Origin of the sequence: Chitinimonas koreensis (genome assembly GCF_014353015.1) — a bacterium.
GTDB lineage: Bacteria > Pseudomonadota > Gammaproteobacteria > Burkholderiales > Chitinimonadaceae > Chitinimonas > Chitinimonas koreensis.
Map to the genome: position 1 here is coordinate 4,055,721 of NZ_CP060704.1, position 111,336 is coordinate 4,167,056.

Annotated in this window: 106 protein-coding genes, 2 tRNA genes and 5 pseudogenes (2 of these 113 running past the window's edge); 48 read left to right on the forward strand and 65 right to left on the reverse strand. The window is 68.1% G+C overall.

Annotated features, from left to right (window positions below; genetic code table 11):
• Nucleotides 1-283 carry the 3' portion of a cupin domain-containing protein gene (locus H9L41_RS17000; RefSeq protein ID WP_084299810.1) on the forward strand. It extends 155 nt beyond the left edge of the window, so 283 of the gene's 438 nt are visible here — the last part of the coding sequence; the start codon falls outside the window, past its left edge; it ends in the stop codon at nt 281-283.
• A gap of 316 nt (nt 284-599) precedes the next feature.
• On the opposite strand, the gene H9L41_RS17005 is transcribed toward H9L41_RS17000, so the two are convergent.
• Nucleotides 600-2,828 carry a PhoX family protein gene (locus H9L41_RS17005; protein WP_028444797.1) on the reverse strand — a complete coding sequence of 743 codons (2,229 nt, stop codon included), beginning with the start codon at nt 2,826-2,828 and terminating at the stop codon, nt 600-602.
• A 196-nt stretch (nt 2,829-3,024) separates the two neighbouring features.
• Between H9L41_RS17005 and H9L41_RS17010 the strand changes: the two genes are divergently transcribed.
• From H9L41_RS17010 to H9L41_RS17025, 4 genes are all read left to right on the forward strand, one after another.
• Entirely contained in the window at nt 3,025-3,387 is a 363-nt protein-coding gene (locus H9L41_RS17010) for an FKBP-type peptidyl-prolyl cis-trans isomerase (protein ID WP_051318699.1), read from the forward strand.
• A 143-nt stretch (nt 3,388-3,530) separates the two neighbouring features.
• Entirely contained in the window at nt 3,531-4,304 is a 774-nt protein-coding gene (locus H9L41_RS17015; protein ID WP_028444799.1) for a DUF2189 domain-containing protein, read from the forward strand.
• 219 nt (nt 4,305-4,523) lie between these two features.
• Nucleotides 4,524-5,468, forward strand: a complete 945-nt coding sequence (locus H9L41_RS17020) for an NAD(P)-dependent oxidoreductase (protein WP_028444800.1) — start codon at nt 4,524-4,526, stop codon at nt 5,466-5,468.
• Nucleotides 5,469-5,482: 14 nt separating this feature from the next.
• Nucleotides 5,483-6,067: a GNAT family N-acetyltransferase gene (locus tag H9L41_RS17025; RefSeq protein ID WP_051318700.1), complete on the forward strand. Its 585-nt coding sequence runs from the start codon at nt 5,483-5,485 to the stop codon at nt 6,065-6,067.
• A 93-nt stretch (nt 6,068-6,160) separates the two neighbouring features.
• Here the strand turns inward: H9L41_RS17025 and H9L41_RS17030 are convergent, their stop codons facing one another.
• Nucleotides 6,161-6,793 (reverse strand): TetR family transcriptional regulator, encoded by a 633-nt coding sequence (locus H9L41_RS17030; RefSeq protein ID WP_028444801.1) that lies wholly within the window; start codon nt 6,791-6,793, stop codon nt 6,161-6,163.
• A 387-nt stretch (nt 6,794-7,180) separates the two neighbouring features.
• On the opposite strand from H9L41_RS17030, the gene H9L41_RS17035 reads away from it, so the two are divergent.
• The 3 genes from H9L41_RS17035 to H9L41_RS17045 all read left to right on the forward strand — a co-directional run bounded on the left by H9L41_RS17035 (nt 7,181) and on the right by H9L41_RS17045 (nt 13,130).
• Nucleotides 7,181-8,413, forward strand: coding sequence for an efflux RND transporter periplasmic adaptor subunit (locus H9L41_RS17035; protein ID WP_211236800.1), 1,233 nt, complete (start codon nt 7,181-7,183; stop codon nt 8,411-8,413).
• Between the two features lie 141 nt (nt 8,414-8,554).
• Complete coding sequence (locus H9L41_RS17040) at nt 8,555-11,728, forward strand: efflux RND transporter permease subunit (protein WP_028444803.1); 3,174 nt, start codon at nt 8,555-8,557, stop codon at nt 11,726-11,728.
• Nucleotides 11,718-13,130, forward strand: a complete 1,413-nt coding sequence (locus H9L41_RS17045; protein WP_034605920.1) for an efflux transporter outer membrane subunit — start codon at nt 11,718-11,720, stop codon at nt 13,128-13,130. Before H9L41_RS17040 ends, H9L41_RS17045 begins: the two co-directional genes overlap by 11 nt.
• A gap of 276 nt (nt 13,131-13,406) precedes the next feature.
• Here H9L41_RS17045 and H9L41_RS17050 read toward each other — a convergent pair whose 3' ends face one another.
• Nucleotides 13,407-13,835 carry a hypothetical protein gene (locus H9L41_RS17050; RefSeq protein WP_157461850.1) on the reverse strand — a complete coding sequence of 143 codons (429 nt, stop codon included), beginning with the start codon at nt 13,833-13,835 and terminating at the stop codon, nt 13,407-13,409.
• Nucleotides 13,836-14,248: 413 nt separating this feature from the next.
• Nucleotides 14,249-14,497: pseudogene (locus H9L41_RS17055) on the reverse strand (integrase core domain-containing protein); the annotation flags it as partial.
• Between the two features lie 57 nt (nt 14,498-14,554).
• Here H9L41_RS17055 and H9L41_RS17060 point away from each other — a divergent pair.
• Nucleotides 14,555-14,836 (forward strand): DUF1153 domain-containing protein, encoded by a 282-nt coding sequence (locus H9L41_RS17060; RefSeq protein ID WP_308417295.1) that lies wholly within the window; start codon nt 14,555-14,557, stop codon nt 14,834-14,836.
• Here H9L41_RS17060 and H9L41_RS17065 read toward each other — a convergent pair.
• The 5 genes from H9L41_RS17065 to pmbA all read right to left on the reverse strand — a co-directional run bounded on the left by H9L41_RS17065 (nt 14,814) and on the right by pmbA (nt 25,661).
• Nucleotides 14,814-15,374 (reverse strand): imm11 family protein, encoded by a 561-nt coding sequence (locus tag H9L41_RS17065; RefSeq protein ID WP_157461852.1) that lies wholly within the window; start codon nt 15,372-15,374, stop codon nt 14,814-14,816. The two genes, H9L41_RS17060 and H9L41_RS17065, sit on opposite strands and share 23 nt — an antisense overlap.
• Nucleotides 15,371-17,377: an RHS repeat-associated core domain-containing protein gene (locus tag H9L41_RS17070; RefSeq protein WP_187523502.1), complete on the reverse strand. Its 2,007-nt coding sequence runs from the start codon at nt 17,375-17,377 to the stop codon at nt 15,371-15,373. The genes H9L41_RS17065 and H9L41_RS17070 overlap by 4 nt, the downstream gene beginning before the upstream one ends.
• Nucleotides 17,377-22,977 carry an FG-GAP-like repeat-containing protein gene (locus H9L41_RS17075; protein ID WP_187523503.1) on the reverse strand — a complete coding sequence of 1,867 codons (5,601 nt, stop codon included), beginning with the start codon at nt 22,975-22,977 and terminating at the stop codon, nt 17,377-17,379. Before H9L41_RS17075 ends, H9L41_RS17070 begins: the two co-directional genes overlap by 1 nt.
• 490 nt (nt 22,978-23,467) lie before the next feature.
• The gene (locus H9L41_RS17080) at nt 23,468-24,196 is read right to left on the reverse strand and encodes a DNA-3-methyladenine glycosylase family protein (RefSeq protein ID WP_245589172.1); all 729 of its coding nucleotides are present in this window, start codon (nt 24,194-24,196) and stop codon (nt 23,468-23,470) included.
• A 115-nt stretch (nt 24,197-24,311) separates the two neighbouring features.
• Entirely contained in the window at nt 24,312-25,661 is a 1,350-nt protein-coding gene (gene pmbA / locus H9L41_RS17085; protein ID WP_028445180.1) for a metalloprotease PmbA, read from the reverse strand.
• A gap of 176 nt (nt 25,662-25,837) precedes the next feature.
• On the opposite strand from pmbA, the gene yjgA reads away from it, so the two are divergent.
• The 7 genes from yjgA (at nt 25,838) to H9L41_RS17120 (ending at nt 33,319) form a co-directional block, all read left to right on the forward strand.
• Complete coding sequence (gene yjgA / locus H9L41_RS17090; protein WP_084299926.1) at nt 25,838-26,458, forward strand: ribosome biogenesis factor YjgA; 621 nt, start codon at nt 25,838-25,840, stop codon at nt 26,456-26,458.
• Nucleotides 26,455-27,027, forward strand: a complete 573-nt coding sequence (gene mog, locus H9L41_RS17095; RefSeq protein WP_028445182.1) for a molybdopterin adenylyltransferase — start codon at nt 26,455-26,457, stop codon at nt 27,025-27,027. Before yjgA ends, mog begins: the two co-directional genes overlap by 4 nt.
• 60 nt (nt 27,028-27,087) lie before the next feature.
• Complete coding sequence (locus H9L41_RS17100; RefSeq protein WP_157461885.1) at nt 27,088-27,522, forward strand: hypothetical protein; 435 nt, start codon at nt 27,088-27,090, stop codon at nt 27,520-27,522.
• A 370-nt stretch (nt 27,523-27,892) separates the two neighbouring features.
• Nucleotides 27,893-31,231, forward strand: coding sequence for a S41 family peptidase (locus H9L41_RS17105; RefSeq protein WP_028445184.1), 3,339 nt, complete (start codon nt 27,893-27,895; stop codon nt 31,229-31,231).
• A complete protein-coding gene (locus H9L41_RS17110) occupies nt 31,228-32,007 on the forward strand; it encodes an SDR family NAD(P)-dependent oxidoreductase (RefSeq protein WP_051318793.1) in 780 nt (259 codons plus the stop codon). Before H9L41_RS17105 ends, H9L41_RS17110 begins: the two co-directional genes overlap by 4 nt.
• A gap of 35 nt (nt 32,008-32,042) precedes the next feature.
• Nucleotides 32,043-32,621, forward strand: coding sequence for a DNA-3-methyladenine glycosylase I (locus tag H9L41_RS17115; RefSeq protein WP_028445186.1), 579 nt, complete (start codon nt 32,043-32,045; stop codon nt 32,619-32,621).
• Entirely contained in the window at nt 32,618-33,319 is a 702-nt protein-coding gene (locus tag H9L41_RS17120) for an alpha/beta hydrolase (protein ID WP_034606325.1), read from the forward strand. The genes H9L41_RS17115 and H9L41_RS17120 overlap by 4 nt, the downstream gene beginning before the upstream one ends.
• Nucleotides 33,320-33,547: 228 nt before the next feature.
• Here H9L41_RS17120 and cysC read toward each other — a convergent pair whose 3' ends face one another.
• Complete coding sequence (gene cysC, locus H9L41_RS17125; protein WP_051318794.1) at nt 33,548-34,168, reverse strand: adenylyl-sulfate kinase; 621 nt, start codon at nt 34,166-34,168, stop codon at nt 33,548-33,550.
• Nucleotides 34,169-34,238: 70 nt separating this feature from the next.
• Here cysC and H9L41_RS17130 point away from each other — a divergent pair, with 70 nt between their 5' ends.
• Both H9L41_RS17130 and H9L41_RS17135 read left to right on the forward strand, forming a co-directional pair.
• Nucleotides 34,239-35,030, forward strand: a complete 792-nt coding sequence (locus H9L41_RS17130) for an aspartyl/asparaginyl beta-hydroxylase domain-containing protein (RefSeq protein WP_028445189.1) — start codon at nt 34,239-34,241, stop codon at nt 35,028-35,030.
• Nucleotides 35,018-36,022, forward strand: coding sequence for a hypothetical protein (locus tag H9L41_RS17135; protein WP_211236826.1), 1,005 nt, complete (start codon nt 35,018-35,020; stop codon nt 36,020-36,022). Before H9L41_RS17130 ends, H9L41_RS17135 begins: the two co-directional genes overlap by 13 nt.
• 216 nt (nt 36,023-36,238) lie before the next feature.
• Here the strand turns inward: H9L41_RS17135 and H9L41_RS17140 are convergent, their stop codons facing one another.
• The 14 genes from H9L41_RS17140 to rpoE form a co-directional block, all read right to left on the reverse strand.
• On the reverse strand, nt 36,239-37,957 hold the full coding sequence (locus H9L41_RS17140) for a cyclic-di-GMP receptor FimW-related protein (protein WP_028445191.1): 1,719 nt from the start codon (nt 37,955-37,957) through the stop codon (nt 36,239-36,241).
• Entirely contained in the window at nt 37,951-38,319 is a 369-nt protein-coding gene (locus H9L41_RS17145) for a SpoIIAA family protein (protein ID WP_028445192.1), read from the reverse strand. The genes H9L41_RS17140 and H9L41_RS17145 overlap by 7 nt, the downstream gene beginning before the upstream one ends.
• An 89-nt stretch (nt 38,320-38,408) precedes the next feature.
• The gene (acpS, locus tag H9L41_RS17150) at nt 38,409-38,789 is read right to left on the reverse strand and encodes a holo-ACP synthase (RefSeq protein WP_028445193.1); all 381 of its coding nucleotides are present in this window, start codon (nt 38,787-38,789) and stop codon (nt 38,409-38,411) included.
• On the reverse strand, nt 38,786-39,520 hold the full coding sequence (recO, locus tag H9L41_RS17155; RefSeq protein ID WP_028445194.1) for a DNA repair protein RecO: 735 nt from the start codon (nt 39,518-39,520) through the stop codon (nt 38,786-38,788). Before recO ends, acpS begins: the two co-directional genes overlap by 4 nt.
• A 52-nt stretch (nt 39,521-39,572) precedes the next feature.
• Nucleotides 39,573-40,484 carry a GTPase Era gene (gene era / locus H9L41_RS17160; RefSeq protein WP_034606327.1) on the reverse strand — a complete coding sequence of 304 codons (912 nt, stop codon included), beginning with the start codon at nt 40,482-40,484 and terminating at the stop codon, nt 39,573-39,575.
• Nucleotides 40,485-40,487: 3 nt separating this feature from the next.
• Nucleotides 40,488-41,180 carry a ribonuclease III gene (gene rnc, locus H9L41_RS17165; RefSeq protein ID WP_028445196.1) on the reverse strand — a complete coding sequence of 231 codons (693 nt, stop codon included), beginning with the start codon at nt 41,178-41,180 and terminating at the stop codon, nt 40,488-40,490.
• 12 nt (nt 41,181-41,192) lie between these two features.
• A complete protein-coding gene (locus tag H9L41_RS17170; RefSeq protein WP_028445197.1) occupies nt 41,193-41,558 on the reverse strand; it encodes a DUF4845 domain-containing protein in 366 nt (121 codons plus the stop codon).
• Between the two features lie 87 nt (nt 41,559-41,645).
• The gene (lepB, locus tag H9L41_RS17175; protein WP_028445198.1) at nt 41,646-42,617 is read right to left on the reverse strand and encodes a signal peptidase I; all 972 of its coding nucleotides are present in this window, start codon (nt 42,615-42,617) and stop codon (nt 41,646-41,648) included.
• A gap of 129 nt (nt 42,618-42,746) precedes the next feature.
• A complete protein-coding gene (lepA, locus tag H9L41_RS17180; protein ID WP_028445199.1) occupies nt 42,747-44,540 on the reverse strand; it encodes a translation elongation factor 4 in 1,794 nt (597 codons plus the stop codon).
• Nucleotides 44,541-44,619: 79 nt separating this feature from the next.
• A complete protein-coding gene (locus H9L41_RS17185) occupies nt 44,620-44,883 on the reverse strand; it encodes a glutaredoxin family protein (RefSeq protein WP_028445200.1) in 264 nt (87 codons plus the stop codon).
• Nucleotides 44,876-46,366: a DegQ family serine endoprotease gene (locus tag H9L41_RS17190; RefSeq protein WP_051318795.1), complete on the reverse strand. Its 1,491-nt coding sequence runs from the start codon at nt 46,364-46,366 to the stop codon at nt 44,876-44,878. Before H9L41_RS17190 ends, H9L41_RS17185 begins: the two co-directional genes overlap by 8 nt.
• 240 nt (nt 46,367-46,606) lie before the next feature.
• Nucleotides 46,607-47,593 carry a MucB/RseB C-terminal domain-containing protein gene (locus H9L41_RS17195; protein WP_051318796.1) on the reverse strand — a complete coding sequence of 329 codons (987 nt, stop codon included), beginning with the start codon at nt 47,591-47,593 and terminating at the stop codon, nt 46,607-46,609.
• Nucleotides 47,594-47,625: 32 nt separating this feature from the next.
• Nucleotides 47,626-48,126: a sigma-E factor negative regulatory protein gene (locus tag H9L41_RS17200; protein ID WP_187523504.1), complete on the reverse strand. Its 501-nt coding sequence runs from the start codon at nt 48,124-48,126 to the stop codon at nt 47,626-47,628.
• Nucleotides 48,127-48,179: 53 nt separating this feature from the next.
• Nucleotides 48,180-48,785: an RNA polymerase sigma factor RpoE gene (rpoE, locus tag H9L41_RS17205; RefSeq protein ID WP_028445201.1), complete on the reverse strand. Its 606-nt coding sequence runs from the start codon at nt 48,783-48,785 to the stop codon at nt 48,180-48,182.
• 317 nt (nt 48,786-49,102) lie between these two features.
• On the opposite strand from rpoE, the gene nadB reads away from it, so the two are divergent.
• Nucleotides 49,103-50,686 carry an L-aspartate oxidase gene (gene nadB, locus H9L41_RS17210; RefSeq protein WP_028445202.1) on the forward strand — a complete coding sequence of 528 codons (1,584 nt, stop codon included), beginning with the start codon at nt 49,103-49,105 and terminating at the stop codon, nt 50,684-50,686.
• A 116-nt stretch (nt 50,687-50,802) separates the two neighbouring features.
• On the opposite strand, the gene H9L41_RS17215 is transcribed toward nadB, so the two are convergent.
• The 3 genes from H9L41_RS17215 to H9L41_RS17225 form a co-directional block, all read right to left on the reverse strand.
• Nucleotides 50,803-51,291 (reverse strand): protein YgfX, encoded by a 489-nt coding sequence (locus tag H9L41_RS17215; protein WP_028445203.1) that lies wholly within the window; start codon nt 51,289-51,291, stop codon nt 50,803-50,805.
• 57 nt (nt 51,292-51,348) lie between these two features.
• Nucleotides 51,349-52,035: an SIMPL domain-containing protein gene (locus tag H9L41_RS17220; protein WP_028445204.1), complete on the reverse strand. Its 687-nt coding sequence runs from the start codon at nt 52,033-52,035 to the stop codon at nt 51,349-51,351.
• Nucleotides 52,036-52,108: 73 nt separating this feature from the next.
• Nucleotides 52,109-52,471, reverse strand: coding sequence for a hypothetical protein (locus tag H9L41_RS17225; protein WP_028445205.1), 363 nt, complete (start codon nt 52,469-52,471; stop codon nt 52,109-52,111).
• A gap of 175 nt (nt 52,472-52,646) precedes the next feature.
• Between H9L41_RS17225 and H9L41_RS17230 the strand changes: the two genes are divergently transcribed.
• Entirely contained in the window at nt 52,647-52,940 is a 294-nt protein-coding gene (locus H9L41_RS17230; protein WP_028445206.1) for a hypothetical protein, read from the forward strand.
• 58 nt (nt 52,941-52,998) lie between these two features.
• Here the strand turns inward: H9L41_RS17230 and H9L41_RS17235 are convergent, their stop codons facing one another.
• Nucleotides 52,999-53,406 (reverse strand): hypothetical protein, encoded by a 408-nt coding sequence (locus tag H9L41_RS17235; protein WP_187523505.1) that lies wholly within the window; start codon nt 53,404-53,406, stop codon nt 52,999-53,001.
• Nucleotides 53,391-55,973, reverse strand: coding sequence for a ribonuclease R (rnr, locus tag H9L41_RS17240; protein WP_187523506.1), 2,583 nt, complete (start codon nt 55,971-55,973; stop codon nt 53,391-53,393). Before rnr ends, H9L41_RS17235 begins: the two co-directional genes overlap by 16 nt.
• A 75-nt stretch (nt 55,974-56,048) precedes the next feature.
• Between rnr and H9L41_RS17245 the strand changes: the two genes are divergently transcribed.
• Together H9L41_RS17245 and H9L41_RS17250 are read left to right on the forward strand one after the other, a co-directional pair.
• Nucleotides 56,049-56,135: transfer RNA gene (locus tag H9L41_RS17245), tRNA-Leu, on the forward strand.
• A gap of 216 nt (nt 56,136-56,351) precedes the next feature.
• A tRNA-Leu gene (locus H9L41_RS17250) sits at nt 56,352-56,438 on the forward strand.
• A 138-nt stretch (nt 56,439-56,576) separates the two neighbouring features.
• Here H9L41_RS17250 and H9L41_RS17255 read toward each other — a convergent pair.
• From H9L41_RS17255 to ndk, 18 genes and pseudogenes are all read right to left on the reverse strand, one after another.
• Nucleotides 56,577-57,335, reverse strand: coding sequence for a pyridoxine 5'-phosphate synthase (locus H9L41_RS17255; RefSeq protein WP_028445207.1), 759 nt, complete (start codon nt 57,333-57,335; stop codon nt 56,577-56,579).
• Nucleotides 57,336-57,385: 50 nt separating this feature from the next.
• Nucleotides 57,386-58,681 (reverse strand): adenylosuccinate synthase, encoded by a 1,296-nt coding sequence (locus H9L41_RS17260; protein WP_028445208.1) that lies wholly within the window; start codon nt 58,679-58,681, stop codon nt 57,386-57,388.
• Nucleotides 58,682-58,787: 106 nt separating this feature from the next.
• Nucleotides 58,788-59,939, reverse strand: a complete 1,152-nt coding sequence (locus H9L41_RS17265; RefSeq protein WP_028445209.1) for an ATP phosphoribosyltransferase regulatory subunit — start codon at nt 59,937-59,939, stop codon at nt 58,788-58,790.
• 12 nt (nt 59,940-59,951) lie between these two features.
• Nucleotides 59,952-60,140 carry a DUF2065 domain-containing protein gene (locus H9L41_RS17270; RefSeq protein WP_308417299.1) on the reverse strand — a complete coding sequence of 63 codons (189 nt, stop codon included), beginning with the start codon at nt 60,138-60,140 and terminating at the stop codon, nt 59,952-59,954.
• On the reverse strand, nt 60,137-61,006 hold the full coding sequence (gene hflC, locus H9L41_RS17275; protein WP_028445211.1) for a protease modulator HflC: 870 nt from the start codon (nt 61,004-61,006) through the stop codon (nt 60,137-60,139). The genes H9L41_RS17270 and hflC overlap by 4 nt, the downstream gene beginning before the upstream one ends.
• Before the next feature lies 1 nt (nt 61,007).
• Nucleotides 61,008-62,192, reverse strand: coding sequence for an FtsH protease activity modulator HflK (hflK, locus tag H9L41_RS17280; protein WP_028445212.1), 1,185 nt, complete (start codon nt 62,190-62,192; stop codon nt 61,008-61,010).
• A gap of 1 nt (nt 62,193) precedes the next feature.
• Nucleotides 62,194-63,357, reverse strand: a complete 1,164-nt coding sequence (hflX, locus tag H9L41_RS17285; protein ID WP_028445213.1) for a GTPase HflX — start codon at nt 63,355-63,357, stop codon at nt 62,194-62,196.
• A 122-nt stretch (nt 63,358-63,479) separates the two neighbouring features.
• Nucleotides 63,480-63,733: pseudogene (gene hfq, locus H9L41_RS17290) on the reverse strand (RNA chaperone Hfq).
• Nucleotides 63,734-63,855: 122 nt separating this feature from the next.
• Complete coding sequence (gene der / locus H9L41_RS17295) at nt 63,856-65,265, reverse strand: ribosome biogenesis GTPase Der (protein WP_028445215.1); 1,410 nt, start codon at nt 65,263-65,265, stop codon at nt 63,856-63,858.
• Nucleotides 65,266-65,267: 2 nt separating this feature from the next.
• Entirely contained in the window at nt 65,268-66,392 is a 1,125-nt protein-coding gene (gene bamB, locus H9L41_RS17300; RefSeq protein WP_028445216.1) for an outer membrane protein assembly factor BamB, read from the reverse strand.
• A 20-nt stretch (nt 66,393-66,412) separates the two neighbouring features.
• Nucleotides 66,413-67,045, reverse strand: a complete 633-nt coding sequence (locus H9L41_RS17305) for a YfgM family protein (protein ID WP_028445217.1) — start codon at nt 67,043-67,045, stop codon at nt 66,413-66,415.
• A 15-nt stretch (nt 67,046-67,060) separates the two neighbouring features.
• Nucleotides 67,061-67,309 (reverse strand): hypothetical protein, encoded by a 249-nt coding sequence (locus tag H9L41_RS17310; RefSeq protein ID WP_028445218.1) that lies wholly within the window; start codon nt 67,307-67,309, stop codon nt 67,061-67,063.
• A 22-nt stretch (nt 67,310-67,331) separates the two neighbouring features.
• Complete coding sequence (gene hisS, locus H9L41_RS17315; RefSeq protein ID WP_028445219.1) at nt 67,332-68,588, reverse strand: histidine--tRNA ligase; 1,257 nt, start codon at nt 68,586-68,588, stop codon at nt 67,332-67,334.
• Nucleotides 68,589-68,599: 11 nt separating this feature from the next.
• Nucleotides 68,600-69,877, reverse strand: coding sequence for a flavodoxin-dependent (E)-4-hydroxy-3-methylbut-2-enyl-diphosphate synthase (gene ispG / locus H9L41_RS17320; protein ID WP_034606332.1), 1,278 nt, complete (start codon nt 69,875-69,877; stop codon nt 68,600-68,602).
• Between the two features lie 2 nt (nt 69,878-69,879).
• Entirely contained in the window at nt 69,880-70,827 is a 948-nt protein-coding gene (locus H9L41_RS17325; protein ID WP_051318798.1) for a RodZ domain-containing protein, read from the reverse strand.
• Between the two features lie 55 nt (nt 70,828-70,882).
• Nucleotides 70,883-71,638 (reverse strand): type IV pilus biogenesis/stability protein PilW, encoded by a 756-nt coding sequence (gene pilW / locus H9L41_RS17330; protein ID WP_028445222.1) that lies wholly within the window; start codon nt 71,636-71,638, stop codon nt 70,883-70,885.
• 2 nt (nt 71,639-71,640) lie between these two features.
• Complete coding sequence (rlmN, locus tag H9L41_RS17335; protein WP_028445223.1) at nt 71,641-72,753, reverse strand: dual-specificity RNA methyltransferase RlmN; 1,113 nt, start codon at nt 72,751-72,753, stop codon at nt 71,641-71,643.
• Nucleotides 72,754-72,766: 13 nt separating this feature from the next.
• Nucleotides 72,767-73,192 carry a nucleoside-diphosphate kinase gene (ndk, locus tag H9L41_RS17340; RefSeq protein ID WP_028445224.1) on the reverse strand — a complete coding sequence of 142 codons (426 nt, stop codon included), beginning with the start codon at nt 73,190-73,192 and terminating at the stop codon, nt 72,767-72,769.
• 190 nt (nt 73,193-73,382) lie between these two features.
• On the opposite strand from ndk, the gene H9L41_RS17345 reads away from it, so the two are divergent.
• Nucleotides 73,383-74,345, forward strand: a complete 963-nt coding sequence (locus H9L41_RS17345) for an SPOR domain-containing protein (RefSeq protein WP_028445225.1) — start codon at nt 73,383-73,385, stop codon at nt 74,343-74,345.
• A gap of 16 nt (nt 74,346-74,361) precedes the next feature.
• Here the strand turns inward: H9L41_RS17345 and tilS (H9L41_RS17350) are convergent, their stop codons facing one another.
• From tilS (H9L41_RS17350) to fliW, 4 genes are all read right to left on the reverse strand, one after another.
• A complete protein-coding gene (gene tilS / locus H9L41_RS17350; protein WP_265583824.1) occupies nt 74,362-74,769 on the reverse strand; it encodes a tRNA lysidine(34) synthetase TilS in 408 nt (135 codons plus the stop codon).
• Complete coding sequence (tilS, locus tag H9L41_RS17355) at nt 74,679-75,725, reverse strand: tRNA lysidine(34) synthetase TilS (protein WP_187523508.1); 1,047 nt, start codon at nt 75,723-75,725, stop codon at nt 74,679-74,681. The genes tilS (H9L41_RS17350) and tilS (H9L41_RS17355) overlap by 91 nt, the downstream gene beginning before the upstream one ends.
• Nucleotides 75,694-76,662, reverse strand: coding sequence for an acetyl-CoA carboxylase carboxyltransferase subunit alpha (locus H9L41_RS17360; protein WP_028445226.1), 969 nt, complete (start codon nt 76,660-76,662; stop codon nt 75,694-75,696). The genes tilS (H9L41_RS17355) and H9L41_RS17360 overlap by 32 nt, the downstream gene beginning before the upstream one ends.
• 214 nt (nt 76,663-76,876) lie before the next feature.
• Nucleotides 76,877-77,287: a flagellar assembly protein FliW gene (gene fliW / locus H9L41_RS17365; protein WP_051318800.1), complete on the reverse strand. Its 411-nt coding sequence runs from the start codon at nt 77,285-77,287 to the stop codon at nt 76,877-76,879.
• Nucleotides 77,288-77,476: 189 nt separating this feature from the next.
• Between fliW and flgM the strand changes: the two genes are divergently transcribed.
• The 3 genes from flgM to sugE all read left to right on the forward strand — a co-directional run bounded on the left by flgM (nt 77,477) and on the right by sugE (nt 78,782).
• Entirely contained in the window at nt 77,477-77,785 is a 309-nt protein-coding gene (gene flgM, locus H9L41_RS17370; RefSeq protein ID WP_028445227.1) for a flagellar biosynthesis anti-sigma factor FlgM, read from the forward strand.
• Between the two features lie 100 nt (nt 77,786-77,885).
• Nucleotides 77,886-78,368, forward strand: a complete 483-nt coding sequence (locus H9L41_RS17375; RefSeq protein ID WP_028445228.1) for a flagella synthesis protein FlgN — start codon at nt 77,886-77,888, stop codon at nt 78,366-78,368.
• Nucleotides 78,369-78,458: 90 nt separating this feature from the next.
• Nucleotides 78,459-78,782: a quaternary ammonium compound efflux SMR transporter SugE gene (sugE, locus tag H9L41_RS17380; protein ID WP_028445229.1), complete on the forward strand. Its 324-nt coding sequence runs from the start codon at nt 78,459-78,461 to the stop codon at nt 78,780-78,782.
• Nucleotides 78,783-78,857: 75 nt separating this feature from the next.
• Here sugE and motD read toward each other — a convergent pair whose 3' ends face one another.
• The 5 genes and pseudogenes from motD to H9L41_RS17405 all read right to left on the reverse strand — a co-directional run bounded on the left by motD (nt 78,858) and on the right by H9L41_RS17405 (nt 82,663).
• Nucleotides 78,858-79,646: a flagellar motor protein MotD gene (gene motD, locus H9L41_RS17385; RefSeq protein WP_028445230.1), complete on the reverse strand. Its 789-nt coding sequence runs from the start codon at nt 79,644-79,646 to the stop codon at nt 78,858-78,860.
• A 69-nt stretch (nt 79,647-79,715) separates the two neighbouring features.
• On the reverse strand, nt 79,716-80,672 hold the full coding sequence (locus tag H9L41_RS17390) for a S49 family peptidase (protein ID WP_028445231.1): 957 nt from the start codon (nt 80,670-80,672) through the stop codon (nt 79,716-79,718).
• 37 nt (nt 80,673-80,709) lie between these two features.
• Nucleotides 80,710-81,072: a Rieske (2Fe-2S) protein gene (locus H9L41_RS17395; protein ID WP_028445232.1), complete on the reverse strand. Its 363-nt coding sequence runs from the start codon at nt 81,070-81,072 to the stop codon at nt 80,710-80,712.
• Complete coding sequence (locus tag H9L41_RS17400; protein WP_028445233.1) at nt 81,065-81,721, reverse strand: HAD-IA family hydrolase; 657 nt, start codon at nt 81,719-81,721, stop codon at nt 81,065-81,067. The genes H9L41_RS17395 and H9L41_RS17400 overlap by 8 nt, the downstream gene beginning before the upstream one ends.
• Nucleotides 81,714-82,663, reverse strand: a pseudogene (locus H9L41_RS17405) (RluA family pseudouridine synthase). The gene H9L41_RS17400 and the pseudogene H9L41_RS17405 overlap by 8 nt, the downstream one beginning before the upstream one ends.
• Nucleotides 82,664-83,238: 575 nt before the next feature.
• On the opposite strand from H9L41_RS17405, the gene H9L41_RS17410 reads away from it, so the two are divergent.
• Complete coding sequence (locus H9L41_RS17410) at nt 83,239-86,442, forward strand: Rne/Rng family ribonuclease (RefSeq protein WP_028445234.1); 3,204 nt, start codon at nt 83,239-83,241, stop codon at nt 86,440-86,442.
• 222 nt (nt 86,443-86,664) lie between these two features.
• On the opposite strand, the gene H9L41_RS17415 is transcribed toward H9L41_RS17410, so the two are convergent.
• Together H9L41_RS17415 and H9L41_RS17420 are read right to left on the reverse strand one after the other, a co-directional pair.
• Complete coding sequence (locus H9L41_RS17415; protein WP_051318801.1) at nt 86,665-87,177, reverse strand: C40 family peptidase; 513 nt, start codon at nt 87,175-87,177, stop codon at nt 86,665-86,667.
• Nucleotides 87,174-87,941, reverse strand: a complete 768-nt coding sequence (locus H9L41_RS17420; protein WP_051318802.1) for an alpha/beta hydrolase — start codon at nt 87,939-87,941, stop codon at nt 87,174-87,176. The genes H9L41_RS17415 and H9L41_RS17420 overlap by 4 nt, the downstream gene beginning before the upstream one ends.
• A gap of 181 nt (nt 87,942-88,122) precedes the next feature.
• Between H9L41_RS17420 and H9L41_RS17425 the strand changes: the two genes are divergently transcribed.
• The 5 genes from H9L41_RS17425 to H9L41_RS17445 all read left to right on the forward strand — a co-directional run bounded on the left by H9L41_RS17425 (nt 88,123) and on the right by H9L41_RS17445 (nt 91,834).
• Nucleotides 88,123-88,749 carry a TetR/AcrR family transcriptional regulator gene (locus tag H9L41_RS17425; RefSeq protein WP_028445236.1) on the forward strand — a complete coding sequence of 209 codons (627 nt, stop codon included), beginning with the start codon at nt 88,123-88,125 and terminating at the stop codon, nt 88,747-88,749.
• Nucleotides 88,750-88,816: 67 nt separating this feature from the next.
• The gene (locus tag H9L41_RS17430) at nt 88,817-89,875 is read left to right on the forward strand and encodes an HlyD family secretion protein (protein WP_034606339.1); all 1,059 of its coding nucleotides are present in this window, start codon (nt 88,817-88,819) and stop codon (nt 89,873-89,875) included.
• Between the two features lie 287 nt (nt 89,876-90,162).
• Nucleotides 90,163-90,930 carry a metallophosphoesterase family protein gene (locus H9L41_RS17435; RefSeq protein ID WP_028445238.1) on the forward strand — a complete coding sequence of 256 codons (768 nt, stop codon included), beginning with the start codon at nt 90,163-90,165 and terminating at the stop codon, nt 90,928-90,930.
• Nucleotides 90,927-91,190, forward strand: coding sequence for a DUF2164 domain-containing protein (locus H9L41_RS17440; RefSeq protein WP_034606342.1), 264 nt, complete (start codon nt 90,927-90,929; stop codon nt 91,188-91,190). Before H9L41_RS17435 ends, H9L41_RS17440 begins: the two co-directional genes overlap by 4 nt.
• An 11-nt stretch (nt 91,191-91,201) precedes the next feature.
• Nucleotides 91,202-91,834, forward strand: coding sequence for a LysE family translocator (locus H9L41_RS17445; RefSeq protein WP_028445240.1), 633 nt, complete (start codon nt 91,202-91,204; stop codon nt 91,832-91,834).
• A gap of 74 nt (nt 91,835-91,908) precedes the next feature.
• On the opposite strand, the gene H9L41_RS25080 is transcribed toward H9L41_RS17445, so the two are convergent.
• A complete protein-coding gene (locus H9L41_RS25080) occupies nt 91,909-92,040 on the reverse strand; it encodes a hypothetical protein (RefSeq protein ID WP_265583825.1) in 132 nt (43 codons plus the stop codon).
• Between H9L41_RS25080 and H9L41_RS26280 the strand changes: the two are divergent.
• The 4 genes and pseudogenes from H9L41_RS26280 to H9L41_RS17465 all read left to right on the forward strand — a co-directional run.
• Nucleotides 92,006-92,293, forward strand: a pseudogene (locus H9L41_RS26280) (MFS transporter); the annotation flags it as partial. The gene H9L41_RS25080 and the pseudogene H9L41_RS26280 sit on opposite strands and share 35 nt — an antisense overlap.
• Before the next feature lie 88 nt (nt 92,294-92,381).
• A complete protein-coding gene (locus H9L41_RS17455) occupies nt 92,382-93,446 on the forward strand; it encodes an MFS transporter (protein WP_187523509.1) in 1,065 nt (354 codons plus the stop codon).
• A gap of 290 nt (nt 93,447-93,736) precedes the next feature.
• Nucleotides 93,737-94,723 (forward strand): L-threonylcarbamoyladenylate synthase, encoded by a 987-nt coding sequence (locus H9L41_RS17460; protein WP_028445241.1) that lies wholly within the window; start codon nt 93,737-93,739, stop codon nt 94,721-94,723.
• A 51-nt stretch (nt 94,724-94,774) separates the two neighbouring features.
• On the forward strand, nt 94,775-95,104 hold the full coding sequence (locus tag H9L41_RS17465) for a DHCW motif cupin fold protein (RefSeq protein WP_028445242.1): 330 nt from the start codon (nt 94,775-94,777) through the stop codon (nt 95,102-95,104).
• Nucleotides 95,105-95,283: 179 nt separating this feature from the next.
• On the opposite strand, the gene H9L41_RS17470 is transcribed toward H9L41_RS17465, so the two are convergent.
• Nucleotides 95,284-95,625, reverse strand: coding sequence for an ElaB/YgaM/YqjD family protein (locus tag H9L41_RS17470; RefSeq protein ID WP_028445243.1), 342 nt, complete (start codon nt 95,623-95,625; stop codon nt 95,284-95,286).
• Between the two features lie 244 nt (nt 95,626-95,869).
• On the opposite strand from H9L41_RS17470, the gene H9L41_RS17475 reads away from it, so the two are divergent.
• The 7 genes and pseudogenes from H9L41_RS17475 (at nt 95,870) to H9L41_RS17500 (ending at nt 100,750) form a co-directional block, all read left to right on the forward strand.
• Nucleotides 95,870-97,243 (forward strand): CHASE3 domain-containing protein, encoded by a 1,374-nt coding sequence (locus H9L41_RS17475; protein WP_028445244.1) that lies wholly within the window; start codon nt 95,870-95,872, stop codon nt 97,241-97,243.
• A gap of 121 nt (nt 97,244-97,364) precedes the next feature.
• Entirely contained in the window at nt 97,365-97,826 is a 462-nt protein-coding gene (locus H9L41_RS17480) for a hypothetical protein (RefSeq protein WP_028445245.1), read from the forward strand.
• Nucleotides 97,823-98,203: a hypothetical protein gene (locus H9L41_RS17485; RefSeq protein WP_028445246.1), complete on the forward strand. Its 381-nt coding sequence runs from the start codon at nt 97,823-97,825 to the stop codon at nt 98,201-98,203. Before H9L41_RS17480 ends, H9L41_RS17485 begins: the two co-directional genes overlap by 4 nt.
• A gap of 413 nt (nt 98,204-98,616) precedes the next feature.
• Nucleotides 98,617-99,254 (forward strand): annotated as a pseudogene (locus H9L41_RS25090) (sigma 54-interacting transcriptional regulator); the annotation flags it as partial.
• A gap of 60 nt (nt 99,255-99,314) precedes the next feature.
• A complete protein-coding gene (locus tag H9L41_RS25095; protein WP_265584064.1) occupies nt 99,315-99,551 on the forward strand; it encodes a helix-turn-helix domain-containing protein in 237 nt (78 codons plus the stop codon).
• Nucleotides 99,552-99,599: 48 nt separating this feature from the next.
• Nucleotides 99,600-100,232, forward strand: coding sequence for a response regulator (locus H9L41_RS17495; protein WP_028445247.1), 633 nt, complete (start codon nt 99,600-99,602; stop codon nt 100,230-100,232).
• 83 nt (nt 100,233-100,315) lie between these two features.
• Entirely contained in the window at nt 100,316-100,750 is a 435-nt protein-coding gene (locus H9L41_RS17500; RefSeq protein ID WP_028445248.1) for a response regulator, read from the forward strand.
• Between the two features lie 305 nt (nt 100,751-101,055).
• On the opposite strand, the gene H9L41_RS17505 is transcribed toward H9L41_RS17500, so the two are convergent.
• From H9L41_RS17505 to H9L41_RS17515, 3 genes are all read right to left on the reverse strand, one after another.
• The gene (locus H9L41_RS17505) at nt 101,056-101,355 is read right to left on the reverse strand and encodes a hypothetical protein (protein WP_028445249.1); all 300 of its coding nucleotides are present in this window, start codon (nt 101,353-101,355) and stop codon (nt 101,056-101,058) included.
• 131 nt (nt 101,356-101,486) lie between these two features.
• A complete protein-coding gene (galE, locus tag H9L41_RS17510) occupies nt 101,487-102,533 on the reverse strand; it encodes a UDP-glucose 4-epimerase GalE (RefSeq protein WP_051318806.1) in 1,047 nt (348 codons plus the stop codon).
• A gap of 85 nt (nt 102,534-102,618) precedes the next feature.
• A complete protein-coding gene (locus tag H9L41_RS17515) occupies nt 102,619-102,891 on the reverse strand; it encodes a hypothetical protein (RefSeq protein ID WP_034606347.1) in 273 nt (90 codons plus the stop codon).
• 329 nt (nt 102,892-103,220) lie between these two features.
• Between H9L41_RS17515 and H9L41_RS17520 the strand changes: the two genes are divergently transcribed.
• From H9L41_RS17520 to H9L41_RS17530, 3 genes are all read left to right on the forward strand, one after another.
• Complete coding sequence (locus H9L41_RS17520; protein ID WP_028445250.1) at nt 103,221-103,538, forward strand: BON domain-containing protein; 318 nt, start codon at nt 103,221-103,223, stop codon at nt 103,536-103,538.
• Nucleotides 103,539-103,723: 185 nt separating this feature from the next.
• Nucleotides 103,724-104,320 (forward strand): TetR/AcrR family transcriptional regulator, encoded by a 597-nt coding sequence (locus H9L41_RS17525; RefSeq protein ID WP_034606375.1) that lies wholly within the window; start codon nt 103,724-103,726, stop codon nt 104,318-104,320.
• 340 nt (nt 104,321-104,660) lie between these two features.
• Complete coding sequence (locus H9L41_RS17530; protein ID WP_308419527.1) at nt 104,661-105,713, forward strand: alkene reductase; 1,053 nt, start codon at nt 104,661-104,663, stop codon at nt 105,711-105,713.
• A gap of 363 nt (nt 105,714-106,076) precedes the next feature.
• On the opposite strand, the gene tdh is transcribed toward H9L41_RS17530, so the two are convergent.
• Both tdh and H9L41_RS17540 read right to left on the reverse strand, forming a co-directional pair.
• Nucleotides 106,077-107,108, reverse strand: coding sequence for an L-threonine 3-dehydrogenase (gene tdh / locus H9L41_RS17535; RefSeq protein WP_028445252.1), 1,032 nt, complete (start codon nt 107,106-107,108; stop codon nt 106,077-106,079).
• A gap of 232 nt (nt 107,109-107,340) precedes the next feature.
• On the reverse strand, nt 107,341-108,537 hold the full coding sequence (locus tag H9L41_RS17540; protein ID WP_028445253.1) for a glycine C-acetyltransferase: 1,197 nt from the start codon (nt 108,535-108,537) through the stop codon (nt 107,341-107,343).
• 524 nt (nt 108,538-109,061) lie between these two features.
• Between H9L41_RS17540 and H9L41_RS17545 the strand changes: the two genes are divergently transcribed.
• Complete coding sequence (locus H9L41_RS17545) at nt 109,062-110,942, forward strand: MFS transporter (protein WP_028445254.1); 1,881 nt, start codon at nt 109,062-109,064, stop codon at nt 110,940-110,942.
• A 392-nt stretch (nt 110,943-111,334) separates the two neighbouring features.
• On the forward strand, nt 111,335-111,336 hold a 2-nt sliver of the coding sequence (locus tag H9L41_RS17550) for a DegV family protein (RefSeq protein ID WP_028445255.1). Its footprint extends 946 nt past the window's final position; only 2 of the gene's 948 nt are visible here; its start codon straddles the right edge of the window (only 2 of its three bases are visible, at nt 111,335-111,336); its stop codon lies beyond the right edge, outside the window.

Consider the following 111,336-nt stretch of genomic DNA (forward strand, 5'->3'; position numbering starts at 1 on the left):
GGCCGAGATCACCGGCATGATCATCGAGATCGCGCCGGGCGCCGAAACGGGCTGGCACCTGCACCCGGTGCCTTCGTTCGGCATGGTGCTCGAGGGCGAGCTGGAGGTGCGGCTGAAGAACGGCGCGACCAACCGGCTCAAGGCCGGCGACACGCTGGCGGAAGTGGTCGATACGCTGCACAACGGCCGCAACGTCGGTGCCGGGACGGTCAAGCTGGCGATCTTCTATGCCGGCGCGGTCGGCGGGGCGCTGACGGTCAGGGAGCCGGTGGCGGCGCCGTAAGGCGTTTACGGCAAAGGGCCGGCTCACGCCGGCCTTTTACATAGGACCACATTCGATCGATTCCAGGCGCGCCGCCCTTCCCTTCTCCCGTACACGGAGAAGGTGGTCCAAGGACCAGATGAGGACTGTTCTTCGTAGAACCAGCCCTCACCCTACGCCGGGCGCCCCCAACCCCTCTCCCGCGCGCGGGAGAGGGGCTTAATTGCCCGCATTGGCATCAGCTAGCGACGTCGTTCACATAAGAAAAGGCCAGCTCACGCTGGCCTTTCTTTACCGCCGTATCGCATGCCGGCCGCAAAGGGCCGGCACATCACCATCAAATGCCAATGGTGCCGCCGTCGGTGCGGGTAATCACCACCGTGGCCGAACGCGGCCGCGCGGTGCCGCCCTGCGGCCAGTGGCTCTCGTACTTGCTCGGGTCGCCCAGGTCGGCCGCCTTGGTGTTCTCACCGGGGTGCTGGATATTGACGAACAGGGTCTTGAAGTCCGGCGTCTGGGCGATGCCGGTGATCTCGCAGCCCTTGGGGCCGACCAGGAAGCGGCGCAGCGAGTCGGCGCTCGGGTTCTTGCCCTTGCGCGTGGTCACTTCCAGCGTGTTGGCGCCGATCTTGTTCATCACGTTGGCGCTGCCGCCGTCGCCGACCTGGCCCGGCAGGGCGGCCAGCATCATGCAGTTGGTCACGTCGGTGTAGGCGCCGTCGTCGGTCTGGATCCACAACAGGCCGTTCTGGCCGAACCAGATGCCGTCCGGGCTCGACATGTCGTTCTCGGCCGTCAGCGACGACAGGTTGACCGCCGCATCGGCGTCGGACTGGGCGGCGAACAGGTAGATGTCCCACTTGAAGGTCAGCGACGCCGGATCGGCACCGTCTTCGGCGGTGCGGATGATGTGGCCGTTGACGTTGCCGGTCTGGGTGGCGGCGCCCTTCACGTCCTCGTAGGCGCGCGGGTTGGCGGCGTCGGGCAGCAGCTTGCTGCCGCTGGCGCCGGCCACCACGCGGTTGGAGTTGTTGGTCAGCGTGAAGTAGACCTCGCCGTTCTTCGGGTTGACCGAGCACCATTCCGGCCGGTCCATCTTGGTCGCGCCGGCGGCGTCGGCGGCCAGGCGGGTGTTGACGCAGATGTCGGCCAGGCTGGCGAAGGTGTAGCCTGCGTAGCCCGCGATGGCGGCGTTGGCCATGGTCAGCGGGATCCACTGGCCGCTGCCGTCGGCGCCGAACTTGGCGACGTAGAGCGTGCCCTCGTCCAGGTACTTGTCGCCGGCGGCCATGCCCTTGTCGGCGTCGGCCGCATCCCACACGGCCTTGGAGACGTACTTGTAGATGTACTCGTTGCGCGAGTCGTCGCCCATGTAGAACACCACCGGCTTGCCGGCCACCGGCTTGGCGTAGACCGCGCACTCGTGGGCGAAGCGGCCCAGGTGGGTGCGCTTCTTGGCGCCGGCGCCTGCGTTGTAGGGGTCGATCTCGACCACGTAGCCGAAGGTATTGGCTTCGTTGCGGAAGTCGTCGGTGCCTTCGGGGCTGGTGCCGAGCTTGGCGATGTTCCAGCGCGTGTAGGCGTCGGTGTTGCCGGCGGTGTGCCAGCCGTTGCCCTTGGCGCCTTCGGCGATGCCGTAGCGCTTGAGCGCGGCGACTTCGTTGGCGCTGCGCACGGCATCGTCGCCGGTGGCGCGGGCGAAGTAGAAGGCCCAGTTTTCCTCGCAGGTGAGGAAGGTGCCCCACGGCGTGTCGCCGGTGGCGCAGTTGTTCAGCGTGCCGCGGGCGAAGTCGCCGCCGGTCGCATAGGCGGTCTTGACATGGGCCGAGCCCTTGACCGGGCCGGACAGCGCGAGCGGCGTCTGGGCGGTGTAGCGGCGGTTGTAGTTGGAGCTACGGTTGAGCGCGAACTTGCCGTCGGTCTTGCGGATCTCGATCACCGAGACGCCGTGGGCGGCGATTTCCTTGTCGACTTCAGCCTGCGGCCGCAGGCCGGCCACCGTGGTCGGGCCGTTGGCATGCAGGAAGACGGCCGTAATGTTCTCGTGGTTCATCGCCAGGAGGCCGCGGTCGGTGCTGGCCGCGTCGCGGGCGGTGCCGGCGGCGTTGAGGCCGAACCAGTTCATGCCGTCGTGGTGGTCGCCGGCGCGGAAGTCGAAGCCGACGTCGGTGCCGTCGTTCTTGTAGGCGGCGGTGGCGTTGTTGATCGGGTCGCCGGCGGCGTAGATCACCTGGTAGCTGTAGCCGTCCGGCAGCGTCAGCGCATCGTTGACGTTCTTGGCCACGGCGTTGAAGTTGAACTTGGGCGCGGGGACCGGCGTGGGGGTCGGGGTGGGGGTCGGCGTCGGAGTGGGCGTCGAATCGCCGTCGCTGCCGCAGGCGGCGAGGCCGGCGGCGCCGAAGCTGCCGAGCAGCAGGGCGGACGCGCCGCCCATGCCGCCGCGCAGGATGCCGCGGCGGCTCAGCCGCGCGTTCAGCACGCTGTCGAAGCTCGGGTTGCCGCTGTCGTTGGTGCCGATCTCTTCCAGCTCGATCGGCTGCTCGCCGTGACGGTCGTGTGCGCTCATCTTTATCACCTTGGTTCGGGAAGTGGGGTACGGATGCAAGGTGGGCGAGCATAGACAGCGCGTGTTACGTCCCGCTGACGGCTCCATGACAAAGTGCTTAAGCCGCGGCGAATCTGGCTTCGCCCGCCATGCGGGAGGCGTGGCGGATGTCCCACCGAGTGCGCCGAGGATTTTTCATCGCGGCGGGCCGCGGCGTATGATCGCGCCGTTCAAACGCAAGGAAATCCACGTGACCGATACCCTCATCATCGAAGAACTCAGCGTCGGCGAAGGCGCCGAAGCTCAGGCCGGCCAGGAAGCGACCGTGCACTACACCGGCTGGCTCACCGACGGCCGCAAGTTCGATTCGAGCAAGGACCGCGGCATCCCGTTCAGCTTCCCGCTCGGCGCCGGCCACGTGATCAAGGGCTGGGACCAGGGCGTGCAGGGCATGAAGGTCGGCGGCGTGCGCAAGCTGACCATCCCGCCGCAGATGGGCTACGGCGCCCGCGGCGCCGGCGGCGTGATCCCGCCCAACGCCGTGCTGGTGTTCGAAGTCGAACTGCTCGGCCTCGAGTAAAGCCAGACCGATGGCGGCCCTCCCGGGGCCGCCATTTTTCCATCCGCATCCCGAACCGCTGTCCCGAACCGCGCAACAGAACACTGCAACCCGGCACGACCTCCCTGTCCGACCCGCCCACATAAAAAATCGAGGAGACTCAGATGGCGGAAACACTCGACGAAGCGATCCCGGCCGCGCTCAACCCGCGCGTGCGCGACCTGCCCTGGCACACCCCCTTCATCTGGCTACGCCGCGCGCTCGGCGACGTGCGCGCCACGCCGACCGGCCTGATCTTCTACGGCGGCGCCTTCGTGGCGATGGGCTGGTGCATCCGCCGGCTGTTCGGCTACGCGCCCGAACACACCATGACGCTGATCACCGGCTTCCTGATCGCCGGCCCCTTCCTCTGCCTCGGCCTCTACGAGATCAGCCGCCGCCACGAAACGGTGGCACGCGTGAAGCTGCTGCCCACGCTGACCGCGCTGCGCGCCAACCCGGCCGGCATCGGCCTGTTCGCCATCGTGCTGGCCTTGCTGGTGGCCGGCTGGATGCGGGTGTCGGTGGTGGTGTTCGCGCTGTTCTTCACCGAGAACGTGCCCGACCTCAAGCTGATCCTGTCGCCGCACTTCCTGACCGAGGAGAACACCACCTTCCTGGCGGTCTGGCTCGGCTCGGGCGCGGTGTTCGCGCTGCTGGCCTTCGCCATGTCGGTGGTGGCCATCCCGGTAATGCTCGACCGCGACGCCGACACCTTCACCGCGATCTTCGCCAGCGTGCGCGTGTGCCTGGCCAACCCGGCCTGCATGCTGACCTGGGGCACGCTGATCGTGCTGCTGACGCTGGCCGGCTTCGCGCTGTGGGGCGTCGGCGTGGCCTTCACCGTGCCGCTGGTCGGCCATGCCACCTGGCATGCCTACCGGGCGCTGATCGAGTAGCCGCTTCAGGCCACTGCTCCCGTTCCGGTCCCCGTAGGTCGGGCTTTACGCCCGACAGCGACCTTGATTAGCAGCGCTGTCGGGCATGAAGCCCGACCTACCGATCCAGTTCGCGCCTTCGAAGAGCGGCCGAACGCAACGCGCAAGCCGGCACGCAGCAATGCCCCACGGGCCGCCGATCACGTAGCATCGACGGCCACTCCCCACCGGATCGCCGCCATGTACCGCATCGTCTTCCTCGACCGCGCCAGCCTGCCGGTCGCCGTCCGCCGCCCGGCCTTCGCCCACGACTGGGCCGAATACGACGCCACCGCCCCCGAACAGGTGATCGAACGCTGCCTCGACGCCGAGGTGGTGATCAGCAACAAGGTGCGGCTCGACGCCGCCGCGCTGGCCGCGCTGCCGCAGTTGAAGCTGATCGCGGTGGCCGCCACCGGCGTCAACAACGTCGACCTGGCCGCCGCCCGCCGGCACGGCATCGCGGTGGCCAACATCCGCGGCTATGCCGAACACAGCGTGCCCGAGCACGCGCTGATGCTGATGCTGGCGCTGCTGCGCAACCTGCCGGCCTACCAGCGCGAGCTGGCGGCCGGCGCCTGGAACGCCTCGCCGCACTTCTGCCATTTCGGCCCGACCATCCGCGACCTGCACGGCCGCACCGTGGCCATCGTCGGCGCCGGCACGCTGGGCCGCCGCAGCGCGGAACTGGCGCGCGCCTTCGGCGCCGAAACGCTGTTCGCCGAGCATCGCGGCACGGCGACGGTGCGCGACGGCTACACCGCGTTCGACGAGGCGCTGGCGCGGGCCGACGTGCTGAGCCTGCACTGCCCGCTGACCGAGGCCACCCGCAACCTGATCGGTACGGCCGAGCTGGCGGCGATGAAGCCGGACGCCATCCTGGTCAACACCGCCCGCGGCGGCCTGGTCGACGAGGCCGCGCTGCTGGCGGCGCTGCGTGCGGGCCGGCTGGCCGGCGCCGGCGTCGACGTGCTGCACGAGGAACCGCCGCGCCAGGGCAATGCGCTGATCGAGGCCGGCCTGCCGAACCTGATCGTCACGCCGCACGTCGGCTGGGCCAGCTTCGAGGCGATGAGCCGGCTGGCCGCGCAGCTGGTCGACAATATCGAGGCCTGGGCCGACGGCAGCCCGCAGAACCTGGTCTGAGGAGGAAGCACCGCATGGACGATCCGCTCGTCATCCATCCGCTCGACGCCGGCCGGCTGGCCGACCACCTGCATTTCTTCGATCACGACGCCTTCGCCGACAACCCGCGCTGGGCCTCCTGCTACTGCCACTTCCTGCATGCCGACCACGACGCGCGCGACTGGAACAGCCGCGACGCGGCCGAGAACCGCGCGGCGATCATTCCGCTGGTCGAGCAGCGGCGCTATCGCGGCTACCTGGCCTATCGCGGCGGCAAGCCGATCGGCTGGTGCCACGCCGGCCCCAAGGCGCTGACCCCGGCGCTGCTGGACAGCCCGGCCGACGCCGACCCGCGGATCGGCGCGATCGGCTGCTTCGTGGTGGCCAAGCCCTGGCGCGGCCAGGGCGTGGCCCGTGCGCTGCTGGCCCGTGCGCTGGCCGACTTCGCCGCGCAGGGCTTCGCCTGGGCCGAGGCCTTCCCGCAGCGCGAAGCGGCCGGCGAGGCGGCCAACCACTGGGGGCCGCTGACCATGTACCTGGCGGCGGGTTTCGAGATCGTGGACGAGCGGCCGGATGGCGGCCTGACGGTGCGCAAGCGGCTGGCGGAAGCCGGCTGCTGACACGACGCTGTCAGTAGCCTGCCGCCATGCTGGCGCCGGTGGATTCAACCCGGAGGCGGCATGGCGGCGATGAACAGCAATGGCGGCAGGATGTCAGGACGGCGGCAGCGGCGGCGCGTGCCGCAGGCCGGCGTAGAAGGTCGCCATCAGCCAGTCGGCCCGCGCGGCGAGGTCGAATTCGCGCAGTTCGAGCCATTCGCGGATGCAGCCGATGATGAAGCTGTTGAGCGCGAAGGCGGCCAGGTCGCAGTCGAGATGGGCCGGCAGCTGGCCGAGCGCCTGCGCCGCGCGCAGCACCGTGGCGAGCTGGCGGCGGCAGGAGGCGGCGCGCTCGGCCTCCTCGGCCATCACCTCGGCGGCCACTTCGGAGAACTCGGTCTTGAACAGGATGATCTCGAACACCTGCAAGAGGTGCGGGTCCTCGGCCACCTGGCGCAGGATGCGCGCGCCGTCGCGCGTCAGGCAGCCGAGCGGATCGTCGCCCGGCTCCGCGGCCAGCGTGTCGAGCATCGCCTGCATCGGCAGGCAGGCGCGGTCGCACATCGCCTTGAAGACGTCGGTCTTGTTCTTGAAATGCCAATAGATCGCGCCGCGCGTCATGCCCGCGTCGCGCGCGATGTCGTCGAGCGTGGCGCGCGTCACGCCCTTGTCGTGGAACACCCGTTCGGCCGCGTCGAGCAGCTGTTCTCGGGTCTGTTCCGCCTGTTCCTTGGTTCGTCTTGCCATGATCCGATTTTATATTGCGCGGCGGTCAAAATCGCGTCGCAGCGTCTTCCCTATCATGCCGGCAGCGCCATGGCGGCGATGCGGCACGTCAGGTCGGTCGCGTCCGAACCGATTTTAATAACCCCAACGTCAGCAATGTTTACAAACATACGTGTATGTATCTAAAATCCGCATCGACGTCAAATCCGGAGGACGTTCCGCTGGACATCTGCTGACCGAAACCAGCTCCGCCGCCCCGCCCCTCCCGTCGTGATACCTCGTCGACGGGCCCCGGAGCTGGCGGTGAACGGCCGTGCTTCCTATGCTGTCCGATTGTGCTGTCCAAACCTGCGTCGCCGGAACGACCCACCCCTTTCCAGCTTTTTGAGAGGACTACTAAGAATGAGAATGCCCGCGTCTCGTCCCACCCTGTCCCGCGCGCTGCCGTTCGTACCGGCCGTGCTCGGCGTCGCCATCCTGGCCGCCTGCGGCAAGGGCCCGGAGCAGCACGGCGGCGGCTTCCCGCCGCCGCAAGTCACTTATGAAACCGTCGCGCCGCGCGACGTGCCGGTCGAATTCGAGTACCCGGGCCAGACCGCCGGCTCGCGCGAAGTCGAGATCCGCGCCCGCGTCACCGGCATCGTCGACCGCCGCCTGTACGAGGAAGGCAGCCGCGTGACCAAGGGCACCGCGCTGTTCCGCCTCGACCCGGCGCCGTTCGCCGCCGCCGCCGCGGCCAGCGAAGCCAACGTGGTCACCGCCGAAGCCCGCCTCAAGCAGGCCGAGCGCGACTACAACCGGCTCAAGCCGCTGATCGAAGCCAAGGCCGTCAGCCAGCAGGAATTCGACAACGCGGCCTCCGGCCTCGACATCGCCCGCGCCGCGCTCAAGGCCGCCCAGGCCCAGCACAACAGCAGCCGCATCGACCTCGGCTACACCGACGTGCGCGCGCCGATCACCGGCGTGGTCGGCCGTGCGCTCAAGGTCGAAGGCTCGCTCGCCAACGCCCAGGGCGACAGCCTCCTGGCCACCATGGCGCAGACCGATCCGATCCACGTCAACTTCTCGCTCTCCAACGCCGACCGCAACCGCGTGCAGGCCGAGGTCGAGGCCGGCACGCTCAAGCTGCCGGAAGGCGGCTACGTGGTGAAGGTGAAGAACGCCGGCGGCCAGATGGTCAAGCAGAGCGGCAAGCTCGACTTCAGCGACTACAAGGCCGACGCCAACACCGGCGCCTACTCGAGCCGGGCCGAACTGCCCAACCCCAAGGCCGAGCTGGCGCCGGGCGAGTTCGTCCGCGTGGTGCTGACCGGCGCGGTGCGCCCCGGCGCGATCGCCCTGCCCCAGCGCGCGGTGCTCGACGGCCCGACTGGCAAGTACGTCTACCTGGTCGGCAAGGGCCAGGACGGCAAGCCGGCGGCCGAGATGCGGCCGGTGGTGCCGGGCGACTGGGTGCGGCTCGAAGGCGCCGACCCCAACGGCTGGATCATCAAGCAGGGCCTCAAGGCCGGCGACAACGTGATCGTCGACGGCGTGGCGCGCATCTTCATGCCGGGCCAGCCCATCGTGCCGATGACCGCCGCGCAGGCCGCCGCCGCAGCCAAGCAGCCGCCGGCCGGCGCGCCCGCCGCCAAGCCCTGAGGCGAATCACAGCTTTGAGCCCCTCGCCGACCGCCGGCCCGGTGCCGACCGCCAGACCGCACCCCCGCCCGGGGCGCGTGCTGTCGCCGCCGCCGCGCCGCGCTCGCGAGGGAATCGGATACGGCTCATAGGAAACGATCCATGTTCTCCCGCTTCTTCATCGACAGGCCCATCTTCGCCTTCGTGATCTCGATCTTCATCGTGATCGCGGGTCTGGCGGCGATGCGTGCGCTGCCCATCGCGCAATACCCCGAAATCGCCCCGCCGGTGGTCACCATCCGCGCGTTCTACCCGGGCGCTTCGGCCGAGACCATCGCCGAAACCGTGGCGGCCCCGATCGAAAACGCCGTCACCGGGGTGGAAGGCATGATGTACATGTCGTCCACCTCGACCTCGAACGGCGCGGTCGAGATCACCGTCACCTTCGAGATCGGCACCAATGCCGACAATGCGGCGGTCAACGTCAACAACCGCGTCAAGCAGGCCGACGCGCGCCTGCCCGAGGAAGTCCGGCGCCAGGGCGTCACCGTCGAGAAGGGCTCGTCCGCCTTCCTGCAGGTGCTGGCCTTCTACTCGCCCGACGGCAAGTACGGCGATCTCTACACCTCGAACTACATCACGCTCAACGTGCTGGATTCGATCAAGAAGATCCCCGGCACCACCGGCGTGCAGATCTTCGGCGCCAAGGACTACGCCATGCGTATCTGGCTCAAGCCCGATCGCATGACGCAGCTCAAGGTGACCGTGCCCGAGGTGGCGGCCGCGCTGGCCGAGCAGAACGCCCAGTTCGCCGCCGGCAAGATCGGCCAGTCGCCCACCGGCGGCGGCCAGGAGATGGTCTACACCATCACCGCCAAGGGCCGGCTGTCGACCGAGCAGGAATTCGAGAACGTCATCGTGCGTTCCAATTCCGACGGCAGCCAGCTGCGCCTGAAGGACATCGCCCGGGTCGAACTCGGCTCCAAGGACAACGACTTCAACGGTACCTACAACGGCCGTCCGGCCGTGCTGATGGGCGTGTTCCTGCAGCCGGGCGCCAACGCGCTCGAGGTCGGCGACGAGGTCAAGGCCACCGTCGCGCGGCTGGCCGAACGCTTCCCGGCCGGCATGACCTACGCCATCCCCTACGACACCACGCGCTTCGTCGAGGTATCGATTCAGGAGGTGGTGAAGACGCTCGGCGAAGCCATGGTGCTGGTGTTCCTGGTGGTGTTCCTGTTCCTGCAGAACTGGCGCGCGACGCTGATCCCGACGCTGGCGGTGCCGGTATCGCTGATCGGCACCTTCGCCGGCCTGCAGATGCTGGGCTACTCGATCAACACCCTGACGCTGTTCGGCATGGTGCTGGCCATCGGTATCGTGGTCGACGATGCGATCGTGGTGCTCGAGAACGTCGAGCGGATCATGCACGAGCAGCATCTCCCGGCGCGCGAGGCCGCCATCCTGGCCATGAAGGAAGTGACCGGCCCGGTGATCGCCATCGTGCTGGTGCTGTGCGCGGTGTTCGTGCCGATCGCCTTCCTCGGCGGCCTGACCGGCGAGCTCTACCGGCAGTTCGCGGTGACCATATCGATCGCGGTGGTGCTGTCCGGCCTGGTCGCGCTCACCATGACGCCGGCGCTGTGCGTGCTGATGCTCAAGCGCGAGCACAAGCAGACCGCCCGCTTCTTCCTGTGGTTCAACGACTGGTTCCACCGCGTCACCGGCCGCTACATCGGCGGCGTCACCTTCTTCATGAAGCGCTCGCTGCTGGGCATCTTCCTGTTCCTGGGCATGGTCGCGATCACCGTCGGCATGTTCAAGATCACGCCGAGCTCGCTGGTGCCCGACGAAGACCAGGGCTACTACATCGGCGCGGTGTTCCTGCCGGACGGCGCCTCGCTCGAGCGCACCGACAAGGTGGTGGCCGAAGTCATCAAGGCGATCCGTTCCAACCCGGCCAACGAGCACGTGATGGCGTTCAGCGGCATGGACTTCATCGGCGGCGGCTTCAAGAACAACGCGGCGACCATCTTCGTCACCCAGAAGCACTGGGACGAGCGCAACGTCACCACCCAGCAGCTGGTGGGCGAGCTGTTCATGAAGACCGGCGGCATCAAGGAGGCGCTGGTGCTGGCCTTCAACCCGCCGGCGATCTTCGGCCTGGGCAATACGGGCGGCTTCGAGGTCTACCTGCAGAACCGCGGCGAGGGCGGCACCAAGAAGCTGGTCGAAGCCATGGGCCCGCTGATCGGCGCCTCGCACCAGAACCCGGTGCTGGCCGGCGGCGGCGGCCTGCAGACGCTGTGGAAGCCGAACGCGCCGCAGCTCTACGTCGACGTCGACCGCGACCGCGCCAAGGCGCTCGGCGTACCGCTGAACGATGCCTTCAACACGCTGGCCGGCACGCTCGGCACCTACTACGTGAACGACTTCAACAAGTACGGCCGTGCCTGGCAGGTCCTGATGAGCGCCGACACGCAGTACCGCAAGCGTCCCGAGGACATCGGCCGGCTGTACGTGAAGAGCCAGCGCGGCGAGATGGTGCCGCTGTCGGCCTTCGCCAAGGTCGAATACAGCTCGGGCCCGGACACGGTCGACCGCTACAACAACCTGCCGGCCGTGAAGTTGATGGGCAACGCCGGCCCCGGCTACTCCTCGGGCCAGGCGATCGCCGCCTTCGAGCAGATGGCCAAGCAGGTGCTGCCCAAGGACGTCGACTACGAATGGACCGGCTCGGCCTTCCAGGAGAAGAAGGTGTCGAGCGCCTCGATCATCGCGCTGGCGCTGGCGGCGGTCATGGTGTTCCTGATCCTGGCGGCGCAGTACGAGAAGTGGTCGCTGCCGTTCTCGGTGCTGCTGGCCATGCCCTTCGGCATGTTCGGCGCGCTGGTCGCGGTGCACCTGCGCGGCTTCACCAACGACGTCTACTTCCAGATCGGCCTGGTGACGCTGCTCGGCCTCGCCGCCAAGAACGCGATCCTGATCGTCGAGTTCGCGGTGATGAAGCACCACGAGGGCTATCCGGTGGCGGCCGCGGCGATCGAGGCGGCACGGCTGCGCTTCCGCCCGATCATCATGACCTCGCTGGCCTTCATCCTCGGCGTGCTGCCGCTGGCGATCAGCCACGGCGCCGGCGCCGGCGCGCGGACCTCGGTCGGCACCGGCGTGGTGGGCGGCATGATGGCGGCCACCTTCCTGGCCATCTTCTTCGTCCCGCTGTTCTACAAGCTGATCACCGACCTGCGGCTGAAGACCCCGCCGGAGGAACTGGTGCCGCCGAAGTCCGAAAGCGAATACGGCATCGTCGAAGGAGTGCATCGCGATGAAAAGTAAGCTGATCAAACCGAGCCTGATCGCGCTGGCGCTGGCCGCCGCGCTGAGCGGCTGCGCCACCACCCCGCCGCCGGTGTTCGAATTGCCGGCGCACCAGAGCGAGGCCGCGCCGGCCGAGCTGAACGCCTGGTGGAAGAGCTTCAACGATCCGACGCTGAACGCGCTGGTCGACGAGGCGCTGGCCCACAACGCCGACGTGCTGACCGCGATCGAGACCGTCGGCCAGTCCAAGAGCACGCTGCGCCAGGCCCAGGTGGCGCTGCTGCCCGACGTCAACGTCGGCCTCAACGCCAACCGCAACAGCCCGAGCGACGAGACGGCGCAGCCGGGCCAGGGCGGGACCAACACGGTCTACCGCGGCGGCTTCTCGGTGTCCTACGAGCTCGATCTGTGGGGCCGGGTGTGGAAGGCCAAGGACGCGGCGGCGGCCCAGCTGCTGGCCACCCAGTACGCCCGCGAGGCGACCCGTGCCGCGGTCGCGGCGCAGACCGCCAAGAGCTACTTCGCCCTGCTCGGCCTGGATGCCGACGAGGCGCTGCTGACCCAGACGCTGGCCACCCGCGACGAGGCGCTGACGCTGCAGAAGAAGCGCTACGACGCCGGCGCCTCGAGCGACTACGAGCTGAGCCTGGCGACGGCCGAACGCGCCGCGATCGCCGCCGCGCTGCCGCAGACGGTGGCGGCGCGCGAGAAGGCCGAGTCGGCGCTGGCGGTGCTGCTGGGCCGCACGCCGAAGGAAGTGGTCGAAGGCCGCGTGGCGCGCGGCAACGGCCTGGCGGTGCTGGCCAAGGTGCCGGAGATCCCGGCCGGCCTGTCGGCCGACCTGTTGACCCGGCGGCCCGACGTGCGCCGCGCCGAGGCGCAGCTGGCCTTCGCCGAAGCGAGCCTGGGCGAAGCCAAGCGGCGCTACTTCCCGAGCCTGAGCCTGACCGGATTCCTCGGCGGCGAGAGCCTGGAACTGGGCAACCTGCTCGACAGCACGGCGCGCACCTGGAGCGTCGCCGGCGCGCTGCTGCAGCCGCTGGTGGGCCTGGCCAGGATCGACGCCCAGGTCGACGCCGCCAAGTCGCAGCGCGCCCAGGCCGAGATCGCCTACGCCCAGGCCGCCCGCGCCGCCTACGGCGACGCCCGCGCCGCGCTGGCCGGCCACCGCGCCGCCCGCGAGACGCTGGTCGCCACCGAGGCGCGCGCCGACAGCCAGGGCCGCGTCAAGGCGCTGACCGACACGCGCTACAAGGCCGGCGTGTCGAGCTACCTCGACCTGCTCAACAGCGAACGCGACCGGCTGACGGCCGAGCGCGATCGGGTGAATGCCTTGCAGGGGCGGTTGACGGCGATGGTCGACGTCTACCAGGCGCTCGGCGGTGGGTGGAGCAGCGAGGCGCTGGCGAAGGCCGAGTAGTACGCGTCGCAGCATCGGCATGAAGAAACGGCCACGGTGGAAACCGTGGCCGTCTCTTTTGGGAACGGGGTTGAAGGTGCACTTCCGCTATCAATGACCTAAGAGGTGAGCGAGTGACGGGGAGCGGCAGTGATTCGTGGCTAAAACTACGCTCATGCATGAGTAAGTAACCGTCCCGGGGGGCGTACCAGGCAATCTGTAATTTATTTTACCCTAGCCTAACGCCCCAAGGTCCGTATGCCGTCAAATTAGGTTCCATTAACGTAGACAGGCCTATCAAGCTGATAATATCGTACGTATAAACCCATCCAGTGGAATTAGCAACGCGAATTCACCAAGCCTGGAGCCATTCAAGAAAATGCGGCTACCGCTTAGCGTTGCAACTTCCATACCATCAAATAGTATTTCTTTTCCCCCACCCTTAAATCGCACTTCGAGTAATTCATCATTCGGCAGTGCCTGGACCTTTCTTAAAATAAAGTCCGACTTAGCCTTTTCCAAGATAGAAATTATATCCAACAACGGAAATTCCCACCGATTCGAATCAGGAGGTGAAATAGAAAGCCAAAGCCGCCCCTTTATATATGAAACCTGCATGACGACTGCATCTCCAACAGCCTCCCACCCACCACCAAAGAAAATGATTGCATCATCAACCTCAGCATCTTCGCTTGCAATTCCATTCACAATATAGAAAGAGGCCATATTAATCACCTAATTACCGGATTTAGAAACGTATGAAACTGGCCTTCCAGAGTAATGGCCAACCCTCTGCCATCTGGGATTCGTAATTGCAATACCGGCTCATAACGTCCATTCACTTGCATTCGACCCACGAGGAAACCCCATCCTTTGCACCAAGAATGCCTCTCATTTGTTGCTGTGCAATAGCAGCATTTTTTGATGCATTCCCCGTCAGCGATGGAAATGGAGACTCACCCACACGCTGTAATTTTGATGTAAGACTTTCAACAGCTTTGACCTCCTTTTTGCCAATAGACATACCTGAAAGTATAACCTCTTCGACAGAGTAACTGACCTCCTCCCGCAAAACCGTAGCGTTCAAAAGTAGAGATTTCAGGCAAATGACCTCCTCCCGCTTAACCGAGCGGTCGAAACTAGAAATTCCCGGCTTCAAGGTGGGCGAGTCGGAACTCGCTCGGGGTCAGGTCTCCCAGCGAGCTGTGCCGCCTGAATTCGTTGTAATCCTGTCGCCATCGTTCGATTTTGTCACGTGCATCATCCAGCGACAGAAACCAGTGCGCGTTCAGGCATTCGTCTCGCAGACTACCGTTGAATGACTCGATGAACGCGTTATCCGTGGGTTTGCCCGGGCGCGAGAAGTCCAGCGTCACCCCATGCTCATACGTGTAATGACCCAGTGAAAACCTGCTCACGTCATACTTGAAGGAAAGACGATGGGCATGAAGATGGAAGAAGACATCAAGCGGTGGACGGCCAAGCGCAAGAGCGCACTGGTCTTGGACATCATCCAGGGCAAGACGACGGTAGCCGAAGCCAGCCGGGCCTATGACCTCTCGCCTGCCGAAGTGGAAAACTGGGTCGAAGACGGCAAGCGGGGCATGGAAAATGCGCTACGCGCCAATCCGCTCGATGTGCGAGAGCAATACGAGCGGCAGATCAAAGACCTGCAAGAGGCTTATCTGGATAGTGGGCAAGGCATTATGATACGTGCTCGTACTTAATGCCGGACACTTTCCTGGTTTCGAGGAGGCTTTTTACTTCCTCTGATATTATCAGTGCAATGGGCCAGCCAGATAATCTAAATATATGATGACCATTTGCAGCTAGTGGATCAATGGAGATTTTGGCTATCATTCGATACTCTCCAATCTTCTCAGGGCGTCCATCAGAATCAGTCCATTTAGTGTACATCGATTTCGATTCGTCGATGCATTGAACAAGATTGCATATGTTCAAAATTTCGTATTTATTACTCGACCCATTAATCTGAACTGGGATGCGCTGAATAACTTCTCCTACAAGACGTTCCAGTTCTACATTGATGACCGCTGGCGTGACAACCATATCAAAATCACAGAAATTGAAGTCAACTTCGTAACCAGGCCGTCGAAGGGGTAAATTTAATGGTTGCAGTGAATTTACACAAAGGCCTTGTGTAAATATCCGCGGATCTACTTCAATGCCATGCAGATCAGTCGGCGATTTTAGATACCATCGTGTAGTAGCGGCTGGGTCAGCTAAAATACGGTAGAAGTTCATTGTTTTGTCACCAATTTGTTTAATAGAGATCCGGGCGTCTGGATTTCTTTTCCAAGAGCACGCAATTCCAACTGCAAAGCCTCCCGGTATGCATGACCATTTAATCCGTTTGTGGCACTTGTAAGTCGATCAAAAATTGCTTGATGATATGCTTCTGGATGTGGCCCCTTGTGGCCTAATACGGCAATCTTATTGAGGGTGTCATCCAAATTCATCCCAGCCTTTTCGAATATTGCTTCGAAACGAGGTGTCCAAGGGCCGCCAAATATTGTAGAGATGCAGTTTTTATTCGTACAAATGTGATGAATCGCTCCCTTGGTCACGGCGGCTTCTTTGGCCGCATTGTTCAATATCTTGAGCCCAATTCCTTCCGCTGGGATCAGATTCGTTGCCACAATCTCTGCCCCATCGGCCATAACTTGGCCCATGGAAATACAGACCCCAGCCTTTGCGCAGCGCCCCATCAATTCATGGTTTGCCGCAAAATTTCCCGGCCCAAGCTTGATCAAGTCCGTATCGGACAAACGACTGTAGTCGGGACCGGCAAAGAAGCTCGTTATCGCTTGAACAACATTCTTTATCGTATTCCCAAGAGTCTTCCCTGCAGCCTCTTTCGACCCCGAGGTCGGCGCCTGCGCTTGCGGTGTTGGCTTTTGACCGTCTGCCTGTCCAGCGCGCTGCATCATCGCCAACTCGCCCTTAGTGCTCTGGCTACCAGCCACCTTCCAATCCCCACAGCCCATCGAGGTAAGCCGGCAGTTCGCTTCGAATCCAGTCGGATCTGTCAGATTAGTCGGGTTGTTCCACACATAGGTATAGCGGTTATAGCTCTGGCTATGCTCCGGCTCCTGGATGATCGCATCCGCACTTAGGAAGCGTGCAACCAAGGGGTCGTACACCCGGCCGTTCATGTGCACCAAGTCCAGCCCATCCAGCATTTCGTGACCGGTGAAGCCCTTGTTGTCGGTCACGCCGTCCAGCGTATCCGGCGTAGTCGCACCGTCCAGGCTCCGCCGCTTGCCCCAGGCGTCATACGCCAGCTTTTCCTTCAATGCTCCCGCCTGGTCGGTGATCCCAATCACGCTGCCCAGTCGGTCGGCATGCGTCCAGTTCAACGTGGTCGTCGTCGTGCTGCCATTCACCACATCGATCTCGACACCCAGCCCATTGGGCCAGTAGGTCTTGATCGTCCAGACCCCGGCCTTGTTCTCTGCCTCCTGGCCGCCCGCGTAATAGACCGTGCTGGCGGTGCTGCCGTCCTGCTTCAGCTGCTTGGTCCGCTGGTGGTCCGGGCCATAGGTGAACTCGCTCGATACGCTGCCCTCGGTAATCTTCTGGGGCATGTCGAAGCTGGTCCACGTCAGCGTCCGGCTGGCGCCACTGGCGAGGTTGCCGTTGTCGTCGTAGGTGAAGGCGCCGATACCGGGAATACTCTGCACCGCATGCGGCCGGACCGCCGTCGCACCTTGGGTCGGATAGACATAGGCGCCGGTACCTACACCCGTCTTGCTCAGCAGGTTGCCGATCGCATCGTAGGTGAAGACCTGCAGCGTCTTGCCCGTCACCTGGCTCTGCTTGAGCCGGTTCAGTTCGTCGTAGTCGAAACTCTCAATGAAACCGGTGCTGCCGTCCCAGTACTGGCTGCGCTGGGTTACGTTGCCCAGTGCATCGTACTGGTAGCCCTCCTGCAGCCGGGCGGCGCCCGCCGCGGTCTTGAGCGTGTCGCTGGTCAGGCGGCCGGTATTGGGGTTGTAGACCGTATTGGTGCTCAACCCGTTGCCCAGGCTGGCTTGCAGCACCCGGTTCGCCGCGTCCTGTGCGTTGGCCTGCCACAGCACAAGGCCGGCCCGCTCGATCCGGGCCAGGTAGCCCGTCGCGTTGTAGCGGTTGTCGTACACCTTGGCCGAGGCACTGCCGCGCTGCAGGCTGCGCTTGGCGAGACGGCCCCAGCCGTCGTAGGCCAGCACGTCGATATAGTTGACGTCGAGATAGCGGGTCGCCATCAGCGGCCGGGCCAGGCTGTCGTAGCTCTGGGTCTGGCGATAGTCCTTGGCCGTGGGGTGCCGGTATAGCTTTCCACCAATTGGCCGCAGCTCTTGGTGCTCGCGCAGCTGGCCGGCGTGGTGGCGTGGTCGTAGACCCAGTGGCTTTCCAGGTCCGGCTCGTAGCGGGCCGTCATCCGGCCCAGATCGTCATAGCTGAACTTGGTGACTTGGCTCGCCGCGCGCTGCTTCGGGCTGATTTGCTGCCACACCTGGCCCAGTGGGTCGACGTCGTAGTGGATCAGGCCCAGGTCAGGGTCCTGCAAGTCGGTCTTGCGGCCCAGCGCATCGTAGGTGACCTTGATCACGTTGCCGTTCGGATCGGTGGTCTGGCTCAGGTTGCCCCAGGCGTCGCGGCCGAACAGCGTCACGCCGGCCTTGGCGTCGGTGCTCCGCACCAGCAGGCCCAGCGCGTCGCGCTCGTCGGTCTTGCTCTGGCTCTTGGCATTGGTCTGGATCGTGACCAGGCCCTTGTACTGCGTGGTGGCACTGCGTTCGGTACCGGCTTCGTCACGGGTCGTGACCGCCGTCACCCGGTCGAGCGCGTCGTAGGCCTGGCGGCTGGCCAGGATTGCGGCATCGGCGCTGTAGCGCGGCTGGTCGGCTTCCCACGGTCGGCCGCGGCTGTCGTAGCGTTGGTCGGTGACGATGGCACGGCCGTCGTAGCCGTAGGTCTGCGTGCGCAATACGTGGCCGGCGCTGTCGCGGTAAGCCAGGCTCGGCACGGCGATGCGGTCCGCGCCCTTGAAGTGGTCGGCGATCTCGACGTGGGTGGCGTTGACCGGGCAATTGACATCGCACTGCTCGAGGTAGTAACGGGTTTCGGTGCCGTCGGCGCGGGTTTCCTTGGTCTTTCGGCCGAAGCCGTTCACCGTCCAGGTCGTGGTCAGGCCATTGGGGCCGGTCAGGCTGGTCTGCACGCCGGTCTTCGGGTCGTAGCCGCGTGTCTCGGCCTGACCGATCGCGTTCTTCACCGTGGTCGGGAAGCGGCCCTTGGCGTCGTAGGCCACGTCCTCGATCACGCGGGTCCGGACAGCATTGTTGGCCGATGGGTCGAGCCAAGACAACGTTTTCTGCCTGACCAAGCCGAAGACGTTACCGGTACGGTCATAGCTGGTCACCAGCCGAAGCGCCGGTTTGTCAGGTTCACGCGTTTCTGTCTTCAGCAAACCTTGGGTGTCGTAGTCGTAATCAACCACACGCGGCACAGTCAAGCCATCGCGCGTCTTGCTGGCCGTCATGCGGTCGGGCCGGCCGATCAGCCAGGTCGTGGCGTCATTGAGGTAGGTGGTGACCGTCTTGGCCGTGTAGGTCTTGCTGCCGCCGGTGACGCCGCCGCTCACCGTCACATCCTGCTGGGTCAGGTTGCCCCAGCCGTCGCCATAGGTGTTGATCGTGGTGGTGGTGTCCAGCCCACTGCCGTCGAGATCCAGACGAACGACCGTGCTTTGCTTGACGAAGGGGAAGACCGTGCCGGTGGCCGGGTTCTGCTTGTCCAGCGTGTAGACCGCGTCGACCAGCTTGACGCCGTTGGCTGCGGTGGTCCGACTGGCCGTCGTCATGCCGGTGTATGGCCAGTCCTGGCTTTGCCAGGTAGTGGTCGTGGTAATGACGCCAGCGGTATCAGGATCGATATTGCTTGCGTCGACACGAGCGAAGCCAAGGTGGCCGCGCCCCTGCTGGTCGGCCGCAGCACCCGCATAGCTGTAGCGCGTCTCGAGCCAGTCGCCCTGGCCGTTGCTCACGCGCAGCGCCTTGGCCAGCTGGCCGGAGTTCGCCTGGGTCTGCTTGGGATAAGCGTGAGTGACGGCGGCGCCATTACGATCCAGCGCATTGCGGCTGTAGACGCTCGGATCGTTGGCCAGGCCGTAGACGACTTCGCCGACCTGCCCCAGGCCGTTGGTGGCACGGATCAGCTTGTCCAGCGCCTGGCCAGGCAGGGCGAGCCTGGCCGGGCTATAGACCTCCCACTTGCCGCCCGGACGATAGATCACGATGTCCAGCCGGCCATCGCCGTTAAGGTCGGCGATCAGGCTGCGGTCGACTTCGTAGGCATCGCTGCCTGGCTGCGGCAGTACCGGCGCACTCCAGGTCTCGCAGCGATAGCCGTTGTCGCCGTCGACTCGGCACAGGCGCTGCTGGCTGGTGGTCGGGCCGGTGGCCAGGATGTCCGGCCGGCCATCGTCGTCGAGATTACCGACCGCCTCGATCATGAAATCGTTCTTGAAGCCGCGAGCCTCGCGCGAGCCGGTATCGGGCAGCGGCGAGCACAAGCCGCTCTTGCCGCTCGAATAGCAGACGCGGCCTTCGAGCGCAGTCATCGCCGGCCCGACGCCGAAGGCGAGATCGGTATAGCCGTCGCCGTTGATGTCGGCGCTGAGCGCGGCCATCGCGGCCGGTACCTGCAACATGTAGTCCGAGCCGCCATAGCCGCTGAAGCCCCAGCCCGTCTTGAGGCCGGTCTCGTCATAGAAGCGCGCGGTCAGGCCGCGGTTGATCCAGTTCCAGCGTTCGGCTTCGGCGTCGTAGGACGGCACACCGGCCAGGATCTCCTCGACCCGGCCATCGCCGTCGAGGTCCGCGGTCTCGTGGCTGGCGCGCAGCATCTCGTTCTGGGCGAAGCGCTGCGAGGCGGCCAGCGTGGTGCAGCTGAAGCCGTTGCCCTGCGACAGACAGATCGACGGTTTGGCGGTATCGACATTGGTCACCAGTACATCGGTGCGGCCATCGGCATTGAGATCGCGGGTGACGAAATTGTCGAACGAGCCCGGGATGCCCCAGTCGGCGCACTGGAAGGTGTTCAGGCCGTAGCGCCCGTAGCGCGACAGGCATACACGCAGCGGCGAGAAACTGTCGACCGGCCTCGCGACCACGTCCTGCAGGCCGTCGCCATCGAAGTCGCCGCTGCCCAGCAGTGCGAACGAGGCGAGATTGTTCTGGAAGACTGCGACCGAGCTGGTAAAACCGCTGCCGGTGCCGGCGAACAGCTTCTGCGACTGGCCACGGGTCGGGTATTTCTCAAGCAGGTCGGGATAGCCGTCGCCATTGAAATCGCCGAGGAAGAACATGTCGAGCGGCAGCTTGCCGCCTTCGCCGTTGTTCCACGGCAAAGGCGCGGTTGCGTCTTCAAGTACCGGACCGGTCCAGGTGCCGAGGCTGACGAAGGCACGCGGGACAGCCGGGTCGGGCTGACCCCAGTCGAACGTCGTGGCCGGCAGGCAGGCCCCAGCTCCGTCGCAGCGCTGCACCGTGCGCAGCAGGCTGCGGCCGCTGCTGATGCTGGTCTGGTAGGTGAACAGGTATTGCGAGGCCAAGGTACCGCCACTGCCGTCGGCAGCGGTATCCGTATAGGCCAACAAGCGCTTGAGACGCTGGCGCAGATCGGCCCGGCGCCCGGAGATATAGAGCGGGCCAGCATCCGGCCGGCTTTCGTATTCGAAGGCGAGTCTGGCGTAATGCGCCAGGCTGCCGTTGGCACCCCAGCGGATGGCCAGCGGCAAATGCTCGCCAGTGGTCGCGTTTTCGCCGTACTGGTAGTCGACCAGATTGCCGGCGCGGTCCTGGCTACGGCGCAGCATCCAGCTATGGGCCTGGCCGTCACCGCCGGCGCCTTCGGCCTCGCTGTCGGTGCTGCCGCCGTAGTAGTGGATCAACCCACTCTTGAGTTCGACCTTGAAGCCAGTGCCGCTGCGGCTGATGCGCTGGAAGCTGTCCTGCTCGGCCCGGTAGACAGCATTGGCAGCCCAATAGCTGTCACCACTGATCAACACCAGGCGCTGTCCATCGAGGCAGAGTCGGTCGTCGGTCGTGAAGCCGACTGCGGCGGCCTTGCCATCCTGAGCCAAGGTCAGGCCGCAGCGATGCAGCTTGGACAGGCCGGTCAGGCTCCAACCCAGGCCCACGGCACTGTTACCGCCTTGGCTGTTGTAGGCGAGACCCAGGCTCGGAACCATACCGGCAGTGCCGGGCGGCAAGGCCAGCTGCACACTGTAGCTGGCGGCGCCACTGCCGACGGATAGTTCACCGGGCAGGCTTCCGGCATCGGCATTGGCCAGATGCGGCGGCTGGATCGAGACCGGCAACAGCGCATCGGCGGCCGGCACGCTGAAACTGCCCGACTGGCCGAGCGCGACATTGGTGCCGCCCGATTGCGACACGCCATGCACGTACAGCGCCTTACCGGCGTAAGTCGTCCGATAAGCGGCCAACGGGATCGACCAGCGATGGGCGACACCACTGGTGGCACAACTGGTCGATATGGCGGCTTCGCTGGCCAGATTGGCCGTCGCACTGGTCAGCAGCGTGCCGGTCCCGGCCGCGCCGTTGGCATAGAGCTGGACGGTGATCGACTGGTTGACCCGCTTGTCGCAGGCCCAGCCCTTGAGCGAGGGATTGCCGGCCGCGTCGTAGACGATGCCTTCGACGGTACCCAAGACCGGGCCGGGCGGCGGTGCCGGCATGGTGAAGCTGCCCGACTGGGGCAGCGCGAGGTTGCTGCCGCCGATGGTCGAGATGCCGTGGACGTAGAGCGACTTGCCGGCATGCGCATCGCGATAGGCGGCGAGCGGAATGGTCCAGCGATGGGCCACACCGCTGGTGGCACAGGCCGTCGAGACCGCGGCTTCGCTGGCGAGACTGGCGGTAGCGCTGGCGATCATGGTGCCGCCGGCACCAGCCGCACCGCCGGCATAGAGATGCACTGCGATCGATTGAGCGGCAGCCTTGTCGCAGGCCCAGCCGACCAGTTGCGGATTGCCCGACACATCGTTGGTGATGCCTTCGACGTTGCCGGTGACCGGGCCGATGCCTGCCACGTTGACGGTCGCTTCGGCACTGTCGGCCGAGGCGCCGCTGTTGTCGTAGCCACGGAGACGGATGCGGCGGGTACCGGGTGCGAGCGCCACGCTGGTATTGACGCTGGCGGCAGCGATGTTGGCGGCGACGCTGCCGTCGACCAGCACCTCGATGCGGGCGATGCTGCCGTCGCTGTCGCTGGCCGAACCGGTGACCGCGACGGCGACCGTACCGTTGTAGGGGGACTTGACGCTGGCGCCATTGGCCGGGGCGGTCAATTGCGCGGAAGGCGCGACGTTGACGGCCGCGACCGTCACGTTCACGGCAGCGCTGGTCCGGCTGCGATTGCCCTGGTCGTAGGCCTTGGCGGTGAAGCTGTAGCTGCCGGCCGTCAGGCCACTCATGGCGGTGCTGAAGGCGATGCTGGCTGCATCGGTGCCGGTGCGCTGGTCGATCAGCGTGCCGTCGCGATAGAGCTCGACCCTGCTGAGGCGCTTGGTGTCGCCGTTATCCACGGCCGAGACGGTAACGGTCAGGCTGGCAGGCGCGGTATAGCTGGCGCCATTGGCCGGCGCGGTGATCGATACCAACGGCGCGATGCAGGTCTGCTCGCCGGCCTCGCTGATACAGCCCGCCTGTGCGGGTAAGGCGGTCGAGATCAGTGCGCCGCAGGCGACGATCCGAACCATATAAAGGAAAAGGCCATTCACAACATCAAATGCCAAACTCATATAAAAATCCCTGATTCTTATAATCAAATATGACAACTCCGGCCGACGGCCGACCCGGAATATAAACAGCCATGAGGTAAATGCAAGGACTGTCGCGCAAGCAAAGCTAGGCGACAAATCAACGCATCACGTCTACCGGGCGCTCGGTGGCGACTGGGGCAGCGAGGCGCTGGCGAAGGCCGAGTAGTACGCGTCGCAGCATCGGTATGAAGAAACGGCCACGGTGGAAACCGTGGCCGTTTTCTTTACAGGACCGAAAGCCGTACCAGATCCGTAGGAGCGGCTTCAGCCGCGAATGGCATCGGTGACCTACTCCACCCTTCGCGGCTGAAGCCGCTCCTACGGCGGATACATCCGGTGTGTCCAACACGGTGCCGATACAGCGGAATAATGAGTCCGGGTCGCTCCGGCCGCTTCGTAGGTCGGGCTTTACGCCCGACAGCACCGCCAGCCAAGACCGCATGTCGGGCATAAAACCCGACCTACATGTCGTCGGCGGCTACCGATCACACCCGCCGGCCACGCCTCAATACGCCACCGCCACCGGATCGAGGCTGCGCCACAGATACCAGGTCGCCACCGAACGCCACGGCCGCCACAGCCGGTCGGCCAACGCGTGCATCGCCGCCGCGTTTGGCCGCTGGCCGTCGAAATACAGCTGCGCCATCGCCTTCTGCACGCCGATGTCGTCGACCGGCAGCACGTCGGGCCGCTGCAGGTGGAAGATCAGGAACATCTCGGCGGTCCAGCGGCCGATGCCCTTGACCGCCACCAGCTCCGCCGTCACCGCCGCGTCGTCGAGCCGGTGCCAGTGGCCCGGATCGAAGCGGCCGTCGAGCGCGCGCACCGCCAGGTCCTGCAGGTAGGCGATCTTCGGCCGCGACAGGCCGACGCCGCGCAAGGCCTCGAAATCCGCCGCGGCCAGGGGCGCAGCCGCCACGCCGCCGAGCAGCGTCTCGAAGCGCGCCCAGATCGCGTCGGCCGCCTTCACCGAAATCTGCTGGCTGACGATCGCGCGCGCCAGCGTGGCGAACGGGTCGCCCTTCTGCACCAGGCCGCCGTGGCCGAAAGCCTCGACCAGGCCGGCCATCACGGGATCGCGCCCGGCCAACGCGAGGCTGGCCTCGCGCCAGTAGGCGGGTCGGGCCGCGCTCGACCGATCCAGGTTCGGCGGGGGCGCGGCCGGTTGGTCCGCCTCGAGCGGATTGGCGTTTGCCTGGCCCGTTGCGGATCGATCGACTTCGGATCGATCCACTTCAGATCGATCCACTACGGGCGAGTCCGCCTCGGCCGAGGCCGCCGCGGGCCGGCCCGTACCGGCCGAATCCATCACGGGTTCGCTCATCGCGGCGCCTCGGGCGTCACGAGCCTCACGCGCCGGCCACCGTCATCTTCTCCAGCAGGATCGAGCCGACGCGCTTGCTGCCGCGCGTCTCGACGTCGCTGCCGATCGCGGCGATGGCGCGGAACATCTCGCGCAGGTTGCCGGCGATGGTGATCTCCTCGACCGGGTGCACGATCACGCCGTTCTCGACCCAGAAGCCGGCCGCGCCGCGCGAGTAGTCGCCGGTCACGCCGTTGACGCCCTGGCCCAGCAGCTCGGTGACCAAGAGGCCGGTGCCGAGCCGGCGCAGCATGTCGGCGAAATCGCCGGCGGTCGGCGTCACCAGCAGGTTGTGGCAGCCGCCGGCATTGCCGGTGGTGGCGAGGCCGAGCTTGCGCGCCGAATAGCTGCCGAGGAACCAGCCGTTGAGCACCCCGCCGCTGACCAGCTCGCGCCGCTCGCAGGCCACGCCCTCGGCGTCGAACACGCTGCTGGCGAGGCCACGCGGCAGGAACGGGTCTTCGACGATCTCTACCAGCGGCGAGAACACCTGGCTGCCGAGCGCGTCGAGCAGGAAGCTGGCCTTGCGGTAGAGCGCGCCGCCCGAGGCGGCCGAGACGTAGTGGCCGATCAGCCCGGCCGCCATGGCCGGATCGAACAGCACCGGGTATTCGCCGGTCTTGAGCCGGCGCGCGCCGAGCCGCGCCAGTGCGCGTTCGCCGGCGCGGCGGCCGATGGCGGCGGCGTCGCCGAGGTCCTCGGCCGCGCGCGCGGTGCCGTACCAGTAGTCGCGCTGCATCGCCTCGCCGTCCTGGGCGATCACCGCGCACGACAACGACTGGCGCGAGCTGCGGCTGGGGCCGATGAAGCCGTGCGAGTTGCCGTAGACCGACTGGCCGGCCTGGTTCGACACGGTGGCGCCCTCGGAATTGGCGATGCGCGCATCGACGCCGCGCGCTGCGGCTTCGCAGCGCAGCGCCAGCTCGATCGCCGCCTCGACCGGCAGATCCCACGGGTGGTAGAGGTCGAGATCGGGGAACTCGGTGGCCAGCCGGTCGGGGTCGGCCAGGCCGGCCGCCTCGTCCTCGGCGGTGTAGCGGGCGATCGCCAGCGCGGCGCCGACGGTCTGCTCGAGCGCGGCCGGCGAGAAATCGGAAGTGCTGGCGTGGCCCTTGCGCTGGCCGATGTAGACGGTGACGCCGACGCCCTTGTCGCGGTTGTATTCGATGGTCTCGACCTCGCCCAGCCGCACGCTGACGTTCTGGCCGCAGCCTTCGGACACTTCGACGTCGCAGGCGGTCGCGCCGCGCGCGCGGGCATCGGCCAGGGTGCGCTCGACGATGTCGCGCAGCTGGTCGAGCGTATGGGAAAAGCCGGGATCGGTGGATGGGGTCACGGTGGTCTCGATCGGGATGGGCGGCCGGGCGGATGCGGTCAGGGCATCGACCGGCCGGTTCAGTATGGACGGCGCGGCGGGCGGCGCACACCCGGAACTTGCGTCCCGGAAGTTGCGCATGGCGCCCGGCAGGGTCCGGTATGATAGCGCTCTCGCTCCAGACTACCTCCACAGCCATGCCGCGCAAGTCCCAGTACGACCCCGCTCCCGACGAGACGTTCGACGACGAGGAAATGGTCGAAGCCCCCAGCAAGAGCCAGCTCAAGCGCGAAATGGACGCGCTGCAGGATCTCGGCGTCGCCCTGATCGACCTCGGCCGCGACCAGCTCAAGAAGCTCGATCTGCCCGAGAAGCTGCTCACCGCGGTGCTCGACGCCAAGCGCATCACCGCCAACAGCGCGATCAAGCGCCAGCGCCAGTACATCGGCCGGCTGATGCGCGACATCGACCCCGCGCCGATCCAGGCCTACCTCGCCCACCTGCGCGGCGACAACGACCGCCAGACCGCCTGGCTGCACCGCATCGAACGCACCCGCGAGGAATTGCTGGCCGACGACCAGGCCGTCGCCCGGCTGATCGACGAACACCCGGGCATCGACATCCAGCAGCTGCGCCAGATGGTGCGCAATGCGCGCGCCGAACGCGCGGCGCAGAAGCCGCCCAAGTCCTACCGCCTGCTGTTCCAGTTCCTCAAGACGCTCTACCCCGAACCGGCGCTGGTGCCGTCGGCCGAGGAAGACGAGGCCGGCGAAGACGATGAGGACGGCGACGAGTGGGACGAGGAGGACCGGGCATGAGCACGCTCCTGCGCATCGGCCTGGTGTCGATCAGCGACCGCGCCTCCGCCGGCGTCTACGAGGATCGCGGCCTGCCGGCGCTGAAGGACTGGCTGGCCGCCGCGCTGGCCACGCCGTTCGAGCTGTGCGAGCGGCTGATCCCCGACGAGCAGCCGCTGATCGAGGCGACGCTGAAGGCGCTGGTCGACGACGAAGGCTGCGGCCTGGTGCTGACCACCGGCGGCACCGGCCCGGCGCCGCGCGACGTGACGCCGGAAGCCACGCTGGCGGTGGCCGACCGGCTGATGCCGGGCTTCGGCGAGCAGATGCGGCAGATCGGCCTGCAGTTCGTGCCGACCGCCCTGCTGTCGCGCCAGGTCGGGGTGATCCGCGGCCGCGCGCTGATCCTCAACCTGCCGGGCCAGCCCAAGTCGATCAAGGAAACGCTCGAAGGCCTGCGCGCCGATGACGGCAGCGTGCGGGTGCCCGGCATCTTCGCCGCCGTGCCCTACTGCCTCGACCTGATCGGCGCGGCGCGCATCGAGACGCACGAGGCCGTGGTCAAGGCCTTCCGCCCCAAGAGCAAATAAGACCGGATCGATCCGGTTCCGACCCGGAACGCGATCCGCAATATGCAAGGAGCCTTCAAATTGAGCAATCAGGATCAAGGCTGGTTCGCCCGCATGCTGAGCGCCTTCTCTGGCCTGTTCAGCGCCCGCGGCAAAGGCGCGGGCCAGCGCCAGGGCCATGCCCAGCCGAGCCGCAACATCCGCCGCATCGCTGGCCACTGGCCGGTGTGGGTCGAGTTCAGCAAGTCGACGCGCGAGGCCCACGAACTCAGGCACGATTCGGCCGTCTCGCTGCGCTTCGCGGCGTCGGAGGCCGGCCTGCTGCGCTCGCTCAAGATCACCACCCGCGAATTCAACGGCGTGTACGTGGCCGAAAAGAAGCAGGCGCTGGTCCAGGTGCCCGAGCGGCTGGTCGAGGAAGTGATGCGCAATCCGAACGAGCCGGTCTACGTCGAGGGCTTCGTCGACGGCGAGACGCTGGGCGTGCGGCGCTTCGGGATTCCGCTGTCGTTCTAGGAAGTGAGGGGTAAGGCGCGAGGGGTGAGGTGTAAGCCCATCCTTCTCCCAGCCCCCTTGACGGGGGAGGCGCCGCGTCGCGACAGCCCCATCGCCTGCGATCGTTCAGCCAATCACAATCTGCTCCCTCCCCTTCAAGGGGAGGGTTGGGGTGGGGTCTACACCTCTCGCCTCACACCTCTCGCCTCACACCTCACACCTCACGCCTCACTCCTCGCGTCGCCTCCAACCATTCATCCCGCCCAGCGACAGCCCGTCGCAGCAGCCCGCCGCCCTCGCGGCCGGACGCGCTAATATCCCGCGCTTCGAACCAAGCTGCGCGTGCGCCGGTCCATCCGACTATCGGCGCCGAAATCCTGGAGCCCTCCGCATGAAACCGTCCCGCCTCGCCGTCGGCCTGGCCGGCCTGTTCGCCGTCACCTGCGTCCATGCCGCCCCAGCCAACTATCTCCGCTTCCCCGGCATCGGCCGCGACCAGGTGGTATTCACCGCCGAGGGCGACCTGTGGGCCGTGCCGAACACCGGCGGCGAAGCGCGCCGGCTGACCAGCCATCCCGCCGAAGAAAGCCGCGCCGCAGTCTCGCCCGACGGCCGCTGGGTCGCCTTCTCGGCCGCCTACGAAGGTCCGCTCGAGGTCTACGTGATGCCGCTGGCCGGCGGCCTGCCCAAGCGCGTCAGCTTCGACAACAACCGCGCCCAGGTGCTCGGCTGGAGCCCGCAGGGCGAGGTGCTGTACAGCGCCCAGCACACCAGCGGCCCGGCCTCGCAGCGCATGGTCGCGGCGGTGCAGCCGCAGACGCTGGCGCGCCGGGTGTTCCCGCTGGCCGACGCCAACGACGCGGTGCTGGACGAGCGCGGCGAATGGCTCTACTTCACCCGCTTCGGCCTCGCCACCACCGGCGACAACGCGCGCGGCTACCGCGGCGGCGCGCAGTCGCAGCTGTGGCGCTACAACCTCAGGACCGGCGCCGAGGCCGAGCGCATCGGCCCGCGCGATGCCAACCCGCGCCGGCCGATGTGGTGGAACGGCCGGCTGATCGTGATCAGCGATCGCGACGGCCAGGACAATCTGTGGAGCCTCGCCGCCGACGGCAGCGACGCGCGCCAGCTCACCCGCCACGCCGAATTCGGCGTGCGCGCCGCCTCGCAGGCCAACGGCAAGGTGGCCTACCAGCTCGGCGCCGACCTGCGGGTGTTCGATCTGGCCGGCAACAGCGACGCGCCGCTCGATGTCGCGCTGGTGTCGGACTTCGACCAGCAGCGCAACCGCTGGATCGAGCGGCCGCTGCGCTATCTGAGCTCCGCCCGGCTCGGCGCCGACGGCGAGCGCGTGGCGCTGACCATCCGCGGCCGCGCCGTGCTGGCCGGCAGCGGCCCGCTGCGCCGGGTCGACATCGACCAGCCGGCCGGCAGCCGGCTGCGCAATGCGGTGCCGAGCAGCGACGGCAAGTGGGTCTACGCGATCAGCGACCAGAGCGGCGAGCAGGAGATCTGGCGCTATCCGGCCGACGGCGGCGGCAACGCCAAGCAGCTGACCCAGGACGGCGCCATCCACCGCTGGAAGCTCTACCCCTCGCCCGACGGCAAGTGGCTGGCGCACGATGACAAGCGCGGCCGGCTGTGGCTGCTCGAGCTGGCCAGCGGCCGCAACACACTGATCGACGACGGCAGCCAGTTCGGCAACGAGGAATACGCCCAGGTCGCCTGGTCGGCCGACAGCCGCGCCATCGCGCTGGTGCGGCAGAACAGCGTGCGCCAGCTGAGCCAGATCGGCCTCTATTCGCTCGAGCGCAAGCGCACCGACTGGCTGACCAGCGACAAGTACGACTCGGCCTACCCGGCCTTCAGCCCGGACGGCAAGTGGCTGTACTTCCTGTCCGACCGCAGCTTCCAGCTCGCCAACCGCTCGCCCTGGGGCGACCGCAACACCGGCCCCTACCTGGCCGACCGCACCAAGATCTACGCGCTGGCGCTGCAGGCCGGCGCGCGCTTCCCGTTCCAGCCCAAGGACGAGCTGCAGCGCGGCAAGGCCGGCGCCGACAAGGACGACGACGGCGACGGCAAGGACGAGGCCCGCGGCAAGGACGACAAGCCCGCCGACGACAAGGACAAGAAGGACGCCAAGCCGCGGCTGCCGGCGATCGCCTGGGAAGGCCTGGCCGACCGGCTGTACGAGGTGCCGCTGCAGGCCGGCAACTACCGCGAGCTGCAGACCGACGGCAAGCGGCTGTACTACCTCGAGAGCGACAGCCCGTCCGACAGCGCCAAGGCGGCGCTCAAGAGCCTGGCGATCGACAACGAGTCGCCCAAGCCCGAGACCTTCGCGCTCGACGTGGCCGAATTCGCGCTGGCGCAGAAGGCCAAGAAGCTGTTCTTCCGCAAGGCCGGCGAAGGCGCCGAGATGTATATCGTCGAGGCCGCCGCCAAGACGCCGAGCGACCTGACCAAGGCCGCGGTGCGCATGCGCGACTGGACGCTGCAGGTCAATCCGCGCGCCGAATGGCGGCAGATCTTCGGCGACGCCTGGCGCATGCACCGCGACTTCTTCTTCGACCGCACGCTGCGCGGCGTCGACTGGGCCGCGGTGCGGCGCAAGTACGCGCCGCTGGTCGAGCGGGTGAACGACCGCAGCGAGCTCGACGACGTGCTCGGCCAGATGATCGGCGAGCTCGGCGCGCTGCATTCGCAGATCGGCGCCGGCGACGTGCGGGTGAGCCGCGACGCCGCCCAGCCGGCCGGCCTCGGCGCCCAGCTCGAGCGCGTCGACGGCGGCTGGAAGGTGGTCCACATCTACCGCACCGAGCGCGAGCTGCCGAACGAGCGCGCGCCGCTGGACATGCCCGGCGTCGACGTCGACGAGGGCGACGTCATCACCGCGGTGAACGGCCGCGCCAGCGCCGAGGTGCGCGATTTCTCCGACCTGCTGCGCAACCAGGCCGGCCAGCAGGTGCTGCTCGAGGTGAAGCGCGGCAAGGCGGCGGCGCACCGCACCGTGGTGGTGCCGGTCGATGCCCGGACACAGCAGGCGCTGCGCTACACCGACTGGGAGCAGACGCGCAAGGAAGCGGTCGAGCAGGCCGGCGGCGGCAAGCTCGGCTACCTGCACCTGCGCGCGATGGGGCCGGCCGACATGGCGGCCTTCGTGCGCGAGTTCTACGGCCAGTACGACCGCGACGGCCTGATCATCGACGTGCGCCGCAACAACGGCGGCAGCATCGACAGCTGGGTGATCGAGAAGCTGCTGCGGCGGCCATGGGCCTACTGGGCCGGCCCGACCGCGCTGCCGGCGCAGAACATGCAGCAGGCCTTCCGCGGCCACCTGGTGGTGCTGACCGACGCGCTGACCTACTCCGACGGCGAGACCTTCGCCGCCGGCGTCAAGGCGCTCAAGCTCGGCCCAGTCATCGGCAACCGCACCGCCGGCGCCGGCGTCTGGCTGTCGGACCGCAACGATCTGGTCGACGACGGCCTGGCCCGGGTGGCCGAGAGCCCGCAGTACGGCATCGACGGCAGCTGGCTGGTCGAGGGCATCGGCGTGGCGCCCGACGTCGAGGTCGACAACCCGCCGGTCGCCACCTTCAAGGGCGAGGACCGCCAGCTCGAGGCCGCGATCGGCTATCTGCAGAAGAAGCTGCAGCAGGCGCCGGTGCCGCCCTTGAAGCCGCGCCCCATCCCCCCGCTGCATCCGCCCGTGCAGCAGCAGCCGTGACCGCGCCGGCGGACCCGTCGCTGGCCGGCCGGCTGGCCCTGGTGGTCGGCGGCAGCTCCGGCATCGGCCTGGCCAGCGCCCGCCGGCTCGGCCAGGCCGGCGCCAGGCTGGTGATCGCCGGCCGCGACGCTGCGCGCGGCGAGGCGGCGCGGGCCGAGCTGGCCGCGGCCGGGTTTACCGCGGAATTCGAGCCGGTCGACGTGGCCGAGGCGGACAGCGTGGCCGGCCTGTTCGAGCGGCTGACCCGCCGCCACGGTCCGCTATCCATCGCGGTCAACAGCGCCGCGGCGTCCTTCCGCCCGGCGCGGATCGACGCATTCGACCTCGACGAAGCCGACGCCGTGCTCGATTGCGACCTGCGCGGCATCTTCCTGCTGCTGCGCGGCGAGACCGCCGCGATGGCCGGCGGCGGCGCCATCGTCAACATCGCCTCGACCAACGGCCTGGCCGGCACGCCGCAGGCGGCGATCTACGCCGCCGCCAAGGCCGGCGTGATCAACCTGACGCGCTCGGCGGCGCTCGAATGGATCGTCGCGGGCATCCGCATCAACGCGGTCTGCCCCGGCGCAGTGATCACACCGCGCCGGGCGAACCGGCTGGCCGGGCTCGACGAAGCCGGCCGCGCCGCTGCCATGGCGGCCACGGCGGCGCACATCCCGATCGGCCGACTGGCCGAGGCCGAGGAGATCGCCGAAGCCGTCTGCTGGCTGTGCAGCGACGCCTCGCGCTACGTGGTCGGCCACAGCCTGGTGGTCGATGGCGGGCTGTCCGCATGAGATGATGGCGGCCCACCCGACCGGGAACCGCCGCCATGACCGAACCCTGCCGCTGCAGCTGGGCCAATCCGAAGAATCCGCGCTACCTCGCCTACCACGACGAGGAATGGGGCGTGCCCTGCCACGACGAGACCACGCTGTTCGAGATGCTCAACCTCGAAGGCGCACAGGCCGGCCTGAGCTGGGAGACCATCCTCAACAAGCGCGAGCACTACCGCGCCGTGTTCGACGGCTGGGACGCCGGCGCGATCGCCCGCTACGACGAGGCCAAGGTGGCCGCGCTGCTGGCCGACCCCGGCATCGTGCGCAACCGGCTCAAGGTGGCTGCCACCATCGGCAACGCCCAGGCCTATCTGCGCCTGCGCGAGTCCGGCGGGACGCTCGACGGCTGGCTGTGGCGCTACGTCGACGGCCGGCCGATCCAGCGCAGCGGCGCCGAGCCGGTGCCGGCGCGCACCGAGCTGTCGGACCGGATCTCGAAGGACCTGGCCAAGCAGGGCTTCAAGTTCGTCGGTTCCACCATCGTCTACGCCTACCTGCAGTCGATGGGCCTGGTCAACGACCACGCGCCCGACTGCTTCCGCCATGCCCAAGTGAAGGAACTCGCCCGATGAGCGCAGCGCTCGATCCCACCCTCGACTCCAACCTGCTCGACCACATCGAAGTCGAGACCCGGCCCGACCCCGCGTGGGCGGTGATCTGGATGCACGGCCTGGGCGCCGACGGCAACGATTTCGTGCCGGTGGTGCCCGAGCTGGGCCTCGACGACGGCCCCGGCGTGCGCTTCATCTTCCCGCACGCGCCGATGATCCCGGTGACCTGCAACAACGGCTACGTGATGCGCGCCTGGTACGACATCGTGCTGTTCGACAATATCGACCGCCATGCCGACGAGGCCGGCATCCGCGCCAACCGCGAAGCGATCCGGGCGCTGATCGCCCGCGAGAACCGCCGCGGCATCCCGACCGAGCGGATCTTCGTGGCCGGCTTCTCGCAGGGCGGCGCGATGGCCTACAGCGTCGGCCTGACCCATCCGGAACGCCTGGCCGGCATCGTCGCGCTGTCGACCTACATTCCCTCGCCCAAGCTGATCGAGGCCGAAGCGAACGCGGCCAATGCCGCCACCCCGGTGTTCGCCGCCCACGGCGCGCAGGACCCGGTGGTGCCGCCGATCCTGGGCGAGCGTGCGGCCGAGGCGGTCAAAGCCGCCGGCCATCCGCTGCAATGGCATACCTACCGCATGCCGCACTCGGTCTGCCTGGCCGAGATCGAGGAGATCGGCCGCTGGTTCAAGGCGCGCATGGCGGGCTGAAAATCCTCATGTCACCTCTATAGCTGTTGCATCAACCCACTCATTGCGCATGGCAGGTCGGGCTTTATGCCCGACAGCGATCTTCATTAGCGGCGTTGTCGGGCATAAAGCCCGACCTACGAAAGCTCACCGTAGGAGCGGCTTCAGCCGCGAATGGTCGTTGCGACATGAATCGCCATTCGCGGCTGCAGCCGCTCCTGCCCATTTGCATGCCGTCGCGGTGCGGGATCAGCGAACGGCCTGGGCCGGAATCACCTGGCGCTCCACCAGCAGCGCCAGCAGCCGCGCCGTCGCCTGCTCCGGCGTCAGCACGCCGGTATCGAGCGCCAGATCGGGCGCCGCGGGCGCCTCGTAGGGCGCCGAGACGCCGGTGAACTCGCCGAGCTGGCCGGCCCGCGCCCGTGCGTACAGACCCTTGGGATCGCGCGCCTCGCACACTTCAAGCCCGGCGCGGCACCAGATCTCGAGGTAGCCGTCGCCGATCCGCTCGGCGAACAGCGCGCGGTAGGCGGCCAGCGGGGCGATCATCGCCACGATCGCGATCTGGCCGGCGTCGTACAGCAGCGCCGCCGCCTCGGCCGCACGGCGCAGGTTCTCCAGCCGGTCGGCCGGGCCGAAGCCGAGGCCGGCGTTGAGGCCGGTGCGCAGCCGATCGCCGTCGAGCACGCTGCTCTGCAGCCCGCGCGCGAACAGCGCCGCGTCGAGCGCGTGCGCCAAGGTCGACTTGCCGGCGGCCGACAGGCCGGTCAGCAGCAGCACCGCGGCGCGGTGGCCGTTGCGGCGCTCGCGCTGGGCACGGGTGACGGTCTGCGGCGGAGGAACGATGAAGGAAGGCGGGCGCTGGGACATGAAACCTGGGTTTCCGGCGATGGGCTGAAACGCAGTCTAGAATGCGGCCATCATTTCCCGCCAATCCCGCATGCTGTTCGAACTTCCCCCCTTCGCCCGCTTGCCGCTGCGCTTCGACGCAGCGGCCCTGCGCGCGGCGCTCGACGTGCTGCCGCAGGACGCCTGGCAGCCCCACTTCAACACCGGCTACTACCAGGGCGACTGGAGCGGCATCGCGCTGACGGCGCCGGCCGACGCGGTCACCCCGCTGTCGCCGGGCCAGGGCGAGGGCCGGCCCACCGCCCATTGCGACGACTTCTGGCGCGAACAGCTCGGCCGCCTGCAGACCCGCCTGCGCAGCGCGCGGCTGCTGCGGCTCGGTCCCGGCGGCAGCATCGCCGAGCACCGCGACTACGACCTGGGCCAGCCCGGCGCCGACCTGCGGCTGCACGTGCCCATCGTCACCGACGAGGCGGTCGAATTCCTGCTCGACGGCCGCATGGTGCCGATGGCGGCCGGCGAGTGCTGGTTCCTCGACCTGTCACGGCCGCACCGGGTCGACAACCACGGCGGCCAGGCGCGCATCCACCTGGTGCTCGACTGCAGCCCGAGTCCCTGGCTGGCCGGCCAGATCGAAGCCGGCCTGGCCGATACCCCGCCGGCGCGCGACAGCCGCGGCGCGCAGGCCTTCGCCGAGTTCCGCGGCCGCGTGCAGGCCGATGCCGCGCTGACCGCCGAACTGGCCGCCCACACCGACCACGAAACCTTCGCCGCCGCCGTGCTCGCGCATGCAACGGCAGCCGGCCTGCGCTTCAGCCGGGCCGACCTCGACTCGGCCATGACCCGCGGCCGCCGCGAATGGATCGAACAATGGATCGTCTGATGGACCGCACCGACTACCGCGACTGGCTGCCGATCCGCTTCTGGCGGGATGCCCAACGCTGGCGGCTCGACTGGGCCCGCTTCGGCGACCAGCCGCTGCGCGAACCGTTCTTCCGCGACAGCGCCGAGGTGGCGCTGAAGCGGCCGTTCAACCTGGCTTTCCGCCGCCAGACCGATGCCGACGCCCTGCTCGACTGGCAGGCCGCCAGCCCCGGCGTCGAGCCGACCGCCTTCATCTTCCACGCCTCGCGCTGCGGCTCGACGCTGATCACCCGCATGCTGTCGCGGCTGGACAGCCACGTCGTGCTGTCCGAACCGCCGCCGTTCGACGCGTTGCTGCGCGCGCATTATGTCGACCCGGCCATCGCCGCACGCCAGCCGGCGCTGCTGGCCGCGCTGCTGTCGGCCTACGGCCAGCGCCGGCGCGGCGCCGAGCGCGCGCTGGTGGTCAAGCTCGATGCCTGGAACCTGTGCGAGCTGCCGCTCTTGCGCGCGCGCTTCCCCGCTACGCCGTGGATCTTCCTCTACCGCCATCCGCTCGAGATCGCGGTGTCGCAGCTGCGCTCGCCGGCCACCTATATGGTGCCCGGCATGATCGCGGCCTCGCCGCTGCTGTTCCCGCTGCAGGAGGGACTGATGATGTCGCGGCCCGAGCTGGTGGCGCGCACCGTCGGCCGCATCCTCGCGGCCGGCCTCGCCCACTGCCGCCAGTACGGCGGCATCGCGGTCAATTACGAGGAGCTGCCGGACGTGGTCGGCGGCCGGCTGGCCGGCCTGTTCGGCCTGGCGGAGGCCGACCTGCCGAGCGTGCTCGACGGCGCCCGCCAGCACGCCAAGAACCCGGTCCAGGCCTTCGAACCGGACCGCGAGGCCAAGCGCCGCGCCGCCGACCCGGCCACGCGCGAGCTGGTGGAACGCTGGGCCGAGGCGCCGTATGCCGAGCTGGAAGCCTTGCGGGAAGCGCAAAAAGCCGACGCGCGGACCGCGGCTTGAGGTTCGAGCCTCGCAACGAAAACGCCCAGCGCAGCCGGGCGTTTGCACATACGGAAGATCGGCACGACGCCCGGGTGGCTCGAAGCGCGTCATGACGCGCCAACGGCCGAAGCAGGCAGGATCGGGCCGGGCCCCCACAAGCATCAGCGCCCGGCTCGGCCGGGCGCCAGCGCTACACGCCACGCCGGCACGATCGCCGGAACGACGGCCGAGCCCTCAGGAATCCCGGCGTACCAGCTCCACCATGGTCCAGATCCAGTCCGGCCCCTTTTCCAGCGTCTCGCCGATCCGCACCACGAAGCCCTTGTCGCGCGCCTGTACCTGGTAGTGGCGGCCCGGCACGTAGTCGGCCGCGTGCATCAGCAGCGTATTGGCGCGCTTGCCCTCGCCGAGGTAGGGAATGTAGAGCCCGCTCTTGGGCGCGACCAGGCCGATGGTATCGATGCCGTCGACCAGGCTCGGGGCGCGCTTCTCCTCGTCGAGCGACTTCATGCTGGCCGCCACCGGCGTGGTGCTGAGCACCTGCACGCCGGCATACAGCTGCTCGGAATTGACGCGATTGAGCCGGCGCACCACCCCGATCATCCAGTTCTGCTGGTCGTCGCCGCGCAGGGCCAGCAGCACGCCGAGCCGTACCCAGTCGTGGCTGCCGTCGACCGGCAGCACCGCGCCGAAGCCGCCGGCCGACTGGTTCTCGATCACCCACTCGTCGTGCGTGACCGCGCGCGTCTTGTTGACGTAGGCGTGGTTGCGCGCCTGCATGTCGGCGATCTTGCGCTTGGTGCGCTCGGTCACGTAGCCGTACAGCTTCATGTCCATGATCTCGTCGTGATCCGGCGCCGTGCGCGCGGTCGAGCGCGCCATCGCGCGTTCGTCGTCGCCGCGCACCGCGGCGAAGATGTTGACGAGGCCGGACACCACCTGCGCGAGCTTGCTGACCTTGGTGCGCTCGCTGCGCGTCATCTTCTGGTTGCGCTCGCGCGACCACAGGATCTCGAGCTGGCGCATGAAATCGAGGCAGGCCGGCATGCGCGCGTCTTCACCGAGGCCGAGCCGGGCCGGCGAATCGCCAGCTTCGAGCTGCTGCATCACGCGGTTCATCTCGGCCAGCAGCTCGCCCACGCCCCAGAAGCGCAGCATCTCGCCTTCGACCGCCTCGTGGATCTTGGCCGGCCCGGTCGGCTCGGCCAGGTTGACGCCGAACTGGTGGATGCCGTCGCGGTACTTGCGCTCGATCTGCACATGGCGCGACCACATGCCGAGCCAGCGGTCGGCCCAGTCGAACTGGCGCAGGTTGAAGTTGCCGTTGTTGAGCGTGGCCAGCATCTGGATGCGGATGAATTCGTCGGCGCACGAGGTGGTCGGGCCGTCGCGGCCGTAGAGCGGAAACGGATCGCTGTCGACGTTGTCGATCTCGGCCAGCCGGTAGAGCTGGTTGGCGCTGGCCCACAGCACCGCGGTCGGCGCCTGGAAGCGGAAGAAGTGCCACTTCACCTGGATGCCGACGTAGTGGAGCGCGCGCGCCAGCATGCGGCCCAGCAGCGAGAGGAAGCCGGCCTCCTCGGTCGGCAGCGGGTTCTCCAGCCGCACGAAGGGGTGGTAGGCCGCCAGCATCGTCCGCGCGAAGCCGACGATGTCGTTCCACAGCCGCTCCTCGATCGCCTTGCCGGCGCGCGGATTCTGGATGTACTGCTGGCAGACCAGGTCGTAGGTCGGCTGGATCTGCTCGTCGATCAGCATCAGCGCTTGCAGCATCGACAGGTTGACGGTCTCGCGCTGGTCGAGCTTGGCGACCATCTCGCGCACCGCGGCCAGCCGGCCGCCGATATCTTCCTGCAGGACTTCCTTCATCCAGACCGCGGCGGTGCGCGGATCGGCCAGCGGATCGGTCTCGCGCTTGACCAGGTTGCCCAGCGAACCGAACAGCTTCAGCATTGGTCCACCACCGCCAACCCATCCACCAGCCAGCGTTCGGCGTCCGCCCCGTTGTCGAAGATGCGGACCTCGCTGTCGACGAACAGGCGTGCGAGCCAGGTCGCCCAGGTGGTCCACTGGTCGGTGGTGATCACCGCGATGCGGCCGAATTCGGTGCGATGCGCGCGCGAGAACTTGATCTCTTCCCACACCACGTCGAGCGTGTAGTCGAGCATCTCGGTCAGATCGATCAGCAGATTGGGCCGGCCATGGAACTGGAGTTCGTAGAGCACGTTCTCCTCGAATTCCTTGTAGTCGGCCAACGTGAACTCGCCCGCCACGGTGGCGAGCACGCAATGGGACTTATGCTCGATTGCGATCATGGCTGTTCTCCCCTTTTTGTAAGGTTACCGCCTGGCCGGCCCTCAATATAAACCGGTCGCCAATTATGACTGTGTTATAGCCGAGCCGTTCATCCGGCTTCCAGTAACACGAAGGCGACGGCCGACGCGCGCTCGTCGCTGAGCGACAAATGGGCGCGGACGATGCCTTTTTCACGCAGCAGGGCCTCGATCGCCGGCGCGAAATGCAGCAACGGCCGCCCCGCCGCATCGTGGCCGACGGCGATGCCGGCCAGCTCCACCGGCGGCCGGATGCCGGTGCCGAGCGCCTTGGCGAAGGCTTCCTTGGCGGCCCAGCGCTTGGCCAGGAAGCGGACCGGATCGCTCACGCCGGCGAATTCCTCGCGCTCGGCCGGCGCCAGCAGCCGGGCGAGGAAACGCTCGCCATGGCGCGCGTGCGCGCTGCCGATGCGGGCGATCTCGATCAGGTCGGTGCCGATGCCGAAAATCATAGCTGGTACAAGTCGCGCAGAATCTTGCGGGTATGCAGCGGGGTGTCGCCCAGGAGTTCGGCCAGCAGCGCGCGCATCAGCTGCTTGGCCTGCTGGGTCGACTGCGGATCGCTATAGTCGTCGGCCGCCATCGCGGCCAGCGTGCGGCCGCGCACCAGGACGCCGGCGCTCTCGCCCTCGGCCGGCACGAGACCGCGGCCCGGTACGAAGCGGTAGTTGTCGTCCGGCTCGATCGGCCGGCCGGCCAGGTCGCGGTCCAGCGCGAAACCGTAGCCGAGCTCGGCCGCCAGCACGCGCTCGAAGCGGCGCAGCACCGGCTCGACGTCCTGGCCGGGCTGGGCCAGCGCGCGCACGGCGCGGTCGTAGGCCTCGAACAGCCGGCCGTGGCCGTCCTCGCGCGGCAGGAGCTTGAGCAGCAGTTCGTTCAGGTAGAAGCCGCACAGCAGCGGCAGGCCGGCCAGCTGCGGCACCCCTCCCTGCCATTCGGCCGCGTGCAGGGTCTTCAATTCGCCGGCGCCGAACCACGACAGCTCGAGCGGCTGGAAGGCCAGCAGGCTGCCGCGCAGCGCCGACATCGGCCGCCGCGCGCCGCGCGCCACCAGCGCGACGCGGCCGTGCTGGCGGCTGAAGGTCTCGACGATCAGGCTGGTTTCTTTATAGGGGTAGCTGTGCAGCAGCCAGGCCGGCACCGCTTCGACGCGCTGCTTGCTGGAGGCGAAGGTGACGGCCATGGCGGATTCGCGCGGGATGGTGGATGCGCGGCGGCGGCCGCCGCGCGGGGCCTCACTCGTAGCCGAACTGCCGCACCAGGCGGGAATCGTCGGCCCAGCCGCTCTTCACCTTGACCCAGACCTCGAGGTAGATCTTGCAGTCGAACATCTTTTCCATGTCGGTGCGGGCCTGGGTCGAGATCTCCTTGAGCTTCTCGCCGTTCTTGCCGATCAGGATCGCCTTCTGCGCGTCGCGGTCGACCAGGATGGCGGCGAAGATGCGGCGCAGCCCGCCCTCCTCCTCGTACTTCTCGATCTCGACCGTGGTCGAATAGGGCAGCTCGTCGCCGACCAGGCGGAAGATCTTCTCGCGGATCAGCTCGGTCGCCAGGAAGCGCTCGCTGCGGTCGGTGACCTGGTCTTCCTCGTACATCGGCGTGCCGATCGGCAGCAGCGGCTTGATCGCGTCGAGCAGCACGTCGACCTTCATGATCTTCTTGGCCGAGACCGGCACGATCGCGTGGAAGGCGAACTGCGAGGCCATGCCCTGGATGAAGGGCAGCAGCTGGTTCTTGTCCTTGAGCAGGTCGGCCTTGTTGACCACCAGGATCACCGGCCGCTTCTTGGGCAGCAGCCGCATCACCTCGACGTCGCGCGCGTCGAACTTGTTGGCCTCGATCACGAACAGCACCACGTCGACGTCGGCCAGCGTGGTGGTCACGCCGCGGTTCATCGCCTCGTTGAGCGCGCTCTTGTAGCGGGTCTGGAAACCCGGCGTATCGACGAACACGTATTGCGCGTCGGCCTCGGTGCGGATGCCGGTGATGCGGTGGCGGGTGGTCTGCGCCTTGCGCGAGACGATGCTGATCTTCTGGCCGATCAGGCGGTTGAGCAGCGTCGACTTGCCGACGTTGGGCCGGCCGACGATGGCGATGAAGCCCGCCCGGAATGCCTGTTCTTGATCCATGTTGTCGCTATCGCTCATGTCTTATTTCGCCTTCCGCGCACTGCCCGGCAGGGCCTCGATGGCGCGGGTCGCAGCCTGCTGTTCGGCGGCGCGGCGGCTGGCGCCCTCGCCCTGGGTGACCAGTCCGAGCGGCTCGATGCGGCACTCGACCACGAAGAACTGGTCGTGCGCCTCGCCGCGCTGCTGCAGGATGGTGTATTGCGGCAAGGCCAGCCTGCGCGCCTGCAGCCATTCCTGCAACTGCGTCTTGCTGTCCTTGCCATGGGTTTCGGGGTCGATCGCGGCGATCAGCGGCGCCATCAGCCGCGCCACCGCGCGGGCGGCGGTGTCGTAGTCGCTGTCGAGGCAGATCGCGGCGAACAGCGCCTCGAGCGTGTCGGCCAGGATCGACGGCCGCTGGTAGCCGCCGCTGCGCGCCTCGCCGTCGCCCAGGCGCAGGAAGCCGCTCAGCTGCAGGTTCTGCGCCAGCTCGGCCAGCGTCTCCTTCTTGACCAGGCTGGCGCGCAGGCGCGACAGCTCGCCCTCGCTGCAATCGGGGAATGCATCGAACAGCATGCGGGCGACGGTGGCGTTGAGGATGCTGTCGCCGAGGAATTCGAGCCGCTCGTTGTGGGGCACGCCGTAGCTGCGATGCGTCAAGGCCTGGCGAAGCCAGGCCTCGCGGCGGAAGCGATGATCGAGCGCCGCTTCGAGCGGCGCGATGTCGTGTGCCACTGATCGGCCCGCTTACTGGGCCGAGCCGTTGCGGTGCTCTTCGACTGAGAAGTCGAACACCAGGCTGGCATTCGCGATCAAGGGAATGGTGCGCTGGTACTGGACCGAGATGGTGATGCCGGACTGGTCCTGCACGATGTCGAGGTCGCTGCTCTTGACCGAGGTGATGTACTCGATGGTGGCGCGCTTGTCGAAGGAATCGCGGATCTCGGACACCGGCGCGCCGGCCTGCTCCTGGACCAGCGCCTTGAGCACGCTCTTGACGCCGAAGTATTCACTGAAGGTCGGGATCAGCTTGACGGTCAGCAGGGCGCCGAAGCCGAGCACGATCGCCCACAGCAGCATGTTGATCAGGCTTACGCCACGTTGTTTGTGCATGTTCTTCCTCGTAACTGTGTGCCGCGGCTGCAGGTTGCCGCGGTCAGCCGCCATTCTAGATGCTGGCGGCATGGATGACACGCGCCCTTACTGGATGCGCGTGCCGATCCGGCTCGGCTCGCCGATGTTCATCCAGATGAAGAAGGCCTTGCCCGCCAGGTGGTCGTCGGGCACGAAGCCCCAGTAGCGGCCGTCGTTGCTGTTGTCGCGGTTGTCGCCGAGCATCAGGTAGCGGCCGTCCGGCACCGTGCAGGTAAAGCCGGTCTCGTCGTGCTGGCAGTTCTCGCGCTGCGGGAAGTCGACCACGCCGGGCGGCAGCAGGGTCGGCGCACCGGGCTGGTTGAGCGTGTTGTAGGTCTTGCCGCCGAGGCTTTCCTGCATGCGCACGGTCTGGATCGTCTCGTCGGCGCGGTCGTTGTAGCGGTATTCGCCGACCGGCACGCTGTCGATCTTCTGGCCGTTCACCGTCAGCTGCTTGTTGCGGTATTCGATCTTGTCGCCCGGCACGCCGATCACGCGCTTGATGTAGTTGAGCTTGGTGTCCATCGGGTAGCGGAACACCACCACGTCGCCGCGCTGCGGCTTGCCGTTCGGAACGATCGGAACGTTGAGGAAGGGGATGCGCACGCCGTAGGCGAACTTGTTGATCAGGATGAAATCGCCGACCACCAGGCCCGGCCGCATCGAGCTCGAAGGAATCTGCATCGGCTCGACCAGGAAGGTCTTGCCCACGCCGATCAGGGCCAGCACCAGCGCATTGGAGAAACCGAACGCCGCCCAGGCCGGCAGCGGCTTCTCGTTGCCCTTGCTGCGGTAGCCCAGCAGCTTGGCGATCAGCGCCAGCACCGCGGCCGCCATCATCACCAGGAAGAACAGATCGCTCGGATTGGCCCAGATCGACAGCACGCCCCAGGCGCCGACCAGCAGCAGGAAGTAGCCCCACAGCGCGCTTTCGGACATCTGTTCGGCATCGAATACCGGCGGCGAGGTACGGCGCGAACGCCAGATCAGGAGGGGGCCGACGACGAGGGCGACCACCGCGAGCAGTGTCCAGTTCATGCGGGCTTTCGGTTCAGGTCTTGCGGGTTGTTCGGAGCTTGCAGTCTAGGCCGCGCTGCGGACAGGCGGCGCCGACGATGCGACGGAATACGAGATGGCCGGCATCGACGCCGGCCATCGTGGATCAACTTACTTGTCGCTGACCTGCAGGATGGCAAGGAAGGCCTCCTGCGGAATCTCGACGTTGCCGACCTGCTTCATGCGCTTCTTGCCGGCCTTCTGCTTCTCGAGCAGCTTCTTCTTGCGGGTGATGTCGCCGCCGTAGCACTTGGCCAGCACGTCCTTGCGCATGGCCTTGACCGTCTCGCGCGCGATGATGTGGGCACCGATGGCGGCCTGGATCGCGATGTCGAACATCTGGCGCGGGATCAGCTCGCGCATCTTCGAGACCAGCTCGCGGCCGCGGTAGACGCTGTTGGCGCGGTGCACCATCAGGCTCAACGCATCGACGCGCTCGCCGTTGACCAGCACATCGAGCTTGACCAGGTCGTCGGGCCGGAATTCCTTGAAGTCGTAGTCGAGCGAGGCGTAGCCGCGCGACACCGACTTGAGCCGGTCGAAGAAGTCCATCACCACTTCGGCCATCGGCAGCTCGTAGGTCAGCATCACCTGGCGGCCGAGGTACTGCATGTTCTTCTGCACGCCGCGCTTGAGGTTGCACAGCGTCATCACCGGGCCGACGTAGTCCTGCGGCATCAGGATGGTGGCGGTGATGATGGGCTCGCGGATCTCCTCGATCTTGCTGAGTTCGGGCAGGCGCGACGGGTTCTCGATCTCGATCACCTCGCCGTCCTTCATCAGGAGCTGGTAGACCACCGTCGGCGCGGTGGTGATCAGGTCCATGTCGAATTCGCGCTCGAGCCGCTCCTGCACGATCTCGAGGTGCAACAGGCCCAGGAAGCCGCAGCGGAAGCCGAAGCCGAGCGCCTGCGACACTTCGGGCTCGAAATGCAGCGAGGCGTCGTTGAGCTTGAGCTTCTCGAGCGAATCGCGCAGCGAATCGTAGTCGTGCGATTCGACCGGGTAGAGACCGGCGAACACCTGCGACTTCACTTCCTTGAAGCCGGGCAGCGGCTCCTCGGCGGCCGGCTTGACCAAGGTGATGGTGTCGCCGACCTTGGCCGAGGCCAGTTCCTTGATGCCGGCGATGACGAAACCCACTTCGCCAGCCTTGAGCGACTCGCGCTCCATCGACTTGGGCGTGAACACGCCGACCTGCTCGCACAGGTGCTGCGCCTTGGTCGACATGAACAGCAGCTTGTCCTTGGGCTTGATCTCGCCGTCGACCACCCGCACCAGCATCACCACGCCGACGTAGTTGTCGAACCACGAGTCGATGATCAGCGCCTTGAGCGGGCCGGCCGGGTTGCCCTGCGGCGCCGGCACCTTGGCCACCACCGCCTCGAGGATGTCCTCGATGCCGATGCCGTTCTTGGCCGAGGCACGCACCGCGTCGGTCGCCTCGATGCCGACGATGTCCTCGATCTCGTCGATCACGCGCTCGGGCTCGGCCGCCGGCAGATCGATCTTGTTGAGCACCGCCACCACCTCGACGCCCTGCTCGATCGCGGTGTAGCAGTTGGCCACCGTCTGCGCCTCGACGCCCTGCGAGGCGTCGACCACCAGCAGCGCGCCTTCGCAGGCGGCCAGCGAGCGGCTCACCTCGTAGCTGAAGTCGACGTGGCCGGGGGTATCGATCAGGTTCAGGTTGTAGATCTGGCCATCGCGCGCCTTGTAGTGCAGCGCGGCGGTCTGGGCCTTGATGGTGATGCCGCGCTCCTTCTCGATGTCCATCGAATCGAGCACCTGCTCGCTCATCTCGCGCAGCTCCAGGCCGCCGCAGTATTGGATGAAGCGGTCGGCCAGCGTGGATTTGCCGTGGTCGATGTGGGCGATGATCGAGAAATTGCGGATGTGATTCATACACTCGGGCCGTGGCGGCCTGGAAAAGCCATGAAAAATGGGCACGTTGCGGCGTGCCCACGTTGAATTTCCAGGGATTTTACCGGATTCGGCCCAGATAGGCATCCAGCTTGCGGCGATCGAGGTGGTAGAAGCAGATCACCTCGTCGTCCTGGCCGGCCAGCACCGGCACCATGGCGGTGTATTTCTCCTCGACGGCGTCGTCGTCGTCGATGTCGAACCAGGCGACGTCGAGGCCGAGCTCGGGGGCGAGGAGCCGCAGCTCCTCGCGCATCTGCTGGCACAGGCCGCAGTACTCGCGACCGTACAGCGTCACCAGCGCCAATTGCCGCGGATCAGTCATCGCCCGATTTCGCCGGCAGCTTGAGGCTGACGAACAGCGAAGCCTCGCCGCGCCGGATCAGGAGCGGCACCGAGCTGCCCGGCTTGGCCTTGGACAGCGCACCGTCGAGCTGGGCGAACGACTTCACGTCCTCGCCGGCGATGCCGACGATGAAGTCGCCCGGCAGGATACCGGCGCTGGCCGCCGCACCCTGCACGTTGACCACCTGCAGCGCGAACTTCACGCCGAGCTGCTTGAGCGCGCGCGGATCGGCTTCGCGCACCGCCAGGCCCGACTTGTTCAGCGCTTCCTCGCTGCCGGGTTTCTTGCGTTCGCGCTGGGCCGAGCGGCCGGTGGCGGTCTGGTCGAGCTCGCCGACGGTGACGTTGAGCGTCCTGGCCGCCTTGTCGCGCCAGATCTCGACCGGCACGCTGACGCCGGGCTTGGTGGCGCCGACGATGCGCGGCAGATCCGACGACTCGCCGACCTCGATGCCGTTGAACTTGACGATCACGTCGCCGGCGCGGAAGCCGGCCTTGGCGGCCGGGCCGTCGGTCTCGACGTTGCTGACCAGCGCGCCGCGCTTGTCCTTCAGTCCGAAGTCGCGCGCCAGGTCCTCGTTCAGCGGCTGGATGCCGACGCCGATGCGGCCACGCACTACCTTGCCGCCGGCCTTGAGCTGCTTGACGATGTCCATGGCGTTGTCGATCGGGATCGCGAACGACAGGCCCATGTAGCCACCCGAACGGCTGAAGATCTGCGAGTTGATGCCGACCACCTCGCCGCGCACGTTGAACAGCGGGCCGCCGGAGTTGCCGGGGTTCACCGCCGCATCGGTCTGGATGAAGGGCACGTAGGTCTCGTCCGGCAACTCGCGCCCCTTGGCGCTGACGATGCCGGCGGTCACCGAGTTGTCGAGGCCGAACGGCGAACCGATCGCCACCACCCATTCGCCGACCTTGAGCTTCTCGCTCGAACCGAGGTCGACGGTCGGCAGGCCCTTGGCCTCGATCTTCAGCAGCGCGACGTCGGTGCGCGCATCCGAGCCGATCACCTTGGCCTTGAACTCGCGCTTGTCGCCGAGCTTGACGGTGATGTCGTCGGCGTCGGCCACCACGTGGGCATTGGTCAGGATGTAGCCGTCGGCCTCGACGATGAAGCCCGAACCGAGCGACTGGGCCTTTTCCTCGCGCGGCTGCTGCGGCTGCACTTGGCCGCGCGGGATCGGGAAGCCGAAGCGGCGGAACAGCTCGAATGGATCGTCCTCGCCGAAATCGGGCGCCTGCTGGGCGCGGTTGGCGCGGATGGTCTGGGTGGTGCTGATGTTCACCACGGCGCGGCCTTCGCGTTCGACCAGGGCGGTGAAATCGGGCAGGCCGCTCACCAGCGGCGCGCTGGCGGCCACCGCCGGTGCCGCCGTGGCTACCGGTGCGACCGGCGCCTTGGCCGGCGTCGCGGCTTCGGTACAGGCAGCGAGCCCGAAGGCGAACGCGAGGGCGGTCAACAGGCTATTTCTCATCATTTTGAATCGATCCTTCTTGTCGTTGACTGGCATGACAGATTGGAAAAACGGCCGCCACCGACGGCGGCCAACCGGAATGCAGGCTTCGAGCGACCGGTGCACGGCCGAGTTCCCACCGCGGTCTGGCGTGCGACCAAACCGCGATTCGGCGGCGCGGGCGGTCGGTGGAGAGGCCGGACGGGATTGCATGAACGCGGGAAAACAACGGGCGGATGACGCGTCTCAGCGCGGCGAGAAGGCCTGGGTGAACAGCTGCACGGTGCGCAGCGGCACCTCGCCCAGCGCCGTGATGCGCCAACCGTCGACCTGGCGCGAGAAGAAGTTCACCGTGCCCTGGGCCAGCGGCAGGCTGACCGGACCGTTGCTGGCCGGCTCGATGAACACCGATACCGTCGCCAGCCCGTCGCTGAACAGGTAATGGAGTACCGGCAGGCTCTTGCCGGGCAGCTGGCTGTGGGTTTCCTTCACCAGCCTGAAACCGCTGGGCAGATTGGCCGACGCGAACTCGGCCTGGATGCCGGCCTGCTGCGTACTGGCCTGCGCGGGCGTGCCGCGCGACGGCGGTTCCATCGGCAGCGCCTTGGCCGCCAGCACCGACTTCAGCTGGCGCTTGTCGATCGGCCCACCGATGTCGATCTGGGTGAAGGCGAACTGTTCGATCGGCTCGCCGCGCTTGTTATTGGGGCTATACATCGTGCTCTTGAGCAGCAGGCCGGAATTGGGCTCGATGCAGAGCTTGTGCGGATGGCGCAGCTGGTCGCGCGGCTCGAGCAGCACCGACTGGCATTCATAACCGGCCACGCGTTCGCCGGCGAGCCGCTTGAACGCGTAGTTGGTCATCACGTCGGCCATCTGGTCGGGCACCACGCCGGGAAAGAACTTGTTGGCCGCGCGCCGATCGAGCGTGAACGGCCGCGCGTCGGGCACGTAGCAGACGATCTGATCGTTGGTGCGGACGAACTCGCGCTGCACGCCGTCGAGCGACTCGCGCCGCTCCTGCTCGCCGGCCGCGTCGAACGAATGGACCAGCCGGAAGGTTTCCATCGAATCGGCGTGCTGGTACAGGTAGACGCCGCTGTAATTGAGCGACCGTGCCGCCACGCCCATCCGCTTGAGCAGATTGACGGATTCGGACGTGGTCAGGAGATCGGCAGCGTGCGCCGACGTCACCGCCAGCAGCACGCCGCACAGGGCAAGACGCAGATTCATCGATTGGACAGCGCTCGAGACCCGACGGTCGGTCAATGGACGGCAGCCGTACGCTCGGCTTCGGCACCGGTCAGGATCACCGGACGGTGATTGAAGCCGGGATTGCCGACCAGCGCCTGGTGCGCCACCAGATAGGGATTCACCTCGTCGGCGGCCGGACGGGCCGCCTGGCTCGGCTGGTTGGCCGCGACGCGCAGCTCGGTCTCGAGCTGCGGCACGCCACCCGCCTGGCCACGGCCGACATACCATGCCGTGGCGCTGACCAAGGCGACCGAGGCCGCCATCGACAATGCGACCCAGTGCTTGCGCGGTGCGAGCGATCGTCGCCGCAGGGCGGCGGGCGCCAGCACGATCGGCTCGGCGTCGAGCCGCGCGGAGAAGTTGGCGAGGAAGTTGTCGGACAGCATCGGACGGCGATTCATCGCATCCGAGATCAGGTGGTAGTCGCGCCAGGCTTCGGCGCAACCTTCCTCCCGATCGATGGCGGCCAGCATTGCCTCGAGTTCGTGGTCGTCCCACTCACCGTCCAGCATGGCCGAGAGCTTTTCCTGCATATTGTCCACCCGTCTACCCTGATTTCCTGTCTTTACCAACGCCGATCTTTGCCGGCTGTATCGATAAGCGGCTTGAGCCTGGTCGCGATCGCCTCGCGCGCGCGGAAAATCCGCGACCGCACGGTGCCGATCGGGCAATTCATGACTGCCGCTATATCTTCGTACGACAAACCTTCCATCTCGCGCAAGGTGATCGCCGTACGCAATTCTTCTGGCAACGCTTCGACCGCTTCGTTCACGGTCGACACGATCTGCCGGTTCATCATTTCGGTTTCCGGCGTGTTGAGGTCGGGCAGTTGGGCTGCCGTATCCAGCGTCTCGCCGTCTTCGTCCTCGTACTCGGTCGACAGCACCGGGCGGCGGCCGAGCGAAGCCAGGTAATTCTTGGCCGTGTTGATCGCGATCCGGTACAGCCAGGTATAGAACGCGCTTTCGCCACGGAACGAGGGCAAGGCGCGGTAGGCCTTGATGAAGGCTTCCTGCGTCACGTCCTCGATTTCGGCCTGGTCGCGGATCATCCGGCTCAGCAGCCGGCCGATCTTGCGATGGTACTTGGTGACAAGCAGCTCGAAGGCTTTCTTGTCGCCGCGCTGTACGCGCAATACCAATTCGTGGTCGATGTCCCGCTCGCTCGACATGCTCGCTGTCTTCTCCTCGGTCACGGCTGCGGCGCTCGGCGCCTCCACCGCTTCAACCGGGTGAACATGCGGACGCACGACCGGCTTTTCAAGCTTGCGCGCAGCGCGCGGTTCGAGTCCAAGCGCATCGAGCAGACCGGCGGGGTGTAGTGTAATGGTTTCCATCGTTCTTAGGCCTTTCCGCAATGCCTCCCTTGCGGGCACCTAGCAATGACACCGGCGGCGCGAATTAAGTTCCGCGATCGCCGCGACCGATTCCGTCGGGCGGTGCTTTGGTATAGTGAAAAGCCCGCCTCGACCCCTCCGACGACTTCCCCATGCAACGATACGACGTCCTGATTCTCGGCAGCGGCCTGGCCGGCCTGACCCTGGCGCTGCAACTGGCCAACCACCGCAAGGTCGCGCTGGTCACCAAGCGCACGCTGACCGACGGCGCCAGCCAATGGGCGCAGGGCGGCATCGCCGCGGTGCTCGACCAGACCGACAGCGTCGACGAACACGTGCGCGATACGCTGATCGCCGGTGCCGGCCTGTGCGACGAGGCGGCGACGCGCTTCATCCTGAGTCATGCGCGCGAGGCGATCGAATGGCTGATCGAGCTCGGCGTGCCGTTCACGCCCGACGCCAACCACGAGACCGGCTTCCACCTGACGCGCGAAGGCGGCCATTCGCACCGCCGCATCGTGCACGCCGCCGATGCCACCGGCGCCGCGGTGATCGCCACACTGGCCGCCAAGGCGCTGACCCATCCCAACATCACCCTGCTCGAGAACCACATCGGGCTCGACCTGATCACCGGCCGCCGGCTCGGCCGCGGCGACGTCGGCTGCCTCGGCGCCTACGTGTTCAACAAGGATGCCGAACGGGTCGAGACCCTGCTGGCCGACCATACCGTGCTGGCCACCGGCGGTGCGGGCAAGGTCTACCTGTGCACCACCAATCCCGACACCGCCACCGGCGACGGCATCGCGATGGGCTGGCGCGCCGGCTGCCGGGTGGCCAACATGGAATTCCTGCAGTTCCACCCGACCTGCCTCTATCACCCGCACGCCAAGTCCTTCCTGATCTCGGAAGCGGTGCGCGGCGAAGGCGGCCTGCTCAAGCTGCCCGACGGCACGCGGTTCATGCCGCAGCACGATCCGCGCGGCGAACTCGCGCCGCGCGACGTGGTGGCGCGCGCGATCGACTACGAGATGAAGAAGCACGGGCTCGACTGCGTCTACCTCGACATCAGCCACGAATCGCCCGATTTCATCCGCGCCCACTTCCCCAACATCCACCAGCGCTGCCTCGAGCTCGGCATCGACATGACGCGCGAGCCGATCCCGGTGGCGCCGGCCGCGCACTTCACCTGCGGCGGCCTGGTCACCGACCTGGCCGGCCGCACCGACGTGGCCAATCTGTACGCGATCGGCGAGACCGCCTGCACCGGCTTGCACGGCGCCAACCGGCTGGCCAGCAATTCGCTGCTCGAATGCCTGGTGCTCGGCCGTGCCGCCGCGCGCGAAATCCTCGCCGCCGCGCCGACCGAGCGCCTGCCGGTGCCGGCCTGGGACGAAAGCCAGGTGACCGACGCCGACGAGGAGGTGGTGATCGCCCACAACTGGGAGGAATTGCGCCGCTTCATGTGGGACTACGTCGGCATCGTCCGCACCGACAAGCGGCTGGAACGGGCGGCGCACCGCATCGCGCTGCTGCGGCAGGAAATCGACGAGTACTACAGCCATTTCAAGGTCGGCAACGACCTGATCGAGCTGCGCAACCTGGTCGACACCGCCGACCTGATCGTGCGCTCGGCCCAGCAGCGGCGCGAGAGCCGCGGGCTGCACTACAGCCTCGACCACCGCGAGACGCTGGCCGAGGCGGTGCCGACCGTCCTGCCGTCGCGCTACGGGACCTAGGCGCCCGCCCTTCGCATACCTCACCCACAGGAGCGGCTTCCGCCGCGAATTGCGCCGGGGAAGCACGCTCGGCGATTCGCGGCCGAAGCCGCGCCTACATGTGTCTCCGCTACAGGTCAGTTGCCGGCCTGGCGAGCCCCTCCTACCTGCTCGCTCGTGCCCGCATCGTCCGCAGTTCCGCCGTCGTTCGCCGCGCCCCAGCGCAGCCAGGCGCGCAGGCGGCGCAACTCGTCGGCGCCGGCGCTATCCGGCCACAGCAGCAGGCGCCGGCGGCTGCCGTCGGTGCCTTGCAGCGGCAGCACGATCAGCCAGCGCGTGCTGTAGACCGGCAGGCGCAGTGCGGCTTCGATCTCGTCGCCGCCGCTCGAGAGGCCCCAGCCGCCGTCGGGCAGCAGCCGCAGCAGCGTGAGCGCCGGCTCGCGCCGCCAGCGCCGGATGCACAATGCCCACGACGCCAGCAGCACCAGCGTGATGCCGATGCGCGCCGGCAGCGGCAACGCCGCCAGCCAGGGCATCGGCAAGGCCGCCAGGTGGAGCAGCGCGGCGCCGCGGCGTTCCAGCCGCGACGGCCGCAGCAGCAGGCGCAGGGATGGGATGGATTTCATGGCTTGGCCGTGGACGCAAAAAAGGGCGGCACCTGCCGCCCTTCTTCATCGGTCGGATCAATCGACCTGGATGCTGCCCGAGACGTCGACCACCACCTGGCTGTCGCCGCCTTCCATCGGCGGCGGCGCCGCGTCGGCCATCGCTGCCTTGGCGGCGTAGAACTCGACGCGCGGACGCGGACCGCCGCCGGCGCCGGTGTTCACGTTCAGGTTGACCAACCGGTAGCCCTTGCCGCCGACGCTCTTCTGCACCACCGTCGCGCGGTTGCGGAAGGCTTGCACGGCCTGGTCGATCAGCTCGGTCTCGACCTTGTCGCGCAATGCCGGCGACACGCCGAAATTCACGCCGGCCAGCTGCATGTTGTTCTGCAGCTTGCCGATCAGCTCGGCCAGCGCCTTGAAATCGGTCGCCTCGAGCCGCACCTCGGCGCGGCCGCGCCAGCCTTCGGCCTTGTTCTTGTTGTTGTAGACCGGGTAGACGTTGTTGCCCGAGGTGGAGACCTTCACGTTCGGGTAGGTCTTGGCCAGCTTGACCGCTTCGGCCTGGGCACGGTTGAGGCGGTCGGACAGCGCCGCCGCGTTGGCATCGCTGAATTCGGCGTAGAGCGTGGCCTGCGCCAGGTCGTTCTGGATCTCGCGGCGCGCTTCGGCCTGCAGGCTGATCACGTTGTACTGCGGCGCCTCGGCGGCCAGGACGCCACCGGCGAGCAGCACGGCGGCGGTCATGCGGGCAATCTTGTTCATGGGCTTCCTCTCAGTGGGTATCGGCGGGCCACTCTAGCGACGGCGGCCTGAATCGCGTCTGAATCGGACCGGCTCAGTGCAGGCCGTGATCGGTGGTCGGGGTATTGCGGATGTCCTGGTCGACGCTGTCCATCAGCACGGTGTGGATCTCGACCTCGAACCAGTCCCAGAAGGTCTTGAGGTTGCGGCTCTTGGGCCACAGCTTGTCGTCCTGGGTCCAGGACGCCAGCTCCATCTCGAACACCTTGTCCGCCATGTCGTCGATATAGGCGATGCCGTCTTCCTGCTCGTTCACCTCGGGGATCATCAGCACGGTGCAGTCGCTGCGGATATCGTCGAGCGCGAGCGTCACTTCGTTTTCCGGCAGCCCGTTGAGCCAGTCCAGGAAAGGCTTCTTGGGCTTGATGACGGCAATGGAACGATCAACGAAATACATCTTTCTTCTCTCCATGAATCGGGCCGGCCCAGCATAGCATGCTGGCCCCTGCGCGCTATGAAGCGCACCGGCCATCGCTTAGAATCGGCTCACCTCCATCCATCCAGACAAGACGCGGGACTTCATGTTCGATCAACGCACCTCGGGACGCCGGCTCGTACGCTGGAAAGCGGCGGTGATTCCGCTCAACCAGCCCGAGCACGTGATCGCCGGCCTGGCCACCGAGGTCGCCCAGAAGGGCATGTCGCTGTTCTGCCAGGAACAGCTGTTCCCGCACATCACCTACAAGATCATCCTGCAGATCCCGGACGCGATGCACATCAGCGTGTCCTACGTCGACGTCGAGGGCAAACCGATCTATTCCTCGCTGGTCGGCTCGATGGGCGAATTCCGCACCGGCATGAAGCTGACCGACGTCAGCAACGAGTACCGCACCAAGATCGACCAGTTGCTGCGCGGCATCGGCTAGGCGCCTCGCCCAGCCCACGAAAAAGGCCGGCTTTCGCCGGCCTTTTCGTTCTGGACGCTCAGTTCTGCACAGGCTTCTTGCGCCGGGAGCGGGTCTTGGCCGGCTTGGCCTCGGCCGCCGGCTCGCCTGCGCCTGCCGGGGCCGGCGGACTGGACGGCTTGGCGGCGGGCTTGGCCTTGGGCGCCGGCGGGTTGGCCTTGGCGGAGGGCTCCGGCTTCGCAGCCTTGGCCTGCTTCCGCTTCTTGCCGGCAGGCTCGGCCGGCTTCGCTTCGGCAGCAGGCTTGGCAGCCTTGCCGCCGGCCCCGGTCCGGCCGCCCGCAGGCTTGGCCGCAACCGCCTGCGCATCGGAACGGCGCGTGCGCTTGCCGCGCCCCTCGTCGGCCGTGGACGGCAGCGGCAAGTCGACCACCGCGACCACCTGCGGCGCCGGCGTCTCGCCGACCGGCGGCATCAGCAGGGCCGCCACCTGGGCCGGCTTGCGGCCGCGCCCGAGCGGCGCCGGAGCCGGAGCAGGAACTGGTGCGGGTGCCGGCGCGGACGGAGCCGCAGCCACCGCCGTGTCGACCGGCGCAGCAGCCGACACCAAGGCCGACGGCGTGCGCTTCTTCGACCTGGAGCGGCCCGGCCGGGCTTCGGCAACGGGGGCCGGGGCCGGGCCGGTGCGGGTTCCGGTGCGGGAGCAGCCGCCACCTCGGGCGAACTGGCCGCCGGCGCCGCCACGGCCGGCTGGTCCTTCTTCGCCTTGCCCGAGCGCTTGCCGCCGCTGCGCGGCGCCGCATCGCGCCCGGCCGGCTGCTCGTCCTGGCCGGCGGAGGCGGCCTGCGCCTTCTCGACCAGCACGAAGTCGATCTTGCTGGTCTCGATGTCGACGCGGGCGACCTTGACGGTCAGCTTGTCGGTCAGGCCGTACACCTTGCCGCTGCGCTCGCCGCGCAGGCAGTGGCCGGCCTCGTCGTAGCGGAAATAGTCGGCGCCGAGCTCGGAGATATGCACCAGGCCTTCGACGAACAGGCCGTCGAGCAGCACGAACAGGCCGAAATTGGTCACCGCCGAGATCACGCCGTCGAACACCTCGCCCAGCCGGTCGCGCATGAAGTAGCACTTGAGCCAGTTCTCGACGTCGCGGGTGGCCTCGTCGGCGCGCCGCTCGGTCTGCGAGCAGTGCGCACCGATCTCTTCCCACTTGCCCGGCTTGTAGGTGGTGCCGGCCAGCACCGCGCGGATCGAGCGGTGCACCAGGAGATCGGGGTAGCGCCGGATCGGGCTGGTGAAATGGGTGTAGGCGTCGTAGGCCAGGCCGAAGTGGCCGAGCCGCTCGGGGCTGTAGACCGCCTGCTGCATCGAGCGCAGCAGCATGGTCTGCAACAGCGCGGTATCGGGCCGGCCCTTCACCTGCTCCATCAGCAGCGCGTAGTCCTTGGCCTGCGGCTCGTCGCCGCCGCCGAGCGACAGCCCGCGTTCGTTGAGGAAGCGGCGCAGGTTCTCCAGCTTGCGCTCGGTCGGCCCCTCGTGGATGCGGTACAGCGCGGTGTGCTGGTGCTTGCCGAGGAAATCGGCGGCGCAGACGTTGGCGGCCAGCATGCACTCCTCGATCAGCCGATGCGCGTCGTTGCGCATGACCGGCTCGATCCGCTCGATCTTGCCGGCCTCGTTGAACACCATGCGCGTCTCGGTGGTCTCGAAATCGATCGCGCCGCGACGGTTGCGCGCCTTGAGCAGCACGCCGAACAGCGCGTACAGGTCGGCCAGGTGGCCGGCCACCGCCTTGCGTGCCTTGGCGGCCTCGCCCTTGGGGTCCTGCAGGACCTCCCACACCTCGGTGTAGGTCAGCCGCGCCTTGGACAGCATCACCGCCGGGTAGAAGCTGTACTTGCCCAGCTCGCCCTTGGCGTCGATCTGCATGTCGCACACCATGCAGCAGCGCTCGACCTCGGGATTCAGCGAACAGATGCCGTTGGACAGCTCCTCGGGCAGCATCGGGATGACGCGGCGCGGGAAGTAGACCGAGTTGCCGCGCTCGTAGCCGTCGCGGTCGAGCGCGTCGCCCGGCTGGACGTAATGGCTGACGTCGGCAATGGCCACCACCAGCCGCCAGCCCTTGCCGGCCTTCTCGGCATAGACCGCGTCGTCGAAGTCGCGCGCGGTCTCACCGTCGATGGTGACCAGCGGCAGCTCGCGCAGGTCGACCCGCTTGAGGCCCTCGGCGGTCTTCCAGTCTTTCTTCAGCACCTTCTGCGGCGTCTTGCGCGCCTGCGCCTCGGCATCGGGCGAGAACACGTGCGGCAGGTCGTGCTTGCGCAGCGCGATCTCGATCTCCATGCCGGGGTCGGCATAGTTGCCGAGCACCTCGACGATGCGGCCGATCGGCTGCGAATAGCGGTTGGGCTGGGTCACCAGCTCCACCGTCACCACCTGGCCCGGCTCGGCGTCGAGGCTGCCCTCGGGCGAGACCAGGATCTCCTGGGTGATGCGCCGCTCCTCGGCACGGATGAAGCGCACGCCGCGCTCGACGAACAGCCGGCCGACCAGCCGGTCGTGCACGTGCTCGAGCACCTCGACGATCTTGCCCTCGCGCCGGCCGCGGCGGTCGACGCCGATCTCGCGCACCATCACGCGGTCGCCGTGCAGCACCTTGTGCATCTCCTTGGGCCCGACGAACAGGTCGCCCGAAGCGTCGTCGGGCACCACGAAGCCGAAGCCGTCGGGGTGGCCGACCACCCGGCCCTTGATCAGGTCGAGTTTCTCGGCGATGCACAGCGCGCCCTTGCGGTTGATGACGACATCGCCCTCGCGCGCCATGGCATTGATGCGGCGGGCGAAGAAATCGGCCTCCTCGGGCTGGATCGCGAACAGTTCGGCCAGCTCGGCCGGCTCCATCGGCGCGCCGCGTTCGGTCAGGATCTGCAGCAGGTAGGCGCGGCTGGGCAGCGGTTGCGCATAGCGGGCGACCTCCTGCTCGTAGAAGGGATCGGCCTGGCGCAGCTTGAGCGCCGCGCGCGGCAACTTGGGCGGTTTGGTTTTTTTCGTTTCCATGGTTGACACGTTCTCATGCCTCTCTATAATGCGCATCTCTTTCGACGCGCTGCTGCAAACGCAGCGATGTTCGAAGCCCAGGTGGCGGAATTGGTAGACGCACTAGGTTCAGGTCCTAGCGGTAGCAATACCGTGGAAGTTCGAGTCTTCTCCTGGGCACCAATTCTCGAAAAGGCCGATGCACACGCATCGGCCTTTTCGTTTTGTCCTGCCGAAACTCGCGCTGCCGAAACGCCGCTCTGACCCTGAACGGCGGTGGCCGGCACGGTGCCGGACCCGATTTCTGCAATCTTTTTCGCCCGCGCCATTGACACGGATTTTCCAGCCACTACAATGCGCAGCTCTCGACGCAGCAAGGCGCAAGCCGAACTGCTCGAAGCCCAGGTGGCGGAATTGGTAGACGCACTAGGTTCAGGTCCTAGCGGTAGCAATACCGTGGAAGTTCGAGTCTTCTCCTGGGCACCAATTCTCGACGAGGCCGATGCGCAAGCATCGGCCTTTTCGTTTTGACCCCGACGCCGCATCGGGTACCACGTCAGCAAGGCGCCGGCCCGCGCGATCGCGCGCACCGCCGCCCTGCCCTCCCCCGCCCCGGCAAGCCGATCAAGCGCGCACCGCCGCGATCACGGCCAGGTAGTTGCGCACCGTCGGCACCAGGCCGTCGTACAGCGCCTCGCCGATCAGCGCATGGCCGATCGACACCTCGTCGATGCCCGCCACGCCGCGCAGGAACGGCCCCAGGTTGGCCTGGCTCAGATCGTGGCCGGCATTGACGCCCAGACCGGCCGCGCGAGCCCGCTCGGCGGTCCTGGCGCAGGCTTCCAGCGCCCTGCCGGCGTCGCCGGCGTCGAAGGCCTCGGCGAACGGGCCGGTGTAGATCTCGATCCGGTCCGCCCCCACGTCCGCCACACGCTCGATATCGGGCGAATCGGCGTCCATGAACAGGCTGACGCGGCAGCCGAGCGCCTTCAGCTCGCGGATCAGCGGCTTGAGCCGCTCGCCGTCCTGGCGCAGGTCGAAGCCGTGGTCCGAGGTGATCTGGCCGTCGCCGTCGGGCACCAGCGTGGCCTGTGCCGGCCGCGCCTCGGCGCACAGCGCCACGAAGCCCGGATAGCCGTCGCGCGCCGGCGCGAACGGATTGCCCTCGATGTTGAACTCGGCCGTCCGGCCCCGCAGCAGCGCCGCCAGCGCGCGCACGTCGTCGGGACGGATATGGCGCTGGTCGGGCCGCGGATGCACGGTGATGCCGCCGCAGCCGGCATCGAGACAGGCCTGGGCGGCCTGCGCCACGCTCGGCAGCGCGCCGCCGCGGGAATTGCGCAGCACGGCGATCTTGTTGACGTTGACGGAAAGAACGGTCATGCGGTCCCTCATGGCACGACGCCCGGTGCTAACCGGGCGTCGCTGAACGATCAGTGGTTGAACGGGTGCCGCAGCACGATCGTTTCCTCGCGGTCCGGCCCGGTCGAAATGATGTCGATCGGCGCGCCGGTCACCTCGGCGATGCGCTCGAGGTAGTTGCGCGCATTGAGCGGCAGATCCTCGTAGCGCTTCACGCCGAAGGTCGATTCGCTCCAGCCCGGCCATTCCTCGTAGATCGGCGCGCAACCCGACAGCTCCTCGGCGCCGACCGGCAGGATGTCGGTCACTTCGCCGTCGATGCGGTAGCCGGTGCACAGCTTGATCACGTCCATGCCGTCCATCACGTCGAGCTTGGTCACGCACAGGCCCGACACGCCGTTGATCTGGATCGAGCGCTTGAGCGCGGCGGCGTCGAACCAGCCGCAGCGGCGCGGCCGGCCGGTGACCGAGCCGAACTCGTTGCCGCGCTTGGCGAGGCCGGCGCCGACGTCGTCGAACAGCTCGGTCGGGAACGGACCCGAGCCGACGCGCGTGGTGTAGGCCTTCACGATGCCGAGCACGTACTGCAGCATCTGCGGCGCCACGCCGGCGCCCGGCGCGGCCGCGCCGGCCACGCAATTGCTCGAGGTCACGAACGGGTAGGTGCCGTGGTCGATGTCGAGCAGCGTGCCCTGGGCGCCTTCGAACAGCAGCGGCTTGCCGCCCTTGTTCAGGTCGTGCAGCGTGCGCGACACGTCGGCCACCATCGGCTTGATGCGCTCGGCCAGCTTCAGCGTCTGTTCCAGCGTCTCCTGGAAGTCGACGGTGGCGACCTTGAAGTATTCCTTGAGCAGGAAGTTGTAGTAGGCCAGGTTCTCGCCAAGCTTGGCGGCCAGCCGGTCGGGGAAGAACAGGTCCTGCACGCGGATGGCGCGGCGGGCGACCTTGTCCTCGTAGGCCGGGCCGATGCCGCGGCCGGTGGTGCCGATCTTCTTGTCGCCCTTGGCCGCTTCGCGCGCCTGGTCGAGCGCGATGTGGTACGGCAGGATCAGCGGGCAGGCTTCGGAGATCTTGAGCCGGCTCTCGACGTCGATGCCGGCGGCGTTGAGCTCGTCGATCTCCTTCAGCAGCGCCTCGGGCGAGATCACCACGCCGTTGCCGATGAAGCAGGCCTTGCCCGCGTGCAGGATGCCCGACGGGATCAGACGCAGCACGGTCTTCTTGCCGCCGATCACCAGCGTGTGTCCTGCATTGTGGCCGCCCTGGAAGCGCACCACGCCCTCGGCATGATCGGTCAGCCAGTCGACGATCTTGCCCTTGCCTTCGTCACCCCACTGGGTGCCGATCACCACGACGTTACGGCTCATGGATGTTCCTTACGTTTGCTACGGATTGCTTGGCCGCCGCGCGGCGCGCGGCGGATGGAAACAGAATAGACGCCGGCGGCGCGTTGCGAGAGGCCGGCGCCAAGGATCAAAGCGCGACCACGCGCCAGGCGCCGTCGCGCAGCGCCAGTTCGCGGTCGGCGTGCAGCTCCTCGACGTCGATCACCTCGCCGAGCTTGATCACCACCGTCTCGCCCTGGGCGCGCAACCGGCGCACCTCGTCGGCCAGCGCGGCGTCGAGCACGTCGGGGGCCAGGATGGCGCGGCGCGCCGGCGCGACCGGCAGCTTCCAGGCCAGCTCCTTCAGGTCGAGACTGAAGCCGGTGGCCGGACGCGGCCGGCCGAACTGCTCGCCGACGTGGTCGTAGCGGCCACCGCGCGCCACCGCGTTGGCCCAGCCCTCGGCATAGGCGGCGAACACCAGGCCGGTGTGGTAGTAGCCCGAGCGCAGCTCGGCCAGGTCGAAGGCCGGCACGATGCCGCGCGCGGCCAGCGCCTCGGCCAATGCACGCAATTCGGCCAGCGCGGCGTTGACGCCGTCGAGCGCCGGCAGACGGGCAGCGGCGGCATCGAGCACTGCGCCGTCGCCGTACAGGCTGGGCAGCGCCACCAGGCCCTGCGCCAGAGACTCGGGCAGGCCGGCCACCAGGGTGGACAGCGTGGGTACGTCCTTCTGCTGGATCGCGCGGAAGATCGCCTCGCGCCGCTCGCCGTCGAGGCCGGCCGCGTCGGCCAGCGCCAGGAACAGGCCGATATGGCCGACGTCGAGATGGACGTGGGCAATGTCGGCCAGCTTCAGGCATTCGTGCATCAGCTCGACGATCTCGACGTCGGCCGCCACGCCCGGATAGCCATAGATCTCGGCGCCGAGCTGCAGCGGCTCGCGCGCGGCCATGATGCCGTCGGGCAGCGTATGCACCACCGCGCCGGCATAGCACAGCCGGGCCACGCCCTGGCGGTTGAGCAGGTGGGCGTCGATGCGCGCCACCTGCGGCGTGATGTCGGCGCGCAGGCCGAGCTGGCGGCCGCTGAGCTGGTCGGTCAGCTTGAAGGTCTTGAGGTCGAGCGCGGCGTCCTGCCGGGTCAGCAGCGAATCGGCGTACTCGATCAGCGGCGGCATGACCAGCTCGTAGCCGAAACCGGCGATCAGGTCGAGCGCGGCACGCCGCAGGGTTTCGACCCGGCGCGCCTCGGGCGGCAGCAGGTCGGCGATGTTTTCGGGCAGGATCCAGTTGCGCATGGGAGAGACCGGCTACAGCGCCAGCAGAATTGATCCGATCAGGAGCAAGGCGAGGCCGACGAAACGGAGCTGGCCGTCGGTGAGCTTCGCGAGCTGCTCGAAGGTATTGCGCCAGGTGCGTGGCGACAGGAACGGCAAGAGGCCCTCGGCGACGAGCACGAGGGCCACTGCGAAGGCGAGATTATCCCACAAGCCGTTCACTTCGCCCGCGGATCCTTCATGTATTTGAAGAAGGCCGAGCTCGGGTCGATCACCATCACGTCCGATTTCGACTTGAAGCTGGCGCGGTAGGCATCGAGGCTGCGGTAGAACGCGTAGAACTCCGGGTTCTGGCCGTAGGCCGCCGAATAGGTGGCGGCCGCCTTGGCGTCGCCCTCGCCCTTGAGCTGTTGGGCGCGGCCGTAGGCCTCGGCCATGATGATCTCGCGCTGTCGGTCGGCATCGGCCTTGATCTTCTCGGCTTCGGCTGAACCCTCGGAGCGCAGCTGGCTGGCCACCGTCTTGCGCTCGGAGATCATGCGGTCGTACACCGCGTTGCTGATGTCGTCGGGGAAGTCGACCCGCTTGAGCCGCACGTCGACGATGCGCACGCCCATCTTGCGCGCATCGGCGTCGGCGACCTGGCTGACGATCTCCATGACCTCGTCGCGCTTGCCCGAGATCACGTCCTGCACGTTCTTCTTGCCGAACTCGGCGCGCAGCACGTCGTTGACGGTCTTGCGGAGGCGCGCGGCCGCGGTGCGCTCGTTGCCGCCGACGCTCTTGTAGTACTGCTCGACGTCGACGACCTGCCACTTGACGTAGCTGTCGACCAGAACGTTCTTCTTCTCGATGGTGTTGAAGCGCTCGGGCGTCTCGGCGTCCATGGTCAGGATGCGGCGGTCGAAATAGCGCACCGACTGCAGCATCGGCACCTTGAACTGGATGCCGGGGTCCTTGACCACGCGCACCACTTCGCCGAGCTGGAACACCATGGCCGACTGGCGCTGGTCGACCGTGAACACGCTCATGCTGAGGACCATCAGGCCGAACAGCACGATGACGATGGCGGGAATGATCTTGTTCATGTCAGCGTCCGTCCCTTTCGCCGCGCAGGGCGAAATCGCCGCGCGCGCGCGCGGCCGCGTTGACCGGATCCGCGACCGGCGCAGGCTCGGCCTGGACCACCGGCGCAGCCTGGTTGCTCAGCTGGACCAGCTTGTCCAGCGGCAGGTAGAGCAGATTGCCACCCGACTTCTGATCGACCAGCACTTTGCTGCTGCGCTCCATGATCTGCTGCATGGCGTCGATGTAGAGGCGGTCGCGCGTCACCTGCGGCGACTTGGCGTACTCGGCGGCGACCTGGCGGAAGCGCGAGGCATCGCCCTCCGACTTGGCGATCACGCTGGCCTTGTAGCCCTCGGCCTCCTGCAGCAGGCGGGCAGCCAGGCCGCGCGCCTTGGGGATCACGTCGTTGGCGTAGGCGGTGCCTTCGTTGGTCTGCTTGACCTTGTCCTGGCCGGCCTTGACCGCGTCGGCGAACGCTTCCTGCACCTGCTCGGGCGGCTGCACGTCGTTGATGTTGACGCGGCTGACCCGCAGGCCGGTGCCGTAGCTGTCGAGCAGGGTCTGGATCAGCCGGGTCGAATCGGCAGCCACCTGGCCGCGGCCCTCGTTGAGCACGAAGTCGACCTTGTTGCGGCCGACCACTTCGCGGATCGCCGTCTCGGCCGCCTGCTTGACGATGTCGCGGCCGTCGCCGTCGGTCGACAGGTTGTTGAACACGAAGTCCTTGGCGTCCTTGACGTCGTACTGGACCTCGAGCTGCATGTCGATGATGTTCTGGTCCTGCGTCAGCATCAGCGATTCGTCGGCGACGCGGTTCTTGGTGCTGCCGCTGAAGCCGACCTCGACCGAGCGGATCTCGGACAGCTTGACGATCTCGTGCTGCTCGATCGGCCACGGCATGCGCCAGTGCAGGCCGGGATCGGTGGTCTGCACGTAGCGGCCGAAGCGCAGCACCACCGCCTCCTCGCGCGCGTCGACCACGTAGAAGCCGCTGGCGACCCACAGCACCGCCACCACGCCGAGCACCACCGTGACGCCGCCGGCCAGCGCACGGCCGTCGGAGGGCCCGCCGGCGCCCGGTTCGGGCGGACGGTTCGGCTTGCCGCCGAAGAACTGTTTGAGCTTGTTGCCGAACTGGCGAATGATTTCGTCGAGATCGGGTGGGCCGCCATTGCGGCGACCACCCCACTGGGGGTCTTGCGACATATCAGCCTTGTTCCGTCTGAAGAGGATCGTAAGGGGTGTGATGCGAGGCTGCGGCGGGCGTACCGCCATGGGCGCGCGCATCGACCGTTTCGACCAGGGCCTGGCGCAATAGATCCAGGCCCAGCCCGGTCTTGGCGCTGATTCGGACCGCGCGAATCCTACCATACTCGTCCCGCTCGACCGCCGGCTCGCCGGCCTTGAGGTCGATCTTGTTGAACACCACGATCTGCGGGATGCCGGCCGCGTCGATCTCGGCCAGCACCGAGTCGACCGCCGCGATCTGCGCGTCGCGCGTGTCGCTGGCGCTGTCGACCACGTGCAGCAGCAGGTCGGCGCGCACCGTCTCCTCGAGCGTGGCGCGGAAAGCCGCCACCAGGCCGTGCGGCAGGTCGCGGATGAAGCCGACCGTGTCGGACAGCACCACCGAGTGCTCCGGATCGAGGAACAGCTTGCGGCTGGTGGTGTCGAGCGTGGCGAACAACTGGTCGGCCGCGTAGGCGCGGGCATGGGTCAGCGCATTGAACAGCGTCGACTTGCCGGCATTGGTGTAGCCCACCAGCGAGACCGAGAACTGCTTGCCGCGCTCGCGCGCCCGCCGTTGGGTATCGCGCTGGCGCTGGAGTTCCTTGAGCTTGTCCTTCAGCCGCTTGACCCGCTCGGTGATCATGCGCTTGTCCATCTCGAACTGGGTCTCGCCCGGGCCGCCGCGCGCGCCGGTACCGCCGCCCTGGCGCTCGAGGTGGGTCCAGCCGCGCACGAGGCGGGTCGACATGTACTGCAACTGGGCCAGCTCGACCTGCAGCTTGCCCTCGCTCGAGCGCGCACGGCGGCCGAAGATGTCGAGGATCAGCCGTACCCGGTCCGAGACGCGGCATTCGAGCGCGCGTTCGAGGTTGCGCTCCTGCGCGCCGCTCAGCGTATGGTTGAACAGCACGGTCTGCGCCTCGCCGGCACGCACCGCGGCGGCGATCTCCTCGACCTTGCCGGAGCCGGCATAGAGCTTGGGGTCGGGCCGCTGCCGCTTGCCCTGGATCACGGCCAGCACGGTGTAGCCGTTGCCCTCGGCCAGCAACTTGAATTCTTCGATGTTTTCGAGATAGTCCGGCTCGCCGAAGTCGAGGCAGACGAGAACGGCTTTGTCGCCGCCCTGATGGCGTTCAAACACGCGCGGGTTCCCTGGTCGGGTTGGTGATCGGATCGCCGATCGGATTCAAGAAATTCAGGAGAAACGGTGGTCGGACAGCAAACGGGGCGCTTGCAGCGCCCCGTTTTGCTTGCGCCGCGCGGTCAGGCATCGGCAGCCGGTGCACCGTCCTGCTTTTCGTAGGGGATACTGACCGGACGCGCCGGCACCACGGTCGAGATGGCGTGCTTGTAGACCATCTGGGTCACGGTATTGCGCAGCAGGACCACGTACTGGTCGAAGGATTCGATCTGCCCTGCAGCTTGATGCCGTTGACCAGGTAAATGGACACCGGCACGTGTTCCTTGCGCAGGATGTTCAGAAACGGGTCTTGTAGCATTTGCCCTTTCGCGCTCATTTGTAGTTCTCCACTATGTGATTGAAAAAACGACGGATTTCCGTCCAATGCGGGTACTGCGCAAAACGTGTACTAGTCACTTGTAGCAGTTTTTCGGCCAAGCACAAAGCTTACGGAACGCTTCACGCCGGCTTTTTTACGACCTTCCGGATCGTTTTCCGTTGCGGTTTCTCGCCGCGCATCACGCCGACCCGGTCGGGCTTGAATTCGCCCGGCTTGGCGTCGAAGGGGTTGTCGCCCTTCTTGAACTGGATGCGCAGCGGCGTGCCCTGCAATTTGAACAGCTTCAGGAAGGAATGTTCCAGATAGCGCCAATAGCTGTCGGGCACCTGTTCGAGCGCGGTGCCGTGCACGATCACCACCGGCGGATTCATGCCGCCCTGGTGCGCGTACTTGAGCTTGGGCCGCACCAGGCCGGCGCGCGGCGGCTGCTGCTTTTCGGTGGCGAGCTGCAGCGCGCGCGTCAGCCGCGGCGTCGGCAGCTTGACCATGGCGGCCTGGTAGGCGGCGTTGATGCTGGCGAACAGGTCGCCCACGCCCTGCCCTTCGAGCGCCGAGATGTAGTGGAACCGCGCGAAATCGAGGAAACCGAGCTTGCGCGCGATGTCGCGCTTGACCTGGTCGCGCCGGTAGAGGTCGAGCCCCTCCCACTTGTTGACCGCCACCACCATGGCGCGGCCGGCCTCGAGCGCGAAGCCGGCGATGTGGGCATCCTGCTCGGCCACGTCCTGGCGCGCGTCGAGCACCAGCACCACCACGTTGGCGTCCTCGATCGCCTGCATGGTCTTGACCACCGAGAACTTCTCGATCGCCTCGTTGACCTTGCCGCGCTTGCGCACGCCCGCGGTGTCGATGATGGTGTAGTGCTGGCCGTTGCGCTCGAAGTCGATATGGATCGAATCGCGCGTGGTGCCGGGCTGGTCGAAGGCGATCACCCGCTCCTCGCCCAGGATGGCGTTCACCAGCGTCGACTTGCCGACGTTGGGACGGCCGATGATGGCGAACTTCGGATGCTCGGGCGCCTTTTCCTCGGCCGCCACGTCGAAGCCGGCCAGCACGTCGTCGATCAGGCCGCGCACGCCCTCGCCGTGGCTGGCCGAGATGGTCCACGGCGTGCCGAGCGCGAGCTCGTAGAACTCGGCCGTCACCACCGCCGGCGCCAGGCCCTCGGCCTTGTTGACCGCCAGCCGCACCGGCCGGTCGAGCTGGCGCAGCCGGTTGGCGATCAGCTTGTCCTGCGGGGTGAGGCCGACGCGGGCGTCGACGATGAACACCACCGCGTCGGCCTCGTCGATCGCCTGCAGCGTCTGCTTGGCCATTTCATGCAGGATGCCGTCGTCGGCGACCGGCTCGAAACCGCCGGTGTCGATCACCAGGTAGGGCTTGGCGCCGACCTTGCCGTGGCCGTAGTGGCGATCGCGGGTGAGGCCGGGCTGATCGGCCACCAGCGCGTCGCGGCTCTTGGTGAGCCGGTTGAACAGCGTGGATTTGCCGACATTGGGCCGGCCGACCAGGGCGATGGTGGGTTTCATGCTTACTTCTTATCGGGAATGGCGAAGGCGTGCAGGCCGCCGTTCTCGGTCTGGACCAGCAGCTTGCCGGCCACCAGGTGCGGGGCGACCAGCACCGCGCTCTTGTCGGTGGTCTGGCGCGCGAGCAGCGCGCCGTCGGCCGGCGACAGCAGGTGCAGATAGCCCTCGTAGTCGCCGACCACGACGTAGCCGCCGATCAGCGCCGGGCCGCTGACGCGGCGGCCGTACAGGGCGGTCTGCTTCCACAGGCTGCGGCCGCCCGAACGTTCGAAGGCCTGCACGTTGCCGACGTCGTCGGTGACGTAGACGTGCTCGGCGTCGACCGCCAGGCCGACGTAGCTCGAGACCTCGCGCGCCCACAGCAGCGTGCCGTTGCTGACGGCGAAGCAGGCCACGCGGCCCTGGAAGGCCACCGCGCAGACCTGGCCGCGATCGACCACCGGCGCCGAGGTCACGTCGCTGATGCGCTCGAGTTCGGTCGCGCCCTTGGGCGGCGCCACCAGCGCTTCCCACAACACGCGGCCGTCGGCCAGCGACAGGGAGGCGATGCGGCCGGCAGCGAGGCCGGCGTAGACCGCGCCGTCGGCGATGGTGACCGGCGCGTAGTTGCGCAGGATCAGCGCCGGCTGGCTACGGGCGAACTGCCAGCGGGTCTTGCCGTCGGCGGCATCGATGCCCCAGATGGTGCCGTCGACGGTGCGGACCACCGCCACGCCTTCGGCGACCACCGGCGGCGACACCACTTCGCTGGACAGGCGCACGCGCCACTTGAGCTTCCCGGCGGCATCCCAGGCATAGACGTCGCCCTTGAGCGTGCCCGCGACCACCAGGCCGCTGCCGGCGCCGACGCCGCCGGCCAGCGGCACGTCGCTGCGGATCTCGCTCAGGCGGCGGCCGTCGGTCAGCGCGATGCCGGCCACGCCGTCGGTGCCGGCCATGTAGACGGTGTCGCCGAGCAGGTCCGGCGCGAAGCGGTAGAGGCTGCCGCCCGAATACGAGGCGCGCCACAGCGGCTCGAAGGCGACGCTGTTCTTCAGGTCGGTCAGCGGGGTCGGCTGCGGGCTGTTGTCGGTGCCGGCGCAGGCGGCCAGCAGGGCGGTCAGGCCGAGGGCGAGGAGACGTTTCATCGGAAGGCTCTTCATCAGGCTCAGGCGCCCAGCGCCGACAGTTTGACTTCGATCATCTGGCGCGCCGGCGCGTCCTTCTCGAGCTTGGCCACGGCGTCCTGGTAGGCCTTGCGGGCGCCGGTCTTGTCGCCCTTCTCCGCCAGCACGTCGCCGCGCGCGTCGGCGAAGGTGGCCTTGAAGGCTTCCTGCTTCGGCGTCTCGATCGCCTTCAGCGCGGCGTCGAACTGCTTCTGGTCGAGCAGCACCGCGGACAGGCGTAGGCTGGCGATGTCGGCGACTTCGTCTTCCTTGGCGTTGGCGATCACCCATTCGAGCGCCGAGCGCGCACCGGCCAGGTCGTTGCCATCGAACGCCAGCTTGGCCGCCAGCAGCATGGCGCGGGCGGTCAGCGCATGGCCGCTGCGGTCCTTGGCCATCTCGTCAGCGGCGGCGCGGGTCTTGGCCGCATCCTTGGCCTTGAAGGCCGTCTCGACCTTGGCATAGGCCGCGGCCGCTTCGTCGGCCTGGCTCTTCTGGTAGGCATTCCAGCCGTACCTGCCGAAATAGCCGATCACCACCGCGGCCACCGCGGCGATCAGCAGCTTGCCCCACTGCGCCCACCACGCCTTGAATTCGGCGATCTGTTCCTGTTCCTGCAAATCGAAAGCGGCCATCTGTTGCGTTTCCAGTTAGCGGTTGTCTTGTTGATCCTGCCCTCGCTGGGCGCGGATGCGTTTGAAAAGGTCGAACATGAACCAGGCCATCAGCGCGAGGCCAGCGCACAGCAAACCGGCGGACACCGCCGGCAAGGCCAGCAGCGGGTGGATCGCCGCCCCGTTGCCGCCGACGCCCAGCATGCCGAAGGCCGCCATCACCGAGCCCAGCAGGTTGAGCGCGAACAGCCTGAACGAGACCTTGAGCCGCGGCGTCGGTTCCATCGTGCGCTCGCCCACGATCAGGTCAGGCGCGCAGCGCGGCGGCCAGCTCGGCCTGCGCCACCGTGCGCTGTTCGCCCTCGCCGCGCAGCGACTTGACGGCGGCGGTGCCGGCCGCGGCCTCGTCGTCGCCGACGATCACCGCGAAACGCGCGCCCGAGCCGTCGGCCTTCTTCATCTGCGACTTGAAGCTGCCGCCACCGGCGTGCACCGTCACCGCCAGGCCGGCGTCGCGCAGCCGCTCGGCCAGCACTGGCGCCTGCCGTTGGGCCGCTTCGCCGGCGTTGACCAGGTAGACGTCGGGCGCATCGCTGGCGGTCACGCCGTATTCCTGCATCAGCAGGAAGACGCGTTCCATCCCCATGCCGAAGCCGCAGGCCGGCGTCGGCTTGCCGCCGAGCGTCTCGACCAGCGTGTCGTAGCGGCCGCCGGCGGCGATGGTGCCCTGGCTGCCGAGCCGGGTGGTCACCCACTCGAACACGCTGCGATTGTAGTAGTCGAGCCCGCGCACCAGCCGGGTGTTGAGGGTATAGGCCACGCCGGCGTCGCTCAGCCGCAGGCACAGACCGTCGTAGTGGGCGCGCGATTCGGCGCCGAGCACGTCGAACAGCTTGGGCGCGGCCTCGATCATGTCCTGCATGCGCGGGTTCTTGCTGTCGAGGATGCGCAGCGGATTGGCGTGCAGCCGGCGGCGCGCGTCCTCGTCCAGCAGCTCGGCATGCTGCTCGAAGTAGGCGATCAGGGTCTGGCGGTAGGCAGCGCGTTCGGCGGCGTCGCCGATGGTGTTGATCTGCAGCTCGACGTCGGCGATGCCGAGCGCCTGCCACAGCCGGGCCAGCATCACCATCAGCTCGGCGTCGACGTCCGGGCCGTCGTAGCCGAAGGCCTCGACGCCGACCTGGTGGAACTGGCGCTGGCGGCCCTTCTGCACGTTCTCGTGGCGGAACATCGGGCCCATGTACCACAGCCGCTGCGGGCCGTTGTAGGTGAGGCTGTGCTCGACCACGGCGCGCACGCAGCCGGCCGTGCCCTCGGGCCGCAGCGTCAGCTTGTCGCCGTTGAGCGCGTCGGTCCAGGAGTACATCTCCTTCTCGACGATGTCGGTGTGCTCGCCCACGCCGCGCACGTAGAGCCCGGTCGGCTCGACCATCGGCAGGTGGATGTAGCGGTAGCCGTACTGTGCCAGCACGCGGCTGGCGGTCTCCTCGAGCTTGCGCCACAGCGCGGTATCGCCGGGCAGGATGTCGTAGAAGCCCTTGATGCTTTGGAACTTGTCGGCCATCTGTATCGAACCTAAACCGCTTTCACGGGAATGATCTTGGGGAGTTCGGCGCCGGCGCGGCGCAGCTTGCCGCCCTCGGCGTAGTGTTCGCGCACGTAGCGCTCGACGATGGCCTGGAATTCCTCGGCGATGGCCTCGCCCTTGAGCGTCACCGTCTTCTGGCCGTCGACGAACACCGGCGCGACCGGCACCTCGCCGGTGCCGGGCAGGCTGATGCCGATGTTGGCCAGCTTGGATTCGCCGGGACCGTTGACCACGCAGCCCATCACCGCCACGTTGAGCGTCTCGACGCCCGGGTATTCGGCGCGCCAGACCGGCATCTGCTCGCGCAGGTAGCGCTGAATCTTCTGCGCCAGCTCCTGGAAGAAGGTCGAGGTGGTGCGGCCGCAGCCGGGGCAGGCGGTCACCAGCGGGGTGAACGAGCGGATGCCCATGGTCTGCAGGATTTCCTGCGCGACCACCACTTCCTTGGTGCGCGGCTCGCCCGGCTCGGGCGTCAGCGAGATGCGGATGGTGTCGCCGATGCCGTCCTGCAGCAGCACCGACAGGGCGGCGGTCGAGGCGACGATGCCCTTGGAGCCCATGCCGGCCTCGGTCAGGCCCAGGTGCAGCGGATAACGGCAACGGCCACCGAGGTCGCGGTAGACCTTGATCAGGTCCTGCACCGCGCTGACCTTGCACGAGATGATGATGCGGTCGGCCGGCAAGCCCAGCGCCTCGGCCTGCGCTGCGCTCTCGAGCGCCGACTGGATCAGCGCCTCGCGCATCAGCGCGTCGGCTGCCAGCGGTTCGGCCCGCTTGGCGTTCTCGTCCATCATGCGCGCCATCTTGGCCTGGTCGAGGCTGCCCCAGTTGACGCCGATGCGCACCGGCTTGCCGTACTGGATCGCCGCCTCGATCATCGCGGCGAACTGCTCGTCGCGCTTGCTGCCCTTGCCGACGTTGCCCGGGTTGATGCGGTACTTGGCCAGCGCGCGGGCGCAATCGGGATAGGCCGCCAGCAGCTTGTGGCCGTTGAAGTGGAAATCGCCCACCAGCGGCACGTTGCAGCCCATGGCGTCGAGCCGGCGGCGGATCTCGCCGACCTGGGCCGCCGCCTCGGGCGAATTGACGGTGATGCGCACCACTTCCGAACCGGCCTGCCACAGCTCGAACACCTGCTGGGCGGTGCCGGCAGCGTCGGCGGTATCGGTATTGGTCATCGACTGGACCACCACGGGCGCGTCGGAGCCGACCGGCACGTGGTCGATCATGACGCGGTGGGTGGGGCGGCGGGGAAGCAGGCTCATGCTCAGTTCAGCTCGAGATTGGCGACGTCGACCTTGGTGTAGGGCGCGAGGTCGGTGAGTTTGCCCTTGTAGTAGAGCTCGGTGTTCGGGCCATTGCCGATGCGGAGGCGATAGGGCGGCGTGCCGCCGACGGTGCGGGTCTGGCCGGCCAGCACCAGTTCGCCGAGCAGGCGCTTGCCGCTGGCGTCGGTGATCGAGACCCAGCTGTCCTGGCGGGCAAGGATGCGGATGTCGCCGGCGGCGGCCGGCGCGGGCGTCGGCGACGGCACGGTGGAAGGCACCGGGGTAGGCGCCGCAGGCACGGTGGTCGGCACCGGCGATGCCGCGGGTGTCGGCAATGCGGCGGGCGACGGCGCGAGGGTCGGCCCGTCCGCGCTGGCCGGGGTCGGCGCCACCGAGGTCGGGGCCGCATCGGCCAGGGCCGGAGCCGGGCTCGGAATAGGCGCCGGCAGCTCGATCGCCGGCGGCGTGCTCAGCGTGAGCTCGGGCTGGTAGCCGTTGCGCTGCAGCAGCCAGAAACCGCCGACCACCAGGCCGGCCAATACCATGCCGGCCAGCACCCACAGCAGGAAGGGCGGCGCGCCGCGCGCGCCGCCGGGCCGCAGGATCGGCATCGCGTCGTCGTGGATGCGCGGCAATGCGGCCTGCTGCGGCTCGACCGGCAAGTGGCGTTCGAGGTACTGCACCAGCGGCTGGGCATCGATCTTGAGGAAGCGCGCGTAATTGCGCACGAAGCCGCGCACGAAGGTATTGCCCGGCAGCGCGCCGTAGTCGTCGGCTTCGAGCGCCTCGATCTGGCGGCGCGACAGCTTGAGCTCGCCGGCGACCTCCTCGAGCGACAGGCCGGCCTCCTTGCGATGGGCCGCCAGGATGGCGCCAGGCGTCGGCGAGGCGGCCGCGACGGCTGCGGTGGGAGCGATGGCTGGGTCTGAGGAAAGATCAGGCGTCATGCCGGCACGACTCGGTTGGAGCGGAAAAGGGGGATCGATCGGGCGGTCCGCGGCATCAGTCGAACTGACCCGCGGCCAGGGCGCGCGCCTCGTCGCTGTCGGGGAAGCGGTTGCGCAGCTCCTTGGCGAAGCCGGCCTCGTTCTCGGCATTGCCGAGCCGGCGCTCGATGCGCAGGTTGAGCCAGACCGACTCGGCGGTCGGCGAAGTCAGCCGCGCCTGGCGCGACAGCAGCGTGCGGGCCGATTCGAGCTCGCCGCGACGGAAAGCCAGCCGGGCCAGGCCGTACAGCGTCTGCGGATTGTCGGGCAGCGCACGGTCGGCCTTCTTGAGGAAATCGTCGGCGGTGACGAAGTCGCCGGCCTTGAGCGCACACAGGCCGGCCTGCTGCAGCGATTTTTCCGGCGTGGAGTAGAGCGGATTGCGGATCGCCGCGACGAAATAGCGAATCGAATCGGCGGCGCGATTCAGCTTGTTGCAGAGGAACCAGCCGTAGTTATGGTTGGTGTCGGAATCACTGGGATCGAGCTCAAGCGCGCGGCGGAAGCTGCGGTCGGCCGTATCGAACTCGCGCAGATCCATGTAGATCAGGCCCTGCACGTTGTAGGCCAGCGCATAGTCGTTGCGCAGCGCCAGCGCGTTGCGGATCTCTTCCAGCGCCACGCCGTACTGGGCGCGCGCGTAATAGGCGGCGGCAAGCTCGGTGCGCAGCTTCACGACTTCCTGCCGCCGGTCGGCATCCTCGGCGCGCACCGCGACACCGGCCATGACGAACGACACGAAGACTACGAAGGCGATCAGTCCCGATTTCATGCCTACTCCCTGACGAGTTGAATTGCTTGCGTGGTCTTGCCCTCGGCGGCGAGGCGCAGCGTGCGGCGGGTCTTGTCCTTGACCTGGCCGGCCAGCTGGCCGCAGGCGGCGTCGATGTCGTCGCCGCGCGTCTTGCGCACCGTCACCACGTAGCCGGCCTGGATCAGGTGGTCGCGGAAGCGGCGGATCGCCTCGGGCCGTGACCGATCGTAGCCGGAATTGGGGAAGGGATTGAACGGGATCAGATTGAACTTGCACGGCACGTCGCGCACCAGCGCGACGAGCTGCTTGGCGTGCTCGAAGGTGTCGTTGACGCCGTCGAGCATCACGTATTCGAAGGTGACGAAATCGCGCGGCGCCTTTTCCAGATAACGCAGGCAGGCTGCCATCAATTCCTTCAGCGGGTACTTCTTGTTGATCGGCACGATCTCGTCGCGCAGCGCGTCGTTGGGCGCATGCAGCGACACGGCCAATGCCACCGGGCAGGCTTCGCGCAGCCGGTCCATGGCCGGCACCAGGCCGGAGGTCGACAGCGTGACGCGACGGCGCGACAGGCCGTAGGCGTGGTCGTCGAGCATCAGCCGCATGGCGGCCACCACGTTGTCGAAATTGGCGAGCGGCTCGCCCATGCCCATCATCACCACGTTGGAGACGATGCGGTCGCCCTTGGGATCGCGCCCGAGCGCCTTGTTGGCCCACCACAGCTGGCCGATGATCTCGGCGGTGCTGAGGTTGCGGTTGAAGCCCTGGCGGCCGGTCGAGCAGAAGGTGCATTCGAGCGCGCAGCCGACCTGGCTCGACACGCACAGCGTGCCGCGGTCGTCCTCGGGAATGAACACCGTCTCGACGCCGTTGCCGGTACCGACGTCGAGCAGCCACTTGCGGGTACCGTCCCCGCTGGCCTGCTCCATCATCAGCGCCGGCGGCGCGATCACGGCGTCGCGCGCGAGCTTCTCGCGCGTCGCCTTGGCGATGTCCGTCATCGCGCCGAAATCCGACTCGCCGAAGTGATGGATCCAGCGCATCAGCTGCTTGGCACGGAACGGCTTCTCGCCGCGCTCGGCAAGGAAGGCGGCGAAGCGTTCGGCGTCGAAATCGAGCAGGTTGACGGACATCGCGGCGAGCGGCTTAGCGGCCGTAGACTTCGGAAGCCGGGAAGAAGTAGGCGATCTCGATCGCGGCGTTCTCGAGGCTGTCCGAGCCGTGCACGGCGTTGGCGTCGATCGAATCGGCGAAATCGGCGCGGATGGTACCCTTCTCGGCCTTCTTCGGATCGGTCGCGCCCATCAGTTCGCGGTTCTTCAGCATGGCGTTCTCGCCTTCGAGCACCTGCACCACCACCGGGCCGGACACCATGAAGTCGACCAGGTCCTTGAAGAAGGGGCGCTCGCGGTGCACGGCGTAGAAGCCTTCGGCCTCGGCGCGCGACAGGTGCTTCATCTTGGCGGCGACGATCTTGAGGCCGGCGCCTTCGAAGCGCGAGTAGATCTGGCCGATCACGTTCTTGGCGACGGCATCGGGCTTGATGATGGAAAGGGTGCGTTCAACAGCCATGTAACACTCCAGATTTCGGTAAGGGACAAGGTTGGGATAAGTCGGTTTCACCGGCTGCAAGCGCGCTCGCACTGCGTCCACGCGGCTTGTCGGCGCAAAAATGACCGAATATTCTAACAGCTTTGCTGCTGCGACGCGCAAAAGCCATACCACGCCGCCGTACCGACCCGCCGCCCGAGAAGCGACCCTAATGAGCGCGATCCGCCCCAGCCCCAGTCGTCAGCCCCCACCGCCAAGCCCCGAGGAAGACCAGGAACAGCAGGAAATCCGCCAGCGCCTGCTGCAACGCCTCGCCATCGCCACCTGCCTGATCGTGGCGGTCGCCATCGCCATCATGCTGATCAACCGCTTCGAGGACGGCCAAGGCAGCGCCGTCGAGGGGCCGACCATCAATCCGCTGCAGGCCGAGCCGGCCACGCCGCCGCCGAGCCCGGCGCCAACGGCGGTTCCGACCGCGGACACAGCCACGCCGATTCCCTCGCCCGAACCGACACCGGCAACGCCGGCCGAGCCGTCGGCCATCCCGGCCGATCCGACGCCGGCCCCAGCCGGCACCGAAGCCCCGCCGAACGCCGCCGCAACCATGCCGGCCACGGGCACGCCCCAGCCGGCCGGCGCCTCGCCAAGTCCGACCGTCACCCCCAGGACCGCACAAGCCGGCTCCAAAGCCGCGCCTTTCGATCCCGACGGCGCCACCGTCGAGATCGTGCCGCCCGCACCGACGGCCGCAGCGGTCCGCCCCAGGCCAACCACCGCACCGTCCGCCAGCGCCGCCATCACGCCGGTGCCGCGCAGTCCGGCGCCCGCACCGGCCGCGACACCCGCACCGGCCACCGGCAGCCTAGTCCTGGCCCCGCCGCCGCGCAGCGCGACACCGCGCCCGAGCGCACCGAGCCCGGAGCAGACCATCACCGCGCTGGCGGCCGGCATCCTGCCGCCCGGCGCACGCGGCTTCACCGTGCAGGCCGGCGTATTCCAGAGCGCCGAGAACGCGGAAAAGCTGATCGGACAGCTGTCGTCGGCCGGCATCCCGGCGCGGCTCGAAACCCGCGTCCAGATCGGTCCGTTCAAGAACCGCGACGAGGCGAACCTGATGATGCGGCGGCTGCGTGAACTGGGCGTGACACCGATCCTGCAGGCCCCGACGCCCTGATTCCTACGCCACGCGCTCAGCGCGCCGGCCCAGGCAACAGCCAGGCCGGCGCATCGGGCCAGTCATCGGGCCGCCACTCGGGCCGCCAACCGGCCTCGACCTGGCACTCGGCCGCCACCGCCAGCCCCGCCACCGCCACCAGCCGATCGCCTTGCCACAGCAGCGGCCAGCGATCGCGCAGCCAGGGCGGCACGCCGGCCTCCTGCAACAAGTGTTTGACCGGCCGCCGCGGCCCGCCGCGCCGGAGCCGGATCGACTCCCCGCCCGCGCGCGGCCGCAATTCCAGCGCCTTGCGCCCCTCGGCCGCCAGCCCGAACGAAGCCGGACACCAAGTCAGCACGCCCCCCAACCCGGCAACGGCGCCGATTCCGCGTCGCTCAACCCCTGCGGCCCCGGCGGCAGCGGGCGCGCCTCGCCCAGCCACAGCTCGCCGCGATAGCGATGCACGGCGATGCCGCCCAAACGGAAACAGGGATTGGCGTCGGCGCGCGCCTCCAGCATCTGCTCGAGCAGCAGCGCCAGCTGGCGCTCGTCGGGACGCAGGCCGGCCCGCGCCAGGAACGCACGCAGCAGATTGCGTCGTCGCGCCGGCGTCAGCGGCTCGAAGCATGCCAAGGCGAGACGCGGCGACCAGCCGCCGGCATCGAGCTCGGCCAGCTCGTCGAGCAGCTGCGCCGCCTCGCCGAAATGCCGCGCCGCACGCGCCAGCGCCGCCGGCGCAGCAGGAAAGCGCGCCTCGAGCTCGGGCAGCACGCGCCGGCGCAAGTAGTTGCGGTCGTATTCGATCGACCGGTTGCTCTCGTCCTCGACCCAGCCCAGCCCATGCTGCTGCGCGTAAGCCAGCAGATCGGCGCGTGGCACGTCGAGCAGCGGACGCCAGACCCGGCTCAAGCCCAGCGGCCGCAGCGCCGGCATCGCCGCCGCCCCATGCACGCCGGCGCCGCGCGCCAGCCGGTAGAGCACCGTCTCGGCCTGGTCGTCGCGATGATGCGCGAGCGCCACCCGGTCGACGCCGAGCGCGGCGTAGGCCGCATAGCGCGCCGCGCGCGCACGCGCCTCCAGGCTGTCGCCGGCCGCGGCGTCGAGATCGGCGCGGCGCCAGGAAAACGGCACGCCGAGCCGCTCGCAGACCGCGGCGCAATGCGCCAGCCAGTCGTCGGCATGCGGACTCAGGCCATGGTGCAGATGGAAAGCGCTCAGAACGAACGGACGTTCGTCGCGCAGGCAGGCGAGCAGATGCAGCAGCACACTCGAATCGAGCCCGCCGGAAAAGCCGACCGCCACTTGCGTGGCGGCGGCGAGATCGGCCCCGGCCCGGGCCGAGAAATGACGGTAGAGCGCGTCCGCCTCAGTCGGCGGCGACTTCCTTGAACTTGCCATAGCTCATCAGGCGCTCGAAGCGGTGCTCGAGAAGGGCCGCGACCGGCTTGTCCTGCAGACCCTTCAACGCGTCCTGCAGCGCCTTGCGCAGCGACACCATCATGGCCTGCGGATCGCGGTGCGCGCCGCCGACCGGTTCGTTCACCACCTTGTCGACCAGGCCCAGCGTCTTGAGCCGGCCGGCGGTGATGCCGAGCGTCTCGGCCGCCTCGGGCGCCTTTTCCGAGCTCTTCCACAGGATCGAGGCACAACCCTCGGGCGAGATCACCGAGTAGGTCGCGTACTGCAGCATCTGCACCACGTCGCCGACCGCGATGGCCAGCGCGCCGCCGGAGCCGCCCTCGCCGATCACCGTCACCACCACCGGCACGCGCAGCTTGGTCATTTCGTACAGATTGCGGCCGATCGCCTCGGACTGGCCGCGCTCCTCGGCACCGATGCCGGGATAGGCGCCCGGCGTATCGACGAAGGTGAACACCGGCAGGCCGAACTTCTCGGCCAGCCGCATCAGGCGCAGCGCCTTGCGATAGCCCTCGGGCCGCGGCATGCCGAAGTTGCGGTACTGGCGGTCCTTGGTGTCGCGACCCTTCTGGTGGCCGATCACCATGCAGGCCTGGCCGTTGAGCCGGGCCAGCCCGCCGACGATGGCGGGATCATCGGCATAGGCGCGGTCGCCATGCAGCTCCTCGAAATCGGTGAAGATCTCGCGGACGTAGTCGAGGGTGTAGGGACGTTGCGGATGGCGGGCGACCTGCGAGATCTGCCACGGCGTGAGCTTGCCGTAGATGGTCTTGGTCAACTCCTGGCTTTTCTTGCGCAGATGATCGATTTCGACGGAGATGTCGACAGCCGAATCGTCCTGCACATAGCGGAGTTCTTCGATCTTGGTCTCGAGCTCCGCGATCGGCTGTTCAAAATCGAGAAAGGTGGTCTTCATGCTTGGGCGTGTCGCTGGCGCGATCCTCGAAACCCGCCGCCCCATGGCTGGATAAGCCACTCGGGCGTAACGGATTTCCTCTATGCAGTTGCACCGATGTCCGGCGAAATCGCGCCATTATGGCGAAACTCGGCCGCCCCGCAAGATTGACACACCGGATGTTCGAGCAGCCGTCCGGCTTTGGAATCCGGACCGATCCGCCGTTGAAGGCGCGCTATTCGTTGGTGAAGACGATCTCGGCGCGCACGCCGCCCTTCTGGATCGCGAGGCGGCTTCTGGCGTTGAGCACGATGGGCGAACGGGTGTTGGCCTGGATGCCGTCGCCGCCGCGCGTCAGGGTCAGCAGCATGACCAGGCCGTCGTCGCCGGAGAAACCGATCTTCTCGCACTCGGCATCGGACAGGGTCAGCTGGTAGTTGAGGCCCAGGAGCTGCGCGTCGATGACGCTGAACACCACCTCGGCGTCGTCGAGCGACTGCATCCACAGCACCTTGGGTTCGGCCACGTCTTCGTGCAGCAACTTGAAGCGCTGGCAGCGCTCGAAACCGGGCAGGCCGTCGGGGAACACAATCAGCGATTGCTCGTCGACATCGAGGGTACCGAAACGGGGCGTGACGACTTGCATGCTGGCCTGGCTCCTGGTTCAAGTTCTCCGGAATCTAGCCGAAATCATGCAGGACAGCCAAGCGCGACGCGCGCGCGAAAAATTTTTGCAATCACCGCTAAAGTTTTCTCCGCACTCGCCGATACCGCGTATAGCGTGGTATTAAAAGACAGGAAAATCGACCGGCCGCAGGCTGGCGAAAGGCTCATCATGAAGATCGACAATTCAGGCAAGCCGCTGAACACCTCGCTGTCGCGCACCGACACGCGCGGCGGCAAGACCGGCCAGGCCGAGACCGCATCGGCGCCCGAAGTCCGCGGCGACAGCGTCGAGATCAAGCCGTTCAGCGCCAAGCTGGCGTCGCTCGAGGCGAATCTGGCCAGCCAGCCCGTCATCGACGAGGCCAAGGTCGCCGAAATCCGCCAGGCGATCGCCGAGGGCCGTTTCACCGTGCGCGCCGACGCCATCGCCGACAAGCTGATGGCCAGCGTCAAGGAGCTGCTGTCGGGCAAGTCCTGACCGCAAGCACGCCGCAGACGAGGCATACTATGCAGCGCCGGCCGCCGGTTGATCCCGGCGCCGGCGTTTCGCTTTTCCGCACCGCCGACGCGAGGCCGCCATGCCCCCCCTTCCCCTGCTGGTCGTACTTCAGAATGAGCTGGCCGAGCTGCAGGCCTTCGTCGCCCTGCTCGAGCGCGAGCAGCGCGCGCTGGTCGCCAACACGCTGGCCGACCTGGTCGAGTTCGCCAAGGAGAAGGCTGCCCGCGCGCAGACGCTCGAGGCGCTGGCCAAGGAGCGCAAGCGGCTGTTCGAGGTCAACGGCGTCGAGCTGTCGCCCGATCCGCCGCACCCGCTGACCGGCGCCCGCCAGCTGCCGGCCGAGCATCTGCCGACGCTGGCCGCGCTGTGGCAGGAGCTGATCCAGAGCGCCCGCCAGGCCAGCGCGCTCAACCTGACCAACGGCCGGCTGATCGACACCCGCCAGCAGCAGAACCAGCAGCTGATGTCGATGCTGCAGGCGACCCACACCACCTCGCTGTCCTACGATGCCTACGGCCAGCCGCGCATGTCGCGGCCCGGCAGCTCGCTCGGCAAGGCCTGAGGCGGCCCTCATCCGGCCGGCGGGGACGACCCCGCCGCGCCTCTCCCGATCACGGGGACGACCCCACGACGACAAGGACGAGGCACGACCATGGCCTGGATTCTTCTTTTCTGCGCGGGACTGCTCGAAGTGGCGTGGGCAGTCGGTCTCAAATACACCGAGGGCTTCACCCGGCTGTGGCCCAGCGTCGGCACGCTGGCCGCGATGGCCGCCAGCCTTGCGCTGCTCGGCCTGGCCGTGCGCTCGCTGCCGCTCGGCACCGCCTATGCGATCTGGACCGGCATCGGCGCGGTCGGCACGGTGGCACTCGGTATCGCGCTGTTCGGCGAGGCCGCCACGCCGGCCCGGCTCGGCTGCGTCGCGCTGATCGTCGCCGGCATCGTCGGCCTCAAGCTGGTCGGCGACGGCCACTGAAACCGGCCGCAGCCATGAAAAAGCCCGTCGTTCGACGGGCTTTTTCTTTCGATCGGGCATAGCCGAACCACGCGGTCACGGCGCCGCCGGGATCGGCAGCGTGGCCGCCTCCTGCTCGTTGTCGGCCAGGATCTGGATGGTGACGCGCCGATTGCGCGCACGCGCCTCGGCGCTGGTACCGGGATCGACTGGCCGGTTGGCGGCGTAGCCCAGCGCGACCAGCCGCCTGGCGGCGACGCCGTTGGCCTCGAACAACCGCACCACGGTGCCGGCGCGCGAGGCCGACAGCTCCCAGTTGGACGGGAACTGGGCCGAGGCGATCGGCACATCGTCGGTATGACCCTCGATCTGCACCGGATTGATGCCGTTGGCGAGCTTGCGGGCGATGCCGGCCAGCGATTCGGCCGCGCGCGGATCGAGCGTGGCCGAGCCCACCGGGAACAGGAGGCTCGCGTTCACCTCGATCGCGACCCCTCGCGCGTTCTGGCTGACCTGCACCTGCCCCTCGTCGATCAATCCCTTGAGCGAACCCTGCAGATCGGTGGCGATGGCCTTCATCGCCGCCTCGCGCTCGTGCTTTTTCTTGAGCAACTCCTGCGCTTCGCGCCGGTCACGGAACGGCAGCGGAATCAGCGCCTGGTTGGCGCCGTTCGGGTCGTTCTTGAGCACCGCGTCGCTGGCCGGCTCGTTCTTGTTGAAGGCCGAGGTCAGCGCATTGGACAGCACCCGGTACTTGCCCTCGTTGACCTGCGAGATCGCGTACATCACCACGAAGAAGGCGAACAGCAGCGTGATGAAGTCCGCGTAGGACACCAGCCAGCGTTCGTGATTCTCGTGCTCTTCAACCCTGCGTTTGCGCGCCATGCGCCACCCCGGTCGTGAAACGGCCCGGCGATGCCGGGCCATGCTTGCAGCGGATGCCTGCCGCCGAACTTACTTTAGTTTGAATTCGAAGTAGCTGCCGAGCTTGGCGCCGGCGCTGGCGCCGATCGACTTGGCGAAGCGGTCGGCCCAGCTTTCGCGCGGCGTGAAGTCGACGATGTCGGCGGCCTTGATCACGTCGCGGGCGACCGAGTCGGCCGAGCCGTAGGCATCGGACAAGCCGAGCTCGACGCTCTTCTCGCCGCTCCAGACCAGGCCCGAGAACATGTCCGGCGTTTCCTTCAAGCGCTTGCCGCGGCCGTCGCGCACCACCTTGATGAATTGCTGGTGCACTTCTTCCAGCATCTGCTTGGCGTATTCGACCTGCTGCGGGTTCTGCGGCGAGAACGGATCGAGGAAGCCCTTGTTCTCGCCGGCGGTCAAGAGGCGGCGCTCGACGCCGAGCTTGTCCATCGCACCGGTGAAGCCGAAGCCGTCCATCAGCACGCCGATCGAGCCGACCAGGCTGGCCTTGTCGACGAAGATCTTGTCGGCCGCGGCGGCGACGTAATAGCCGCCCGAGGCGCAGATGTCGTCGACCACCACGTAGAGCGGGGTGTTCGGATAGAGCTTGCGCTGGCGGCGGATCTCGTCGGCGATCTGGCCGGCCTGCACCGGGCTGCCGCCGGGGCTGTTGATGCGCAGGATCACGCCGCGGGTGTTCTTGTCCTTGAAGGCTTCGCGCAACGCGCCGTTGATGTCGTCGGCGTTGGCCTGCTCGCCCGCCGCGATCACGCCGCGCAGATCGACCAGCGCGCTGTGCGGGCCGGCGGTGCGCCGGCCGGCTTCGGCGCCGCCGCTGCCGTGGCGCCAGGTGACGATGATGGCCAGCACCAGGAACAGCCAGGCGAAGCCGACGAAGCGGAAGAAGATGCTCCAGTTGCGACCCTTGCGCTGCTCCTTGAGCGCGGTCACCAGCATCTTTTCCAGGGTCTGGCGTTCCCAGTTCGGGTTCTGCTGCTCGTTCATGCGATTCCTCTATGGATGTATGCGTCGTCGGGCCGGCTCAGCGCGGCGGCGGCGCATCGGGCAGGAAGAACACGTCGCCGTCCTCCTCCACGACCGTCAGCTTGGTCAGCCGCGCGCCCTTGCAGGGCCCGCCCAGGCACAGCCCGGTGTCCGGCCTATAGTAAGCGCCGTGCGTCGCGCAGATCAAATAGCTGCGGGACAGATCGAAGAAGTCGCCCTCGTTGAAATCGAGCTCGATCGGGATATGGGCGCACTCGTTCAGGTAGCCGTGCACCCTCCCCGCCCAACGCACCACGAAGGCCGGTGCCGGCACCCCGCGCCACTCGGCCTGGAAGCGCTTGCCCAGGCCGCCGTCGGGCAATTCGTCGGCCGCGCAGATGCGCCACCTGCGCTCAGCCATAGTTGCGCAGCCAGAGGTCGAGATCGTGGAAGGCGTCGAACAGGCCCAGCGGCGACAGCGCCGCCAGCTCCGTCTTGGGATGCGCGCCGTAGGCCACGCCGAGCGCCGAGGTGCCTGCGTTGATCGCCATCTGCAGGTCGTGGGTGGTGTCGCCGATCATCACCGCGCGGTCGCGGGCGACGCCGAGGTGGTCGGTGATCTGCTCGATCATCTGCGGATGCGGCTTAGAGTGGCATTCGTCGGCGCAGCGGGTGACGTCGAAGTAATGACCGAGCCCGGTCTGCTCAAGCACGCGGTCCAGGCCGCGGCGCGACTTGCCGGTTGCCACCGCCAGCCAGTAGCCGGCCTGCTTGTAGTGCTCGATCGCGGCGGCCACGCCCTCGAACAGCGCGATCTCGCTGTCGCGGCCCAGGTAGTGGCGCTTGTAGCTCTCCACCACACCGGCCACGTCGGCCGCCGTGGCCTGCGGCGCCAGGTACTGCATCGCCTCGGTCAGGCCGTAGCCGATCACGAAATTGGCCTGCTGGCGCGTCGGCACCGGCAGGCCGGCGTCGGCGAAGGCGGCCTGGATGGCATGGGCGATGATCGCGGTGGAATCGCACAACGTGCCGTCCCAGTCGAAGATCAGCAGGTCGAAACGTTCAGCCATCGAAGCGCTCCAGGGAATCGAGATAGGACTGCAGCTCGACCGGCAGCGGCGCCTTGAGCGGCAGCGGCTGGCCGGTCAGCGGGTGGTTGAGCGTGAGCCGCCAGGCATGCAGGAACATGCGCTTGAGGCCCTGCCGCGGCAGCGCCTTGTTCAACGCGAAATCGCCGTACTTGTCGTCGCCGAGGATGGGGAAGCCCGATTGCGCGCAATGCACGCGGATCTGGTGGGTGCGGCCGGTCTTGAGCTCGCACTCGAGCAGCGTCGCGTCGCCGAAGCGGTCGCGCCGGTTGAGCACGGTGTGCGAGTCCTGGCCGTCGGGCGTCACGCTGACGCGGCGCTCGCCGTCGGCGGTCACGTATTTCTGCAGCTTGAAGCGGACGTGGCGGCGCGCGTCGGGGAACTGGCCCTTGACCAGCGCCAGGTAGCGCTTGTCCATGCCGCGGTCGTTGCGCAGCATCTCGTGCAGCGCGACCAGCGCGCTGCGCTTCTTGGCGATCAGCAGGATGCCCGAGGTCTCGCGGTCGAGCCGGTGCACCAGCTCCAGGAAGCGCGCCGTGGGCCGCTGCGCGCGCAGCTGCTCGATCACGCCGAAGCTCACCCCGCTGCCGCCGTGCACCGCCAGGCCGGCCGGCTTGTCGATCACCAGCAGCGCCTCGTCCTCGAACAGGATCGGCAGCTCGGGGCTGCGCGCCAGCGCGCCGGCCGAGGGCTTGGCCGAGGGCTCGGCCAGCCGGATCGGCGGGATGCGGATCAGGTCGCCCTCGGCGATGCGGTAGGTCACGTCGGCCCGGCCTTTGTTCACCCTCACCTCGCCCGACCGGACGATGCGGTAGACCAGTGATTTGGGGCGCCCTTGAGCTGCTTGAGCAAGTAGTTGTCGAGCCGCTGGCCCGCTTCCTCGCTGCCGACGGTGAGGTAGGAAACTTTGCTGGTGTCGTCCATCTGTCATATACTCGTGCGGTCTTGCCCACCGCTTCGGCCGGCTCCCGGTACCACCGGCGGCGAGACCATCCGCCACCCGTCCCGGCCGCTTCCGCCGCCGAATCGGGTACGCCGAATTGGGCGCTAAAGCGGCGGATTATCTCACGCGCGACCGGCTCGCGCGGCCTTTCCTGCTCTTTCCCCGCGTCCGTACTCTTCTTGCCGTGCCGGCACAGTTCGCCGGCACCGATGTGCGCAAGACCGGCGCAAGCAATCACTTCGCTCTTTTGGGGAATCGCGGCCGAGGCAATCCAGCCTGTGCGGTTAACGTCGTTCACCGCCAAGCAACGACGGCACCAGCTACAAAACGCATCACCGGACATCCGCAGGGTCGGCGCTCCAATCGAGGCCGGCCGGCATCTACCCAGGACACACCCGCGCGCGGCAACGACATCTCGGCCGCGACGACAGCACGGAACCCCAGGACTTCCCGCCTTGCCGATCCAAACGCAACGCCTTACCCCCTGAGTCTTCCCTCGACGGCTACCCGCCGTCGGTGTGTTCGCCCCTGCCCGTCCGGTAGCGGGAGAACCTTCATGAAACGCATGCTGTTCAATGCGACCCAAGCCGAAGAGCTGCGCGTCGCCATCGTCGACGGCCAAAAGCTCATCGATCTCGACATCGAGACCGTCGGCAAGGAACAACGCAAGAGCAATATCTACAAGGGTGTCATCACCCGCATCGAGCCCTCGCTCGAAGCCTGCTTCGTCGACTACGGCACCGACCGCCACGGTTTCCTCCCCTTCAAGGAAGTCGCCCGCGCCTATTTCCAGGACGGCGCCGACGGCCGCTCGCGCATCCAGGATGCGCTGCGCGAAGGCATGGAAGTCATCGTGCAGGTGGAAAAGGACGAGCGCGGCAACAAGGGCGCCGCGCTGACCACCTTCATCTCGCTGGCCGGCCGCTACCTGGTGCTGATGCCGAACAACCCGCGCGGCGGCGGCGTGTCGCGCCGCATCGAGGGTGAAGAGCGGCAGGAACTGCGCGCTACCATGGACCAGCTCGACGTGCCGGGCGGCATGTCGATCATCGCCCGCACCGCCGGCATCGGCCGCAGCGCCGAAGAGCTGCAGTGGGACCTGAACTACCTGCTGCAACTGTGGCGCGCCATCGAGAACGCCGCCGGCGCCCAGAAGGGCCCGTTCCTAATCTACCAGGAAGGCAGCCTGGTCATCCGTGCGATCCGCGACTATTACCAGCCCGACATCGGCGAGATCCTGATCGACACCGAGTTCGTCTACGAACAGGCCCGCCAGTTCATGAGCCACGTGATGCCCGGCTTCGTGAACCGCGTGAAGGTCTACAAGGACGACGTGCCGCTGTTCTCGCGCTTCCAGATCGAACACCAGATCGAGACCGCCTTCTCGCGCGAAGTGGCCCTGCCTTCGGGCGGCGCCATCGTGATCGACCACACCGAGGCGCTGGTCTCGGTCGACGTCAACTCGGCGCGCGCCACCAAGGGCGGCGACATCGAGGAGACCGCGACCCGCACCAACCTCGAAGCCGCCGACGAGATCGCCCGCCAGCTGCGCCTGCGCGACCTCGGCGGCCTGATCGTGGTCGACTTCATCGACATGGAGAAGGCCGGCAACCAGCGCGAGGTGGAAAACCGCCTGCGCGACGCGCTGCGCCACGACCGCGCCCGCGTGCAGACCGGCAAGATCTCGCGCTTCGGCCTGATGGAACTGAGCCGCCAACGCCTGCAACCCTCGCTCGGCGAGACCGCCCACCAGCCCTGCCCGCGCTGCCACGGCACCGGCTTCATCCGCGGTACCGAATCGTCGGCGCTGCACATCCTCCGCATCATCCAGGAGGAGGCGATGAAGGAGAACACCGGCGCCGTGCACGCTCAGGTCCCGGTCGACGTCGCCACCTTCCTGCTCAACGAGAAGCGCGCCGACATCTTCGCGGTGGAATCGCGCCTCAAGGTCGGCGTGGTGCTGATCCCCAACATCCACCTCGAGACGCCGAACTACTCGGTGGTGCGCCTGCGCCACGACGACCTCAACCACATCGAGGAAGTGCTGCCGTCGTACAAGATGATGGAAGCGCCGGCCGAGGAAGAGCAGGCCCACGGCAAGGACAGCGAGCCGGCCAAGCCGCGCCAGGAAGCCGCCGTGAAGGGCATCACCCCGTCGCAGCCGGCCCCGGCCCCGGTCGAGAAGCCCGCGCCGACGCCGGTCCCGGCGCCGCAGCCCGAGGCCAAGCCCTCGCTGTTCGCCCGCATCGTCAACTGGTTCAAGGGCGAGGAGCCGGTGGAAGAGGCCAAGCCGGCCGCGCCGGCCGCCAAGGGCAACCGCGAGCGCAGCAGCAACGGCAACGGCAACAACCGCCGCGGCGGCGAAGGCCAGAACCGCCGCGAGCGCGGTGAGCGTGGCGAGCGTCCGAACCAGGAAGCGCGCCGCGACGAGCAGCGCCGCGGCGGCAACAAGCCGCGCATCGAGGAAGACGAGCAGGCGCGCGCCGAACGCCAGCCGCGCGGCGAGCAGAAGCAGGATCGCCAGCGCAGCGAACGCAGCGACCGTGGCGAAGGCCAGGGCCGCAACGAGCGCCAGGCCGAGAACCGCGAACCGCGCCAGCCGCGCGAGCAGCGTGAAACGCGCGAGGGCAACGAGCCGCGCGCCGAACGCGAACCGCGTCAGCCGCGTGAACAGCGCGAGCCGCGCGAAGGCGGCGAAGCGCCGCGCACCGAACGCGAACCGCGCCAGCCGCGTGAACCGCGCGAGCCGCGGGCCGAGCGCGAACCGCGCCAGCCGCGCCCGCAGGCCGAAAACAAGCCCGAAGCCAAGCCGGAAGTGAGCAGCGAGGCCGCCGAGCCGGCGCAGCAGGAACTGCTGCCGATCGACGGCGCGCCGACCGAAGGCCAGGAAGCCGGCAACGAAGGCCGCGGCCGTCGTCGTCGTGGCCGTCGCGGTGGCCGTGGCGAGCGTACCGAGTCGGGCCAGCTGGTCGAGGGCGCCGAAGGCATGGCGCAGGACGATGGCGCCGCAGCGGCCGAAGTCGCTGCGATCGAAGCGCCGGCAGCCGTGCAGGATGTCGCCGCCGCGCCGGCCGAAGTCCAGCCGGTCGCCGCGCGTGCCGAGGTCGAGGCGCCTGCCGCCGTGGCCGAAGCCCCGGCCCCTGCGCTCGAAGCCGCGCCGGTCGCGGCCGTCGAGACCGTGGCCCCGCCAGCTGTCGAAACGGTGGCCGCACCGGCCGTAGTCGAGTCCGCCGCGCCTGTCGAAGCGCCGGCCGTGACCGAAGCGCCCACGCCGGTGGAAACCGTCGCAGTGCCGGCCGCCGTCGAAGCGCCTGTCGCCGCAGCGGTGGAGACCGAAGTCCAGCCGGCCGCCGAGCCGCAAGCCGAAGCGGTGGTCGCCGCTCAACCGGCAGCCGAAGCCGCCGTCCAGGCCGAACCGGTAGCCGAAGTGGCCGAGGCCGCAGCACCGGCCCCGGCCGAAGCAGCCGCCGCACCGGTCGAAGCCCCGGTCGAAGCCGTCGCAACCGCGCCGGTCGCAGCCCCGGTGGCGGAAGCGCCTGCCACGCCCCAGGTCGCCGAGATCGGCCGGCCCGAGGACGTCGGCCTGGTCCAGGTCGATACCAAGCTCAAGGCCTTCGAGCCGGTCGAACTGCCGCTCGAACCGGCCGCCCCGCGCCGCCGCCGCAGCGACGTGAAGCCGTCGCAGCAGGCCGCGCCGGTGCAGGAAGAGCTGGTGATGATCGAGACCAGCCAGGCCGGCAAGTCCGAGCCGTCGGCCTGATCGGTCGGCGCTAGGTAGCAAACAGGGGAGCCTCGGCTCCCCTGTTTGTTTTGGCGCGTCGTATTTCGAAGCCGGTTCGCCCGGCCAAGCCAGGCGGCGATGTTTCTTGTAGGAGCGGCTGCAGCCGCGAATGACGGCCAGGCGAAGCCCGGCCCATTCGCGGCTGCAGCCGCTCCTACACATGGCCGTGATCGTGCTGTAGCGGATCGAGATCGGCCGCCGCTAGCCGGCGAAAAAGCTCCGCGCCGCCTCGTAGCGCGTCGCGAAGTACTTGCTCTTCATGCTCTCGATGCGGATGCGGCCGTTGGTGCTCGGCGAGTGGATGAACTTGTCGTCGCCGATATAGATGCCGACGTGCGAGAACGGCCGGTTCATGGTGTTGAAGAACACCAGGTCGCCGGCCTGCAGCTGGCTGCGGCCGACCGGGCGGCCGCGGCGCGCCATGTCGGCGGCGCTGCCCTTGAGCTCGACGTTGATCGCGTTGCGGTAGATGAAGCTGACCATGCCCGAGCAGTCGAAGCCGGCCTCGGGATTCTTGCCGCCGAACTGGTAGCCGACGTCGACCAGGCCCAGCGCATACATCACGATCTCGCGGCCGTTGTCGCCGACCTCGATGCGCGCCAGCGAGGTGTCGACCGGCTCCGGCCGCTTCGCCGCCTTGCGCGCCGGTGTGCTGCCGCAGCCGGCCAGCGCCAGCAGCGCGCAGGCCAATGCCGCCAGGCCCAGCCGCGTCATGGCAGCTCCTCCAGCCAGTCGGCCAATGCGTCGGCCGCCAGCCGCCAGTCGCGATCCAGCATCAGCAGGTGGCCCGGCCCCTTGAGCATCTGCGCATGCACCTCGAGCTGGCGCGCCGCGCTGTAGATCAGGTGGACCGGCATCAGGAGGTCGTCCTCGCTGCCCAGCACCAGCGCCGGCGGCATGCCGAGCGGTGGGCGGTAGTCCAGCTGCGGCAGCGTCATGTCGATCAGCGCGCGGTCCGATTCGTGCTGGAAGCGCGTCGCGTATTCGAGCAGCTCGCGCTCGGGCATCTGCGGCGAGAACAGCAGCTCGCGCAATTTGTCGAGCCGCGGCGGCACGCCGCCGTGCTGCAGCGCGTTCAGTTCCCACATCAGGCGCGGATGGCGCCACAGCAGGTGCAGCGCCGAGCCGATCAGGCCTTCGGGCGGCACCGTGGCCAGCAGCGCCAGGCCGGCCACCGCATGCTTGCGCGCATGCATCTGGGCCAGGAAGCCGCCCATCGAATGGCCGACCAGCACCGGCTTGCGGCCGCAACGCGCCTCGACCCGGGCCGCGACGCGGGCCAGGTCGGCGGCGTAATCGGTGATGCGCCAGGCGGACAGCTCGGCCGCGCCCGCGCTGCCGCCATGGCCGCGCAGGCTCAGGGCGAAGCTGCGGTAACCGCGCTCGGCGAAATAGGGCAGGAAGTAAGGTTGCCAGCACCAGGCGCCGGCATAAGCGCCATGGATGAACAGCAGCGGCGGACGAAGATCCGGCCCCACGGGGCCGGATTCGATTATTTCCAGTTCAAATTCAGTAGCTTGGGGCAATTTATTCATGCACTAGGCGAATGTTTGAGGTCACCTTACGCCTTTCGGCCATGGCCTTCAATCCTGCCGCGCATTGTTGACCTTAGAGTCATTAAGTAATAAATTACCAGTGGTTCACTTACAGGAAGCCGCCATGGACACGCCCCAGCCGCGCTGGCAACGGCGCAAGGAAGCCCGTCCCGCCGAGATCGTCGAAGCCGCGCTGCAGCTCTTCATGGAGAAGGGCTATGCCGCCACCCGGCTGGACGACGTCGCCAAGCTCGCCGGCGTCACCAAGGGCACGGTCTATCTCTATTTCGACAACAAGGAAGAGCTGTTCAAGGCCGTGGTGCGCGAAACCGTGCTGCCCAGCCTCGAATTCGCCGAGAACCTGGTCGACGGCCATCGCGGCAGCTGGGCCGAGCTGCTGTGGCAGCTGCTCGAGGGCTGGGCCGAGCGGATGGTCGAGTCGCCGGCGACCGGCATCTCCAAGCTGATGATCGCCGAGGCGGCCAACTTCCCCGAGCTCGCGCGCTTCTACGTCGACGAGGTGGTGGTGCGCAGCCGCCGGCTGTTCGCCGGGGTGATCGAGCGCGGCATCGCGGCCGGCGAATTCCGCCCGGTCGACGTGCAGATGGCCACCCGCGCGGTGATCTCGCCCTTGATGATGATGAAGGTATGGAAGCAGAGCTTCTCGCTGTGCGACGCCGAGCCGGTCGACCTGCTGAGCTTCGCCCGCTTCCACTACGACCTGCTGCTCCAGGGCCTGCAGCGGCGCTGAAGCTGCGCCCGACTTCCCCGATGGCCGCGACCTGCCGGCACAAGAAAACGAGACAGAGACAGAATCCATGAGCGACGTTTCCCAACCGAAGAAACAGAACAAGGCCCGCATCGTCTTCGCCCTCGCCGCGGTCGGCATCGCCGGCTGGGTCGGCTACCACTGGTGGCACGGCCGCACCTTCGTCGAGACCGACAATGCCCAGGTCGAGGGCCATATCGTGCCGGTCGCGGCCAAGGTGAGCGGCTACGTGACGCGCGTCGACGTGAGCGACAACCAGTCGGTCGCGGCCGGCGCCGTGCTGGTGCAGATCGACGACCGCGACTACGCGGCGCGGCTGGCCCAGGTCGAGGCCGACCTGAAGATCGCGGTGGCGGCCGCCGGCGGCAAGAACCAGACCGGCCAGGCCGAGGCCCAGGTCGGCTTCGCCCAGGCCAGCGCCTCGGCGGCGCAGTCGGCCATCAGCCAGGCCGATGCCGGCGCCGAATACGCGCGCAACGAACTGAACCGGATCCGCTCGCTGGCCAGCAAGGGCATGGCGACCGCCTCGCAGCTCGACGCCGCCCAGACCGCGCTGCGCACCGCCGAATCGCAGCTGAAGACTGCGCGCGACACCGCCAACGCCGCCGGCAAGCAGATCGGCGTCGCCGGCGCCGGCCTCAAGTCGGCCCAGGCCAAGGTCGACTCGGTGCGCGCCCAGCGCGACCTGGCCGCGATCCAGCTCGGCGACACCCAGGTGAAGGCGCCGGTGGCCGGCGTGAGCAGCAAGAAATCGGTCGAGATCGGCCAGCTGGTGCAGCCGGGCCAGACCCTGCTCTACCTGGTGCCGCTGCAGGACGTATGGGTGACCGCCAACCTCAAGGAAACCGAGGTCGGCAAGGTGAAGGCCGGCCAGCCGGTCGAGGTCGAGGTCGACGCCTATCCGGGCAAGGTGTTCTCCGGCAAGGTCGATTCGTTCAGCGCCGCCACCGGCGCCAAGTTCGCGCTGCTGCCGCCCGACAACGCCAGCGGCAACTTCACCAAGGTGGTGCAGCGCGTGCCGGTGAAGGTGAAGCTCGACGCCTACGACAGCCAGGCCACGCCGCTGCGGCCCGGCATGAGCGTGGTCGCCAGCATCCGTATTCGATAGCCGACTTCTTCGAATGACGGCCATTGTGTACGCAGCCTGCGGCTCACCCCCCGGCAAAGCCGGGGTTTGCAGTCCGTGCGTGCTCGGCCATCGGCTATCCCCTGTTTCATCCCGACTCCCCCCGCCCTCGCCGCCGACGGGGATCCCCGCGAAATCGAAGCTTTCGCGGGGTGGTCCAGAGGGGCCTCGCTTCGCTCGTCTGCGCGGTGTCGGTCGCCTGCTCGTCGCACGACCGGGCTCGCGGCGCACTTCGTAAGTAGAGTTGCAGGCAATCCCGGACACCGACCATGCGCCTCGCCCTCGTCTCCGACATCCACGGCAACCTGCCCGCGCTCGAAGCGGTGCTGGCCGACCTCGCCCGCCGCGCGGTCGACCGCATCGCCAACCTCGGCGACAGCCTGAGCGGCCCGCTGTGGCCGGCCGAGACGGCCGCGCTGCTGATGCGGCAGGACTGGCCGCAGCTGGCCGGCAACCACGAACGCCAGTTGCTGGCGCCGGACCGTGCGCGCATGAACGCCAGCGACGGCCATGCCCGCGACCGGCTCGGCGACGAGACGCTGGCCTGGATCGCCGCGCTGCCGGCCACGCTGGCGCTCGACGACGACGTGCTGCTGTGCCACGGCACGCCGGACAGCGACCTGGTCTATTTCCTCGAGACGGTGACGCCGCAAGGCAGCCGCATGGCCAGCCGCGCCGAGGTCGACGCCCGGCTCGGCGACGTGGAAGCCGGCCTGGTCGCCTGCGGCCACACCCACCTGCCGCGGACCATGCGTGCGGGCCGGGGCACGCTGGTGGTCAATCCGGGCAGCGTCGGCCTGCCGGCCTACGACGACGACCATCCCTACTTCCACCTGAGCGAGACCGGCAGCCCCGACGCGCGCTATGCGATCGTCGAGCGCACCGACGCCGGCTGGCGCGCCGAGCTGATCGCCCTGCCCTACGACCACGAGGCCGCGGCGCAACAGGCCGAGCGCAACGGCCGGCCCGACTGGGCGCATGCGCTGCGCACCGGCTACGCGCTGCTGCCTTCCCCCGCGGGCGGAGCCCGGGCATGACCGCGACGATCAAACTCCCGCCGCGCACCGAGGACGAGCTGGTCGCCTCGCTCAAGCGCTATTTCGAACTGCACCTGGACGGCGAACTGGGCGACCTGCCGGCGCGCAACCTGCTGCGCTACATCGCCGAGGAAATCGGCCCGAGCCTCTACAACCAGGCGGTGCGCGACGTGCAGGACCACCTGCAGCAGCGCGTCGCCGATCTCGACGTCGACTGCCACGCCGACGAACTGCCGTACTGGCGCAAGCGCAAGGCCTGAAACGCACAGCCATGCTCGGTACCCACGACCTCGCCCTGTTCATCGCCTCCGGCCTGCTGCTCAACATCACGCCGGGCCCGGACTCGCTCTACATCGCCAGCCGCGCCGCCAGCCAGGGCTTCCGGGCCGGCTCGGCCGCCGCGCTCGGCATCGGCGCCGGCACGCTGGTCCACGTGCTGGCGGCCGCCTTCGGCCTGTCGGCGCTGCTGGCGGCGTCGAGCATGGCCTTCACCGCGGTCAAGCTGGCCGGCGCGGCCTACCTGGTGTGGATCGGCCTGTCGCTGCTGCGCAGCCGCGCCGCGGCGGCGGACGAGCCGGCCCGGCTGGCGGCGGCGCCGCTGGCCACCATCTTCTGGCAGGGCTTCTGGACCAATGTGCTGAACCCCAAGGTCGCGCTGTTCTTCCTGGCCTTCGTGCCGCAGTTCATCGACCCGGCCGCGCCGAGCAAGGCGCTGGCCTTCGTCTTCCTCGGCGCGGTGTTCGATTTCAACGGCATGCTGTGGTGCCACCTGCTGGCCTTCATGGCGGCCGGCGCCGGCCGCCGTTTCAAGGCCAGTGCGCGCACGGCTGCCTGGCTCAACCGCGGCGTCGGCGCCGTGTTCCTGTTCCTCGGCATCAAGCTCGCCTTCGCCCGGCCGGCCTGACCCATCGATCCTCCCGAGTCGACCATGAAACCCTTCCTCCCCGGCCTGTTGCGCAGCACCGACGCCGACAGCATCTACCGCAACCGCTTCATCATCGCCGCCACCGTCACGCTGGCCTGCGTGCTCGAGCTGCTCGACACCAGCATCGTCAACGTCGCGGTGCCGCACATGATGGGCACGCTCGGCGCCACGCTCGACGAGATCACCTGGGTCTCGATCGGCTACGTGGTGGCCAACGTGATCGTGCTGCCGATCTCGGGCTTCCTGGCCAACCAGTTCGGCCGGCGCAACTACCTGGCGCTGTCGATCCTGGTGTTCACCGTCGCCTCCTGGGCCTGCGGCAACTCGACCTCGCTGGGCGAGCTGGTGTTCTGGCGCATCGTGCAGGGCCTCGGCGGCGGCGGCCTGATCGCCACCGCGCAGGCCACGCTGTACGAGGTGTTCCCGGTGCGCGAGATGGCGACCGCGATGGCGATCTTCGGCATGGGCATCATGTTCGGCCCTCGCTGGGCCCCACCGTCGGCGGCTGGATCACCGACACCTGGTCGTGGCCGTGGATCTTCTACATCAACCTGCCGCTCGGGCGATCGCGCTGTTCATGGTGCTGACCTTCGTGCCCGACTCGGCCCACCGCAAGGTGGCGGAGGCGGTCGACTACCTCGGGCTGATCCTGCTGGCGGTCGGCGTCGGCGCGCTGCAATTGATGCTGGAGCGCGGCGAGAAGCAGGACTGGTTCGAGTCGGCCGAAATCCTGGCCTACGCCATCGCCAGCTTCCTGTCGCTGTTCGCCTTCGTCATCCGCCAGCTCGAATACGACCACCCGATCGTCAACCTGCGCATCATGCGCGACCTGCAGTTCTCGGTCGGCCTCCTGTTCACCTTCTTCCTCGGCGCGGCGCTGTTCTCCACCGTGTTCCTGTTCCCGGTCTACGCCCAGACGCTGATCGGCTTCGACGCCTTCCAGACCGGCATGATCATCCTGCCCTCGGCGCTGGCGGCCGCCTTCACCATGCCGATCGCGGCCAAGATGCTGTCGCGCGGCGTGCCGGCCCATTTCATCATCGTGACCGGCGCGGCGGTGTTCATGTATGCGATGTGGGGCCACCACGAGTTCACCACCGAATCGGGCCTCTCCGACTTCTTCTGGCCGCTGCTGCTGCGCGGCTTCGGCCTCGGCCTGGTGTTCATGCCGCTGAACAACCTGACGCTGGCCAAGATCGCGCCGAAGGAGATCCCCAACGCCACCGGCCTCTACAACCTGGTGCGCCAGCTCGGCGGCAGCGTCGGCATCGCGGTGTCGGCCACGCTGCTGGTCAAGTTCGAGGACATCAAGCGCTCCGGCCTGGTCGAGCACCTGGCGCACGACAACGCGGCGATGGCCGAGCGGCTCGACCTGTTCGGCCGCATGTTCCGCCAGAAGGGCGAGAGCGCCATGGCGGCGACGCAGAAGGCCTATGCGCTGATCAATCTGCAGGTGAACAAGCAGGCGATGATGCTGGCCTTCAGCGACCTGTTCCTGTGGTTCGGCCTGGCCATCGTGCTGCTGCTGCCGCTCTTGTTCTGGATGCGCACGCCGCCCAGGATGGCGCAGGCGGGCGACGTGGCGCATTGAGCGCGCGCCCCGCATGGAGACGCCCCTGTAGGAGCGGCTTCAGCCGCGAATGCGCCGGTTCCGCATCCATCATTCGCGGCTGAAGCCGCTCCTACGGCACGCTGCTCGACGATGTAGGTCGGACTTCAGTCCGACGGCGCTGCCGCTCGACGTCGTTGTCGGACTGAAGTCCGACCTGCGGATACGCAACGTTACCGACGGCCGTCGGCGGCGGCAGCCCGAGGCCTGCTTGACCACGCGGCGAAAACACTTGCGCCATACGACGCGCGCATCGCATGACCGGTAAAATCATGCCCATGCACAACATCTCCACCGACCTCGACCAGGCGCTCGCGCTCTTGCGCGCCGGCGAACTGGTCGGCATCCCGACCGAGACCGTCTACGGCCTCGCCGCCGATGCCGCCGACCCGGCCGCCGTGGCCAAGATCTTCGCACTCAAGGGCCGGCCGGCCGACCATCCGGTGATCGTCCACCTGGCCGGCCGCGAGCAGCTGGCCGACTGGGCGCGCGACATTCCCGACGACGCCTGGAAGCTGGCCGAAGCGTTCTGGCCCGGCTCGCTGACCTTGATCCTCCAGCGCCAGCCGCAGGTGCCCGACGCCGTCACCGGCGGCCAGGACACCGTCGGCCTGCGCGCGCCGGCCCATCCGCTGACCCACGAACTGCTGCGCCGCTTCGGCGGCGGCCTGGCCGCGCCGTCGGCCAACCAGTTCGGCCACGTCAGCCCGACCACCGCCGAGCACGTCCAGGCCGAATTCGGCGACCGCCTGCGGCTGATCCTCGACGGCGGCCCCTGCCCGGTCGGCGTCGAATCGACCATCGTCGGCCTGACCGGCCCGCAGCCGGCGCTGCTGCGTCCCGGCGGCGTGCCGGCCGAGGCGATCGAGGCGGTGCTCGGCCGCACGCTGGTCCACCACGAAAAGCCGCAGACCGCGCAGATGCGCGTCTCCGGCCTGCTCGACTCGCACTACGCGCCGCGCACGCCGCTACTGGTCGGCCCGCTCGGCGCGCTGGAGAACGAGGCCTACCGCCGCTTCGAGTCCGGCGAGCGGGTCGCGCTGCTGCATCGTTCGCAGATGCTGGCGGCGGTCTGCGGCGCGGAATGCCACGCCATGCCGCTGGGCGCCGAGGACTACGCCCGTGCGCTCTACGCCACCCTGCGCGCCTTCGACGGCGGCCGCTTCGACGTGCTGCTGCTGGAACAGCCGCCGCAGACGGCCGAATGGCTGGCGGTCAACGACCGGGTGAAGCGGGCGGCGAGCCGCTTCATCGGCTGACCCTTCAATCGGCCCGCGCCGACCGCGGCCGGGCATCTTCCAGGAACGCGCATGCAGATCTCGGCCATTCCCTTCGGCACCACCGACTGGTCGCAAATCGAAGCGACCGAACATCCGGGCGAAACCGGCCTCGCCTACTGGCGCACCGCCACCTTCGGCGACATCCGGGTCCGCATGGTCGAATACACGCCGGGCTACCTGGCCGACCACTGGTGCAGCAAGGGCCATATCCTGCTATGCCTCGAGGGCGAGCTAGAGACCGAGCTGGCCGACGGCCGCCGCTTCACGCTGCGGCCCGGCATGAGCTACCAGGTGGCCGACCGGGCCGAGCCGCATCGCTCCAGCACGGCGGTGGGCGCCAGGCTCTTCGTCGTCGACTGAGCGGCCGACGATGTAAGCCTTGCCCACCCGGTGAGCATTTCCTGCTCTGCCGACCCTGTCGCCGAGGCGATCCGCCGGCCCGAACGGCACGAAGCCCGACGTTCATCCGATGAACGTCGGGCTTCGCTCATGCAGGTTCGGCCGACGAGTTCAGCGCAGCCGGCCGGTCCGGCCGGCCATCAGCGCCGGCCCAGCAGGAAGCCGACCACCGCGCCCGAGGCCGCCGCGATCCCCACGGCCTTCCACGGGTTGGCGCGGATGTAGTCCTCGCCCATGCTGCGCGCCTCCTCGGCCTTTTCCGAGGCGGCATCACCCAGTTCGCCCAGCCGCGCCTTGGCTACGCGGGCTTCTTCGGCCAGGCGCTGGCGGGTGGCTTCCAGCGCTTCGGCGGTCAGCGCGCCGCCGTGGCTGACCAGCTTCTCGACCTCGCCGATCAGCGACGAGAAATCGTCGCGCAGCGGGTGGGCGGTACGCTGGTTGCCGCGGACGGCGGACGGCGGAATGGAAGTCGAAGTGGTCATGATGCTCTCCTGGTTGGGTAGGAATCGCTCGATGCGGGCAAAAGCTTCGGCGCGGACTCGCGCGCCGCAACAGCTTGGATCGCACATTGCGTGCCAGCCGGGACGGGACGGCACGACCGGTCCGGACGCCGGCCTCGGCGACTCGCCGGAGCGATTGACCTTGTTGCGCGTCCAAGGAACGTGACACAGTCGGAAACCGGCCCACCTATTCCAGCGGCATGCCGGCCCAAACCGAGGAGACCGCGTGGCCCCTTTCAAGCGGAACCTGAACTTCGCCGCCTTCGTCGCGCTCGGCGTCTGTCTTTCCTGCTTCTTCCTGATCATGTCCGAGCTCGCCCACCGCCGGCTCGGCGCGGCCGGCAACCAGCTGGCGCTGTCGATCGAGGCGCGCGGCCTGTTGCGCGAGACGCTGTCGATCGTGCACGAGGTCGAGGCCGGCCAGCGCGGCTTCCTCTTGACCGAGCAGCCCGACTACCTGGCGTCCTACCGCGACGCGCAGGCTCGCATCCAGCGCCAGATCGAGCGCCTGCGCGTCATCTGGGCCGCCAGCCCTGAACGGCGGTCGCAGCTGGTGCGGCTCAACAACCTGGTCGGCCAGCGCATCGGCGAATTCGACGCGGTGCTGGCGCTCTACAGCAAGCAGGGGCTCGAAGCCGCGCGCGCGCTGGTGCGCAGCGACCTCGGCCGCCGCACCAGCGAGGAGATCGCGGCGGTGGTCGACGGCGCCATCGCCGGCGAGGCGCGCCACTACGAACGCTTCGTGCGCGGTTCGCGCACCGACATCAACCTGGCCCGTGCCGGCACCGCCATCCTGGCCGCGGTCAACCTGATCCTGCTGTTGCTGCTCTACCACCGTTCCCAGCGCGAGCTGGAAGCCGGCGCGCAGCGCGCCCGCAACGCCGAGGCGCGCCGGCAGGAGCTCGAGCGCATCGTGGCCGAGCGCACCGCGGTGTTGTCCGCGCTGTCGACCGATCTGCAACTGCAACAGGAACGCGAGAAGGCCCACATCGCCCGCGACATCCACGACGAGCTCGGCAGCGCGGTGATCTCGGCGCGGATGGACGTCACCTACGTGCTGGGCAAGCTGCGCGAGAGCGACCAGGCGCTGGCGGAAAAACTCGAGCGCGCGATCCAGAGCCTCGACGCCAGCGTCGACATCAAGCGCCGCCTGATCGAGGAGCTGCGGCCCTCGGTGCTCGACACGCTGGGCCTGGCCGCCGCGCTCGAGTGGCAGGTGCAGCAGGTGTGCGAACGCACCGGCCTGACGGCGCAGCTGGACCTCGACGAGGCGATCGCCGACATGCCCGAGCCGGTCGCCATCGCGCTCTACCGCATCACCCAGGAGGCGCTGACCAATGTGGTGAAGTACGCCAAGGCCAGCCGGCTGACCGTCACGCTGCGCGGCGAGGACGACGGCTGGCGGCTGCTGATCCGCGACGACGGCATCGGCCTGTCGCCGGGCGCCGAGCTGAACCCGCTGTCGCACGGCATCGCCGGCATGCGCCAGCGCGTGGTCGGCACCGGCGGCCGCTTCTCGATCGAGGGCACGCCGGGCGGCGGCACCACCATCGAGGTGCGCGTGCCGCGGCCGGCGGCCGGCCAGCCGTCCGGCGGGTGACGGACTTGCACGCCGGCGTGCAAGTCCTACATCGCCGCGGGCCGGCCCGCGCGGCGATGCGGCCGTGCCGCCCTGGCGCATTCCTTGCTGCCCCGCAGGCATCCATTCAGGGAGAAAAACCATGCAAGCGCCCCACTCGCCCGCTCCGCCACCGGATGACCTGCCGCCGGCCGCCGGCGCCGAGCCGTCCGACGACGCCTTCGGCGCGCTGTTCCGCCACGGCGGCGCCGTGCTGCACGAGGCCTCGGCGCTCTATGCCGACAGCCTGCGGCTGGTCGGGCTCGAAGGCCGGCTGGCGCTCAGGAGCGGCCTGTTGGCGGCCGAGCTGACCGCCGGCGCAGTGGCGGTCGCCGCGCTGGCCTGGCTGGCGCTGAACGCGGCGCTGGTGGCCGCGCTGATCGCCGCCGGCTGGGCCGCCGCCATCGCGCTGCTGCTGCCGGCGCTGCTCAATGCGGCGATCGCGCTGTGGCTGTGGCGCGCCGCACGCCGCGCGCTGGCCGACATGGGCTTCGCCCGCAGCCGCGCACTGCTGCGCAGCTGGCGGCTCGAAATGGCGGCGAACGACGGCGGGAAGCCGGCATGAACCGCCGCGAGCTGATCCGCCGCTGCGACGCACTGGCCGACGACATCGCGGCCCGGCGCGGCCGGCTGCGCGGCCACTGGCGCGAGACCGGCGACTCGCTGGCCGCCTTGCTGCGCACGCCGCTGGGGCTCGCCGCCGCCGGCGCGGCCGGCGCCGCGCTGGCCTTCGCGCTGACGCGCGGCGGCCGCTCGCGTCGCGCCCGCTCCTGCCGCGAGCGGGACGTCGGCTTGGTCGCCCGCCTGCGCGGCCTGGCGGCCTACCTGCCGCTGCTGCGCTCGATGTGGCTGAGCGCGACGGCCGAGCAGGCCGAGCCGGCACCCGAACCCTCCGCCGCCGGCTCTACCGCCGGACCGGCCGTCCCTTCCCAGCGAGCCTGAACCCTCGCGGCGCCGGCCGGCGCCGCGAGGCATCCTTCCCCCTTCGCTCTTCCCCCTTCCCTGCCATGTAGGAATCGTCCTACGCAACGACGCGCCGATCTCCGACAGCCGAATGCGGTTATGACAAATTGATCGGCAGGCCCATCCGGTCGATCATGACCAGCATGCAAAACCCGACGAGCCCTCCAGCGGAAACGAGGCAATTTCCGGCCGGAAGGACTGCGAACGAAGCAATTGGGCAAGGAGCGAAAACCATGTTGGACTCTCTCAGGCACGAATCCGCCGATCCGGCGATCCCCTCGCTGTTCTCCTACTACCGCGGCACGCCGTCGACCGGTTCCGCGCGCAAGCAGCGTTCGCGGCCGGATTGCGAGAGCGGCCGCTTCGGCCAGCTCTACGGCGCCTCCAGCGCGATGCGCGACGTGTTCCAGCTGATCGGCAAGGTCGCGCCGAGCGAAGCCTCGGTGCTGGTGATCGGCGAGAGCGGCTGCGGCAAGGAGCTGGTGGCCCAGACCATCCACGAGAAGAGCCTGCGGTCCGACCGCCCCTTCGTGGCGCTCAACTGCGGCGCGCTGCCCTCGACGCTGATCGAGGCCGAGCTGTTCGGCTACGAGAAGGGGCCTTCACCGGCGCCAACAAGTCGCACCAGGGCTATTTCGAACGTGCCGAGGGCGGCACGCTGTTCCTCGACGAGATCACCGAGATGTCGCTCGACATGCAGGTGCGCCTGTTGCGCGTGCTGGAGACCGGCCGGCTGGTGCGGGTCGGCGGCGACCACGAGATCGAATGCAATGTGCGCGTGGTGGCGGCCACCAACCGCGAGCCGCTCGAAGCGGTGCGCGACGGCCATCTGCGCGAGGACTTGCTGTACCGCCTGGCGGTGTTCCCGATCACCCTGCCGCCGCTGCGTCAGCGCGACGACGACGTGATCCTGCTGGCCAACCGCTTCCTGGCCGAGCTCAACGAGCAGAGCGGCTGCGACAAGGTGCTGGCCGCCGGCGCCGAGGAAAAGCTGCGCCAGTACGGCTGGCCGGGCAATGTGCGCGAGCTGAAGAACTGCATCCAGCGCGCCTTCATCATGGCCGACGACGAGGTCGACATCGACACCCTGATGCCGCTCAAGCCCTGCGAGCGCACGCCCGCCAGCGGGGTGCTCGAATTCGAGGTCGGCACCTCGCTCGACGAAGCCGAACGGCGCATCATCTTCGCCACGCTCGAGCGCTACCAGGGCAACAAGCGGCGGACCGCCAAGGTGCTCGGCGTCAGTCTCAAGACGCTGTACAACCGGCTCAACGAATACGCCGCCAGCGACCGGTTGCCGGAAAAATTCGCGCTCGGATGTGCATAATGTCGCTTGACCGATTCACGGCCTCCTGATGGGCCGACCACGACGGACATGATCAAGATCCTGATTGCAGATGACCACGCCATCGTGCGTGCCGGCCTCAAGCAGTTCCTGGCCGACGATCCGGCCATGCTGGTGGTGCGCGAGGCCGCGGACGGCGACGAAGCCGTCCGCGCCGTGCGCGAGGAGGCGCTCGACGTCGTCCTGCTCGACATCTCGATGCCGGGCAAGAACGGCATCGACGCGCTGCGCCAGATCAAGGCGATCAAGCCCGACCTGCCGGTGCTGATGCTCAGCGGCTACGCCGACACCCAGTACGCGCTGAACCTGATCAAGGCCGGCGCCAACGGCTACATCAACAAGGAAAGCGCCCCCGACGAGGTGATCGATGCGATCGGCGCGCTGCTCGCGGGCAAGCGCTACGTCAGCCCCGCGGTGGCACAACTCCTGCTGGACCAGATCGGCAAGCCCGAAGCGGGCAATCCGCACGAGGAACTGTCGCAGCGCGAATTCCAGATCCTGTGCCGGCTGGCCCGCGGCGAGGCGATCGGCGCGATCGCCGACACGCTGTGCCTCAGCGTGAAGACCGTCAGCACCTATCGCAGCCGCATGCTCGAGAAGATGGGCTTCAGCAACAACGCCGACATCACGGCCTACGCGCTCAAGCACGGCTTGATCGAATGACGCGCTGGCCGGCATGCCGGGTCGACCAACAGGCGGGACGGAGCGGAGAAGAGCCCGGGCCGTCCGCCAGCAAGCATGACGCCATGCCAGCCCCCAATACCGTGCAGCACCGCCCCGCCCGCGCCCGATCGCAATTGCGCGTCTACATCGCCGAGGATTCGCCGGCGATCCGCGACCGCCTGGTCGAGGCGATCGACCGCGACGTACGGATGGGCGTGGTCGGCAGCGGGGCCAGCGCCGCGGCCGTGATCGCCGACCTGGACCGCATCGCGGTCGATGTGCTGATCCTCGACATGCGGCTGAGCCAGGGCAGCAGCGGCATCGAGGTGCTGCGCCACCTGGAGCGGCAGGCCGGCACGCCGCGGCGGCCGCAGATCATCGTGCTCACCTCCTACGCGCTGCCGAATTTCCGCCAGGCCTGCCTGAAGCTCGGCGCCGACTATTTCTTCGACAAGTCGCGCGATTACGAACGGGTGGGCGAGGTGCTGGCGGTGCTGGCGGAAGCGGACGCCGGCTGATCGCACCTGCGCAGACGATCGAAGCTGCCTGCAAAACGACACGCCCGGCCATGCCGGGCGTGTCGTTTTGCATGTCGCTCCTTGTCCTGTCGGGCCCAAGGCGGAACCCGGTACCGGCCCGCCGCCGGGAACCGCCCGGCGCCGTTATGAATCCGCGTCATATGCAGGGAACCGGACCTGCCCTTGCAGCCTTGTCGCCCCCGCCGGCCCGAAGGCCGGACGAGGCATTGCCGAGCATGATTTACATCGCGGCCGTGTCAAATCGACACGATTTTGGGCAGCCGGCGGGCACTCGCCGCCGGCGATCAGATCATATGCGCCGCTCGCCGCGGCGCCGGCGTGCTGCCGAGCCGGCGGGCATCGACCGTGGCCGCCTCGTCGGCCGGCGCGATCAGCAGCGCGCGCATCGGCCGCGCTTCGTCGACCGCCTGCGCCGGCAAGGCTGCAGGCCACTCCAGCTCGGAATGGCGGCCGGCCGCCGCGGCGTGGAGCCGCATCAGCGTGGCCATGCCGGACAACAGGCCGGCATCGCTCAAGGCGTGCTGGCCGGCGACGACGATGAAGACGGAGGCGAACAGCGCGGTGGCGAGCGTGGCGGGTTGCATGGTCGTTCCTTTGCACGGGACTGATATCGTTCTCCTATGCAAGCCGCATACCACTTTCCCGCCGTCCGTCCGACGGCGGTCTTCACGCTGAATTCGAATGGAAACGGGCCGCAAAGGCGCGGCCGCGGCGCTCAGCCGGCGAATGCGCCGTGACGGCTGTCGGCACGCACGGCAGCCGGGCGGGCCGCGGCGCCGGGCGGGCGGCAGCGCCAGGTGTCGACGCACATCTGCGCCAGGTCGTGGTGGGCGCGCCAGCCGAGCAGGCGGGATGCGCGATCGCAGCGAACGTACAGCGCCGCCACGTCGCCGGCGCGGCGCGGGCCGAAGCGGTGCGGCACCGGCCGGCCGCTGGCCTGGGCGAAGGCCTCGACCAGCTGCAGCACGGTATGGCCACGGCCGCTGCCGAGGTTCAGCGTCAGCGGCGCGGCCATGCCCGGCAGCGCTTCCAGCGTCGCCAGCTGGGCGACCGCCAGATCGCAGACGTGCAGGTAGTCGCGCACCGCGGTGCCGTCCACGCTCGGGTAGTCGCGGCCGTGGATGGTCAGCGGCGCCTGCCCCTGCGCCGCCCGGACGATGGCCGGCACCAGTCCGTCGCCGTGGCCCGACACGGCGTCGAGCAGGCCGGACGGATGCGCGCCGAGCAGGCTGGCATGGCGCAGGCAGGCGAACTGCCAGTCCGACTCGGCCGCCTGCAGGTCGGCCAGCATCTGCTCGCCGATCAGCTTGCTGCGATCGTAGGGATTGAGCGGCCGGGCCGGGCTGTCCTCGTCGACCGGCACGGTGGTCGGCGCGCCGTACAGGCTGGCCGAGGACGGCAGCACCAGCGTGCGGGTGCCGTGCTGGCGCATCACGCCGAGCAGGCTGCCGAGCCCGCCGACGTTGTTGTCGAACAGCGTCAGCGGCGCGAGCGCCGCGTCGGGCGCGGTGCGCAGCGAAGCGAGGTGGACCACCGCGTCGGGCCGGTGACGCAGGAACAGGCTGCGCAGGCGCGGCTGGTCGCGCACGTCGGCCACCACGCAGTCGAAGCGGCGGCCGGCCAGCCGCTTGAGGCGCGGCAGGACATGCGGATCGCTGCTGCTGAAATTGTCGATGCCGGCCACGATATGGCCGGCTTCCGCCAGGGCGGCGACGAGATGGCTGCCGATATAGCCGGCGGCACCGGTGACGAGGATGCGCATAGGGAGATCGGAGTGGAATGCGGGATCGATCCACCCCCTAAGCAATTTTTACACCTGCCTTACGTTTCGCCCGCCCGGCCGGCCGTCAGCCCTTGCCCGCATCGCCGGGCGGCACCTCGTCTTCCAGTCCGTAGGCGCTGCGGCGGTCGGTGTCGCGCAGGCCCTGCTCGGTATCCTCGAGCGCCTGGCGGATCACCTTGCGGCGCGAGCCCGACTGGCTCGCATGCGGCGACTGGTCTCGTTCGTGCGGCAGTCGCGGGGTCGCTTCGGCGCCCTCGACCGGGTCGACGCGGCGTGGCCGCGGCGTGTCGGGCTCGGTGCGCCGGCGCATGCCGGCGGGATCGGTGGATTCGGCCATGATGGGTCTCCTCGGCCCGCAACCGGGCCTGTGACGGGGCGACGGCAATCGCCGCACGCGGCAACCGACGCACGGCCCATGCCAACGTCTTGCCGCTCCGGCCGGCAAAGGCTGCAAGGCGGCTGCCGGTTGCCGCCACGGGTCGCCGGCATGCCCAGGCATGCCCAAAGCTACCCGGGCGGCGTGTAAGGCTTACCCGTCCGCCGCCGGCCCGATCGCACGAAACCCAGTCGCCACGCGGGTTTGGCAAGCAGGCACGGCTGTTGCGATCGATTGCTCGTCCGCCGCATTCCGGCGGCGATCCAATCAACCGAAAAGAGGACAGACCCATGAAAACGCTGATTATCGCCGTCGGCCTCGGCCTGGCGACCCTGAGCGGTCTCTCGGCCTGCGCCGTGACCAGCGGCCAGAGCACCGTCGGCCAGTACGTCGACGACGCGACCATTTCCACCCGCGTGAAGGCCAAGTTCGCCGAGGACAAGCAGGTCAGCGCCATGCGCATCGAGGTGGAAACCCTCAAGGGCGTGGTCCAGCTCTCCGGCTTCGCCACCTCGCAGGCCGAGAAGGACCGCGCCGGTGAGATCGCGCGCAATACCAAGGACGTGAAGGACGTGCGCAACAACATCCTGGTGCGGGCCGGCAACTAGCCGGGGCTCCGCTGCCGCCGGCGGCCAGGCCGCCGCGGCGGCTGCTCCGACCTGATTCCTCCTCCTGAGCGGCGCGCCGGGCCATCCGGCCGCCGTCCTTTTTCGTCGACCGCCGACCGTTGGTCGCCTCATTCCTCGCAAACCACTAGACGACCGGTCTAGTCAAGACTACCATGGCGACCATCATGGAACGCCAATACGACGACACCCGCGAACACCTGCTCGCCACCGGCGAGGCCATCATGCTGGGCAAGGGCTTCGCCGCGGTCGGCCTGGCCGAGATCCTCGGCTCGGCCGGCGTGCCCAAGGGTTCGTTCTATCACTACTTCGCGTCCAAGGAAGGCTACGGCGTGGCGCTGCTCGAGCGCTTCTTCGACGGCTACCTGGCGCAGCTCGACCGGCTGGTGGCCGATCCGGCGCTCGACGGCCGCGCCAAGCTCGAACGCTATTTCGGCGTCTGGCGCACGCCGGCCTGCGGCGGCGAGGGCGACGTGCGCTGCCTGGTGGTGAAGCTGACCGGCGAGGTCAGCGACCTGTCCGAGCCGATGCGCCTCCAGCTCGAGCGCGGCATCGCCGGCGTGATCGAACGGCTGGCCGCCTGCATCGTGATCGGCCGCGCCGACCGCTCGATCCCGCCCGGCGAGCCGGCCGATGCGCTGGCCACCGCGCTCTACCAGCTGTGGCTCGGCGCGGCGCTGGTCACCAAGGTGCGCCACGACGCCAGCGCCTTCGATGCGGCCAGCCGGACCACGGCGCAGTTGCTCGGCGCGAGGGTGGCATGAAGCGTCGCGACCGTTACAGGCTCGATCGATCCGCCGGATCGCCGCACCAAGCCGGATCGGCAGACGCGGCGGCCACGAACAGGTAGGCGCGGCCTCAGCCGCGAATGGCAGGCGCAGCACCGCACGACGATTCGCGGCTGAAGCCGCTCCTACAACCCCCGCCGGGCGCATTGCGCCGGCTGGGAAGCAAGACCCGTTTTCTTATCGATGCCTGCAATACCCGTCACCGGCCCTCGTGCCGGTTTATTTGAAGCCCAAACTAGACGACCGGTCTAATTCAAAGGAGTCCTCCCATGTCGCTCGACAAGCTGCTCACCCCCTCACCGTCGGCAAGACCACCGTGGCCAACCGGGTCTGGATGGCGCCGCTGACGCGTTCGCGCGCCGGTGCCGGCGAAGTGCCCGGCCCGCTCAACGCCACCTACTATGCCCAGCGCGCCAACGCCGGCCTGATCGTCACCGAAGCCAGCCAGATCTCGCGCCAGGGCCAGGGCTACGCCTGGACGCCCGGCATCTACACCGATGCGCAGGAAGCCGGCTGGAAGCAGGTGGTCGAGCAGGTGCACGGCGCCGGCGGCCGCATCTCGCTGCAGCTGTGGCACGTCGGCCGCATCTCGCATTCGCTGCTGCAGGAAGGCGGCCAGCCGCCGGTGGCGCCGTCGGCGCTGATCGCCGAGGGCGCCACCTGCTTCGTGGTGCAGCCCGACGGCACGCCGGCCCGGGTCCCGACCGAGACGCCGCGCGCGCTGGCCCTCGAAGAGCTGCCCGGCATCGTCGCCGACTACGCCGCCGCGGCCCGCCGCGCCAAGCGGGCCGGCTTCGACTTCGTCGAGATCCATTCCGCCAACGGCTACCTGCTGCACCAGTTCCTCGCCACCGGTGCCAACCAGCGCGAGGACGGCTATGGCGGCAGCATGGAGAACCGCGCCCGCCTGCTGCTCGAGGTGATCGACGCGGTAGCGGCCGAGCTCGGCGCCGAGCGCGTCGGCGTGCGGCTGTCGCCGCACTTCGTGGCGCACGGCATCGTCGACGCCGAGACCGAGCCGATGGCGCGCTACCTGGCGGCCGAATTCAGCCGCCGCGGCCTCGCCTACCTGCACATCGCCGAACCCGACTGGGCCGGCGGCCCGGTGCTGAGCGACGCCTTCCGGCGACAACTGCGCGAGGCCTTCACCGGCGCGCTGGTGTTCTGCGGCAACTACAGCGCGGAAAAGGCCGAGCAATTGATCGTGTCGGGAATCGGCGACGCGGTGGCCTTCGGCCGGCCCTACATCGCCAACCCGGACCTGGTCGCCCGCTTCGCCCGCGGCGCGGCGCTGAACCAGCCCGACCCGGCCACCTTCTACGGCGGCGCCGAGCATGGCTACACCGACTACCCGGCGCTGGCCGACTGAGGAAGACCAGGCGGTCGGTCGTGCGCAACGGCCGCTGTAGGTCGGACTTCAGGGCGCGGTCGGACTGAAGTCCGACCTACGCCCGATGCCATTCAATTAAGCCGGAATGCACTGCCGTAGGTCGGGTTTTATACCCGACAGCGATCTCGATCGACGGCGCTGTCGGGTATAAAACCCGACCTGCCCCCGCTTGTGTTGTGTGTTCCAAGGCGAGGGTCTCAACTTAATGGCATCGGACCTACGGGAGCTGACACAGGCGGCTATCCTGCCGGCGCCACGGTGACGACCGCCACGGCCATGCCGCCGCATCAAGCAAAAAGCCGGATCTCGCGATCCGGCTTTTTCGTTCGGCCCGGCCTGGAATCAGGCGTCGGTCCAGTCCAGGATCACCTTGCCCGACTGCCCCGACAGCATGGTCTCGAAGCCTTTCACATAGTCGTCGACGCCGAAGCGGTGGGTGATCATCGGCGTGAGGTCGAGGCCCGATTGCAGCATCGCCGCCATCTTGTACCAGGTCTCGAACATCTCGCGGCCGTAGATGCCCTTGATGACCAGGCCCTTGAAGATCACCTGGTTCCAGTCGATCGCCATGTCGCCCGGCGGAATGCCCAGGAGCGCGATCTTGCCGCCGTGGTTGATGGTGTCGAGCATGCTGCGGAAGGCGCTCGGGTTGCCCGACATCTCGAGGCCGACGTCGAAGCCCTCGGTCATGCCCAGTTCCTGCATCACCGCGCGCAGGTCCTGCTTGGCCACGTTCACCGCGCGGCTGGCGCCCATCTTCAGCGCCAGCTCGAGCCGGTATTCGTTGACGTCGGTGATCACCACGTGGCGGGCGCCGACGTGGCGGCAGATCGCGGCGGCCATGATGCCGATCGGGCCGGCGCCGGTGATCAGCACGTCCTCGCCGACCAGGTCGAAGCTCAGCGCGGTATGAGTCGCGTTGCCGAACGGGTCAAGGATCGAGGCGATCTCGTCGGGGATGTCGTCGGGGATCTTGAAGGCATTGAAGGCCGGGATCACCAGGTATTCGGCGAAGGCGCCCTCGCGGTTCACGCCGACGCCGGTGGTGTTGCGGCACAGGTGGACGCGGCCGGCACGGCAGTTGCGGCAATAGCCGCAGGTGATGTGGCCCTCGCCCGAGACGCGGTCGCCGATCTGGTAGCCCTTCACTTCCGAGCCCATGCCGACCACTTCGCCGACGTACTCGTGGCCGACGTGCATGCCGATCGGGATGGTCTTCTGCGCCCAGTCGTCCCACTTCCAGATGTGGATGTCGGTGCCGCAGATTGCCGTCTTGCGGATCTTGATGAGGAGGTCGTTGTGGCCGACCTCGGGCTTCTTGACGCGCTGCAGGGTGAGGCCCGGCGCGGCTTCGGCCTTGACGAGTGCTTTCATGTGTCGTTCTCCAGAACCTTGTTGTTGAAACCAGCGCCAGTCATGAAGTGAGCAGCGGCGCCGGCCCCGGGAAACCCGGGGCTTATCCGTTTGCGACAGACTGAAACAGCGGTTCTCCCTGTTTCATTCCACCCCTCCCGTCCCCGCCGCCGCGGGGAGGCTTCGCTGACGCTCATCAGTAGCCCGAACGCACTGCCGGATCGCATCCGGTACGGATTGCCATCAATGCGGCTCAGATCACGCCGAGTTCCTTGCCCACCGCGGTGAAGGCCGCCACCACCCGGTCGATGTGCTCGAAATCGTGCGCCGCGCTCATCTGGGTGCGGATTCGGGCCTTGCCCTTCGGTACCACCGGGAAGCTGAAGCCGATCACGTAGACGCCGTGCTCCAACAGCTTGGCCGCCATCTCGCCGGCCAGCCGGGCATCGCCGAGCATCACCGGGATGATGGGGTGCTCGCCCGGCGCCAGCGTGAAGCCGGCGGCGCCCATCGCGGCGCGGAAGCGCTCGGCGTTGGCGCGCAGCTTGGCGCGCAGGCGGGCGCCGTCGGTCTCGAGGATGCGGAACACTTCGAGGCTGGCGGCGGTGATGCTCGGCGCCAGCGAATTGGAGAACAGGTAGGGGCGCGAGCGCTGGCGCAGCAGGTCGATGATCGCGCGGCGGCCCGAGATGTAGCCGCCCGAAGCGCCGCCGAGCGCCTTGCCCAGCGTGCCGCTGTAGATGTCGACGCGGTCGGCCACGCCGCAGTGCTCGGGCGTGCCGCGGCCGTGCTCGCCGATGAAGCCGACGGCGTGCGAATCGTCGACCATCACCAGCGCGCCGTAGCGGTCGGCCAGGTCGCAGATCGACTTGAGATCGGCGATGAAGCCGTCCATCGAGAACACGCCGTCGGTGACGATCAGCGTATAGCGCGCGCCGGCGGCGCGGGCGGCCTCGAGCTGGGCTTCGAGGTCGGCCATGTCGTTGTTCTTGTAGCGGTAGCGCTGCGCCTTGCACAGCCGCACGCCGTCGATGATCGAGGCGTGGTTGAGCTCATCCGAGATCACCGCGTCGGCATCGGTCAGCAGCGTCTCGAACACGCCGCCGTTGGCGTCGAAGCAGCTCGAATAGAGGATGGTGTCGTCGGTGCCGAGGAAGCGCGAGATGGCGGCTTCGAGATCCTTGTGCACGGTCTGGGTGCCGCAGATGAAGCGCACCGAGGCGACGCCGTAACCGTAGTCGTCGACGCCCTGCTTGGCCGCCGCGATCAGCCGCGCGTCGTCGGCGAGGCCGAGGTAGTTGTTGGCGCAGAAGTTCAGCACGCCGCGGCCGTCCTGCAGGGTGACGTCGGCGCGCTGGTGGCCGGCGATCACGCGTTCGGGCTTGAAGAAGCCGGCCTCCTTGATGGCGGCCAGTTCGGATTCGAGATGCTGCAGGAAGGCGGTGTTCATATGTCTCCTTGGCGGCTTCGTGGGCCGGACCTTGGGTGGGGCTTGGGGTAAGGCTTGGGGTGCCGGATTTTAGCTGAGCCTCGGGGTTTGCTCGACCTTTGCATATTGTATGGGGCGGCATTGCGGCGCCCGGCGGAGCCGGGCGTTTCAGAGCTGCGTGTGCTCAACCGGCGGCCCAGCCCTGATCCACCCCGACTCCCCCCGCCCTCGCCGCCGCGAGGGAGCCTCGCTGGCGCTCGTTCGCTCTCCGTTGCACGCCTGCATTTCGCCATGCCAACGTCGCCGCATCTACCTCTCGGGAGTTTGGCCCAAACTCGGCACTACCCGATGTGCGGGATTACAGCCCCTACCAGCATGCGAGATAAGCCCCTATCCCACGCATGAAGGCATCTGCTGCTGCATGGAGGAAGCGGGGTTGGCGGTGAGGGCTGTGTTGAAAATCACTACCCTTACCCAACACACCCACATAGGCAAGCGCCGCCGCCCCCTGCTACGCTCCGCCGGTCTCCACTCCGAGCCACGGTATGAGCCACGCCAACCAGTTCGACCTGTTCCAGACCCGGCGCTTCCTGCCGCTGTTCGCCACGCAGTTCCTCGGCGCGTTCAACGACAACCTGTTCAAGAACGCGATGCTGGTGATGATCACCTTCTTCGGCCTGGGCGTCGGCGGGCTCGGCTCGGCCACGCTGGTCAACGCCGCGGCCGGCATCTTCATCCTGCCCTTCTTCCTGTTCTCGGCCACCTCGGGCCAGTTGGCCGAGAAGTACGACAAGGCCACGCTGGCGCGCATGGTCAAGCTCCTGGAGATCGCCATCATGGCGGTGGCCGCCGCCGGCTTCGTGCTCAAGAACGCCGCGCTGCTGCTGTTCTGCCTGTTCATGATGGGCGTGCACTCGGCGCTGTTCGGCCCGCTCAAGTACTCGATCCTGCCGCAGTACCTGGAGGAGCGCGAACTCCTGGGCGGCAACGGCCTGATCGAGATGGGCACCTTCGTCGCCATCCTCCTGGGCCAGATCGGCGGCACGCTGCTGGTCGAGCACAACCCCGACAACGCCGCGGTGGTCGCCGCCGCCTGCCTGGCGGTCGCGGCGGCCGGCTACCTGACCAGCCGCGCCATGCCGCCGGCGCCGCCGCAGGTCGCCGACCTGCGCATCAACTGGAACATCTTCAGCGAGACCTGGCACATCATCGCGCTGAGCCGCCGCAACATGACGGTGTTCCACTCGCTGATGGGCATCTCCTGGTTCTGGTTCTTCGGCGCGGTCTACCTGACCCAGCTGCCGACCTATGCCAAGGACGTGCTCGGCGGCAATGCCGAGGTCTACACCCTGCTGGTCGCGCTGTTCTCGATCGGCGTCGGCGGCGGCTCGGCGCTGTGCGAGGTGCTGTCGGGCCGCAAGGTCGAGATCGGCCTGGTGCCGTTCGGCTCGATCGGCATGTGCGTGTTCGGCATCGACCTGTTCTTCGCCAAGCCGGCGGTGGCCGCGGCCGGCATCGGCGCGCTGGCCTTCCTGCAGGATCCGGCGCACTGGCGGCTGATCGTCGACATCACGCTGCTGGGCGTGTTCGGCGGCTTCTTCATCGTGCCGCTGTACGCCTTGATCCAGATGCGCAGCGCGCCCGAATACCGCTCGCGCATCATCGCCGCCAACAATATCCTCAATTCCTGCTTCATGGTGGTGGCGGCCGGCGCCAGCATCCTGATCCTCTCGGCCGGCGCCAGCATTCCGCAGCTCTTGCTGATCGTGGCGCTGATGAACATCCCGGTCGCCTTCTACGTCTACGGCCTGCAGCCCGAGTTCCTGATGCGCTTCCTGGTCTGGATCGCCACCCACACCATGTACCGCGTCCGCCACCGCGACCTCGAGCGCATTCCCGACGAGGGCCCGGTGATCCTGGTCTGCAACCACGTCAGCTTCATGGACGCGCTGGTGATCGGCGGCGCGGTGCGGCGGCCGGTGCGCTTCGTGATGGATCACCGCATCTTCAAGGTGCCGCTGCTCAATTTCATCTTCCGCACCGCCGGCGCGGTCCCGATCGCCAGCGCCAAGGAAGATCCGGCGATGAAGGAACGCGCCTTCCTGAAGGTGCAGGAATACCTGTCGCAGGGCGAGGTGGTGTGCATCTTCCCCGAGGGCCGCATCACCTACGACGGCGAGATGAATCCGTTCAAGGGCGGCGTGAAGGAGATGGCCGAGCGCAGCGGCGCACCGGTGGTGCCGCTGGCGCTGCGCGGCCTGTGGGGCAGCTTCTTCAGCCGCAAGGACGGCGAGGCGATGCTCAAGTTTCCGCGCCGCGCCTGGTCGCGCATCGAGCTGGCGGCCGGCGAGCCGGTGCCGGCCGCGGCGGTCGAGGTCGAGGACCTGCAGCGGCGCGTCGCCGCGCTGCGCGGCGACTGGAAATAACCCGGTCTCGTCCTTGTAGGAGCGGCTTCAGCCGCGAATGGGTGGCGGTGCGCCGATCGCCATTCGCGGCTGAAGCCGCTCCTACACGCATCCAAGGGCCGCATGGCGGATTCGCAGGCCGGGCTTACCGCAGGTCGGGCTTCATGCCCGACGACGCCGTCTGCCGATGCCGCAGTCGGGCATGAAGCCCGACCTACGCGGATGCGCCCGAGGAGCGGATCGGCCGGAAACTTAATGGCCCGCCCCGCTGCCGTAACATCGTCCGGCCATCCTCGGCGATGCGCCCGCCGGCGCAGCAGCGCCGTTCCGGGTGCGGGCCCGATCTGCTAGGCTGGCTCGAACGCCGCACGAAAAGACGGCGCCGCCACGACACCCAAGGGAGATAGACGCCCAT

What these genes read in the sequence shown, in the direction of transcription:
- H9L41_RS17005 (WP_028444797.1), bottom strand. Translation starts at nt 2,828, where the DNA reads ATGAGCGCACACGACCGTCACGGCGAGCAGCCGATCGAGCTGGAAGAG.
- H9L41_RS17010 (WP_051318699.1), top strand. Translation starts at nt 3,025, where the DNA reads ATGATCGCGCCGTTCAAACGCAAGGAAATCCACGTGACCGATACCCTC.
- H9L41_RS17015 (WP_028444799.1), top strand. Translation starts at nt 3,531, where the DNA reads ATGGCGGAAACACTCGACGAAGCGATCCCGGCCGCGCTCAACCCGCGC.
- H9L41_RS17020 (WP_028444800.1), top strand. Translation starts at nt 4,524, where the DNA reads ATGTACCGCATCGTCTTCCTCGACCGCGCCAGCCTGCCGGTCGCCGTC.
- H9L41_RS17025 (WP_051318700.1), top strand. Translation starts at nt 5,483, where the DNA reads ATGGACGATCCGCTCGTCATCCATCCGCTCGACGCCGGCCGGCTGGCC.
- H9L41_RS17030 (WP_028444801.1), bottom strand. Translation starts at nt 6,793, where the DNA reads ATGGCAAGACGAACCAAGGAACAGGCGGAACAGACCCGAGAACAGCTG.
- H9L41_RS17035 (WP_211236800.1), top strand. Translation starts at nt 7,181, where the DNA reads ATGCCCGCGTCTCGTCCCACCCTGTCCCGCGCGCTGCCGTTCGTACCG.
- H9L41_RS17040 (WP_028444803.1), top strand. Translation starts at nt 8,555, where the DNA reads ATGTTCTCCCGCTTCTTCATCGACAGGCCCATCTTCGCCTTCGTGATC.
- H9L41_RS17045 (WP_034605920.1), top strand. Translation starts at nt 11,718, where the DNA reads ATGAAAAGTAAGCTGATCAAACCGAGCCTGATCGCGCTGGCGCTGGCC.
- H9L41_RS17050 (WP_157461850.1), bottom strand. Translation starts at nt 13,835, where the DNA reads ATGGCCTCTTTCTATATTGTGAATGGAATTGCAAGCGAAGATGCTGAG.
- H9L41_RS17060 (WP_308417295.1), top strand. Translation starts at nt 14,555, where the DNA reads ATGAAGATGGAAGAAGACATCAAGCGGTGGACGGCCAAGCGCAAGAGC.
- H9L41_RS17065 (WP_157461852.1), bottom strand. Translation starts at nt 15,374, where the DNA reads ATGAACTTCTACCGTATTTTAGCTGACCCAGCCGCTACTACACGATGG.
- H9L41_RS17070 (WP_187523502.1), bottom strand. Translation starts at nt 17,377, where the DNA reads ATGGCGACCCGCTATCTCGACGTCAACTATATCGACGTGCTGGCCTAC.
- yjgA (WP_084299926.1), top strand. Translation starts at nt 25,838, where the DNA reads ATGCCGCGCAAGTCCCAGTACGACCCCGCTCCCGACGAGACGTTCGAC.
- mog (WP_028445182.1), top strand. Translation starts at nt 26,455, where the DNA reads ATGAGCACGCTCCTGCGCATCGGCCTGGTGTCGATCAGCGACCGCGCC.
- H9L41_RS17105 (WP_028445184.1), top strand. Translation starts at nt 27,893, where the DNA reads ATGAAACCGTCCCGCCTCGCCGTCGGCCTGGCCGGCCTGTTCGCCGTC.
- H9L41_RS17115 (WP_028445186.1), top strand. Translation starts at nt 32,043, where the DNA reads ATGACCGAACCCTGCCGCTGCAGCTGGGCCAATCCGAAGAATCCGCGC.
- H9L41_RS17120 (WP_034606325.1), top strand. Translation starts at nt 32,618, where the DNA reads ATGAGCGCAGCGCTCGATCCCACCCTCGACTCCAACCTGCTCGACCAC.
- cysC (WP_051318794.1), bottom strand. Translation starts at nt 34,168, where the DNA reads ATGTCCCAGCGCCCGCCTTCCTTCATCGTTCCTCCGCCGCAGACCGTC.
- H9L41_RS17130 (WP_028445189.1), top strand. Translation starts at nt 34,239, where the DNA reads ATGCTGTTCGAACTTCCCCCCTTCGCCCGCTTGCCGCTGCGCTTCGAC.
- H9L41_RS17135 (WP_211236826.1), top strand. Translation starts at nt 35,018, where the DNA reads ATGGATCGTCTGATGGACCGCACCGACTACCGCGACTGGCTGCCGATC.
- H9L41_RS17140 (WP_028445191.1), bottom strand. Translation starts at nt 37,957, where the DNA reads ATGCTGAAGCTGTTCGGTTCGCTGGGCAACCTGGTCAAGCGCGAGACC.
- H9L41_RS17145 (WP_028445192.1), bottom strand. Translation starts at nt 38,319, where the DNA reads ATGATCGCAATCGAGCATAAGTCCCATTGCGTGCTCGCCACCGTGGCG.
- acpS (WP_028445193.1), bottom strand. Translation starts at nt 38,789, where the DNA reads ATGATTTTCGGCATCGGCACCGACCTGATCGAGATCGCCCGCATCGGC.
- recO (WP_028445194.1), bottom strand. Translation starts at nt 39,520, where the DNA reads ATGGCCGTCACCTTCGCCTCCAGCAAGCAGCGCGTCGAAGCGGTGCCG.
- era (WP_034606327.1), bottom strand. Translation starts at nt 40,484, where the DNA reads ATGAGCGATAGCGACAACATGGATCAAGAACAGGCATTCCGGGCGGGC.
- H9L41_RS17170 (WP_028445197.1), bottom strand. Translation starts at nt 41,558, where the DNA reads ATGCACAAACAACGTGGCGTAAGCCTGATCAACATGCTGCTGTGGGCG.
- lepB (WP_028445198.1), bottom strand. Translation starts at nt 42,617, where the DNA reads ATGAACTGGACACTGCTCGCGGTGGTCGCCCTCGTCGTCGGCCCCCTC.
- lepA (WP_028445199.1), bottom strand. Translation starts at nt 44,540, where the DNA reads ATGAATCACATCCGCAATTTCTCGATCATCGCCCACATCGACCACGGC.
- H9L41_RS17185 (WP_028445200.1), bottom strand. Translation starts at nt 44,883, where the DNA reads ATGACTGATCCGCGGCAATTGGCGCTGGTGACGCTGTACGGTCGCGAG.
- H9L41_RS17195 (WP_051318796.1), bottom strand. Translation starts at nt 47,593, where the DNA reads ATGAATCTGCGTCTTGCCCTGTGCGGCGTGCTGCTGGCGGTGACGTCG.
- H9L41_RS17200 (WP_187523504.1), bottom strand. Translation starts at nt 48,126, where the DNA reads ATGCTGGACGGTGAGTGGGACGACCACGAACTCGAGGCAATGCTGGCC.
- rpoE (WP_028445201.1), bottom strand. Translation starts at nt 48,785, where the DNA reads ATGTCGAGCGAGCGGGACATCGACCACGAATTGGTATTGCGCGTACAG.
- nadB (WP_028445202.1), top strand. Translation starts at nt 49,103, where the DNA reads ATGCAACGATACGACGTCCTGATTCTCGGCAGCGGCCTGGCCGGCCTG.
- H9L41_RS17215 (WP_028445203.1), bottom strand. Translation starts at nt 51,291, where the DNA reads ATGAAATCCATCCCATCCCTGCGCCTGCTGCTGCGGCCGTCGCGGCTG.
- H9L41_RS17220 (WP_028445204.1), bottom strand. Translation starts at nt 52,035, where the DNA reads ATGAACAAGATTGCCCGCATGACCGCCGCCGTGCTGCTCGCCGGTGGC.
- H9L41_RS17225 (WP_028445205.1), bottom strand. Translation starts at nt 52,471, where the DNA reads ATGTATTTCGTTGATCGTTCCATTGCCGTCATCAAGCCCAAGAAGCCT.
- rnr (WP_187523506.1), bottom strand. Translation starts at nt 55,973, where the DNA reads ATGGAAACGAAAAAAACCAAACCGCCCAAGTTGCCGCGCGCGGCGCTC.
- H9L41_RS17255 (WP_028445207.1), bottom strand. Translation starts at nt 57,335, where the DNA reads ATGACCGTTCTTTCCGTCAACGTCAACAAGATCGCCGTGCTGCGCAAT.
- H9L41_RS17260 (WP_028445208.1), bottom strand. Translation starts at nt 58,681, where the DNA reads ATGAGCCGTAACGTCGTGGTGATCGGCACCCAGTGGGGTGACGAAGGC.
- H9L41_RS17265 (WP_028445209.1), bottom strand. Translation starts at nt 59,939, where the DNA reads ATGCGCAACTGGATCCTGCCCGAAAACATCGCCGACCTGCTGCCGCCC.
- hflC (WP_028445211.1), bottom strand. Translation starts at nt 61,006, where the DNA reads ATGAACAAGATCATTCCCGCCATCGTCATCGTGCTGTTCGGCCTGATG.
- hflK (WP_028445212.1), bottom strand. Translation starts at nt 62,192, where the DNA reads ATGTCGCAAGACCCCCAGTGGGGTGGTCGCCGCAATGGCGGCCCACCC.
- der (WP_028445215.1), bottom strand. Translation starts at nt 65,265, where the DNA reads ATGAAACCCACCATCGCCCTGGTCGGCCGGCCCAATGTCGGCAAATCC.
- bamB (WP_028445216.1), bottom strand. Translation starts at nt 66,392, where the DNA reads ATGAAACGTCTCCTCGCCCTCGGCCTGACCGCCCTGCTGGCCGCCTGC.
- H9L41_RS17305 (WP_028445217.1), bottom strand. Translation starts at nt 67,045, where the DNA reads ATGGCCGCTTTCGATTTGCAGGAACAGGAACAGATCGCCGAATTCAAG.
- H9L41_RS17310 (WP_028445218.1), bottom strand. Translation starts at nt 67,309, where the DNA reads ATGGAACCGACGCCGCGGCTCAAGGTCTCGTTCAGGCTGTTCGCGCTC.
- hisS (WP_028445219.1), bottom strand. Translation starts at nt 68,588, where the DNA reads ATGGCCGACAAGTTCCAAAGCATCAAGGGCTTCTACGACATCCTGCCC.
- ispG (WP_034606332.1), bottom strand. Translation starts at nt 69,877, where the DNA reads ATGAGCCTGCTTCCCCGCCGCCCCACCCACCGCGTCATGATCGACCAC.
- H9L41_RS17325 (WP_051318798.1), bottom strand. Translation starts at nt 70,827, where the DNA reads ATGACGCCTGATCTTTCCTCAGACCCAGCCATCGCTCCCACCGCAGCC.
- pilW (WP_028445222.1), bottom strand. Translation starts at nt 71,638, where the DNA reads ATGAAATCGGGACTGATCGCCTTCGTAGTCTTCGTGTCGTTCGTCATG.
- rlmN (WP_028445223.1), bottom strand. Translation starts at nt 72,753, where the DNA reads ATGTCCGTCAACCTGCTCGATTTCGACGCCGAACGCTTCGCCGCCTTC.
- ndk (WP_028445224.1), bottom strand. Translation starts at nt 73,192, where the DNA reads ATGGCTGTTGAACGCACCCTTTCCATCATCAAGCCCGATGCCGTCGCC.
- H9L41_RS17345 (WP_028445225.1), top strand. Translation starts at nt 73,383, where the DNA reads ATGAGCGCGATCCGCCCCAGCCCCAGTCGTCAGCCCCCACCGCCAAGC.
- tilS (WP_187523508.1), bottom strand. Translation starts at nt 75,725, where the DNA reads ATGGCAAGTTCAAGGAAGTCGCCGCCGACTGAGGCGGACGCGCTCTAC.
- H9L41_RS17360 (WP_028445226.1), bottom strand. Translation starts at nt 76,662, where the DNA reads ATGAAGACCACCTTTCTCGATTTTGAACAGCCGATCGCGGAGCTCGAG.
- fliW (WP_051318800.1), bottom strand. Translation starts at nt 77,287, where the DNA reads ATGCAAGTCGTCACGCCCCGTTTCGGTACCCTCGATGTCGACGAGCAA.
- flgM (WP_028445227.1), top strand. Translation starts at nt 77,477, where the DNA reads ATGAAGATCGACAATTCAGGCAAGCCGCTGAACACCTCGCTGTCGCGC.
- H9L41_RS17375 (WP_028445228.1), top strand. Translation starts at nt 77,886, where the DNA reads ATGCCCCCCCTTCCCCTGCTGGTCGTACTTCAGAATGAGCTGGCCGAG.
- sugE (WP_028445229.1), top strand. Translation starts at nt 78,459, where the DNA reads ATGGCCTGGATTCTTCTTTTCTGCGCGGGACTGCTCGAAGTGGCGTGG.
- motD (WP_028445230.1), bottom strand. Translation starts at nt 79,646, where the DNA reads ATGGCGCGCAAACGCAGGGTTGAAGAGCACGAGAATCACGAACGCTGG.
- H9L41_RS17390 (WP_028445231.1), bottom strand. Translation starts at nt 80,672, where the DNA reads ATGAACGAGCAGCAGAACCCGAACTGGGAACGCCAGACCCTGGAAAAG.
- H9L41_RS17395 (WP_028445232.1), bottom strand. Translation starts at nt 81,072, where the DNA reads ATGGCTGAGCGCAGGTGGCGCATCTGCGCGGCCGACGAATTGCCCGAC.
- H9L41_RS17400 (WP_028445233.1), bottom strand. Translation starts at nt 81,721, where the DNA reads ATGGCTGAACGTTTCGACCTGCTGATCTTCGACTGGGACGGCACGTTG.
- H9L41_RS17410 (WP_028445234.1), top strand. Translation starts at nt 83,239, where the DNA reads ATGAAACGCATGCTGTTCAATGCGACCCAAGCCGAAGAGCTGCGCGTC.
- H9L41_RS17415 (WP_051318801.1), bottom strand. Translation starts at nt 87,177, where the DNA reads ATGACGCGGCTGGGCCTGGCGGCATTGGCCTGCGCGCTGCTGGCGCTG.
- H9L41_RS17425 (WP_028445236.1), top strand. Translation starts at nt 88,123, where the DNA reads ATGGACACGCCCCAGCCGCGCTGGCAACGGCGCAAGGAAGCCCGTCCC.
- H9L41_RS17430 (WP_034606339.1), top strand. Translation starts at nt 88,817, where the DNA reads ATGAGCGACGTTTCCCAACCGAAGAAACAGAACAAGGCCCGCATCGTC.
- H9L41_RS17435 (WP_028445238.1), top strand. Translation starts at nt 90,163, where the DNA reads ATGCGCCTCGCCCTCGTCTCCGACATCCACGGCAACCTGCCCGCGCTC.
- H9L41_RS17440 (WP_034606342.1), top strand. Translation starts at nt 90,927, where the DNA reads ATGACCGCGACGATCAAACTCCCGCCGCGCACCGAGGACGAGCTGGTC.
- H9L41_RS17445 (WP_028445240.1), top strand. Translation starts at nt 91,202, where the DNA reads ATGCTCGGTACCCACGACCTCGCCCTGTTCATCGCCTCCGGCCTGCTG.
- H9L41_RS17460 (WP_028445241.1), top strand. Translation starts at nt 93,737, where the DNA reads ATGCCCATGCACAACATCTCCACCGACCTCGACCAGGCGCTCGCGCTC.
- H9L41_RS17465 (WP_028445242.1), top strand. Translation starts at nt 94,775, where the DNA reads ATGCAGATCTCGGCCATTCCCTTCGGCACCACCGACTGGTCGCAAATC.
- H9L41_RS17470 (WP_028445243.1), bottom strand. Translation starts at nt 95,625, where the DNA reads ATGACCACTTCGACTTCCATTCCGCCGTCCGCCGTCCGCGGCAACCAG.
- H9L41_RS17480 (WP_028445245.1), top strand. Translation starts at nt 97,365, where the DNA reads ATGCAAGCGCCCCACTCGCCCGCTCCGCCACCGGATGACCTGCCGCCG.
- H9L41_RS17485 (WP_028445246.1), top strand. Translation starts at nt 97,823, where the DNA reads ATGAACCGCCGCGAGCTGATCCGCCGCTGCGACGCACTGGCCGACGAC.
- H9L41_RS25095 (WP_265584064.1), top strand. Translation starts at nt 99,315, where the DNA reads ATGCCGCTCAAGCCCTGCGAGCGCACGCCCGCCAGCGGGGTGCTCGAA.
- H9L41_RS17495 (WP_028445247.1), top strand. Translation starts at nt 99,600, where the DNA reads ATGATCAAGATCCTGATTGCAGATGACCACGCCATCGTGCGTGCCGGC.
- H9L41_RS17500 (WP_028445248.1), top strand. Translation starts at nt 100,316, where the DNA reads ATGCCAGCCCCCAATACCGTGCAGCACCGCCCCGCCCGCGCCCGATCG.
- H9L41_RS17505 (WP_028445249.1), bottom strand. Translation starts at nt 101,355, where the DNA reads ATGCAACCCGCCACGCTCGCCACCGCGCTGTTCGCCTCCGTCTTCATC.
- galE (WP_051318806.1), bottom strand. Translation starts at nt 102,533, where the DNA reads ATGCGCATCCTCGTCACCGGTGCCGCCGGCTATATCGGCAGCCATCTC.
- H9L41_RS17515 (WP_034606347.1), bottom strand. Translation starts at nt 102,891, where the DNA reads ATGGCCGAATCCACCGATCCCGCCGGCATGCGCCGGCGCACCGAGCCC.
- H9L41_RS17520 (WP_028445250.1), top strand. Translation starts at nt 103,221, where the DNA reads ATGAAAACGCTGATTATCGCCGTCGGCCTCGGCCTGGCGACCCTGAGC.
- H9L41_RS17525 (WP_034606375.1), top strand. Translation starts at nt 103,724, where the DNA reads ATGGAACGCCAATACGACGACACCCGCGAACACCTGCTCGCCACCGGC.
- tdh (WP_028445252.1), bottom strand. Translation starts at nt 107,108, where the DNA reads ATGAAAGCACTCGTCAAGGCCGAAGCCGCGCCGGGCCTCACCCTGCAG.
- H9L41_RS17540 (WP_028445253.1), bottom strand. Translation starts at nt 108,537, where the DNA reads ATGAACACCGCCTTCCTGCAGCATCTCGAATCCGAACTGGCCGCCATC.
- H9L41_RS17545 (WP_028445254.1), top strand. Translation starts at nt 109,062, where the DNA reads ATGAGCCACGCCAACCAGTTCGACCTGTTCCAGACCCGGCGCTTCCTG.